At 48.3% G+C, this 115,343-nt stretch carries 111 protein-coding genes and 1 pseudogene (1 of these 112 running past the window's edge); 75 read left to right on the top strand and 37 right to left on the bottom strand.

Annotation, left to right across the window (positions count from 1 at the left end):
- A pseudogene (locus CWB98_RS24255) lies at positions 1-204 on the top strand (hypothetical protein); the annotation flags it as partial.
- A 222-nt stretch (positions 205-426) separates the two neighbouring features.
- On the opposite strand, the gene CWB98_RS15595 reads toward CWB98_RS24255, so the two are convergent.
- The 3 genes from CWB98_RS15595 to CWB98_RS15605 form a co-directional block, all read right to left on the bottom strand.
- Positions 427-741 carry a hypothetical protein gene (locus CWB98_RS15595; protein ID WP_138545703.1) on the bottom strand — a complete coding sequence of 105 codons (315 nt, stop codon included), beginning with the start codon at positions 739-741 and terminating at the stop codon, positions 427-429.
- Between the two features lie 326 nt (positions 742-1,067).
- Positions 1,068-1,601 carry a helix-turn-helix transcriptional regulator gene (locus tag CWB98_RS15600; RefSeq protein WP_212751142.1) on the bottom strand — a complete coding sequence of 178 codons (534 nt, stop codon included), beginning with the start codon at positions 1,599-1,601 and terminating at the stop codon, positions 1,068-1,070.
- Between the two features lie 407 nt (positions 1,602-2,008).
- Positions 2,009-2,344, bottom strand: coding sequence for a DUF3703 domain-containing protein (locus tag CWB98_RS15605; RefSeq protein ID WP_138545704.1), 336 nt, complete (start codon positions 2,342-2,344; stop codon positions 2,009-2,011).
- A gap of 404 nt (positions 2,345-2,748) precedes the next feature.
- Between CWB98_RS15605 and CWB98_RS15610 the strand changes: the two genes are divergently transcribed.
- Positions 2,749-4,284: a serine hydrolase domain-containing protein gene (locus tag CWB98_RS15610; protein WP_138545705.1), complete on the top strand. Its 1,536-nt coding sequence runs from the start codon at positions 2,749-2,751 to the stop codon at positions 4,282-4,284.
- A gap of 202 nt (positions 4,285-4,486) precedes the next feature.
- Here the strand turns inward: CWB98_RS15610 and CWB98_RS15615 are convergent, their stop codons facing one another.
- On the bottom strand, positions 4,487-4,801 hold the full coding sequence (locus CWB98_RS15615) for a DUF6172 family protein (protein ID WP_138545706.1): 315 nt from the start codon (positions 4,799-4,801) through the stop codon (positions 4,487-4,489).
- A 343-nt stretch (positions 4,802-5,144) separates the two neighbouring features.
- On the opposite strand from CWB98_RS15615, the gene CWB98_RS15620 reads away from it, so the two are divergent.
- Positions 5,145-6,614, top strand: a complete 1,470-nt coding sequence (locus tag CWB98_RS15620) for an FAD-binding protein (RefSeq protein ID WP_249364691.1) — start codon at positions 5,145-5,147, stop codon at positions 6,612-6,614.
- A gap of 24 nt (positions 6,615-6,638) precedes the next feature.
- On the opposite strand, the gene CWB98_RS15625 is transcribed toward CWB98_RS15620, so the two are convergent.
- The 5 genes from CWB98_RS15625 to CWB98_RS15645 all read right to left on the bottom strand — a co-directional run bounded on the left by CWB98_RS15625 (position 6,639) and on the right by CWB98_RS15645 (position 10,681).
- Positions 6,639-6,827 carry a hypothetical protein gene (locus CWB98_RS15625; protein ID WP_138545708.1) on the bottom strand — a complete coding sequence of 63 codons (189 nt, stop codon included), beginning with the start codon at positions 6,825-6,827 and terminating at the stop codon, positions 6,639-6,641.
- A gap of 36 nt (positions 6,828-6,863) precedes the next feature.
- Positions 6,864-7,367, bottom strand: a complete 504-nt coding sequence (locus CWB98_RS15630; RefSeq protein ID WP_138545709.1) for an RNA methyltransferase — start codon at positions 7,365-7,367, stop codon at positions 6,864-6,866.
- A gap of 673 nt (positions 7,368-8,040) precedes the next feature.
- The gene (locus CWB98_RS15635) at positions 8,041-8,349 is read right to left on the bottom strand and encodes a hypothetical protein (protein WP_054015418.1); all 309 of its coding nucleotides are present in this window, start codon (positions 8,347-8,349) and stop codon (positions 8,041-8,043) included.
- A 400-nt stretch (positions 8,350-8,749) separates the two neighbouring features.
- Complete coding sequence (locus tag CWB98_RS15640) at positions 8,750-9,655, bottom strand: hypothetical protein (RefSeq protein WP_138545710.1); 906 nt, start codon at positions 9,653-9,655, stop codon at positions 8,750-8,752.
- A gap of 225 nt (positions 9,656-9,880) precedes the next feature.
- A complete protein-coding gene (locus CWB98_RS15645) occupies positions 9,881-10,681 on the bottom strand; it encodes an ion transporter (protein ID WP_138545711.1) in 801 nt (266 codons plus the stop codon).
- A 289-nt stretch (positions 10,682-10,970) separates the two neighbouring features.
- Between CWB98_RS15645 and CWB98_RS15650 the strand changes: the two genes are divergently transcribed.
- From CWB98_RS15650 to CWB98_RS15660, 3 genes are all read left to right on the top strand, one after another.
- Entirely contained in the window at positions 10,971-11,792 is an 822-nt protein-coding gene (locus CWB98_RS15650) for an alpha/beta hydrolase (RefSeq protein ID WP_171045673.1), read from the top strand.
- Between the two features lie 103 nt (positions 11,793-11,895).
- Positions 11,896-12,393 carry a WbuC family cupin fold metalloprotein gene (locus tag CWB98_RS15655; protein WP_138545713.1) on the top strand — a complete coding sequence of 166 codons (498 nt, stop codon included), beginning with the start codon at positions 11,896-11,898 and terminating at the stop codon, positions 12,391-12,393.
- A 192-nt stretch (positions 12,394-12,585) separates the two neighbouring features.
- Positions 12,586-13,203, top strand: a complete 618-nt coding sequence (locus CWB98_RS15660) for a LysE family translocator (RefSeq protein WP_138545714.1) — start codon at positions 12,586-12,588, stop codon at positions 13,201-13,203.
- 13 nt (positions 13,204-13,216) lie between these two features.
- Here the strand turns inward: CWB98_RS15660 and CWB98_RS15665 are convergent, their stop codons facing one another.
- On the bottom strand, positions 13,217-13,465 hold the full coding sequence (locus CWB98_RS15665) for a hypothetical protein (protein WP_138545715.1): 249 nt from the start codon (positions 13,463-13,465) through the stop codon (positions 13,217-13,219).
- A gap of 440 nt (positions 13,466-13,905) precedes the next feature.
- On the opposite strand from CWB98_RS15665, the gene CWB98_RS15670 reads away from it, so the two are divergent.
- Positions 13,906-14,409, top strand: a complete 504-nt coding sequence (locus CWB98_RS15670; protein ID WP_171045674.1) for an RNA polymerase sigma factor — start codon at positions 13,906-13,908, stop codon at positions 14,407-14,409.
- Entirely contained in the window at positions 14,409-14,957 is a 549-nt protein-coding gene (locus CWB98_RS15675) for a hypothetical protein (RefSeq protein ID WP_138545717.1), read from the top strand. The genes CWB98_RS15670 and CWB98_RS15675 overlap by 1 nt, the downstream gene beginning before the upstream one ends.
- A 16-nt stretch (positions 14,958-14,973) precedes the next feature.
- On the opposite strand, the gene CWB98_RS15680 is transcribed toward CWB98_RS15675, so the two are convergent.
- The 6 genes from CWB98_RS15680 to CWB98_RS15705 form a co-directional block, all read right to left on the bottom strand.
- Positions 14,974-15,642 (bottom strand): DJ-1/PfpI family protein, encoded by a 669-nt coding sequence (locus CWB98_RS15680; RefSeq protein WP_138545718.1) that lies wholly within the window; start codon positions 15,640-15,642, stop codon positions 14,974-14,976.
- Positions 15,643-15,667: 25 nt separating this feature from the next.
- Complete coding sequence (locus CWB98_RS15685) at positions 15,668-16,078, bottom strand: LIC_13387 family protein (protein WP_138545719.1); 411 nt, start codon at positions 16,076-16,078, stop codon at positions 15,668-15,670.
- A gap of 286 nt (positions 16,079-16,364) precedes the next feature.
- Positions 16,365-16,652: a hypothetical protein gene (locus CWB98_RS15690; protein ID WP_138545720.1), complete on the bottom strand. Its 288-nt coding sequence runs from the start codon at positions 16,650-16,652 to the stop codon at positions 16,365-16,367.
- A 94-nt stretch (positions 16,653-16,746) separates the two neighbouring features.
- A complete protein-coding gene (locus CWB98_RS15695; RefSeq protein ID WP_138545721.1) occupies positions 16,747-17,199 on the bottom strand; it encodes a hypothetical protein in 453 nt (150 codons plus the stop codon).
- An 86-nt stretch (positions 17,200-17,285) separates the two neighbouring features.
- Positions 17,286-17,414, bottom strand: a complete 129-nt coding sequence (locus CWB98_RS24730; RefSeq protein ID WP_249364692.1) for a PLDc N-terminal domain-containing protein — start codon at positions 17,412-17,414, stop codon at positions 17,286-17,288.
- Positions 17,415-17,770: 356 nt separating this feature from the next.
- Positions 17,771-18,223 (bottom strand): MarR family winged helix-turn-helix transcriptional regulator, encoded by a 453-nt coding sequence (locus CWB98_RS15705; protein ID WP_249364693.1) that lies wholly within the window; start codon positions 18,221-18,223, stop codon positions 17,771-17,773.
- An 87-nt stretch (positions 18,224-18,310) separates the two neighbouring features.
- On the opposite strand from CWB98_RS15705, the gene CWB98_RS15710 reads away from it, so the two are divergent.
- The gene (locus CWB98_RS15710) at positions 18,311-18,718 is read left to right on the top strand and encodes a hypothetical protein (protein ID WP_138545723.1); all 408 of its coding nucleotides are present in this window, start codon (positions 18,311-18,313) and stop codon (positions 18,716-18,718) included.
- Between the two features lie 118 nt (positions 18,719-18,836).
- On the opposite strand, the gene CWB98_RS15715 is transcribed toward CWB98_RS15710, so the two are convergent.
- The 5 genes from CWB98_RS15715 to CWB98_RS23995 form a co-directional block, all read right to left on the bottom strand.
- Positions 18,837-20,303, bottom strand: coding sequence for a sensor histidine kinase (locus tag CWB98_RS15715; RefSeq protein ID WP_138545724.1), 1,467 nt, complete (start codon positions 20,301-20,303; stop codon positions 18,837-18,839).
- Complete coding sequence (locus CWB98_RS15720; protein WP_138545725.1) at positions 20,300-21,025, bottom strand: response regulator transcription factor; 726 nt, start codon at positions 21,023-21,025, stop codon at positions 20,300-20,302. Before CWB98_RS15720 ends, CWB98_RS15715 begins: the two co-directional genes overlap by 4 nt.
- Before the next feature lie 76 nt (positions 21,026-21,101).
- Complete coding sequence (locus tag CWB98_RS15725) at positions 21,102-21,875, bottom strand: spondin domain-containing protein (protein WP_138545726.1); 774 nt, start codon at positions 21,873-21,875, stop codon at positions 21,102-21,104.
- A gap of 10 nt (positions 21,876-21,885) precedes the next feature.
- The gene (locus CWB98_RS15730; RefSeq protein ID WP_138545727.1) at positions 21,886-22,587 is read right to left on the bottom strand and encodes a spondin domain-containing protein; all 702 of its coding nucleotides are present in this window, start codon (positions 22,585-22,587) and stop codon (positions 21,886-21,888) included.
- 375 nt (positions 22,588-22,962) lie between these two features.
- A complete protein-coding gene (locus tag CWB98_RS23995; RefSeq protein ID WP_155946259.1) occupies positions 22,963-23,124 on the bottom strand; it encodes a hypothetical protein in 162 nt (53 codons plus the stop codon).
- Positions 23,125-23,256: 132 nt separating this feature from the next.
- Between CWB98_RS23995 and CWB98_RS15735 the strand changes: the two genes are divergently transcribed.
- Positions 23,257-23,454: a hypothetical protein gene (locus CWB98_RS15735; protein WP_138545728.1), complete on the top strand. Its 198-nt coding sequence runs from the start codon at positions 23,257-23,259 to the stop codon at positions 23,452-23,454.
- Positions 23,455-23,498: 44 nt separating this feature from the next.
- Here CWB98_RS15735 and CWB98_RS15740 read toward each other — a convergent pair whose 3' ends face one another.
- The 4 genes from CWB98_RS15740 to ettA all read right to left on the bottom strand — a co-directional run bounded on the left by CWB98_RS15740 (position 23,499) and on the right by ettA (position 28,031).
- Positions 23,499-24,587, bottom strand: a complete 1,089-nt coding sequence (locus tag CWB98_RS15740) for an alkene reductase (RefSeq protein WP_138545729.1) — start codon at positions 24,585-24,587, stop codon at positions 23,499-23,501.
- 29 nt (positions 24,588-24,616) lie between these two features.
- Positions 24,617-25,588, bottom strand: a complete 972-nt coding sequence (locus tag CWB98_RS15745) for a DMT family transporter (RefSeq protein WP_249364694.1) — start codon at positions 25,586-25,588, stop codon at positions 24,617-24,619.
- 280 nt (positions 25,589-25,868) lie between these two features.
- On the bottom strand, positions 25,869-26,231 hold the full coding sequence (locus tag CWB98_RS15750; protein WP_138545730.1) for a PilZ domain-containing protein: 363 nt from the start codon (positions 26,229-26,231) through the stop codon (positions 25,869-25,871).
- 135 nt (positions 26,232-26,366) lie between these two features.
- The gene (gene ettA, locus CWB98_RS15755) at positions 26,367-28,031 is read right to left on the bottom strand and encodes an energy-dependent translational throttle protein EttA (RefSeq protein ID WP_054015396.1); all 1,665 of its coding nucleotides are present in this window, start codon (positions 28,029-28,031) and stop codon (positions 26,367-26,369) included.
- A gap of 547 nt (positions 28,032-28,578) precedes the next feature.
- Here ettA and CWB98_RS15760 point away from each other — a divergent pair.
- From CWB98_RS15760 to CWB98_RS15955, 41 genes are all read left to right on the top strand, one after another.
- Positions 28,579-28,857 carry a helix-turn-helix domain-containing protein gene (locus CWB98_RS15760; RefSeq protein ID WP_138545731.1) on the top strand — a complete coding sequence of 93 codons (279 nt, stop codon included), beginning with the start codon at positions 28,579-28,581 and terminating at the stop codon, positions 28,855-28,857.
- Positions 28,832-29,194, top strand: coding sequence for a hypothetical protein (locus tag CWB98_RS15765; RefSeq protein WP_138545732.1), 363 nt, complete (start codon positions 28,832-28,834; stop codon positions 29,192-29,194). Before CWB98_RS15760 ends, CWB98_RS15765 begins: the two co-directional genes overlap by 26 nt.
- 10 nt (positions 29,195-29,204) lie before the next feature.
- Positions 29,205-29,624, top strand: a complete 420-nt coding sequence (locus CWB98_RS15770) for a glycoside hydrolase family protein (RefSeq protein ID WP_054015393.1) — start codon at positions 29,205-29,207, stop codon at positions 29,622-29,624.
- A gap of 36 nt (positions 29,625-29,660) precedes the next feature.
- Positions 29,661-29,906, top strand: a complete 246-nt coding sequence (locus CWB98_RS15775; RefSeq protein ID WP_138545733.1) for a hypothetical protein — start codon at positions 29,661-29,663, stop codon at positions 29,904-29,906.
- 160 nt (positions 29,907-30,066) lie between these two features.
- Entirely contained in the window at positions 30,067-30,888 is an 822-nt protein-coding gene (locus tag CWB98_RS15780) for a baseplate assembly protein (RefSeq protein ID WP_138545734.1), read from the top strand.
- 9 nt (positions 30,889-30,897) lie between these two features.
- Positions 30,898-31,809, top strand: a complete 912-nt coding sequence (locus CWB98_RS15785) for a phage tail protein I (RefSeq protein WP_138545735.1) — start codon at positions 30,898-30,900, stop codon at positions 31,807-31,809.
- Positions 31,810-31,824: 15 nt separating this feature from the next.
- Positions 31,825-32,382: a phage tail-collar fiber domain-containing protein gene (locus tag CWB98_RS15790; protein WP_125720071.1), complete on the top strand. Its 558-nt coding sequence runs from the start codon at positions 31,825-31,827 to the stop codon at positions 32,380-32,382.
- A gap of 33 nt (positions 32,383-32,415) precedes the next feature.
- On the top strand, positions 32,416-32,682 hold the full coding sequence (locus CWB98_RS15795; RefSeq protein ID WP_138545736.1) for a hypothetical protein: 267 nt from the start codon (positions 32,416-32,418) through the stop codon (positions 32,680-32,682).
- Between the two features lie 42 nt (positions 32,683-32,724).
- Positions 32,725-33,306 carry a hypothetical protein gene (locus tag CWB98_RS15800; protein WP_138545737.1) on the top strand — a complete coding sequence of 194 codons (582 nt, stop codon included), beginning with the start codon at positions 32,725-32,727 and terminating at the stop codon, positions 33,304-33,306.
- A 10-nt stretch (positions 33,307-33,316) separates the two neighbouring features.
- Positions 33,317-33,679 carry a hypothetical protein gene (locus CWB98_RS15805; RefSeq protein WP_212751143.1) on the top strand — a complete coding sequence of 121 codons (363 nt, stop codon included), beginning with the start codon at positions 33,317-33,319 and terminating at the stop codon, positions 33,677-33,679.
- A gap of 72 nt (positions 33,680-33,751) precedes the next feature.
- Positions 33,752-34,741: a baseplate assembly protein gene (locus CWB98_RS15810; protein ID WP_138545738.1), complete on the top strand. Its 990-nt coding sequence runs from the start codon at positions 33,752-33,754 to the stop codon at positions 34,739-34,741.
- The gene (locus CWB98_RS15815; RefSeq protein ID WP_138545739.1) at positions 34,734-35,456 is read left to right on the top strand and encodes a phage tail protein I; all 723 of its coding nucleotides are present in this window, start codon (positions 34,734-34,736) and stop codon (positions 35,454-35,456) included. The genes CWB98_RS15810 and CWB98_RS15815 overlap by 8 nt, the downstream gene beginning before the upstream one ends.
- A gap of 7 nt (positions 35,457-35,463) precedes the next feature.
- Entirely contained in the window at positions 35,464-36,018 is a 555-nt protein-coding gene (locus tag CWB98_RS15820) for a phage tail-collar fiber domain-containing protein (RefSeq protein ID WP_138545740.1), read from the top strand.
- Between the two features lie 2 nt (positions 36,019-36,020).
- Positions 36,021-36,815, top strand: a complete 795-nt coding sequence (locus tag CWB98_RS15825; protein WP_138545741.1) for a hypothetical protein — start codon at positions 36,021-36,023, stop codon at positions 36,813-36,815.
- 12 nt (positions 36,816-36,827) lie between these two features.
- Positions 36,828-37,145: a tail fiber assembly protein gene (locus CWB98_RS15830; protein WP_138545742.1), complete on the top strand. Its 318-nt coding sequence runs from the start codon at positions 36,828-36,830 to the stop codon at positions 37,143-37,145.
- Between the two features lie 64 nt (positions 37,146-37,209).
- Complete coding sequence (locus tag CWB98_RS15835; protein ID WP_138545743.1) at positions 37,210-38,046, top strand: baseplate assembly protein; 837 nt, start codon at positions 37,210-37,212, stop codon at positions 38,044-38,046.
- Positions 38,031-38,882, top strand: a complete 852-nt coding sequence (locus CWB98_RS15840) for a phage tail protein (RefSeq protein WP_138545744.1) — start codon at positions 38,031-38,033, stop codon at positions 38,880-38,882. The genes CWB98_RS15835 and CWB98_RS15840 overlap by 16 nt, the downstream gene beginning before the upstream one ends.
- Positions 38,883-38,902: 20 nt before the next feature.
- Positions 38,903-39,382 carry a hypothetical protein gene (locus CWB98_RS15845; RefSeq protein WP_138545745.1) on the top strand — a complete coding sequence of 160 codons (480 nt, stop codon included), beginning with the start codon at positions 38,903-38,905 and terminating at the stop codon, positions 39,380-39,382.
- 8 nt (positions 39,383-39,390) lie between these two features.
- Positions 39,391-41,367, top strand: a complete 1,977-nt coding sequence (locus tag CWB98_RS15850; protein ID WP_138545746.1) for a DUF4815 domain-containing protein — start codon at positions 39,391-39,393, stop codon at positions 41,365-41,367.
- Positions 41,367-42,554, top strand: a complete 1,188-nt coding sequence (locus CWB98_RS15855; RefSeq protein ID WP_138545747.1) for a hypothetical protein — start codon at positions 41,367-41,369, stop codon at positions 42,552-42,554. The genes CWB98_RS15850 and CWB98_RS15855 overlap by 1 nt, the downstream gene beginning before the upstream one ends.
- 9 nt (positions 42,555-42,563) lie before the next feature.
- A complete protein-coding gene (locus tag CWB98_RS15860; RefSeq protein ID WP_138545748.1) occupies positions 42,564-42,782 on the top strand; it encodes a hypothetical protein in 219 nt (72 codons plus the stop codon).
- Between the two features lie 45 nt (positions 42,783-42,827).
- On the top strand, positions 42,828-44,309 hold the full coding sequence (locus CWB98_RS15865) for a hypothetical protein (RefSeq protein WP_138545749.1): 1,482 nt from the start codon (positions 42,828-42,830) through the stop codon (positions 44,307-44,309).
- 9 nt (positions 44,310-44,318) lie between these two features.
- On the top strand, positions 44,319-44,738 hold the full coding sequence (locus CWB98_RS15870; protein ID WP_138545750.1) for a hypothetical protein: 420 nt from the start codon (positions 44,319-44,321) through the stop codon (positions 44,736-44,738).
- Between the two features lie 401 nt (positions 44,739-45,139).
- Complete coding sequence (locus tag CWB98_RS15875; protein WP_171045675.1) at positions 45,140-46,021, top strand: baseplate assembly protein; 882 nt, start codon at positions 45,140-45,142, stop codon at positions 46,019-46,021.
- Positions 46,014-47,141: a phage tail protein I gene (locus tag CWB98_RS15880; protein WP_138545752.1), complete on the top strand. Its 1,128-nt coding sequence runs from the start codon at positions 46,014-46,016 to the stop codon at positions 47,139-47,141. Before CWB98_RS15875 ends, CWB98_RS15880 begins: the two co-directional genes overlap by 8 nt.
- The gene (locus tag CWB98_RS15885; RefSeq protein WP_125781827.1) at positions 47,141-47,698 is read left to right on the top strand and encodes a phage tail protein; all 558 of its coding nucleotides are present in this window, start codon (positions 47,141-47,143) and stop codon (positions 47,696-47,698) included. The genes CWB98_RS15880 and CWB98_RS15885 overlap by 1 nt, the downstream gene beginning before the upstream one ends.
- Before the next feature lie 24 nt (positions 47,699-47,722).
- A complete protein-coding gene (locus CWB98_RS15890; RefSeq protein WP_138545753.1) occupies positions 47,723-48,556 on the top strand; it encodes a hypothetical protein in 834 nt (277 codons plus the stop codon).
- Between the two features lie 21 nt (positions 48,557-48,577).
- Positions 48,578-48,877, top strand: a complete 300-nt coding sequence (locus CWB98_RS15895; protein ID WP_138545754.1) for a hypothetical protein — start codon at positions 48,578-48,580, stop codon at positions 48,875-48,877.
- A 237-nt stretch (positions 48,878-49,114) separates the two neighbouring features.
- Positions 49,115-49,891 (top strand): hypothetical protein, encoded by a 777-nt coding sequence (locus CWB98_RS15900; protein ID WP_138545755.1) that lies wholly within the window; start codon positions 49,115-49,117, stop codon positions 49,889-49,891.
- 306 nt (positions 49,892-50,197) lie between these two features.
- Entirely contained in the window at positions 50,198-50,779 is a 582-nt protein-coding gene (locus CWB98_RS15905) for a hypothetical protein (RefSeq protein ID WP_138545756.1), read from the top strand.
- Positions 50,776-51,507: a phage baseplate assembly protein V gene (locus CWB98_RS15910; RefSeq protein WP_138545757.1), complete on the top strand. Its 732-nt coding sequence runs from the start codon at positions 50,776-50,778 to the stop codon at positions 51,505-51,507. Before CWB98_RS15905 ends, CWB98_RS15910 begins: the two co-directional genes overlap by 4 nt.
- 15 nt (positions 51,508-51,522) lie before the next feature.
- Positions 51,523-51,837: a PAAR domain-containing protein gene (locus tag CWB98_RS15915; protein ID WP_138545758.1), complete on the top strand. Its 315-nt coding sequence runs from the start codon at positions 51,523-51,525 to the stop codon at positions 51,835-51,837.
- An 11-nt stretch (positions 51,838-51,848) separates the two neighbouring features.
- Positions 51,849-52,184 carry a GPW/gp25 family protein gene (locus tag CWB98_RS15920; protein WP_054015367.1) on the top strand — a complete coding sequence of 112 codons (336 nt, stop codon included), beginning with the start codon at positions 51,849-51,851 and terminating at the stop codon, positions 52,182-52,184.
- Positions 52,185-52,309: 125 nt separating this feature from the next.
- Positions 52,310-53,737 carry a phage tail sheath C-terminal domain-containing protein gene (locus CWB98_RS15925; RefSeq protein ID WP_138545759.1) on the top strand — a complete coding sequence of 476 codons (1,428 nt, stop codon included), beginning with the start codon at positions 52,310-52,312 and terminating at the stop codon, positions 53,735-53,737.
- Positions 53,737-54,246 carry a phage major tail tube protein gene (locus CWB98_RS15930; protein ID WP_138545760.1) on the top strand — a complete coding sequence of 170 codons (510 nt, stop codon included), beginning with the start codon at positions 53,737-53,739 and terminating at the stop codon, positions 54,244-54,246. Before CWB98_RS15925 ends, CWB98_RS15930 begins: the two co-directional genes overlap by 1 nt.
- A 97-nt stretch (positions 54,247-54,343) precedes the next feature.
- Positions 54,344-54,601 carry a phage tail assembly protein gene (locus tag CWB98_RS15935; RefSeq protein WP_125781843.1) on the top strand — a complete coding sequence of 86 codons (258 nt, stop codon included), beginning with the start codon at positions 54,344-54,346 and terminating at the stop codon, positions 54,599-54,601.
- Positions 54,602-54,606: 5 nt separating this feature from the next.
- A complete protein-coding gene (locus CWB98_RS24635; RefSeq protein ID WP_283235352.1) occupies positions 54,607-54,732 on the top strand; it encodes a hypothetical protein in 126 nt (41 codons plus the stop codon).
- Positions 54,733-54,891: 159 nt separating this feature from the next.
- Entirely contained in the window at positions 54,892-58,572 is a 3,681-nt protein-coding gene (locus CWB98_RS15940; RefSeq protein ID WP_138545761.1) for a phage tail protein, read from the top strand.
- Between the two features lie 27 nt (positions 58,573-58,599).
- Positions 58,600-59,055, top strand: coding sequence for a phage tail protein (locus CWB98_RS15945; RefSeq protein WP_138545762.1), 456 nt, complete (start codon positions 58,600-58,602; stop codon positions 59,053-59,055).
- Between the two features lie 9 nt (positions 59,056-59,064).
- Complete coding sequence (locus CWB98_RS15950) at positions 59,065-59,277, top strand: tail protein X (protein ID WP_138545763.1); 213 nt, start codon at positions 59,065-59,067, stop codon at positions 59,275-59,277.
- Positions 59,278-59,279: 2 nt separating this feature from the next.
- On the top strand, positions 59,280-60,290 hold the full coding sequence (locus CWB98_RS15955) for a phage late control D family protein (RefSeq protein ID WP_138545764.1): 1,011 nt from the start codon (positions 59,280-59,282) through the stop codon (positions 60,288-60,290).
- A gap of 106 nt (positions 60,291-60,396) precedes the next feature.
- Here CWB98_RS15955 and CWB98_RS15960 read toward each other — a convergent pair whose 3' ends face one another.
- Positions 60,397-61,491, bottom strand: a complete 1,095-nt coding sequence (locus tag CWB98_RS15960; protein ID WP_138545765.1) for a response regulator — start codon at positions 61,489-61,491, stop codon at positions 60,397-60,399.
- A 141-nt stretch (positions 61,492-61,632) separates the two neighbouring features.
- On the opposite strand from CWB98_RS15960, the gene CWB98_RS15965 reads away from it, so the two are divergent.
- From CWB98_RS15965 to CWB98_RS16025, 14 genes are all read left to right on the top strand, one after another.
- Positions 61,633-62,577, top strand: coding sequence for an ABC transporter substrate-binding protein (locus CWB98_RS15965; protein ID WP_171045676.1), 945 nt, complete (start codon positions 61,633-61,635; stop codon positions 62,575-62,577).
- Positions 62,578-62,588: 11 nt separating this feature from the next.
- Positions 62,589-65,750, top strand: coding sequence for a PAS domain-containing hybrid sensor histidine kinase/response regulator (locus CWB98_RS15970; protein WP_171045677.1), 3,162 nt, complete (start codon positions 62,589-62,591; stop codon positions 65,748-65,750).
- 129 nt (positions 65,751-65,879) lie between these two features.
- On the top strand, positions 65,880-66,827 hold the full coding sequence (locus tag CWB98_RS15975) for a homoserine O-succinyltransferase (RefSeq protein WP_138545768.1): 948 nt from the start codon (positions 65,880-65,882) through the stop codon (positions 66,825-66,827).
- Between the two features lie 55 nt (positions 66,828-66,882).
- Positions 66,883-67,905, top strand: coding sequence for a homocysteine S-methyltransferase family protein (locus tag CWB98_RS15980; RefSeq protein WP_138545827.1), 1,023 nt, complete (start codon positions 66,883-66,885; stop codon positions 67,903-67,905).
- Between the two features lie 11 nt (positions 67,906-67,916).
- Entirely contained in the window at positions 67,917-70,550 is a 2,634-nt protein-coding gene (gene metH, locus CWB98_RS15985; protein WP_138545769.1) for a methionine synthase, read from the top strand.
- A gap of 426 nt (positions 70,551-70,976) precedes the next feature.
- The gene (locus CWB98_RS24000; protein ID WP_164488164.1) at positions 70,977-71,147 is read left to right on the top strand and encodes a hypothetical protein; all 171 of its coding nucleotides are present in this window, start codon (positions 70,977-70,979) and stop codon (positions 71,145-71,147) included.
- Between the two features lie 185 nt (positions 71,148-71,332).
- On the top strand, positions 71,333-72,406 hold the full coding sequence (locus CWB98_RS15990; protein ID WP_138545770.1) for a YjgN family protein: 1,074 nt from the start codon (positions 71,333-71,335) through the stop codon (positions 72,404-72,406).
- Positions 72,406-73,422, top strand: a complete 1,017-nt coding sequence (locus CWB98_RS15995; protein ID WP_138545771.1) for a M48 family metallopeptidase — start codon at positions 72,406-72,408, stop codon at positions 73,420-73,422. The genes CWB98_RS15990 and CWB98_RS15995 overlap by 1 nt, the downstream gene beginning before the upstream one ends.
- A gap of 302 nt (positions 73,423-73,724) precedes the next feature.
- Positions 73,725-74,612, top strand: coding sequence for a hypothetical protein (locus CWB98_RS16000; protein WP_138545772.1), 888 nt, complete (start codon positions 73,725-73,727; stop codon positions 74,610-74,612).
- Entirely contained in the window at positions 74,609-76,447 is a 1,839-nt protein-coding gene (locus CWB98_RS16005) for a GGDEF domain-containing protein (RefSeq protein WP_138545773.1), read from the top strand. The genes CWB98_RS16000 and CWB98_RS16005 overlap by 4 nt, the downstream gene beginning before the upstream one ends.
- A 119-nt stretch (positions 76,448-76,566) precedes the next feature.
- Positions 76,567-78,693, top strand: coding sequence for a two-component system response regulator (locus tag CWB98_RS16010; RefSeq protein ID WP_138545774.1), 2,127 nt, complete (start codon positions 76,567-76,569; stop codon positions 78,691-78,693).
- Between the two features lie 211 nt (positions 78,694-78,904).
- Positions 78,905-82,390: an ATP-binding protein gene (locus CWB98_RS16015; protein ID WP_138545775.1), complete on the top strand. Its 3,486-nt coding sequence runs from the start codon at positions 78,905-78,907 to the stop codon at positions 82,388-82,390.
- A 68-nt stretch (positions 82,391-82,458) separates the two neighbouring features.
- Positions 82,459-85,188 carry a CHASE domain-containing protein gene (locus CWB98_RS16020; protein WP_249364695.1) on the top strand — a complete coding sequence of 910 codons (2,730 nt, stop codon included), beginning with the start codon at positions 82,459-82,461 and terminating at the stop codon, positions 85,186-85,188.
- A gap of 104 nt (positions 85,189-85,292) precedes the next feature.
- Entirely contained in the window at positions 85,293-86,225 is a 933-nt protein-coding gene (locus tag CWB98_RS16025; RefSeq protein ID WP_138545777.1) for a diguanylate cyclase, read from the top strand.
- 101 nt (positions 86,226-86,326) lie between these two features.
- Here CWB98_RS16025 and CWB98_RS16030 read toward each other — a convergent pair whose 3' ends face one another.
- Complete coding sequence (locus tag CWB98_RS16030) at positions 86,327-86,764, bottom strand: hypothetical protein (protein ID WP_138545778.1); 438 nt, start codon at positions 86,762-86,764, stop codon at positions 86,327-86,329.
- A 626-nt stretch (positions 86,765-87,390) separates the two neighbouring features.
- On the opposite strand from CWB98_RS16030, the gene hrpB reads away from it, so the two are divergent.
- The 4 genes from hrpB (at position 87,391) to CWB98_RS16050 (ending at position 93,130) form a co-directional block, all read left to right on the top strand.
- On the top strand, positions 87,391-89,826 hold the full coding sequence (hrpB, locus tag CWB98_RS16035) for an ATP-dependent helicase HrpB (RefSeq protein WP_138545828.1): 2,436 nt from the start codon (positions 87,391-87,393) through the stop codon (positions 89,824-89,826).
- Between the two features lie 252 nt (positions 89,827-90,078).
- A complete protein-coding gene (locus CWB98_RS16040) occupies positions 90,079-91,737 on the top strand; it encodes a sensor domain-containing diguanylate cyclase (protein WP_171045679.1) in 1,659 nt (552 codons plus the stop codon).
- A gap of 496 nt (positions 91,738-92,233) precedes the next feature.
- Positions 92,234-92,785 (top strand): hypothetical protein, encoded by a 552-nt coding sequence (locus CWB98_RS16045; RefSeq protein ID WP_138545780.1) that lies wholly within the window; start codon positions 92,234-92,236, stop codon positions 92,783-92,785.
- A 3-nt stretch (positions 92,786-92,788) separates the two neighbouring features.
- Positions 92,789-93,130: a hypothetical protein gene (locus tag CWB98_RS16050; protein ID WP_138545781.1), complete on the top strand. Its 342-nt coding sequence runs from the start codon at positions 92,789-92,791 to the stop codon at positions 93,128-93,130.
- A 54-nt stretch (positions 93,131-93,184) separates the two neighbouring features.
- Here CWB98_RS16050 and CWB98_RS16055 read toward each other — a convergent pair whose 3' ends face one another.
- Positions 93,185-94,897, bottom strand: coding sequence for an alkaline phosphatase D family protein (locus CWB98_RS16055; RefSeq protein ID WP_138545782.1), 1,713 nt, complete (start codon positions 94,895-94,897; stop codon positions 93,185-93,187).
- A 468-nt stretch (positions 94,898-95,365) separates the two neighbouring features.
- On the opposite strand from CWB98_RS16055, the gene CWB98_RS24005 reads away from it, so the two are divergent.
- Both CWB98_RS24005 and CWB98_RS16065 read left to right on the top strand, forming a co-directional pair.
- On the top strand, positions 95,366-95,518 hold the full coding sequence (locus CWB98_RS24005; RefSeq protein WP_171045680.1) for a hypothetical protein: 153 nt from the start codon (positions 95,366-95,368) through the stop codon (positions 95,516-95,518).
- A 755-nt stretch (positions 95,519-96,273) separates the two neighbouring features.
- The gene (locus tag CWB98_RS16065; RefSeq protein WP_171045681.1) at positions 96,274-98,583 is read left to right on the top strand and encodes a methyl-accepting chemotaxis protein; all 2,310 of its coding nucleotides are present in this window, start codon (positions 96,274-96,276) and stop codon (positions 98,581-98,583) included.
- 3 nt (positions 98,584-98,586) lie between these two features.
- On the opposite strand, the gene CWB98_RS16070 is transcribed toward CWB98_RS16065, so the two are convergent.
- Positions 98,587-99,300: an SOS response-associated peptidase family protein gene (locus CWB98_RS16070; protein WP_138545784.1), complete on the bottom strand. Its 714-nt coding sequence runs from the start codon at positions 99,298-99,300 to the stop codon at positions 98,587-98,589.
- A gap of 180 nt (positions 99,301-99,480) precedes the next feature.
- Between CWB98_RS16070 and imuA the strand changes: the two genes are divergently transcribed.
- From imuA to CWB98_RS16085, 3 genes are read left to right on the top strand one after another with little or no spacing between them, the layout of a single operon-like run.
- Complete coding sequence (imuA, locus tag CWB98_RS16075; RefSeq protein WP_138545785.1) at positions 99,481-100,176, top strand: translesion DNA synthesis-associated protein ImuA; 696 nt, start codon at positions 99,481-99,483, stop codon at positions 100,174-100,176.
- Positions 100,177-100,181: 5 nt separating this feature from the next.
- Positions 100,182-101,654, top strand: a complete 1,473-nt coding sequence (locus CWB98_RS16080; RefSeq protein WP_138545786.1) for a Y-family DNA polymerase — start codon at positions 100,182-100,184, stop codon at positions 101,652-101,654.
- On the top strand, positions 101,654-104,851 hold the full coding sequence (locus CWB98_RS16085) for an error-prone DNA polymerase (protein ID WP_138545787.1): 3,198 nt from the start codon (positions 101,654-101,656) through the stop codon (positions 104,849-104,851). The genes CWB98_RS16080 and CWB98_RS16085 overlap by 1 nt, the downstream gene beginning before the upstream one ends.
- Positions 104,852-104,918: 67 nt before the next feature.
- Here the strand turns inward: CWB98_RS16085 and CWB98_RS16090 are convergent, their stop codons facing one another.
- Positions 104,919-106,931: a methyl-accepting chemotaxis protein gene (locus CWB98_RS16090; RefSeq protein WP_138545788.1), complete on the bottom strand. Its 2,013-nt coding sequence runs from the start codon at positions 106,929-106,931 to the stop codon at positions 104,919-104,921.
- A gap of 631 nt (positions 106,932-107,562) precedes the next feature.
- Here CWB98_RS16090 and CWB98_RS16095 point away from each other — a divergent pair.
- Complete coding sequence (locus tag CWB98_RS16095; protein ID WP_138545789.1) at positions 107,563-108,030, top strand: hotdog fold domain-containing protein; 468 nt, start codon at positions 107,563-107,565, stop codon at positions 108,028-108,030.
- Between the two features lie 32 nt (positions 108,031-108,062).
- On the opposite strand, the gene CWB98_RS16100 is transcribed toward CWB98_RS16095, so the two are convergent.
- The 7 genes from CWB98_RS16100 to CWB98_RS16130 form a co-directional block, all read right to left on the bottom strand.
- Positions 108,063-108,665 carry a porin gene (locus tag CWB98_RS16100; protein ID WP_171045682.1) on the bottom strand — a complete coding sequence of 201 codons (603 nt, stop codon included), beginning with the start codon at positions 108,663-108,665 and terminating at the stop codon, positions 108,063-108,065.
- A 165-nt stretch (positions 108,666-108,830) separates the two neighbouring features.
- Positions 108,831-109,205, bottom strand: a complete 375-nt coding sequence (locus tag CWB98_RS16105; RefSeq protein WP_138545791.1) for a bactofilin family protein — start codon at positions 109,203-109,205, stop codon at positions 108,831-108,833.
- The gene (locus CWB98_RS16110; protein ID WP_138545792.1) at positions 109,195-110,301 is read right to left on the bottom strand and encodes a M23 family metallopeptidase; all 1,107 of its coding nucleotides are present in this window, start codon (positions 110,299-110,301) and stop codon (positions 109,195-109,197) included. The genes CWB98_RS16105 and CWB98_RS16110 overlap by 11 nt, the downstream gene beginning before the upstream one ends.
- A gap of 134 nt (positions 110,302-110,435) precedes the next feature.
- Entirely contained in the window at positions 110,436-111,749 is a 1,314-nt protein-coding gene (gene fahA, locus CWB98_RS16115; protein ID WP_138545793.1) for a fumarylacetoacetase, read from the bottom strand.
- A gap of 157 nt (positions 111,750-111,906) precedes the next feature.
- A complete protein-coding gene (gene hppD / locus CWB98_RS16120) occupies positions 111,907-112,953 on the bottom strand; it encodes a 4-hydroxyphenylpyruvate dioxygenase (protein ID WP_125719936.1) in 1,047 nt (348 codons plus the stop codon).
- Positions 112,954-113,382: 429 nt separating this feature from the next.
- The gene (locus CWB98_RS16125) at positions 113,383-114,819 is read right to left on the bottom strand and encodes a peptide MFS transporter (RefSeq protein WP_125719934.1); all 1,437 of its coding nucleotides are present in this window, start codon (positions 114,817-114,819) and stop codon (positions 113,383-113,385) included.
- Between the two features lie 278 nt (positions 114,820-115,097).
- Positions 115,098-115,343 carry the end of a DUF642 domain-containing protein gene (locus CWB98_RS16130; protein ID WP_138545794.1) on the bottom strand. It continues 963 nt past the right edge of the window, so only the last 246 of its 1,209 coding nucleotides appear in the window; its start codon lies beyond the right edge, outside the window; its stop codon occupies positions 115,098-115,100.

Genomic DNA, 115,343 nt, shown 5'->3' on the forward strand with positions numbered 1-115,343 from the left:
GAGAAAATATCGTCGATAACAAGGCAAAAATTTCGCTATTTAGTTGCTCTAAATGAGAAATTTTTAACACCGTTAGCGGCATATTTGCTCCTTCAAATTGAACAGGTATTAAGTGAAATTGGTATTATGTGTTGCCCTAAGACACCATACCACTGCGCTGTTCTATTCACTTTATGTGTATTCGATGGAATGATGGTTCGGTAAAATAGCGCCTGTATCGTCGGCTGGCATTCCGACACTTTGGGTGGTAAGAAGGTTTTAGATCCAAGAGGCTGACTTTCGATGATAAATTTAAAAGTATCGAACTCATAGTTGAGTGGGCCGGTGACTTTAAAGTAAATATAGTCCAGAAATAAACTCAACCGACCCCGGCCCTTCGAGTCGTGTTCGCAGTCATTGGCTCCGCTTCGATTTATGTTTTTAGCTTTAATGCACACTAATCGGGTGATCATTGACGACCAATGACTGGCCATTTTTCTGAGCGCGAAGAAAGCTAGATATTAAAACATCGTTAGACAAAGTGTTAATATCATCGACCTCTTCAACCATGCAAAACATGATAGATTCCCAGCCTAAATCTTTAATGAAGCGCTTAAGCTGGCCGATGTTATCTTGATAATTTTCATCGGTTGTCAGCAGGCCAATGGAGTGCTTATTGCCAAGTTTATATTTGCCCGGGTGAGTGGTAGAACATTTGGCGTACCCGCTCAAAACGTAAACTGTACTAGTGCTTTTATTCATAGTGATGACGTTCTTAAATTTGCATTTAATTCTTCAATGCATTTTTCAAACCAAGCTTATCTCTACTCACCAATATTTTTTAATGTTTTGAAATTTATATGAAATATTTTTCTGTATTTGAGGGGGTCATCAGAGATGTCAATTTTTTGCAGGCGACTTAAGGGTTGTACTCAACATTGCCAGGGTTTTGTAAAACACAGAAACAAAAGAAACAAAGGACACCCAGCGCTTTTGATCCTGTTATGACGGACTTGTAAGGTTTGGCTGGGGGCGTGAAAACGTTCAAACAGGCGTTACAGCCGAAATATTCAAAAGATTTGCAGTGGTCACTTAAGCAGATTTTTTGCTTGCATGATATTCATACCAAATGTGCTGCGAAAAGTACGGCTAAGGTGTGCGCTATCTGCGAATCCAGCACGATATGCTGCTTCTGTGGCGGACCGTCCACTTATGAGTGTTTGTAATGCACAGAGCAATCTTCGCCATAACAAAAAAGGGCGCCACGCTATGCCAACCTGATCTTTGAACAGGTGAAGGAATCGACTTTTTGACAAGTTGAGTGTTTGGGCCACGTCGGCTGCACGCCAGTGCGCTGGTTTAATACAATCAGCAATAAAACACGCATCCAGATCTTTGAGTAAGCGCTGAATACGTTCATCAGTGACAGAGCTTTGATTCAATTCCAACAATGCTTGTGCAATAGACATTGATTCGAATAGAGGGATAAGGCGTTTAAAAGCACTTTTTTTGTCAACAGGGGGATATTTGTTGTCATCAGCGCCAGGCATGAAAGAAACAATGGACTTACCTAGTAATTTTGCCCCGAGCTGCTCTCCCAGCTGGCTAGTTGGTTCGACCAATAACACCCACCCTTTGGACATCTTAAGGCAATGCCTCTGTCTGGAAGCGATCACTGTTAAACTTTGGACAGACTCTCCATTTAATTCACAGACAGAATCCCTGGATGGCCAAATCACCTGAATCGCAACATGTTCATGATAGTCGGCATCTAATTGTGAGCCGTAAATGAGCACAAGGCCTGTGTCTATCCATACATTGGGCATTATCACTGAAATAGTCTCTGAGATTGTCTTAACCGCTTTTATCTAGTGGTGCACTGCTTAAAGCACCTGGCAATTTGTTTTGCCCCAAACGGCAAATATGAGGCAACACATTTACTCTATCTTGCCATATTTCCCCACAGACTAAATGGAGTTTCTATCGAAATCTTCATTGTGCATTATGTCTGTTGGTCATTTCATTCGACCTATTTCAAGTATTTTGCTAAATCGTCAGGTATTGGCATTGGTTTAACAGGGCTTACATTGGTTCCGCCTGTATTACCTTTTGGCACCCAAACTCGGGAGAAGATAATGGAGGCTAAGATCCGGGCAACTTGCCCTAATATTTCTCTGATGCTACTTCTTTTGTAGCCTAATTTGAGCATCCACCAGTGCGACTGCGTGTGTGGGATCGTAAAAGATTGCCCCAGTATGTGTGCTCTTTCCAGGTGATAAAAGCTCTTGCTGTAGTCGGCTTGTTGATACAGCTTTTTGGCGGCAGCCATTTCGTATTGAAACGCCAGCTTAAGTTCTGATTTCATGGAGAGCTCCCTTTGATTACATGGTTAGGCCGTTATCTGCATAAATGTATTGCCCATAATTTTAAGCGCTGGGGATTGGAATGAATTGAATAAACTGGCTACTGTGATGTCGTTTTTTAGCGTTGGATGGGTCAGTTGTTTCTGTCAGCTTTTGGTCGTTTTCAATGAGCCCTGGTGATGTTGTTAGTGACGGTGTGTGTGCAGTTGATACAGCAACATTAAATATCTCAACCTGAGCAGGCTGCCTGTAATCCAGCTGTAATTGCCCCTCCATGAAACCAATAATATCCTTATAAAATAAGTGTGAAGGCGCTTACAGGCTACGTCGTGAGCTGTGATTATGTATTCGTTTTGTTAGTAGTTGAGAGGTTGGCAAATTATCTAAACATCTTTAAGGAAATAAAATGTACCAGCGTTATCAACCTCGATTAAGAGTCATACTGTTGTGTTGCTCATGTGTGTTTCTGAGCGTGTGTTTTAAAGAAAGTGTTGCTCAGGACTACACAATTGGAAAAAAAGTGGATTTGTTTAAGCAAATACTGGCAGATTACTGTGATACGTCGTTTTTTGGCACTGTTTATGTCACCTCAGGTGATGATGTTGTGTACGAGGCCAATTGTGGGCCAAGAAATATCCCAAGCCATACGCAATTTAAGAAGATTGCAGAGCTGCATAATATTGATCCAAGCACTTTGGGTGCAAAGTATCAAGTTGGCTTAAATACGTCAGACTCCAAATACCGCATTGGTTCAAATACCAAAGAATTTACAGCGGCGCTGTTGCAAAAAGCACTTTCTCAGAAAAAGATTAAAACAAAGACCATCGGTGATTATTTATCTTGGTTTCCAAACAATGCATGCAAGGATATAACGCTTCACAATTTATTGACTATGTCGTCAGGCATAGATAACTATAGCGATAATCCGGAAGTCTATTTGAACTGGGGAGTTCGGCCTTACCCGGGAGAGCCTGGCCTAAATTTGAATGGACCTGAGGCGTTCAGTAATCGTTTTTGTACCTGTGAAAAACAAGGGGGCGTCCCCAGTTTTACACCCGGCTCGAAGTTTGAATATAGCAACTGCAATTATTATCTCATTGGTAATATTATTGAGCAGCTCAACGCTAAAAAGCAAGGTGACATTCCCTCTAAGTATTACTTTGGCAACATTTTGAAGCGGAAGATACTAGACAAACTGAAAATGCACGACAGCGGCACATTTAATGCGGTTGGCGTTTATGAAAACATGACGACTGGCTATGTTTACAAAGACAATCAATTCTTGCCTATCGCTGCTGGCCGTTTACCTGTCACTGACGGACCTGAGCCTTATCAAGATATCTTAGAAAGCCCTTATAGCAACCCTATGGTGCTGTATGCTGCGGGCAACATGTATTCCACTGTTAAGGATATGCATCGCTGGGATAAGGGGTTGCGCGACGGTTTAATTCTTAAGCGAAAGCAGCAAGATATCGCGTTTACGCCTTACCAAAAGGCGGACAATGAAGTTCAGGATGACAAGGAGTGTCAGGCTGCTCAGGATGGCGATGAGCCTCAGGACCCAAAATCTGATAGCGTGTCTCAGTGCGAGTATTTTGGCTATGGCTGGTTTATTAATTACATCCCTAAAACTTACACAGACGAAATGGACTGCCCAGATACGCCTATTTCATCTGATGATATGAAGAAACTGAAAGGATATGAGAAGTTCGTAAGTTACTCAGGTAATTACCCTTATTCCTGGGTGACGAGTTTTTCAAGATTGCTGGATCGCAAACAGGCCGTGATGGTGTTTAGTAATTATAATAAAACGGGGTATGAGACTGATTGTATAGCCCAGGAGATCCGTAATGTTATTTTTTATAACAAGGCGCATCGCTCATATCACTGTGAAGACGTTTTGAATGGTGCTAAGCAAAAGCAACTCTTTGAATGGTACTAAGCAATTTGCGTGCTTCTCAGTGCTTTTGGGCTGGATCCGGCTTTTATATGCGACGCATTGTCGATGCCATTGAAAGGCTGGGTATATAGCACAGTCACAATCGCTGTCTTTGATTATGTAAAGGCTTAATGCTGAAATGCCTTGCAAACCCTGGTTCTGCAAGGCATTAGCTCAATCAGGACAGCTAAACCAGAGACTTGGCTTAGTAATCCTCTGGCTCATCGTCAGACGAATTATGTGCCTGTCTGACAGCTGGTTTTGCCAGAATTTCCACATAAAAAGAAGTGAGGTTTTCTTCTTGTGTCTTGTCAATCAACTTGTTCAGTTGTGAGACGTGTACAGGCTCAGCTTCGGCTTCTGTGTTGCCAAATTGACAGTCAAAGTCCCAATAATCCGCGCCAGCTGGCAGCGTTTTGTTGCGCTCGCGCTTCAGGTACTTTTTAAGCTCATGCTTTACAGCGTCAACGCGTCGTGCAAGTTTGATTTTTGGGTGAGTTAGTTCAAATGTTTTTTTCATAGTTGCCTTCAAGCAGGAATTACTCAATCGGCAAAAAGCATGCCTGAGTAGGGAATGTGTACTTATCAAGCGAAAAGCTTATATCCGGATAAATACACAAATGTAATACGCTATTTTACGTTATATTCTGCGAGCTGGCGAGTGAGTAGATGTATGTACTTTTCAGAGCCTGATACTTATAGGGGTCTTAGTACACAGGATGAGTTTAACGCGCTGATTTTTAAATTTTTGTTTATATAATAGATGCTTACATTTTGCTTTTGAACGCTGTTTGTCAAAATGGTACCCTGCCTGTTGAAAAAATCATAAAAGGGAACGCATGCAAGTCTCGGGAAAGCACATATTGAAATACGCTGTAGTTATATTCTCTACGCTTTTTACAACCATTTTATTATTCGTAGCCTATAGTCTGCTGGACTTTTCTGCAGAACAAAAAAGTATTCCCGAGCGCGTCAATATAATAAACGACATAACTCAGCTTAACCCAATTGAAGTGTCGGAAGTCGTTGTGCCCACCTCAATTGAGGATATTCAAAAAGCGATAAGTACGACAAAAGGCAAAATATCCATTGGTGGAGGGCGGTACAGTCAGGGTGGTCAGATCGCGCTTGATGACCATTTGCACCTTGATATGAGGCAGTTTAACCAGATTGTTTCATTTAGTCCTGAACAAAAAGAAATTACGGTTCAAAGTGGTATACGTTGGCGTGATATTCAAGACATCATTGACCCTGAAGATCTCTCTATCAAAATCATGCAATCATACTCAAATTTTACCGTAGGGGGCTCGCTGAGTGTGAATGTACATGGTCGTTATATGGGAGAAGGGCCCATTATACGGTCGGTTAAGTCACTCAAATTAGTGCTGGCTGACGGGCGAGTCGAGACCGCTTCTCCTGCACAAAATTCAGAGCTCTTTTACGGGGTGGTAGGTGGGTATGGTGGATTAGGTGTGATTGTGGAGGCGACGCTGGAGCTTGTACCAAACACTAAAGTCGCCCGGGAAACGGCTTATATGCACATCGACGAGTACCGTACATTTTTCCAAAATGCAGTCAAAAATGACCCAAGTATTGTTTTTCATAACGCGGATATTTATCCACCACATTACACCCACGTAAATAGCGTGAGCTGGGTCAAAACTGATAAGCCACTTACCGTGACAGATAGGCTCATTCCCAGAGATACAGAGTACTGGTGGCAACCGAAAGCGACTCAGTTTGTCGCAGGTTCAAACTTTGGTAAATGGGTGAGACAGCATGTGTTTGAACCTATTTTGTATTCATCTGAGGCTGTGCAATGGCGAAATTATGAAGCCAGCTATAGCGTAAGAGAATTAGAACCCAAAAACAGAACCAAGTCTACGTACGTGCTACGTGAGTATTTTGTACCTGTTGAACGATTTGATCATTTTTCCGAGAAAATGGCAGATATATTTAAAAAGCATGAAGTAAATGTGCTCAATGTCTCCATTCGTCATGCACTACCAGATACCGGCTCTTTATTAGCATGGGCCAACGAGGAAGTGTTTGCATTTGTTGTGTATTACCGCCAGGGGACGTCGGAACAAGACAAGCAAGCAGTCAGGGCGTGGAGCCGAGAAATGATTGATGCGGCTATTTCCGAAGGCGGTACTTATTATCTGCCATATCAATTACATGCAACCAGTGAGCAATTTCATGCTGCTTATCCAAAAGCAAACGCATTTTTTGCTTTGAAAAAGAAAATAGACCCAGACAATCGCTTCAGCAATAAACTGTGGGAACAGCACTATACTGATGAGTTATTCAGTTCGGGTTTTCACAAAGATTAGCTGTGCGCTGCGCATAAAGGAATCTCAAGAGCTGGCACACAGCAACAACGTGCCCAGCCTGCCACAAGCAAGTACAGCCGCAGCCTGAGCGGCTTTAGTACTCACATTCACCACTCTCGCAGCAAAATAGAAAGCGCCTGCTATATTTTCTGCCATAATTGCGACACCAAGCGTACTCGCATGTGTAAAGTTCGTCAGAATGATAATATCCATGCAGACCGCTTACATCACATCTGTCAGCCGGTAAATTTATCCCACTACCAGGCGGTTATTGGTATCCCGGCTGGTCAGGATCTGGCCCGCATCATACTCAGTTGAACGTTTGACCATACGATCATAAAGCAACACATTGACCGTAGCGGCCAGGTTCATACAACCGGTCGTTGGCACATACACTACGGCATCAGCGGCATCCACAATCCCTTGTGGCAGGCTACCATCTTCGGGTCCAAAAACGTAAATTGCATTATCGGGGTGAACAAATTGCGGCAGTGGTGTTGCGCCTTCCACCAGCTCGATACAGATAAGCGCGCGGCCTGGTACTTTTAAGCTCGTGAGATCATCAACCTGTTGAATGGGAATATTATCGGCGATATTTTTGGTGTCAGTATGGTATTTGGCAGCCTTTGCGTAGCGATTACCATTAAAATAAACTGCTTGTGCGTTATAGCAACCCGCAGCTCTTAACACGCCTCCCACGTTAGTTGGTGACTTAGGGTTGACCAGGCCAATCGCGGCAAACGATTCACTCATACTTTTCACTCTCAATATACGGCAGCGAGGCTACCGGGGACGCTTAACACAGGCAGCGTAGCTACCAAAATATCTGGCAGGCGATTGTATCATGTGGATGATTTTGTGCCAGCCAGTGTGAGTGGTTAATGTCGCCATTGCATTTTCAGTGACTTAAGTTATCCAGATTAAGCTCATACTTGGCTGATAGCCTACTAATTACGCCTTCTTGTCTGGCTTTATTGAGTGACGCTTGCATCTTTTCAAAAAAGTTGGAAGTCGCATTAACAGACTCCAAGAGACCACCATTCTTTGAGTTTAGGTCGGTTTGATGGTTGGTGCATTTGGGGATTGAAAATACATTGCTTTGTCTGTATTCTGGAAACTGGTTTTATAAAAGGAAATTAAAAAAATGAAGCTCAATTTAAGCAAAAAAAACATCAAAATGCTGAGTGCGGACAATAAAAAATTGCCAACTCAGGCAACCCCCGCAGTGGCTGGTGGCTATAACAGTACTGTATGCACAAGAGATTGCATTACAGATGATCCACGGTGTAGAACATATAACCCAACACGCCTGACAGGTTGCTGTAGAACAACTATTTGCTAGTTATAAAGCTAAATACACTGTGTTTCTGTAAGGCAAGGTTTACTTGCCTTTTTTGTTTCTACTTGTCTTCTATTACTCTCTGATTCAGTCTTCTGGCCCGTCTAAAGTAAAGGTTAAGTGTTTTCGCATATCTTTGAGGATCACCCCTTTTTTCAACATTGCGGCGCTCAGGCGTTTTTGCCACTTTAATAAGTCTGGTTTGGCAGCATCCAGTGCGGCTTGCTCTTCAAACTGAAAGCACAGCAGCAGAGAACCCGGGAACAAGTGATATTCCACATCAAACCAGCACTGAACCATACCGGGGATTTGCGCGCGAGCTTGTTCTTCGATTGCATCGGCAACGCTGAGCACCAGCGCCTGCTGTTTTTGCTGGACTTTAGAGAGCTTTTTCATGGAGTTTCCAAGTTTTATAAATATAAGACTGTTACGTCGAATTATACCCGGTACCGTATAGAGATAGGAAGTGAGAAGTAGGACGGGGACGGGTCTGCAAGGTCACTGCCTGACTTTCGAGTCATGAAAACATAACAAATCTGCCGGCATCAATGCTGCCTGTATTTGTCGAGTTAGCAGTGAGGTTTTCATATCTAGTCGCATTTGGTATGTGTTAACCGCAGGGGTCAGGTTTTTTGGCGATTCCCGAACGTTTGTTGTCCGGGAATGAGTATGGACCAGAAGGGGAGTGAGTATTATCTGGACTGTTTATCTGAGGAAGCATAACAGTTAATATGAATTATTGTGTGATAAATGTCCGATATCGGTGTAATTAATAACCGGAAGTGTTCGGAGGTACTTAGCCTGTTTCAGCCAGTTTATACACTTCTGCTCTGGTAGGGGCCTGTGCTGTACTATAGCTTGTAAGTTCAACCCCTTCACCAAATACTTCGTGCAACAGGGCTTGATAGTCTTCAGGTGAGCGTTCAGGCGAGTACCTGAATAGCTCTTTAAGTACTTCTCTTTCTATACCTCTTGTATCCGCTACGTTTAGCAGGGGTTGGCCTGCGTCGACAAAGCCTTTTTCATCTCTGCTTGCCACAACCTGGCCATCAACGCTGAACACACTGGTCTGTGGCGTTTGTTCAAACATCAGCTTTCTGCGATAGTGTTCTTCGGCTGCAATTTGGTCCGTCAGATACTGGTCACGATGGCTTTGCACCTGCTCACGCACAAAGTCTTCATAGGGTTCGCCATAGCGTAGCTCAAACACTTCGCCATTGGTTGGTCCTTTGCCCTCGGCGTAAAATTCGACGCGGGCATGGGGGAAGTGTTGGGCAACGAGTTGTTTTATTTTTTCTGGATCTTGACCGGCCTGTTTGAAAATATCGGCCATAGGACCCTGACCGTATATGGCGCCGTCATAGTTTTGTGACGCGACCGCTTTGCCTTCCACAAAGATAATGGTACCCACATCTCGTTGCAGGCCCTTTTGGGTATATTGCTGTTCTAGTTCTTCCGGGCTTCTTTGAGTGATATTAAAATCGGCCAGAAAATTGTGTTCATCTGAAAGCTTGGTAATGTCTTCTGGCTTGAGCAAATAGACCAGGTTGACCTGTCCGCGTACATCGAAGCCATTGTTTGGTGCATTTACCTGCTCTGGCTGTTGTTCGGATTGCTGTTGTACATAATCTGTGTTTTGTGTCGCTTTAGTGGGTTTCTGATATGCGTTGTTCACCTGATACGGGTTGGATGTAACTTGCATGTTCAGCTCCTTTGATAAAGTTTGAGTTAACGACAAGTGTTCCGGCACTTGTACTACCTGTTCAGGTAACGCAAGTTGCATACCATAAATTAAAGGGCGTAATGAAGCTGCTGTCACGCAGTAATCAGATTCTTAGGGGAGCGGATAGAGTTGGAAGAGCGATAAAAGTGGCAATGGCTTGCCGCTAAGGGGTGATGTCACCGAAGCGGCAAACTGGCTATATGGTTAGTCTTTTTGCTGTTTCAACAGCGCATCTAACTTGGCCTCGACTCGCTCAATGTCTTCACGTGTAGCCAGAACTTGATCTGGTTTTCCTTCTTCTTCATGCATCACTTGCATAGCGTCAACTATGATACCGATAAAGAGGTTCAGTACTGCAAAGCTGGTAATAATGATAAAGGGCACGAAGAACAACCAGGATTGCGGAAACAGCTCCATCGTCGGACGCACTATGCCCATAGACCAGCTCTCTAAAGTCATGACCTGGAACAGGGTATACGCAGATGCGCCGATGCTGCCAAACCATTCTTGCATATTGGGATCCGGGTGCTGGCCAAATAGTTTAGTCGTTAGTACCGCAGAGACATAAAACACGATACCCAGTACGCCGATGACTGACGCCATACCCGGTAGTGAGTGGCCCAGTGCACCAATAACTCGACGCATTTGTGGAACAATAGAAAACAACCGCAAAACCCGTAGAATACGGAAAGCACGCAATACCGATAGCGGGCCACTGGAGGGTACCCAGGAAACGGCCACAATAATTAGGTCAAACCAGTTCCAGCCCGACTTGAAAAACTTAAGGCGGTATACCACCAGCTTAAGTACAAGTTCTATGGTAAAAATCATCAGAATAACAAAATCGATTTTATGCAGGACGGCGGCATTGTCTTTACCAAACTGAGTAGTCTCCAGACCTAAAGTCATGGCATTGAATAAAATGACCGCAATCAGAAAGTTTTGAAACCATTGGGCTTCAACGAGTGCCGTCAATTTCGACATAAAGGAAGTAGAGGTTGTCATGGCTCTTTTTTAGGTAATTTTAAAAGTAAATTATGATGTAGGGAAAAAGCGATTTTTTCAAGGTTTCTGGTTGTGGAGAACACATAAAAATCAAACTAAATCGGTTTAGAGACGATTTTTCCCCACTTGAAACTCAGCTTGAAATCAATGTATTCACTTGTTGACTGGTGTGGTATGAATACCTGGCTATCTGTTTCTTCAACTTGCAAGACATAACAATCCATCGGTAACTCAGTTATTATAAGCCACTTGTACCGCTACGGGTAATTTAAACAGGATGGTTTATTCCATGAACTCACTACTTAAAATAGTTACGCGCATTTTCTTCTGTAGTTTGGCAATGACTTTGGTTGCCTGTGGTGGCGGCTCGGACGCTGGGGCGACACAGTTGGAGTCGCCTGCTCAATCTTTTATGCCAGGCGAGCGACTGCAACTTGAAGCGATTTCCTCGACCTATACAGGGGTGTCATATCCGTTAAACATTTACCTGCCACAGAATCGTAACGCGAACAAAACGTACCCTGTGATTTACACACTGGATGCTGAATGGCGTTTTGAAACGATTGCCGATAGCCTGGATAAAAATAAGATGGAAGTGATTCTGGTCGGTGTGGAAAATTACGTAGATGAAGGTTATCAACATAGAGAAAGCTACTCACAGTGGCCCCTGGCAGAAGATTACTTTGCTTTTATTAGAAAAGAACTTGCGCCGTATATAGAAACCCAATATCCAGTCAATCAAGCTGATCGGACAATTATAGGACATTCTAATACTGGTTTGTTTGTGGGCTTGGCTTTGCTAATGGATGATCCTCAGCAGCCATTTTTCCACCGTCATGTATCATTTGATGGCAGCTTCTGGGCGCATACCGAGTTAACCTCCCAGCTGGTTGATGACAGGCGAGCGCTAAACCAGACTTTAAAGAGTCGCACTATTTTGGTTGGTGCCAATGGCCGAGTTGGCAATGTCGTCTATGTGCGTAAATTCGACGACTGGCTTGAACGCGCAAACTTCTCACAGCTGGATCTTACTTACCTAGAGTATGAACAAGAGCATATTCCTGTGGTTGCACATGCGGTTGATGAAGTACTCACTACTTTGTATCGATAGCAACCAGGTGTAAGGACAAAGTTACTGTCATTTCACTGTGTCGAACGGGCATATAAATGCGCCATAATTTCATTTTAAGATTATGATTTAAAAAGAAATAGGAATGAGTATAAAACTAGACAATGTGTTTTGTGAACAATTAATGCGCAAGGCTGATGAAAGCCCCAGAAAACGCAGTCATTACAATTTACATCAGGCTTTGGATGAGCCTGTACAAAGATTAGCAATTGCATTGAAAAAAGGTACTTACGTTCGCCCACATCATCACCCCCAATGCAATAAGTGGGAGCTATTACTGGCACTCAGAGGCAGTGTTATGTTTGTATTCTTCAATGAAGAGGGAGTAATACAGGAAAAGCTTATATTGGGCCCGGGGGATGCCCTCAGTGGGATTGAGATCCAGCCTGATACTTGGCACATGATATACCCATTGACTGATCATGCCATTATTCTGGAGGTAAAAGAGGGTCCTTATACACCTTCGGCTGAAAGTGACTTCGCCCAATGGGCACCTGTTGAGGGCAGTGCACAGGTCGAGCACTTTTTAAATTGGGTGGACACGGCTTCCGTGGGTCAATCATACACATTGGCTCAATATTAAGCCGGGTCTGTATCACTGCATCTGACAATACAAGTTGGTTAATACAATCGTGAAACACCGCCACTTAATGGATAACAGACAATCAATGTAGCGCTTGCGTATTGGATACGTCTGGCAGATAAAATGAAGATATCAGAGGCACAAAGGCAGAGGTGAGACTTCCCCCTCGGTACACCCACTCAAGGAGATAACATGACATTGTGGCAGCTACTATTCTTTATTCCTGCCTGTTTTGCCCTCAATATGGCGCCAGGCCCCAATAATTTACTGAGTATGAATAATGCGCGTTGTTTCGGGTTCAGAACAGCGGTTATTGCAGGTGGTGGACGGATAGCCGCTTTTGCAATCATGATAGCTCTGGTTGCATCTGGTCTGGCCGTGGTTTTGTATGCTTCTGAAACCCTGTTCTTCACCATTAAAGTGGCGGGTGCCGCTTATTTGCTCTGGCTTGCCATTGCACTTTGGCGATCAGAAGTCAGTCCGTTAGCTGAAGTGAGTCGTGAAAAGAGTCGCTTTAGACTGGCAAGACAAGAGTTCCTGCTGGCGGCGGGTAACCCAAAAGCGATTTTGATTTTTACCGCATTTTTACCTCAGTTTGTTGATAATGCAGGAAATGTACGAGAGCAGCTTTTCTCTCTTGGCAGCACTTTTCTGCTACTTGAATTATGCGCCATCTCTATCTATGCCCTGTTTGGCTTATATCTGAGGCAATGGTTTTCTAAGCCGCACATGGTGAAGCGTTTCAACCGGGCATGCGCGGCATTTCTGGCGGTATCTGGAATAAATTTACTGTTTAGCAGGCAGTCTTAATTCATCATAAAAATCAAATACTAAAATAGGCGTCCAGGCGCTTAGATTTAACTGAGCGTTTGGTCATGAAGATGGCCAGCTCAGCGACCCCAACGGCCAGCAATGTTGCACTGAATTTAAAAATCATAAATGGGGTAAATGCGAGGATCAGCGCCATGTTGATGAGGCAAAGGACGGCAACTAACCACACAATCGCAAGCAGCTGGGTTTGGCTTCTATTTATTATTTCTGGTATTTGCATTGTTTTTAATATGGTCAGCATAAGTATCTCCTGATTATTGTGTGAGAAAATTTGTATTTCATGGAAGTTAGTCGCAGCACGCTGGTGGTTTTTACAAATAATTTTATCTATTCTGCATCGTTTTATTTATCACTTTGATTCTTAAGTACTTTTGATTTTTATTCTAGTTATTAAATGATAGTGAATGAAAGCATTTGAATTTTTTGTAATGAATGTAAATTTGCGCCGACTAACAGAGCAGAATCAATACCAGGAATCGTTATGAAAAGCCTAAAATGCTGTGTACGGCCTTGTGTCTGCCTATGTGCCAGAGTGCATTTGCGAGTAATGTGATCCCGTTTAGCCAGATAAATGTGGTTGATGTTCGTCAAGGTGATGTTCTTAATAATGAGTTTATTGTAATAAACACCAAGTCATATCGACTAGTATAGGCAAGTTTATAGTGAGTGGAGCAGTATGCAGTGACTGAGCACATCAAGGAGCAGGACAGGTCGCACATTGTTGAGACGTTTTGGCCGCAGATCAGGCGTGCGGCGAAGGGTTATGAGCAGCGCTCGGCGTTGTGTGAGGAGTTGTCTCAGGATATGGCCTTTGCGCTTTGGCGGGCACTGGGCAACTTTGACGGGCAATGTAAGTTAAACACTTATGTGTATCGGGTGATCCACAATGTAGCGGTTGATCATATTCGCAAGTACAGCAGGCAAAAGGAAGATGAATTGGCTGAGGAGCAGGTTCATAGCGCTGATTCACCAGAAGTAAACATGCAACAACAGCAACAACAACAGCGGCTGGAAAGGGCTATTCAGCAGCTTCCTTTGAGTCACAGGCAGGTGATGATGCTAAAACTGGAAGGAATTGATACGGCTGAGATCAGTGATGTGCTGGGGATCAGCGAAGCTAACGTAGGGGTCCGACTGCATCGTGCCAAAGCGCAACTCACAGAGCAACTAATGGAGAAAAACTAATGGATAATCATGATTTTTCGGATTTGGCGCAGCTTTGGCAGTCGACGCCTGCATCCCCACCACCAACATTGGAAAAATGCATTCAGCGTCATAAAAAGCAGCAGCTTCGACTCTTTTTTGGTATCGCTCTTGAAACACTTATCATGTTGTCAGTGAGCGCTTGGTTTGTGCAGGCACTACAAGAGAGTGCACCTTTAGTCACTCAATTTTGGCTTGGTTTTGGCTGCTTTTGGGGGGCGAGCATGTACGTACTGGTGAATAGAAGTCGCATAACCAGTTTACGCATTTTAAAAAATCAGCAGCTCTCACAGTCACTGGAAGCGCATCAGCAGCTGCTCAGACAGGAGCTCAGGCGCTGGGATCTAAGCATAAAAGCCACTTTGCTATTTGCGCTGGTACTCGTGCTTTTGATTCTGGTTCAGTACGCGATGAGCTCGATATTGTTGTCTAATGGCCTGCTAGGCTTGCTGGTAGTGGCCGTCCTGTTACCTGTTTTTAAGGTCAAAAAACGCCGGGCACAGCAGGTATTGAAAACGCTGAGTGAGTAATTACTCTGTGTTTTTTTCAATTAAATTGCATGTTCTCTGTTCTAAACTCACTTACAAGCTTGGTGTGGTTATTGTGTGAATTCGCCAGCTCTGCCGATTGAATCGTTGTGGCTATCAGCGCTTCAAACAGGGCTAGCTGTCCAGCGGGTATCAATTGATTTTGTATGGCTTTTCGCTTGTTTGAGTCAAACAACCGCTCGGCTAGCCAACCAATTAAATACATCAACGAAAGACAGCCACCGGCAGTTGCTATATTACCTTCTATTACGAGTGGTGTGTCCTGAACATTGCCGCCCAAGCTTTGCAGGGCAGTCTTAGCATCTGGGTTTGTTGTCAAAGGCTTGCCCTTTAGTAAACCGAGCTCATGAAGGATGAATGAACCCGCACAAATCGAACCAATGAGTTGCTTATTTGGATCAAGATTCAATGCTGACATAAACTCGGCATTCTTCATGGCCGCTGGAATACCGCGCTTACCACTTGTGATAAGTACGGCATCTTGATCCGCCACTGCTGAAACGTGTCCGTCCGTTTTGACTTTTATTGCAAGGTGAGAGTGATGTTCAGGCTTGGTACCAAGTATGCTAACCGTCCAGCTATCGGCTGCTCGGCCAAGCAAGTCATACATAAGAAAGAAATCCACATCCGTGAAATCATCAAACAAAACAATTCCGACCTTAAACATAGTATTCCTCCTTTGCATTACTTGGTTACGTGTTGACTAGCCATGCCGCTGTCACAAAGCAAGCTGAAGCGATTAAAATACCTGTGAACGGTACTTTAAACCAATATTTTACTGCCAATAGTAAGTAACTAATGCTTACAACCGATGGCAGAACTGAAAACCATATTGTGTCTGAGATAATATCAAAGTGGCTGATACACAAAGGAATGTAAAAGGCTGCAAATAACAACGCACCAAGGCTATGACTCGCGTTAAACCCGACCCAGGCTTGCCACATATTGGTTTGTTTTGTGATTCTGGGAGGGGTATTAAGCATGGCTTCTTTCACTTCCAGATTGCGGGGGTCGAACTTATCAGAGAAGCAGGTGTAAGCCAGGTGAATTAACCCCAGAAGGCCAAAAATTGATGCACCTACAATGAATAATGTTTTTTCCATAATTTTTTCCCTGGCGCATCGCGCCTCACTCTGAGGCATCCCCAGAAATTAGATTTAAAGTCATGTGATGTACGCGTGCGGCATTGTTCTAACTTAATTCGCTAAAAGCTAATTAGATAACAACACCATTTATGACTCTGGCATAGTACACGACAAGTTCAGAAAAAATTGTCCCTAAATTAATAGTTGTGTACTTGGGTGTTTGAAATCCCCGTCGGGACAACAATTTTAGGGTGGGTGTCTTTCAAAAACGTTTTCAAGTCAACGTCTTAACGCCCATTTAAGTTCAATCCCCATCAGGTATTTCAGCGAACTTACCTGATATTTTTTGACCTCTAATCTTATTTGAGTACCAATAGTAAAATGGAAACCCAAGTGTTCCAGACAAAGTTCCGCCAAGTGCTGAGGTAATGGGAGTAACAACTAAACCCACTATAGCCTGTTCAGGCTGTCCTGATTGCATTGCCGTGATAAAAACTAAAACCGCGCCGAGCAAGCCAGCACCAAACCCCAGAGTGGCGGATATAGTGAGCACAGAAAGAAAGTCTAATTGGCTTCTAAAGCGTCTCTTCATAAATATTTCCAGCAACAGAATGATTAGCAAATTGAGAATAATGTACGCGTTTTAGTAACTTGTTACCAGTGCCTATTTATCCAAGGTCTGGGTTTTATTTTTTACGTGAAAACATCATGTTGCGAACAAACACATAAGTGTACAAGCCAATAATCGCCAGAAGCATAAAACTCATCACTAAAGGCCAATCTACTAAAAAGGATGAATAGGGCTTTTCTATATGATGAGGCGATGGGGCGTAGCCACTGCCAAAGTAACCTTGAATGACAGCCAACGCTTTATCATGATCCAAACCACAGTAACTATTTGGCATTTCTAATGGACCATTTGCTTCTATTCGATTGGTAAACAGCAATGAACGGTTGGTGCCGCCGCTGACGTAAATATGTTCCCCGACAACACCTTTCCATACGTTCAGCACTTTATGTTTTGTGGTGCTTGTGTCTGTTGGCTCGCCCGGCGCAACCAAAGCAACTATTTCACTTGCCTGTATTTGACCTATTACTAATTCTTTAAAGGCGGCGTCTGATTCAATTTTTTCACACAATAGAGAGTGCTTTGGCATCAATACAAATCAGAACACATAACAAAGTAGAATAAATTGAAACCAGAACTTTTTTCATTAGCGAAACTTTATGTATTGTCTTTGCCAAGACTTCTTACCACAAAAAAGTAATAAGATAGATACCCAACCCATGAAAACATAAAGGAGAGTAAACACCATACAATTTTTTGGGTCCTGGAAGTTTGTTTCGAAAACAAAAGCCATTAAGACTGGCAAAATGGTAATACTAAATAACACAGGAGTTATTAGTAATTGCCAAACACTGATACCCAAAAAGATCTCCTTAACTTAGATTTTTACGTAAACACATAACACCGATTTTTGAGAACCCCCCCCCAGATATTCATACGTAAAATCAATGTGATGGACACGTATGATATTATCTAATTTATTTCGTTAAAAACGAATTAGATAATATCACCATGCGTGACGCCACCATCGTACATGATATGCTTAGAAAAAACTGCCCCTAAATTCGTACCAGGTGCCTTGTCTCATAAATGCTGACAACCGAAACTTTGCTCGATAAAACAAGTGGGCAGAGCCTACCTTGTTACTGTTTTTCTAAGGTGTGGGTTTGCTGTTCTACTAGCTGGTAAATGCGGCTCAGTTCATTGATTAATTCGCTAATTTTGTCACCATCCATAGAGGTTAAAAGCACATTATCTAATTCAGATAGTAAGGCTCTTGCGTCTGACATCAGTTGCTCCCCTCGCTCAGTAAACAGGATTTCTTTTTGTCGTCCTGTACCCTGAACTTGTTCCAAGTATCCTAGCCGGCATAGCTCTTTGACCGTTTTTGCTACCATCTGTCTTGTAACCCCCAGTTTCCTGGCTATCTCTGAGCCAAAGTTAACGCCACATTCAAGCGTACTCAAAAAAGACAATAAAGAAGGGGTGAGTGAAGTATGTCCTTTATCAAAGAGTCGCTGAGAAATATGCTGTGTCATCGCATCATTGAGTTGCGCTGCACGCTGAATGAGTTGTAAAGATTGAGATTCCACCATAGGAACCCCATTTTTTGTAAACTGAGTTGACATAAATAAATTCTACACATAACCTATGTCAACCAAGTATACATACGAGTCGTTGCAATGTTAACCGTTACTAAAGTAATGCGAGCAAATGCTGTCAGCTGTTTAATGTTTGGCCTTGTGTTTGTCATTAGTCCGGAATTGGCTGCCACCTTTTTGGGCGGAACTGCGCCACCGCCATCATGGGTTGTGCTCGGTTTAGGTATACTGCTGATTTTCAATGGTCTCCATCTGTTATGGGCATCCACCCTCCGGCCACCGTCAAATAACCTGATTTACTACTTTTCTGCCGGCGATGTTTTATGGGTGATTGCTTCTATGTCGCTTGTATTTGCAAAGGTCTGGATCACAACAAAAGAGGGTATCATTGCCACAGTGTTGGTTGCTGGGTTAGTGGCTGCATTTGCAATACTGCAACTCTTTCATAGAAGGTCAGCGCGCATGATGAAAGAGAGGCAGACTTTATAAGACACCCAGCCCTGCGCAGATAAGTTGCGGCTTGGCAATTTTAAACTTGTCCGCACTGTTCACAGGGCCCCTGGCTAAAGAGCCGAGTGCAGAGATTACCGAAAGGCCAAGTGAATTATCACTCGGCGCCTCTTATCTGAAATACAAATTCGCTGCCCTGACCAAGTTGGCTGTTAACCTTGATTTCTGACTTGAGCAGTTTTAATAGTCTGGCGGTTATGGCCAGGCCAAGGCCGGCATGGGTTTTTTTGCAGCCTTTACTGTTACTGGCCTGATAGCGCGCTTCAAAAATATAGGGTAGCTCTTTGGGACTGATCCCAACTCCTGTGTCCTGAATTGCAATATCGTAACCGCCATCCTTGGGATGTACGGCAATAGAGATAATGCCACCAGCCGGGGTGTGACGCAGTGCATTCTCTATTAAGTTACTCAGTACGCGTTCCAGTTTGGCGATGTCTGAGTACACTACATAGTCACATTCTGTAGGGGTGACGCGCAGGGTGATCTCAGCCTGCTGGGCTTTGAGGGCAAACTTGGCGAGCACATCGTAAATGAGTTCACCCAGATTAAAGACCTCAAAATGCACCTGAGTATGTCCGGATTCCAGATGTGCCAGCTCGAAGATCTGGTCGATGAGATTTTTCAGTTGTGAGCAGTTTTTCAGGGCAATCTCCATGTAACACTGCATGTCGCCGGTTGCTGCAGATCCTCGCTCAACCAGTTCGAGATAGCCCTGTAAAGAGGCTAATGGGGTGCGCAAGTCATGTGACAGATGCGCCAGCAACTGGCGGCGTTGCTCATCCACCGCTGTCAGTTGGGACATCTGCAGATTGATGGTGTGCAGCATGGTGTTGATGCCGTTGCCCAGCTGATGGATTTCATTATCCTGCTGCTGCCACTCAAGCAGGGGGGCTTGTTCAATATCAAATTTATGCGCCTCAACGGTTCGAATATACTGATTCAAACGCTTCAAAGGTTTGGTCATAAAACGGAACAGCAACAACAGGGTAATAAACAAAAGCAGCAAAAAGACACCCAGCCATACGGCTTGCTTTACCAGCTGATCAGAACTGTTGAGCTGCGCCACAATCGAGTCATAAATCGACGAGCCAATAATAACGTACAGATATCCCTGCAACTTTTGTTCGTTATACACAGGTGCAACAGAAAAGATTTTTTGCCCTGTTACAGCGCGTGGATCATCGCCATACACCGGGAGTCTGGCGGGGGCGTTGATCAGCTGTACCAGCGGGCTTAAATTAATCGACTCGCGTTTTACCTCGCCTGGTTTGGCAGAGTAGGTCAGCAGCTTGCCGCTGGGATCAACAAAATAGAATTCAAATGCCGGGCCCAACACCATCAGGGTATGAAACAGGTTCTCCAGCGCCTTATAGTCGTAGACTCCTTGCTGGAGTAGCGGGTTGTCCTGTGCCAGATGCTCAGCTAGCCCAATATGCAGTTGTTGCTCTGCCTGTGCACGTGAAACCGATGACAGATTCTGGGTCCACCAGACAAACACCGACACGATAAGCATAAAAACGGCCGTGATTGTCAATGCGAGGCGGTGATAAAGAGAGAGAGTCATTGCATTTCCTGCTGTAGCGGTTTGGCATTAAGTTTGTAGCCCACACCCCATACGGTTTCTATGATCGTATGCTCGGTAATTTGCTCAAACTTGTTGCGAATGCGGTTAATATGGGAATTGACTGTGTGTTCATAGCCCAGATGATCATAGCCCCACACCGACTCCAATAGCTGAGCCCGGGAAAACACCTGATTGGGGTGGCGGGCAAAAAACAACACCAAATCAAACTCTGTGGCGGTGAGGTCTACGGGAGTTTGCTGTAAAGTCAGTTCATGAAAATGCGGGTCGATATGAAGCTGGCCAATCACTACCGGGCTGGGGGATGTTGCCGTTTGTGGCTGTGGTTCGCACAACAGCTTAATGTGTCTGAGCTGTGCCTTAACTCTGGCCTGAAATTCCCTGTAGCTGAAGGGCTTGCAGATATAGTCGTCAGCCCCCATTTCCAGGCCAATAATGCGGTCCATTTCACTGCTTTTCGACGTCATCATGATCACACTGACTTTGGGGTAGCGTGTTTTGATCTCCCGGCACAAGGTCAGGCCATCGACTTCGGGCAGCATGATATCGAGTATGACGATGGCATAATGGTGATTGCTCAGGTGTGGCATAACCCGATCTCCACTGGCAAGATGTTCTACGTCGAGATCCAACTCGTTCAGATGAACGCGCAATAGATCGGCAATATCGGCATCGTCTTCAACGATAAGCACTTTTTGCTGCATAGCAGGTCTCCGTACCGGTGGCAGACACCGGCAGTTCGCGCTCCGCAACCGCAACGGTCACGGAGCGGCTCGGAGACTACTTGGTTCTTGTAATGGTAACCGTCATCAGCGGGTTGTCGAATTTATGACTGCTCGTCAATACAGATGTTGTCAGCCCATCATCCATTCCAACCACACCAGGGTGCATAGCCACCTTGTTTAACGCTTCTCTGTCGGCACTAAATCCGGTGCCACCATCCGCTGGGCCGGGTATGGTGCCCTGAGCTTCTGTATTGGCCTCTGTGCCCGCGTCGTAGGCATGTGTCGTGAACGTCATGGCTTGACCCACTGTCATTGCAGACACATCCAAAGCATTAAGACCGGTAAAGCCATCATTTGTATTCACCATCATGGAGATCAGAGATAACTTTTGTCCGTCAAGCGAGTCATGGGTTAGAGTCAGCTGGGTTTTTTGTCCAGGTGGTAAGGGGGCGGTTGCGCTCGCTTTACTTTGCACAACACCGAGTGCAAGCAGGTCGCTGTTATCGCCTCCCTCTGCCAGTACTTCCAGTGCATTGCTGGCCGGTTCGCCCACTTGCCAGAATTGACCTTCTTGGTGCAGTGCAACTGCGATGGGAGACAAGGGCTGTGCGTAAGTCAGGTTTGTTGCCGTGATCATTAGCTCGATGGTAGTCGGTGTTGGGTCAACCGGGTCAACCGGGTCTGCTGGATCCGGGTCAACGGGGGCTGGGTCTTCGACCATTTGCATATCTTCATCGGGCATCGTAGTTGGCATAGGGTCGTCATTGTCACTGCCACACGCCGCCAATACTAAGCAGGCTGCGGGCAGGGTAAGTCTGAGTAGTTTCATAATGGACCCCTTACTTAACCGTTACAGTCACTTTGGCAACCGGGTTTAACCAGCGATGAACTGTATTGTGCAAATCGCTTTTACCGCCTGTCGAGTCGTCATCACCCAGATTGCCGCGGTGAATATGAACAAGCGTATTACTTTCTGTTTCTGTCACGCCGCTACCCTGAGTACCTGGTGCAGCACCCGGAGATGCGGGGATCCCTGGGGTGTTAGGAGCACCCGAGCCATCCACCACTAACTCATTATTGGCCTCAGTTCCGGCATCATAGGCATTGAGGTAGATATGATAGGTGCCTGGTGTAGTTGGAATGGGCCAGCTATTGAGGCCAACGAAACCGTCGTTGGTCGGCAGCATCATGGCGACGATTGACAGGCGGTCGTTACCCGCATCGGTTTCAAGACTGGTCATTGTTGAAGCGACTGGGCCGAGCAGGCCTCCTGCCGGGTTTTCCATGGTGTTGGCATTGATACCTGTCAGTATTTCGCTCAGACCGGCTAGCGAACCACCTTCGGCCATCGCTTGAAGTGCCTCAGAGGCTTTATCTCCTGCCTGGAACAACATGGCGTCGCTGGTATGGGCGCTCACCAGCAAGGGGGTAAAGTAGATCCCCTGTGTCAGGTTAGTGATCTTAACGTCCAGAGAAGCGGCGCTGGCTGTGCCAGATGCCAGTAAAATACCTGTGATGAGGGGGATGATGCGTGTTTTCATAATTTACTCTTGTTGTTTGGATTTGACCCTGACAAGCATGCAGGCAAATTATGGAGAATCGCTCCCGGAATTATCACAAAACCATCACAATGTTGTGACTTTTCTGTTTGGCCTGGTTTTTCGGCTGATTTTCTAGTGAAATTTGAGCCTTAGTCGGTGGATAAGTAAAAACGGTAAATTTAGTGGTACGTATAAGGAATTATATCGTGCTGCTGCGCTCGAGCTTGAGGAAGTATATTCTTACAGTAAGTAGAATAAAGTTTGCGTAAAGAGGGGGAGGAGTAAGAGCTGGGTAACAGAATGTTTAACGTCAACCTGTCTGATAAGCCCGCCTGGTAAGTGATTCAATCAGCGGGCTTAAACTTCACTGGGTGATTAGCACAACCAAGAAGTTTGCGTGCCTGGGCAGCGATGATCTGACCAGCAGTAGTAAGTTTTTTCTACACCACCTGCAACTTGTGGTGTCATGTTTGCAGGTACGCCCGCTTTGTCGTTAGATAGGGCCTTCATTGGTTTCTTTTTTAGTTTTAGTAACATAGTTATCTCCTTTGTTTGTTACGACAATCAAACTAACATAGGACAAGTGTGAAAACAAAGTAAAATATTTAATTAATTTATCTGTGATAAGCTGTGGTTGGTATTACCTAAAACAACTACAAGGAAACTGTGATGAAACTTAATTTAAATAAAAAACAGCTCAAACGCTTAACCTTCTCCGACAAAACGCTGGAAGGTCAAACACCGAATGTCGCTGGTGGCGCGGGTTCTTATTACGCTTGCTGGACAGAGCAAAAATATTATTGCATGACGTGGGACGCAGATTGTCTGACACAACGTCGTTGCCAGACTTGGGAAGGGTGTAACTAACAGGTGATATAAAGAAGGGTGACTACTCACCCTTCTTTGCTGGTTTATACCGCCTGTGCGACTTTGTCCAGTGTCGGGTAATCCGTATAACCCTTGGCACCACCGCCGTACAGGGTACTGTCATCCATATCATTTAACGGCGCGTTCAGCCTGGCTCGTTCTACCAGATCCGGGTTTGCGACAAATAAAGCGCCCAGGCTCACTCCATCGCACAGATCTTGTTGCAGTACTTTGTCGGCAATCGCTGGCGTGACAGGCCCATCTTCCCAGCGGTTATGTGGGTTCAGGATCAATGCCCCAGTCCATAATTGACGTATTGCATCACTCGTTGTACGGGATGCAGCTTCCATAATGTGTAGATAAGCCAGATCGGTGGGCAGTGCTTGAATCAGCGCGCTGTATAACTGTTCGGTGTCCGTTTCGGCGATATCATTGAAGGTATTGTGAGGCGAAATACGTAAGCCGACGCGACCGGCGCCAATGGCGTCTGATACTGCCGCGACTATCTCCAGTGTAAAACGCGTTCGATTTTCAATGCTGCCACCATAGCAGTCTTGTCGCTGATTGGTATTGTTGGCCAGAAACTGGTGCGGCAGGAACCCATTGCCAGCGTGGATTTCAATACCGTCAAAGCCTCCCATAATGGCGTATCTGGCCGCTTGTACGTAGTCTGAAATTGTGGCGTGTATTTCATCTATTGTGAGTGCCCGGGGTGGGGCAAAGTCTTTCATACCATCTTGCGTGTACGTCTGCCCCTGCGCTGTTATGGCACTGGGAGCAACAGACTGGTGGGCACTGGGATACAGGCTGGGGTGGCCTATGCGACCACAGTGCATGAGTTGTGCAACAATTTTACCGCCTTGTGTATGCACCAAGTCGGTTACAGGTTGCCAGCTTTTTGCCTGCGACAGTGTGTGCAGCCCTGGCGAATTCATATAACCCTGACCAACCTGGTTTGGCTGTATGCCTTCAGAGATGATCAACCCGGCACCTGCGCGCTGGCTGTAATAGGTTGCCATCAGTGCCGTAGCATGGCCGTGTTTTGTGGCACGGTTACGGCTCATCGGCGCCATGACAAATCGGTTAGACGTGGCAATACTGCCGTATTGAACAGGTTCAAATAGAGTGTGCATAGTATTTTCCTTAAATTTTCCGAAAAGTATTAAAATGGTTTGGTACTTAGCTGGTGGTGGGGGTTGGTGTTTGAGCCCCCTGCTTTCGGGTGGGCAACAGCGTGCCGCTGAGAGATAACAATGGCCAGCACAATGGCCCCGGCGCCGAACAATTGGCTGGGTGTCAGGGTTTCATCGAGCATGAAATATCCCAATAATGCCGCACTGAGTGGGCTGGCGAACGACACAAAAGAAATGCTGAATACGGGCAATTGTTCAATGGCTTTGAACCATATCAGATAAGCCAGCAGGGCACCGATCAGGCTTAGATACCCATACCCCAGCAGAGTATTAACGGTGAATGTGGCAGGTAAGCCCTCTTGTATGAGCCCGAATGGGAGTAAAAAGAGTCCCCCGATAGTCAGCTGCCAGCCTGTGAATGCAGCAACAGACACACCCTCAGGTTTTCCCCATTTTTTGGTCAGTACCAGACCCGTAGCCATCGATGCTGCACCAGCCAGCCCAGCCAGAATGCCTTTTGCAGGCAACACCACACTGGGTTCGAATACCAAAATTGACAGGCCTGTAATGCCTGTCAGGCAAGCAATGAACTGATTGAGCTTAAGAGATTCTTTGAGAAACAGCGCACCCAGTATCATGACCAGGAGCGGCTGGCTCGACATCACCAGTGCCGCCACTGAGCCCGGGAGCAGGTAAGCCGCCACGAACAGGCAATAAAAAAATCCGCCAATGTTCAGTACCCCCAGGGTAAGTGCGCGCAGCCACCAGCGCCCCTGAGGTAAGACGCGGGTAAATAAGAGTAGTAACAGGCCCGCAGGCAGTGCCCTGAATACCGCCGCCATTAAGGGCATATCAGCTGGCAACATCTCTGTGGTGACAACGTATGTGCTCCCCCAGATAACAGGGGCAATCAAAGCGACGAGCAACCACCCTATGGTGTGTCCTTCACGTCTGTACTGCTGTGGCATCAATGATCTGATCAATTCAATGAGTCTATTCACCGCATTTCTCCGTTTGAAAATTATCTTGTCTTCATTAATCTTGATGTAAAGATTATTGGTGAGGTGTCTTTTTGTCAAGTATCTTTATGTGAAGTTAATTGTTTTTGATAAGAGCTGTCTGGTATTTTTATAATTATCAGATGGTTAGAGTTCTAAAGATTATAGATAACGTCAGGGAGAAGCTAGGCGGCGACGAGATTTAGGTAACGGTGTTGTGTGTGGCAGAAGGCAAAGCCCCGTCAATGGTTAGTGACAGGGCAAACGTTCAGGCTGTGAAGGCTTAGTCGTGCAGGATAAGCTGTTCCAAATCTCGGTGTAATACATCATCATCACCCAGGTTCAGCTCAATCAGTCGCTTCAAATGGGTCACACTGTCGAGATCAATCTGGCTGCAATGTACACCAAGGTGGCCTTCTTCGATGTGACGGATCTGCACTTCCATTGCAATCTGTATGTCACTTTGCGGTAGAGCAAAGCGCAAGCTGGCTGGTTCGTCTTTGAGGGGGATATACCCCACAGGCAAAGTCAGCAGGGCGCCATTCAGTGACAGGTCGATCACTTCGCACTTGTAGTCCCCACTGGCAGTCATCAGTACGGCCGGGTTGGAAAACAGTACGCGTGAAAATCGTCTACGTTCTTTCATTAGTCTTCTCTTAGCTTGTTTATCTATAGCTTAGCCAGTTTTTTACTGAGTCTCCACTTCACGGGCTAATTTCTGGTTTAAATCAGACATAAAAAAGCCCCGAAAATCAGGGCTTTTATCTGGTATTACTGGTGATTAACCAATTTTCTTGTACTTGATGCGCTTAGGCTCCGCGGCTTCTGCACCATAGGTCTTTTTCAGCCACTCTTCGTATTCGGTGTAGTTACCGTCGAAGAAGTTCACCTGACCTTCGTCGCGGTAATCCAGAATATGCGTCGCAATACGGTCAAGGAACCAACGGTCGTGCGAAATACACATAACGCAGCCCGGGAATTCCAAAATGGCGTTTTCCAGTGCACGCAGCGTTTCTACATCTAGGTCGTTGGTAGGCTCATCCAGCAGGATCACATTACCACCGGCTTTGAGTAGCTTGGCCAGATGTAATCGGTTACGCTCACCACCAGAGAGCTCTTTTACGAACTTCTGCTGATCGTTGCCCTTAAAGTTAAAGCGGCCTACATAGGCACGGCTGGGCACTTCAAAGTTACCAATTTTCAGGATGTCCTGACCGTCTGATACTTCCTGAAATACAGTGTTGTTGCCATCCATATCATCACGGAACTGCTCAACGGTGGCCAGTTCCACGGTTTCACCCAATACAATCTCACCACTGTCAGGCTGGTGTTGTCCACTGAGCATTCTGAACAGCGTCGACTTACCTGCACCGTTGGCACCAATAATCCCAACGATTGCACCTTTTGGTACAGAGAAGCTTAAGTTGTCAATCAATACGCGATCGCCAAAGCTCTTGGTCAGGTTGTTCACTTCAATGACCTGATCGCCCAGACGAGGTCCAGGTGGAATAAACAGCTCGTTGGTTTCGTTACGCTTCTGGTAATCCGACTGCTGTAGCTCGCTAAACTGTGCCATACGTGCTTTAGATTTAGCCTGACGGCCTTTGGGGTTTGAGCGAACCCATTCAAGCTCTTTCTCAATCGACTTTTGGCGTGCTTTTTCAGACTTCTCTTCTTGCTTCAGACGAGCATCTTTTTGCTCCAGCCATGAAGAATAGTTGCCTTCCCATGGAATACCATGGCCACGGTCCAGTTCGAGGATCCAACCTGCCACGTTATCGAGGAAATAACGGTCGTGGGTAATGGCGACCACGGTACCTTCGTAATCGTGTAAGAAACGTTCTAACCAGGCAACCGATTCCGCATCCAGGTGGTTGGTCGGTTCGTCCAGTAACAGCATGTCTGGCTTTTCAAGTAACAGACGACAAATGGCAACCCGGCGACGCTCACCCCCTGACAGGTGCTCAATTTTGGCATCCCACTCAGGCAGGCGCAGCGCGTCAGCTGCTCGTTCTAATGCGTTGTCCAGATTGTGGCCATCATGTGCCTGGATAATCGCTTCCAGCTCACCTTGCTCTTTCGCCAGCGCATCAAAGTCGGCGTCTTCCATAGCATACTCAGCGTATACTTCATCCAGACGGCTCAGTGCGCGTTTTACTTCACTCACTGCTTCTTCAATGGTTTCACGCACGGTTTTGCTTTCATCCAGCACCGGCTCCTGTGGCAGGTAACCAATTTTTGTGCCCGGTTGTGGACGTGCTTCCCCTTCAAACTCGGTATCTACCCCAGCCATAATGCGCAGCAGGGTTGATTTACCTGCACCGTTCAGACCAAGCACACCAATTTTGGCACCCGGAAAAAAGCACAGAGAAATATCTTTTAGGATTGTGCGTTTGGGTGGCACTACTTTGCTCACCCGCGACATTGTATAGATATATTGAGCCATGAATTTTGCTTCTCTTTGTTTAGATGTGGTTATTTTAGTGAATGCCGTGCATTGGGGCAATGTTTGTCTGGTATCCGGGCCACTTTGTGAAAAATGCCCTCCCAAAATTTACAATTGTTAACTTTCTTTGCTGTCATCAAGATCTGCAAGTGAGTTTCTATAAGAACCTGAGCTGAATTTTAACTTTATAATTGTTAGGGCATTTTTGACCTGTTTTGGAGCAATGAAAAAGGTATTATAGCCCTAAGCTTGATAAAGCTACGACATGGAGTTGTAAACATGTGATGCGATTTTTGCATCAGCGCACTTTTCCTTTAGTCCCAGCGCCTACACACTTATAACAGCGGATGTTACATGGAGTGAGTGAACAACCTACCTGGTTCACTGACGCATCAGCTTAATTCAATGACCACAAATATAAACAGTGACCATGGTTGTCTGTGACAGCTTACGTTAGCTCGTCACCACATAATGACTGCAGCATATCGCAAGCCGCGTATAGGGCGCTGTTTAGTTGAATGAATGACTTCACAGTATAAGGAAAACGATGAAGCAATATATGTATGCAAAGCCGCGGTTGTTAACGCAGCAGAAAAGAACCCCTATGGGGGCAGATATTCTGAGATTTGCCCGACGTCTGAGAGGTTACACTCAGGCTGAGTCTGCAGCACATTATGGCGTTGAAGAGCGCACTCTGAGGCGGTGGGAAAATAAAGAATACAGCCCCAGGTGGAACGACGTTGTCGGCCTGGTCGAGGATGTTTACTCACTCGATATTTTAGAAGTAATAGGAAAGATCAATGATGATGACACAACCAACCATTAAGCAGCTTCGAAGTGCTTTAAAACGCTGGGGTCGTTTCTGGCGAGCAAAAGAACTGGGTAAAGGGTTTAGCCGTCAGGCGGTGACCGAACGGGTAGGCGACTCCAGCGCTCGCTATATGAGCAGCGATATGATGAGTGTTCCCGAAGAAATAGAGGCACTGACGCAGCAAATTGCACAATTGCGGCCTGAATGCATTCGAGCACTGCGGGGCAAGTATCTTGTCGAAGGAGACATAGCTCAGGTTGCAAAAACACTGGGCTTTGACTCAAAGCGATCGTTAGAGTTTTGGCTGGTTAAAGCGGAACGCAGTTTATTGCAGACCTTGTGTCAGCCTTAAGGAGGGCACCATGACAATTATGAACACAGTTGAGCAGATAAAAAAGCATGAGGGATTTCGTCGTTTCCCTTACTACTGTACGGCTGGCAAACTCACAATCGGGTATGGCAGAAATCTGGAACAAAACGGCATAGCCGAAGAAGAAGCCGAGCAGCTGCTGGCACAAGACGTGGCCAATGCACAGGCTGGAGTGCGACGGCGAGTGGATACCTCTTACTGTAATGAGGCCCGTCAGGCGGTATTGACGAATATGGCCTTTAACCTCGGCGTACAGGGATTGCTGGGCTTTAGTAACATGCTGGATGCGGTACAAAATGGTGACTTTGAGCGGGCTGCACTGGAAATGCTGGATAGCCGCTGGGCCAGGCAAGTTCCGGAACGTGCCCAGGAGCTGGCACAGCAAATGCTCAGTGGTCAGTGGCAGTCTTAAATTGGGGGTAACTATGAATGAGGAGGTGGCCAAACCATGCAAGCCGACCAATGGCAGATGAAAAAGGAGCTGAATTTGGCTCATATCCTGACCACCATAGCATTACTGGTGTCGGGTATTCTGTATCTCAATGATCTGGACAAGCGGATCACCACAAACTCGCAGGAGCTGGCGCATCTGAAGCAGATCCGCAAAGAAGATCAGAAACGCATTGAAAAGCGTCTCGATTCAATAGACAAGAAACTTGACGCCCTGTTAAGTGCAAAGCGCAACGACAACTAATTCGTGACCCCGACGGTGACAGCCCTGTTACCAAGCCGTTCTGTCAGTCTGAGCCTTACTTGCTAAGCCTAAGGTCGAACTGACCAAGCTCTCAAACTTACAACGCATCTGCCTGAGAATGTTTGCTCAGGAAGGGATGGTTGTGCCAGAGGAAAAATCTATGAACACTGCGATTGACCTGTCACGCCTGGCACCGCCAGAAGTGATAGAAACGTTAAATTATGAGGAGATCCGCGCACAGCTTATGACAGCTTTGACGGATCAGATACCCGAGCAGGCTTTACTGGCCTCAGATCCTGCGGTGAAAGTGCTGGAAGTGGCCGCCTATCGTGAGCTGTTGCTCAGACAAAGGGTGAATGATGCGGCTCACGCTGTAATGCTGGCTTTTGCCACCGGCAGTAATCTGGATCATTTGGGCGCCTTGTTTGGGGTGAGCCGTGCTGAAGGGGAAAGCGATGAGCGATATCGTGCCCGAGTGCCATTATCGCTGGAAAGTCACAGCATGGCTGGTACCGCCGGTGCTTATCAGTTTCAAGCCATGTCGGCTGATTCCAGAGTGAAAGATGTATATGTACAGTCCACTACGCCAGGCAAGGTAGATGTCACGGTACTCACAGAATCCGGGGGGGATATTGCCTCTGTGCAAGCGGCGGTGTTTGCACATCTAAATCACGAGGATATCCGGCCGCTCACCGACCAGGTGCAGGTTTCGGTAGTCAAGCCCACAAACACGCTCGTTGAGGCACATCTTTACCTTAACCCGGGTGTCAGTGAAGCGCAGGTCAGGTTAGCAATTGATACGGCGCTGGATGTCTTTAATCAGGAGCACACCCGCCTGGGTAAAGAGGTCCCCCATTCAGCCATTATCGATATGTTGCATCAGGGTGGCGTACGCAAAATTAAGTTGTTGTCCCCGGCTGATGATATTACACCCAGCGTGACTGAGGCGGTAAGCCTGTCGCTACAGCTGAGCTTTTTCTAGGAGTGTGTTGTGAGTGAAACACCAAAGTTGCTGCCGCCCGGATCGAGCGCACTGGAGCGAGGCTTACTGAACTCGGCATCTGATGGACGAGACATCATTCCAGAGCACATAGCGACCTTATGGGATCCACAACACTGTCCTGAGTCATTGTTGCCCTGGCTGGCGTGGTCGTTGTCGGTTGATGAGTGGGACGAAAACTGGTCGGTGGAAACCAAGCGGGCATTGATCGCGCGCTCAGTGCCAATCCACAAACATAAGGGCACAGTCGGCGCGGTGAAACGGGCTTTGTCCTCTCTGGGTCTGGAGCTTGAGTTTTTTGAATGGTTTGAACAGACGGACGATGTCTATCTGGCACCATATCTGAGCAAAGAGCCTCATACCTTTGTTTTTATTGCCTGGGCTAATGCGCTGCCTTACACCAGTCGGGCCATTAAACTCGACCAGGCTCTGTACGACGCCATTTATCGGGTTACCAATCAGACAAAACCGCAAAAAGCCCACTTTGATTTTCTGGTAGGAATGAGAATGGCAAGCCATGCGGCGGTGGGTGGAATCATCCATCCGGTTACGCACAAGCGTGTGTACGGGTTGGTCGAGCCTTGTATTGGCGACAAAGCGAAGCAGCGAGACAGCCAGGTTGGGCTGTCTGTGGCTGGCAACTTATCACGTGCGCGCTACCAGGTGCTCAGACACCGCAGCGCAGTGGATAAACTGCGCCACCGGATCTGGCAATGTGGCTTACGTCAGGCATTGTGCATGACTCGTAAGCCTGTACAGGTCGTTCGTTTCAGAGGGCTGACAGATCAGCGTATTCCCGATGAGTTTATTAATAGTCGCAGCTGCGCTGCTGCGGTGATGCACATCAGTCGCCGTCGGGTGAGTGCGGTGCGTTGCTATGGCACGCTTGGCGCACCTGCATAAAGGAGTTTTTTAACAATGAGTATTTTACTACAACCCGTGATCACCTCGGCGGGCTTATCGGCGCTGTTCAGGGCGCAACAAGGTGGCTTTAAAGCCAAAATCAGCAAGGTGGGTCTGGGCAGTGGCAGCTATCAGCCGCATGAAGGGATCACACGCTTGCAGGATGAAAAATACAGACTGGATCTGGCCAGTGCCAAAACCCTGGCGGATGGCAAACAGTTACATCTGACGGTACGCGATGCAGAGCCTATCGCAGGAGAGGGCTTTTTTGTTAACGAAATCGGTTTTTACACCGAAGAGGAAGTCAATGGCGAAATTCAGCATGTGTTGTTTGCCGTGTATTCCTCACCAACCGAGTCTATTGCATATAAATCCAATGATGTTGAATTGCTGCTGGCATTTGACTTGGCCCTTACGGGCGTACCTTCGGATTCAATCACGGTGATCGATCAGGGAGTTGAGTTCAATATTTTGGTCGCCCCTGAGCTTGCCAAAATGGGCAAGGCACAAATTGGCAATATGCATCGTCACCTGAAAATGAAGTTTGCATTGATGGATCAGGGCGTGCTTTAGGCGCCTGATCAGAATAAACAAGGAGGCACCATTATGACGCAATACAGCACGGCTCCTGAGCGGGCACAACAACTGGCTGAAGAGGCCATTAAATTACTCAAACAAGCCAAAGCACTGCAACACCAGGCGCAGGTGGATGCCGCCCGTATGCAGGCTTATCAGCAACACAGTGATGGCCTGGCATTTCAGTTTCTGGCTGCCTGCGCGGAATACGGCGAGCATAGCCCACAAGCAGGCAAAGCCCGTGAACGCTGGCTGGGGGCGCGTAACGCCATCAAGGTCCAGTTTCCAAGAAACTAATTTTATTTAACTTTTTAATTCTACTTTTAAACGGAGAGATATATGGCATTAGAACACGATATTGCCAGCCTGGTTGAAGCCTCAGAAGCGCTGACCAGCACGGTAGACAACAAAATTCAGAGTATTGACAGTACCGTCAGCAGCAAAATGACGGAAGTGAATAACTTTGTTGCACAGCAAGAAGCAAAAATAGGTGGGGCGCTGGATCAACTAAGCATTATTGGTGATGAGAGTAATGGTACATTGTCAATAGGAGTTGCTCATTTTTTTACGGCTGGTACGGGTGCAACCAAAGTGCATCTGCGATTGCCGCTAAATGTGAAAGAAGATGTTGGTATGTTCCATCTTAAAGTACGAGGCTACGCCTACAATGAAGCTAAGCCTGTTGATGCGACCTTCGTTGGTTACGCTTACAAGGTAAATGGTGATTTAATTAAAGAGCATGCCGAAGGTTCTCATCTACCGACACTTTATGTTGGCCGTGACGACCATGTTTATTGTCGCTTGTCTTTTACAAACAAGCACTTTTTGACGTTCAGTGTAGATGCAATGAAAGTTGGAAATGGCCCTGTACTTAAAAAAGGTGACATACAAGTTATTGAGTCTGATCAGGATACATTATAAGGAGAACATAATGTCAGATGGTATATCAAATACTCAACCTCAAGAGGTAGAAGAGCACAGAGGTGCACAGGAAAAAAACACACTGCGCAATAAAATCCACTTTTATGTAGGTGATAATGGCACATTGACTGGCACTGCAACCGACATCGCGCACCTGCTGCTCAATGAATTGAGTGGTTTTGTCAATAAACTTGCTATCGCAGACAACCTGGATGACGTAAAAGCGTCAGTCACTTCACTGAAGGCCACCATTGGCGATATTGAAGGGAAAGTGACAACGGGCGAGCTGACCTTCCCGTATCAAAGCAAAGGGCTGGATACCGTAAAACAGGAGATCATTGACCGCGCCAATGGCGTTAACGACCTGCTGTAACCCTTGCCCGATCGCCGCTTTCTTGCGCTGCCCTTTGCCTTAACTTCCAAACTTGTAATATCAGGAACTGCTATGTCTCTGACCAATTTTAGTGCCATAGATATGGCACGTTTACCTGCGCCAAAACTGATAGAGCCGCTGAGCTTTGATGAGATAAAAACCGCCATCGTGGCGGATTTTTCTCAGCGCTATGACGGGGGAGGGCTGGATTATGCCAGTGACCCCGCCATAAAGCTCATAGAGGCCTTTGCCTACCGGGAAATGTTATTGAGGCAGCGCATTAATGAGGCGGCCGAAGCGGTGTTACTGGCCAAAGCCAGCAGCGCTGAGCTGGACTATCTCGGCGCGCGCTTTGGTGTCAGTCGTGCAATGTTGTCGTCAGGCGATACCTCTGCGACATCACCTGCATCCCCCCAATATGAAAGCGATGAGCGCTATCGTGAACGCATTCGTCTGGCGCTGGAAGGATTCAGTACCGCGGGGCCCGCGGGCGCTTATGTGTTTCATGCCCTGAAAGCGTCGTCAAAGGTACGAGATGTGTATGTATCCGCGCCTGAGTTTGAACGCTCAGCGGTAGCGGACGCCACTGCAGCAAGCGCATTTGTACTGAACTGTACGTCAAATGCGGGGCTTGTTGATCCCATGCCGGGAGATGTGGCGGTGACCATTCTTAGTGATGAGGGGACAGGACAGGCATCGCTTGCTTTACTGGATACAGTCCAGCGCTATCTCAATCAGGATGAGATCCGCCCGCTGACCGACCGGGTGCGGGTGAAATCCGCAACAATCAAGCCGTTTACCATTAACGCGTGTTTGTATCTTTATCCGGGTATGGATGGTGACGCCATCAAACAGCGGGCACTAGACACCACCTCAGACTGGCTTCTTGAGCACCGCAAACTCGGCCATGACATTTCGCTGTCCGCCTTGTATGCGGTACTGCACCGAGAAGGGGTTCAGCGGGTTGAGTTACTTGAGCCACAGTGGGACATCACGGTAGGGCAGGATGAAGCCGCTTATTGCTCCGCGATTGAAGTCGACATCGGAGGCGAGCATGTCTGAGTCACTGTTGCCCTGTCAGACGAGCGGACTTGAGCAAGCACTGGATAAAGCAGGAAGTCGCATTTCTAAAATGCCTGTGCCCATTTCGCAAATTTGGGATCCGTGGCGCTGTCCGGCGCATTTTTTGCCCTGGCTGGCCGACGGGCTCAGCGTAGATAGCTGGGACAGCCTCTGGCCCGAGCATATTCAGCGCCAGGTGATTGCCGACAGCGTACCTAATCACAGGATCAAGGGCACCGTTGGGGCAATTAAGCAGTCTCTGAATAGTTTGAATGCCAGTGTTGAACTACAAGAGTGGTGGCAAACTGGCGGAGTGCCGCACAGTGCCGAGTTATTAGCGCTGGCTCATGACAACCTGGACCCGCAGGGGAATACGTTACTGACGCCAAAACTTCAGGCTCAGCTGTGGCAAAGCGTCACAGCCACTAAGCCATGTCGCAGTCAGATCCAGTTTAGTGTTGGGGTTATGCAGCAAAGTAGTTTGGCATTGGGCGCAGGTGCGAATGCAGTCAGTGTTCAGACTGGCCGGTGGCAGCAACACTACGATTTTACTTTTTCACCTTCATCAACACATCTGGCCTGCGTGGCTCAGTCGCTGTCGGTGGCTACACCAGCTATGCACCAGGCAATGGACATGCAACTGGCACAGACTATCTGGGTTGCCAGTGCAATAGCGACAACCCAATTTCAGCAGGTCGCGATGACAACCGTTTAGGCAAGTTATGAGTATCTATACACCAATTATTACCCAGGCGGGGATCAACGCCGCCGTGAATGCACAAACCCATGGCATTCAATTAGAGATCGGGCGCATCGGCGTCGGTGACAAAGGCTATGTGCCCAATCGCACCCAGACGCGCCTGCAAAATGAGCGCAACAATGTGCCGATAAGCGATGGTCGTGTGGTTGGCGATGGCCAGTTTCATCTGTCTGGCGTATTTACTGATGATAAGGAATATGCCGTTCGTGAAGTGGGCTTTTATCTGAATGACCATTCCGATGATGCGCAGAAAACGCTATTTGCCATCTGGTCTCACCCAGAAAACGTCTTGTTTTATCAAACGCCGGTTGCCCGCGTTGTACAGGGCTTCGACCTGACATTAACGGCGGTGCCCTATGAACATCTGACCGTGAATACCAGCGGAGACCTGAACCTGTTTCACACCCCCGAATTTGTGGCCATGACAGAAGCACAAACCAGTATGGCGATTGCCCAGTTGCAGTCAAACCACAGACAAATTCAATTTAACGACCGTTTACTCGAACTAGGAGTGTAACTATGAGTAATTCACAAACTATGTCGCTGGATCAGCGTATCGCTGCATTGCAGCAAACCAATGGAGAGCTGGTGGCGTCAAACAATACGCTGACTCAAACCGTCACTGGAAAAATGGGGGAAATAAACTCAGCGCTTGCAAATAGCAAAGCAGAAGTCACCAGCACACTTGCCGAGGCACAACAAACCGTGGATGACTATGTGGCTAATGCGAGACGAGATAACACCTTCATCAGGCTGACAAAAAATCAGTATGGGCACCTTACAGAAGGAGGACTGCTGCAGCATTTTACGCATAATCCGGCACTGAGTATGAGCTTTGAGGTTTATCGTACTATCGAATCTGGCATTTTATGGGCAGACAGAGATGATGAAGAAAAGGAAATCCTCACCGCAATGGGCTTAACGGGTAGTGCGCACTTCAAGCCCGCACCTATTAGAATTATTCGGATGCGCTGGCAAGATGCGCCTGCAGATAAAGGGGCACACGCCTTTTACCAGGTCATACATTCATCAAACAGGTTAACGTGTGCCAGTTACGCCAAGCTGGTGTCTGGAAGTATCTACGGCACAGGATTTCATGGGATTACAGATGAATGGGGCCTATGTGGCAACTATTATGGTGGTAAGCCAGGTACATACTTGCATTGTCATCCATATATTAACTCTCCAAGCGGTGAAGTGCTGTTTGCCTGGTTTGGTGTTGTTTCCGGATTTGTGCCTCTGGACAGGGATAACCCTGTGTGGGGTTATTATCCGCATATAGCGGCAAGTCACGGCGAAGACGCAACGGTATAAGGAGAATCCACAATGAAGATTTATGTCGATGAACAGTTGGTTGCGTTGCATGGTGGCGTAATCGGTTTACAGGAAGCTGCAGAAATTGCAGGTGTAACACTGGAGCGGACGGTTCTGCCGGGTGAAGTAAACCTGGTCTGTACAGAATGGAATGAACTGAGGTTATTACGCGATCAAGCGCTGGCTGAAAGTGACTTTACTCAGGTCACAGATAGCCCGCTCAGCGACGAGCTTAAACAGGCCTGGTGTGACTATCGCCACGCTTTGCGTGAATTACCTGCAAACTTTGACACACCAGAACAGGTAATTTGGCCATCCAAGCCTGTTTAACAGAGACTGAGTGACGTCAGTTATCGTCACTCGTACCCTTCACCATCCTCAGGCTGGAATCCCCATGACCGATCTTTTCGATTTTACGGCGCTTCCTGCGCCCGATATTTTAGAATCTATTGAATTTGAAGAAATTTATCAGGCGCGGGTGGCGCGGTTTAAAGCCCTTGCGCCGCAGTATGCAGATGCACTGGCCCTGCAAAGCGATCCGTTATCGGTGTGCTTGCAGGTCGAAAGTTACCGCGAATTATTACTGCGCCAGCGTATTAACGAGGCTGTGCAGTCAAACTTATTGGCCACTGCGCAGGATGCTGATTTGGACCAGCTCGGGCTGTTTTACGGTGTCCTGCGAGCAGCTAACGAAGCAGATAGCGGGTTTCGCCAGCGGATCCGGCAAAAGACCCTGGCATCCAGTACGGCGGGTAGTAAAGACCACTATCGTAATGCGGCACTGACCGCCGCGCCCAGCGTGATCCGTGATGTGGAAGTCGACAGCCCTGAGCCCGGTAAGGTGCGAGTAGCCGTGCTATTTCACACCAGCGAGGATCCGATAACGGCACTAGAGCAGGTACGCAGCTATGTACTCAGTGATGAAGTTAAAGTACTGACAGATACGGTAGAGGTTGAGCTGGCTGAGGCCATTGAGGTGGATGTCCGTGCTGATATTTATCTTAATCCAAATACTCCTTTACGGGTGTTTGAACAACTGGAAACCAAGCTACGTGCGGCGTGGCAGACGGAGCTGGCGTTGGGCACGGTAATGACCCCAAGCTGGCTCAGTGCGCAGTTACATGTTGCCGGGGTTAAACATGTGGAGATCCATACGCCGGCCACTTTGGTTGAGGTTGCGGCAAATCAATATGTCCAGCTCAAGCAGGTAAGCTTATGTCTGAAAACTTAACCCCGAATACGCCCTTAGTGCCACCCAATCACACCACATTGCAATGGGCGCTGGATCAACATGGACAACTCACCCAGACACTGGAAGCAGGTATTTCATTGTTGAGAGGCTTTAAGTCTCATCCCAACCCCAATTTGTTGCCCTGGCTGGTATGGGAATATGGCCTGGATCCGCTGGAGCCTTATCTGGACAATTTGGATGAGGTGCTGTTGCAGGGCCTGAGCTGGCAACGGATCCGCGGTACGCGGGCCAGCCTGGCTATGGCAGTGGGCTGGCTCGGCGTGCCTTTAGTGCAGATTGAAGAGTCGGGATCACTGCGGCATTTTTATCGTTATCAGTTGCACCTTGATAGTGTCCCTGGTGAGTGGCAACTCAATCGGCTGGCACAACTTAGCGAACTCAGTGCGCCGGCTCGTAGTCAGCTAGTGAGGGTTACCTATCAGCTCGATATTCGTGAACTGGCACTTTCGTCAGGTCAGTTTGGCGATTTGCTCAGTGACCAGTCCGGCTTTCGCTACACCTTGCAAGATGGCAAACAAGTGAGGCTATCCCGCCAGCGTTCTCACAGTGATGGAGCTGATATGTCCGCACACAGCGGGAGCGGTGTATTACGCAAGCGAGGGCAGTTGTGGGGTCACGTCCACAGCAGTCGACTGGGTTCATTGGTACTCAGTGAACCGCCCGCCAGTCACCTTCTCGCAGGTATCTCACATCAACGTAACATTGCCAGTCACATCCATACCCAACCCGGACTCTGGCAGGGAAGCTGGTCAACGGTGAGCTGGTCACACAGCCAGACACCTCAGCTTGTCCAGTGTCATTACTCACTTACTTAACCTCTAAACAAGGAGTTACATTGTCTATTTTCACCTTTAACGGGCGGACTCTGCTTGCACGCAGTGTCGCCCAAACCCCACTTTATCTGGCATGGGGCCGTGGTGATGGCAACTGGCAAACGCCACCATCCGAGCCAATCAGTGCTGCACATCTGGCCGACCCTCTGGGATATCGCAAAGTCAAAGTGCAAGGTTTTTGCGAACCGCACGAGCAGGGTGACATCGAAGTGCAGGGGGCGCGTTATCGCCAAAGCGCAGAGCCGACACGCCATGTTTACTGTCAGTTTGTTTTTGATTTTGCAGATGCTCAGGGCGAGACCATTCGTGAGCTGGGGATCTTTTCTGGCACCACGTTCACAGCCGATGTGGCAGCAGGGCAGGTATACGTACCGCCGGAGCAAGTTGCATCACCGGGAACCTTGTTGCTACTGGATCATCGTGCCCCTTTGGTGAGAGAGCCAGGGGTGCGAGAAAGTTTTGAATTTGTGATGAGTTTTTAGGAGAGCCCATGCTACAGGATTATTATCACAATTATGATAAAGCCAATGGTTATGAGCGGCTGTTGTTTCGCTCTGGGCGCGGATTGCAAAGCCGGGAACTGAATGACCTGCAGTCTCAGGTTCAGCATCAGGTTAAAGACATTGCCGATGTTTTACTCAAAGACGGTGATCTGGTGTCTGGCGGCGATGTGGTGATCGATACACAATCGGGTGAGACGCAACTGAGCGCCGCTCAAGTCTATCTGGATGGTCATATCAGAAGCCTGCCTGCTGCCACACTCACCATTGCGCTGCAAGGCGGTGTGGATATCGGTGTCTGGCTGACCCACAATGTGGTTACGGAAGTGGAAGACCCGTCGCTCAGAGATCCCGCTGTTAATGCGCTCAACTACGACGAACCTGGTGCAGCCCGGTTACAGCAGCATTGCCAGTGGGGTTTGCGAGACGACGCGCTGGCCGAAGAAAACGCGTTTTATCCGGTACACCGCATTGAAGATGGGGTGCTGATCATCAAACAACCGCCGCCTCAGTTGGATGCCGTGACTCAGGCGCTGGCCCGCTATGACCGTGAAGCTAATGGTGGTAGTTATGTCGTTGAAGGCATGGCGCTGAGCTATCGTGACCGCGAAGCCGATCAGCAGGTATTCAGTCTGCAAGAAGGGAAGGCGCATATTCAGGGCTATGAAGTGGCCTTTGATACCGCACGTAGCGCAGCGTTTGACTGGGACCCGGATATTGGTACTGTCAGGGAAGAGCCCAAAGCCTTTATCAGTGTACCAGCATCGGGTGATGGCACACGCAGTATGCGGGTTGACCTGGATTTCTTCCCGGTGAAAACCGTAGAAGAAGTGAATGTCAGCATCGAAAAAAGCGCCACACTGACGCGTGCTCAGCTGGCTGGGGGGGAAGATCTGCTGCCGGATGAATCAGTGCTGGAGATCCTCAGTGTCACTCAGGGCGAGACCACCTTTGTGGCCGGGGTCGATTTCCTTTTTTTGCGCAATCACATCAGCTGGCAGCTCAGTGGAGCAGAGCCGGCACCGGGCAGTCAGTTTGAGGTGCGTTACCGCTTTCGTACCCAGGTGGCAGTGGAACCGGATGAATTTGGTTTTACCCTGCAAAAGCAACAACCACAGGGAGAGCTGGTTGAGAATGCACTGATCACTGTGGACTATCAGTGGTATCGACCGCGCATTGACTTAGTGGTGCTGGACCGCTTTGGCCAGCTTAAACGTATTAAAGGCCAACCGGCCCATCAACTGCCCGTAGCGCCAAAGGTACCTGCCAACCATTTGCCACTGGCGCAGGTGAGTCAGGGCTGGTTCGCCGAGCAGGCGCCGGAAATTGAAAATCTGGCGGTCAGAGCGGTATCTATGTCTGAGCTGGAACAAATGCAGTCTCAGATCAGCGATTTGTACCAGTTGCTGGCGATTGAGCGGCTGCGTAATGACGCCAATAGTGAGGAGTCGGCCAGCAAATTTGGTGTGTTTGTCGACCCCTTTATTGACGATGATATGCGCGATGCCGGGATTGAACAAACGGCGGCCATTGTCGATGGTGAGCTTATTCTGCCCTTAAGTGCTGATATTGTTGAACTGCCTTTGCCGACAAGCAATGTGCTGACTTTGCCCTATGAGCTCGAAGACGTGCTGGCGCAAACCAAGCAAACCGGCAGCATGAAGGTCAACCCCTATCAGGCGGTTGAACCTATCCCTGCCACCGTGCGTTTGTCACCCAGTGTCGATCACTGGACCCAGACAAGCCGCAGCTGGACCAGCCCAATCACCCGGCGCTTTGATATTGGCCGGGGCCTGCGCAGGTTAACCCGCACACGCACCAGCACTCAGGTATTGAGCCGAACCACGCGTCAGGCTCAGTTTATGCGTTCACGTTGGGTGAATTTTACCATTTCCGGATTTGGCCCACAGGAAACCCTAGACAGGGTGACCTTTGATGGGATCAGTGTTCAGGCTCAGGAGGCATAATGATCAAGGCAGATAATAACGGTCAGGTACGTGGCCGATTTTTGATCCCCGGTAATGTACCGGTGGGCAGTAAAGATGTGCGCTTCAGTGGCGCCATGGGATCGGTGGGACAGGCCCGCTATACCGGTAATGCGACCATCCGCAGCGAAACGGTCAGACGCATCAACTCCATCGTGACGGTACGTTACGACCCGCTGGCGCAAACTTTTACTTTGCCAGAGCGTCGCTTTATTGCGGCTGTGGAGCTGTGGTTTAAAAAGACCGGGCCCGAGGCAGTACGAGTGCAGATCCGTGAGACCGAGCTGGGGATCCCTAACCAGACCGTTCTGGCGGAGGCGACCTTGCAGCAAAGTGACATCAAACTCGGTGGCGAGTCGACCTTGTTCGAGTTTACGCCGGTGTCGCTGAATGCCGGCGAAGAGTACGCGCTGGTGGTCCTTACCGATGGCGCTGAACATGAAGTGGCGATTGCTGAGCTGGGTAAGTTTGACAGCCAAAGCGGCTGGGTAACCAGTCAGCCCTATCAGGTAGGTGTATTGCTGTCTTCAAGCAACGCGTCAACCTGGACACCGCATCAGAACCGCGATTTGGCGTTTCGCCTTAAAGCAGCGCGCTTTACGCAAACCGAGAGCCAGGTTGCACTGGGCGAGGTGGCACTGGATAGCCACACAGACTTGCTGGCGCTGGCCGTTGCTGAGCGCCCTGGCAGTGATACTCAGCTACAACTTGAGTTCTCAGGTGAAAGTACAGGCACATTCAGCTTGCAGGAGCTGCAGTCTGTACGACTTGCCAATAAGGCTGTGGAAGCGCTCAGTGTCAGCGCCAGATTGTCCGGTACGGCGACTCAGTCTCCGGTGTTGTTTGAAAGCGTACAGGCTGCGCTGGGCAAAGTCGCAGAGCAGGCTGATTACGTAACCCGGGCTATTCCCTGTGAACTGGATGGCAGCCTGAAAGTGAGTTTTGAAGCTCAGCTGCCCGGTGTGGCTAAGGTCACTGTCTTGATTGAGCAGGGTGACAGCTGGCTTGAGGTGCCACTGAAATCGACACAGGCGGCGGATGAAGGCTGGCAGCTGTGTCACTATCAGTTGGATAACCTGACCGAGCGCAGCGCCCGGGTAAAACTATTGCTGTCTGGCAGTCATACCGAGCGCCCCAGAGTACGTGCTTTGCGGGCATTTTCTATCTAAGGAGGCGGTATGAATAACCCACTAACCCCGCACTTTTCACTGCCTTTGCCGCACCCGGACAACCTGCTACAGCAGGATGTCTCACGACTGGCCAATGCCCTGGCGGCAGTAGACACGCAGTTATATCAGCAACAACACATTCAACAGCAACAGTATCAGGCGGTGCAGGAAAAGCTGCGCCGCAGTCGTCTGAACCAGCTGCTGGGTGAGCCCCTGCTTGCGCTCTAGTGCAGGCCCCTTCATTTACTTTCTACATTATTCAACGAGGAATTTATGGCAAGTATACAAACTGCTGTGCAGGTCATGGTCGACAAACTGGTCGCCGACATGCAAGGCGAACAACCACTCAGCGCCGAAGAGCAGGCACTGGTTAGCAATGCAATCACGAAACTGGCCGACAACGAAAAACTGGAACAGGCTGTTGTGGCCGTGGCTGAATCACATATAGACAATGCTACCACGGCGCTGCAACAGGCGGCTCAGGTCGGTCAGACCAGCTTGCAGCAGGCAGCTCAAACACTTAATGACAACGGCACAGCGCTTGAAGGTAAAGCGGCTAAGCTGGATCAGCTGGATACCATGGCACCGAGCCTGGCGCGGGTTGAGGCATTGCAGGGGCGGGCTTTTAATAATCAAATCAGACCTTTGTTTGGTATAACACCGATAGAAACATCCAGCTCTGATTCTAGCTATCGACGGGCAACAGCTGCATTTGCAGTTTATGATCATAGTGGTGAAACTTTTCTGGTCAGACCTGCTTACACTCATAATGCGAACAATGAACAATGCCGGTTAGAGTTTTTATCTTTGAGTTCTGATGGAGCAAGTAAAACGACTTTACATTCCTGTTTTGTGTATGCAAATGCGTTTGAACAAAACCCAACCAGCAAAATATATTTGTATGGTGCCAGCGCAATTTTGCCGCTCGGTAAAAAGGCGAACAATGCTGATGTTGACTATGAAGTTGTGTATAGCACGCAGGATTCTCAAGCAACAGGTGTGGCCAATTACGGTGGCATATTTGTTCGTTCACAGGGGTTTACATCGATCACTCGCCCTAAAAAAGATTTAAATGCTAAGGACCAGTTTGGAGTAACAACCAATACCAGTCACGCCTACACCAATGTTGCTGTACTTTACGACAATCAGAAACACTGTTTGGTGATGGTGGATGAAAATACCTCTCTGCTTATTGAGAAGTATGGAGATGGCAATATTGTTACGAATGTCGCAATCGCTAATCAAGATGAGCTACAGGCCTATGTTGATGCTGGGGATTTTACGACTGTTAGTTTTGTTTATCACAATTTACCACACCCTTATGGTAACCGACGCTATACATCCAATGAACAGCAATTGAGCCATGCTGCATATAGTTATTATGGATACTATGGTGTTTACAATGACACTGTAAAAATGGGAGGGAATAAATACAGTGCCCACTATCGTTTCACCGCAGAACAACGTTTAGAGCCTGTTAATTACTTTTTTGCAAGCAGTTCTTCAGCAAGTCGAACACAAAGCTCAAATGGGACCGAGAATGGTGAAGGTGAGGTCAAAGTTGCGCTAGAAAGCATGGATGGCGAACTACTGGGCTTATACAGCTTTTGTACAAGAGCTGTCAGCCCTGGTTATGATGGAGGTATAGTAGCTACGGCGATCCATTGTATTAACCCATACAGCCATGTTGGTCTGATCAATGAGTATTATGTTTATAACAAGTACGGCCTTGGCCGCACCTGTCGCGCATTTTAAGGAGAGATCATGAATTGCGAATATTTTGCCGATAAAGGCATGAAAATTGAGGGAAACTACTGGCTGGTGCACCCGCAAACGGGCGAAGCCTGGGATGAGGAGTCTGTAGCTTCCTTTATTGCTGGCTATCAACCGCCCCATTTAAGCGAAGACGCGATAGCTGCACGTAAAGACGAGCTGGTCGATGAGATTAAACGTGCCGTCTATGCATGCCTGGAGGCGCAGCAGTGGCGCGTAACTAAGGCGCAGGAGCGAGTGCAACTGGCACAGCTGGGTGGCAGCGAGGCTGAGCAAGCTGCAGCTGCATTGCAGGCTGAACTGGCAAAACGCGAAGCGTTGCGTCAGAAAAGTGATGAGGCGGAGCAGCAGGTTGCTGATCTGACATCGATAGAAGCGCTGGATGCATTCAGCTTTACGGCTGAGTTATAGAATCCCGCTTAGCTGACGTATTAAAAACGTAAAAATATCTAACCCGGTCAGAATTGACCGGTTTTCTTCCCGTTAAATCAGTAAGATACACCTAAGCTTGAGAAAGCTAAGTCAAAAGATAAAGACAGCTATTGCGAAGCTGCAAGATTCCGCAAGTTAAAAACCACCGGCTCATAATGATGAGCGGTGGTTTTTTTATACCCAGACTTTGGGGAATTAGCGTGTCGATTTTAAACCGGTCAAAGTTGACCGTTTTTAATTCCATAAAATCAGTAAGATACATCTAAGCTTGAGAAAGCTAACGAAAGATTAAAAACAGACTTCCCGTGATAAACCCGATGCGATACTGCCTTGTGCAGTGCCAAGTCGGGTTTTTTATTTTTGCAACAAACGAGGATGAGATGAGCCAATTTCTAACACCAGACCTGTCCCGGGTGCCCATGCCGGATCTGTTACGGGATGTGGATTTTGAGCAGCAGTTAAAGGAAATCAAACAGCGTTTTTTAGCGTCACATCCTCAGTATGCCGATGCCCTTAAACTGGAAAGCGACCCGCTGACGGCCTTGTTGCAAACGCTGGCCTACCAGCAGGTATTGAATACTCAGCAGGTAAATGATGCGGTCAAAGGCGTGATGCTGGCAACGGCCAGTGGCGCAGACCTGGATGCCATCGCGTCGCGCTATAACCTGCTGCGCGACGAAGGTGAAAGCGACACCCGGTTTCGCCAGCGCATTCAGCTGGCCTTTGATGGCTTAAATACCGCAGGAAGCGCATCGGCTTATGCCTTTCATACTTTGTCACTCGACCCGGCCATTCGTGATGTCACAGTTCACAGCCCGGCGCCATGTGAGATTGTACTGACTGTTCTCAGCACAGAAGGCAATGGTGCACCGTCACAGGCGCTGCTCGACAAAGTAGCCAAACACTTTGCTGCCCAGGGATGGGAGCACCAACAAGCCTCTCGAGTCAGACCCCTGGGTGATCGGGTGACGGTGAATGCCCCGCAGATTGTGCCTTACACAGTCAAAGCGCAGCTGGTTGTATTGCCCGGGCCCTCAGCCGAAGCAATCCGCCAGGCTGCTGTGGAAAGAATGCAAACGTATCTCGCCAGCCGACAGAAACTCGGCAAAAAAGTGACCCGGGCAGGGCTGTTCGCAGCTTTGCACCTGGAGGGCGTGGAGGAAGTTAATCTGACTTCTCCAGCGTCAAATATATCCGTGACACATACTCAGTCATCCTGGTGCGAGCATTATGAAGTAGAGGTAGTCGTCAATCATGAATGAGCTGCTTCCCAGTAATGCAACACCTTTGATACGGGCAATTGAAAGCGAATTCTCGCGGCCCGACAAAATACGGTCTTTGCTGCTTAACGTTTTGAACATCAAGGCGTTGAGCGAATCTAAGAGGCAAAGTCTGGCCGAACAATGGCAGTTACCGTCCTGTAATAAAGCCGCTTTTTATCAGGCTGATATTAACCTGCTACTCACCGTGCTGTGGGATGACGAGCTGTGTCCGGCGGCGATGTTACCGGCGCTTGCAGAGGCTTTAAAAATAGCCGGCTGGGAAAGTTATCTCGATGACAGAGCGCGGCGACGTGCGTTACAGGATGCCTGTATTTTACAGGATATTCGTCTGTTACTGCGTGCCATTTGGGATCCCATGTTATGTCCTGCCTCCCTGTTGCCCTGGCTGGCCTGGGCTATGTCGGTGGATGAGTGGGATGAAACCTGGTCAGAAACACTAAAACGTCAGGTGATCCGCGACGCTTTTGCGGTGCACCAGTATAAAGGCACGCCCTACGCGCTGCAAAAAGCACTCGACAGTTTAAACATTGCTACTGAGATCAGGGAATGGTGGCAGTCCGAAGGAGCGGACACCCCCTCAGATGAGGTCATGCCGCCTGGTACGATTAAAGTCTGGGCACTGGTGAATCAGAATTTGGACGACCAACAGCAAGGACTGCTGACTCCCCTGATGCTGAAGAAAATTCGCCGGGTGATCAATGCCGTTAAGCGCGGCGCTATTCATGTGGATTTACAGCTGGGTATAGCACTGAGCGAATCCGTGGCCCCTTTTGGAGCTGCACAATCGCCGCTCAATCTTATCGACCATAAAGCCACGGGTTTGGGAGTGACGCCAGACTCAACACAGGGAGCTGTGGCTACAGCCGCAGCGGGACAGTTACTTAATTGTCAGCGCTGGCACACGACGGGCGAGGGGATTACGCCGGATCCGAGCGAGGGGGTAATGGCAGCGCATGCACAGCTGCAGTCCTTAAATACCGCCAGCCTTAAGGCCGAAAGCTTGGGTGTGACGCCCGACTCTATGGCTGGCGCACTGGCGCTGTCTTCAGGACTAGATGCGCTGAATATTCAATCTTTTCATTTCCAGGGAGTGACGTAATGTCAGCATTAACCTTGCAATTTACTCAGGTGGGGCTGGATGCGCTGTTGTCGGCGCGCGCCAGAGGCTTTAAAGGGCAAATCAGCCATATGGCCTTTGGCGATGCAAGCTACACCCCGTCAAAAACTCAAACCACGCTGCGCAGCCAAAAAGAGCTGGTGGAAATTGCCGATTCGGATTACACCGACGGCGAAAGCAGTAGCCTGAAAGTGGCCGCCAAATTCGAAGCGCCGCTGGAATACGCCATTGGTGAAATTGGTGTGTTTCTGGATTCCGGCGAAAAGCTGGCAAATGGTCAGCCCAAGCTGATTTTACTAGGCGTGTATTCTAAACCCAACACCACACTTGGGTACCGCACGCCAGATGTCAAGGTGTTGCAGTGGCTCACCCTAAGCCTGACCCAGCTGCCCTCCGACAGTGTTGAGGTCAAGCTTGGTGTCGATAACCTCAACCTTATCCTCGACAACGAGCTGGCCGAATTAACCCTGGCTCAGATTGATACCATGCATCGTCAGATCAATCAGGAATGGCGCTTAGTGGCGCTGGAACAGGCGTAACACAGGACTTTTTAAGGATTTATTATGTCAACAGACAATACCACAGAATTACTCACCCAGGTGGCCGTACGTGCTAATGCCCTGTGCCAGAGCGTGCAAGATCATGCGGGTAATATCAATGCCACGGTAAATGCCAAAAAAGCAGAGATGGACGCCGCAAAACAGCAGGCGCATCAGGATATTCAAAATTATATTGCCGGTGCACGCGCCGAGCAGTCCCATATTTTGCTAAGCCGAAACCAGCAGATGGAGCCGCTGGGTAGTAATGCGATTAAAGGGTTTACCACTATAGGACTTGAGTCCTTTGAAGTTGTCAAGGAGGCGACGATATATGGTGAGGTCGGCAAACATGATGAAGACCATACCGGAGGCGGGGTCGCTACAAGTTTTAGGGATAATGTTTACAGAGGCTATGTCAACAAGAAGTTCCATATTCTCAGGATTAAATGGAAAACGAGTCCAGGCAAAACAGTGCGATTAGATAATACCTATTATCAGGGATACGATCAGGGAGCGCTCACTAAAGGCTGCTATATCAAAGTAATAGAAGGGCAACTTGCAGGAGACCTACAGCCTGTGACAGAGTTTAATGACGGATGGAAGCTCCATGCTTACCGACAGAAAGCAAATTCGTCAACCGGTGGTTTTTACGCCCCGCACACGGCGCTGTCATTTTCGTCTGAGACTGGGGAGGCCTTGATTTGTTTATATGGTTCCGTGTCTGGGTATGTAAACCTGGAAGATAACGCATGGGGCTGCTATCCGGAGTTTGCAAGGCCCAGTGATATTGAAAGCCTGACTGGCAATATCGCAACCCTGAATTCACGAGTGAATGAACTCGAAACGCCTCCAGCCTAATACGTAAGCAAGGATCAACACATGCAACTAATCCACAACGATACTGTACTGGCGACTTTGGGTGAGCTGATGAGCGAGGCCCAGATCCGCCATTTTCTGTTAATGAATGAGATAGATGTGCCGTTTGAAGCGCTGACTTTTCGTTTTGAGCACGAAGAAGCGCTGGAATATCGCCGACTTTCTTACCTGCGTGAATCAGACCCACTCTACATGGAATGGCAATTCGACCAGACAGAGGCGGCCAAGCAGGCCTGGCTGGACAAAGTGGCCGAAATTAAAGCACGCTTTCCTTTACCTCAGGCACCTGTCTCTGAGGAATAAGCCTGAGTGCAGGCACATGACTACGTGCCTTGTTCTTTTTTCTTTGACCCGGTCAGAATTGACCGGTTTTACCTAAGAGAAATCAGTAAGATATACCTAAGCTTGAGAAAGTTAACTCAAGACTTCGGATTCTTCCCTTGGGCGTCATGCACGCCTTTTTATTACCTGAATTATACAGCGGCACAGGGTTGCCGATTCTAAGCCTGCCACTCCTCGGCAAGGCTCACAGGAGACACTATGTCAACGGACAATAAAACCACGACTGAGCGACTCAGCGATGTGGCCGTACGGGCCAATGCACTGTGTCAGACGGTGGCACAACAGAGCGATAATATAAATACCAGTTTGCAGCAGGCCAAAGCAGAGTTTGATGACTGGAAGGGATCTTTCACAGAGGTCGTAAATGGACTCTTAGTGCACAAAGAAGGCCGTAATAAGCGTTTTTCCTTCGCTCAGGTCTTGGATAATGGTGGATATGATGCAAGAGGCCAGGGACCTAATCCAGACTTTGCGACATGCGCCAATCCGAAAGAACCTTATTATATTAACTTGCTAGAGTTTGTTGCTGGTGCAAATGGCTGGTTCGGTAACTATGGTGACCGTTTCCGTTGCGAATTTATTATGTCACACAGAGGAATGTACAGCACTAGTGATCATATTGTGATTACTGGTACGTCGTTCGAAGATTGTGTATCTGGCCGTGTTGAAATCAAGAATATCACGGAACATACACTGACTGGTCACTTAGCTCTGTTTGTTTCCGAGCCAAACGGGGACCGCGAAAAAGAGCTTAACCCTAAAATAGAAGATTATAGCAACTCGTTTCCATTCAACTTTAGGGCGGTAAATCAGGGCTTTGGTCCGGGCGTTGCCAGAATAACACTCAAGGTCGACCCTAAGTTCCATTGTGGCGCCTACAGAGCATTGTCGGTTCAATGCGAGTATTCATCGGATAGAGCGCGACCAAGTAACATACGGGTAAGTCATGAACAACCATCCTGGAACCAATTATAGGAGGGAATGTGCACTGCAAATATCTGGCTATCGATTGCTCATTTAAGCGCAATGGCACGTTGCCCGATAAATAGGTAGCACTTTTGCTAGTAAGCGGCAGGAGGTTGTTGAATTTTACTAAGCGCTACAGTCAGTTCCTAAACTACTGATGTGATATCGCTAACAGTCAAGGGATACCCCTGAATTTTCAGGAGTCGGGAGCTATCGTCTTGCCAGTGAAACTGACACCTGCACTATACCTTCGGGCACGTCGCCCGCCCTGACTCACAGATTGTCTTCGAGTCTTTTTAATCTAAGAGCAAGTCTATGCAACGAACGACCTTAATCACCCAGGTGCTTGAGCGCCTGACGACGTCCCTGGCACAGGTGGCTCAGGTGGATTACCTAATCCCGAGCCAGGTTGCCCCGGACCTGACCCAGCAAGCCCAACTAACAGTAACGCCTACGCAGGAACGCCAGGCCAGCGAGCTGCAAAGTAAAGGCACCGATAAAGGTGTGAGCTATGGACCAGCGTACAACAAAAACCTCAGCCCAAACCCGCTGGACAGACGGGTGCTGAGTGTGCAGCTCGATATTGCGTTGATGGATGGCGATAAAGCCAGGCTGCTGGAAAGGCTGGATGAGGTACTCAGCAAAGGCGAAGCCGCGATGTTGGCGGACGACGTGCCCACCCACTGGCAACATTTTATTGCCGAGCAAACGACCTTTGCGTTTAACCAGCACAGTGAAGGGATTAAAGCACAGTTACAGCTGAGCTGGTCATTTTACTATCAGGTTGAACAGAGCGAGTCACCTGGCACGCCCATCACGGATGTTTATCTGGGGCAGCAGGGCTATGAGCACAAGTTAATCTACAGCATGCAAACGCCTGCCGGGGAGGTGCTATGAATCTGGATCCCGCTCAATCTGAGTTAGCGCTATCTGACTTACAGCACCGATTAAGCAAGCTGATCACGCTGGGTACGGTGCATGAAGTGGACTATGAAGCGGCTCGTGTGAAAGTCAAAATCGGTGACTGGATCACCGCTAAGCTGCCCTGGCTGACCGATATGGCTGCACATAATATGACCTGGCGAGCCCCTGAAATTGGTGAGCAGGTAATTGTCCTTGCGCCTTGTGGCGACACCGCTCAGGGCGTGATCCTGGGCAGTGTGTATAGTGCGGCAGCTGATCACCATAAACCCGACCATGTGTTAGGTGCGGGTGAAGGGGAAAGTTACGCTGCGGCAAGCAGTCGTGAACATGTGCACCGCACCCGCTATCAGGATGGCGCGCTGGTGGAGTATGACAACCAAAATCATGCTTACCACCTTTATGTGCCGGACACGGACGGTGGGGAAACGGCAAGAGTACATATTCATTGTGCCAGAAATATTTCGCTCAAAGCAGATAAACAGCTGGATATCAGTGCAGTTCAAAGCAATGTGAATATTAAAGCTGAACAGGGAAACCTCAACGTTGAGGCCACCGAGGGGGCGCTGACGGTAAAAGCGAGTAAGGGGGCTTTGACACTGGAAGGTAAGACTGTCTCGGTCAAATCCACTGGTGGAAATTTGGATGTGGATGCTGGTGGCAGCACTTTGCTGCTCAAAGGCAACAAAATCGAAGCGAGTTAGTAGGGAGAGTTTGACATGGCAGATGTCAGTATCTTAGGCGATAAAGCCGATGGAAAGCCGCACAATAAGCTTTTTGACCCGGGAGTGGTGTTTATTGAAAAACCTGAATCGCGCAAGTTTACCGTCAACGGAAACCCTGTGACTCTGGTGGGAGACAAAATTACAGAGCACCTTAGTAAGGATAAGAAAGTACCTCATAAAGAAGTGGTTGTAGCGACTGGTAGCGCTTTATTTACACTCGGTGGCGTGGCTATCGCCAGGGTAGGAGACAGCACGTCCTGTGGTGCTCTGCTGACTGGCGGAGACGCAAAACTGGACATCAAAACATAAGGAGGTGAAGCATGATTGGCATGAATGCCCAGACAGGTAAGCCGCTGGGCGGCGTTGAGCACCTGAAACAAAGTATTCGCGATATTGTGACGACCCCCAAGGGAAGTCGGGTGATGCGTCGCGATTATGGCTGCGGTTTATTTGAACTCATTGACCGGCCGTTTTCACACTCTCTGGTTGGTGATATTACCATTGCCATTTCCAATGCACTTGAGCAATGGGAGCCGAGATTTGCACTTGAAGGGGTGGCGGTGCACCCGGCCGGAGACGGCAAATTATCAATCGCCATTGAAGGCTTATATCTTATCAATGGCGAACCGGTAACCATCGAGGGGATCCAAATCTAACTTGTGATTTTTTAATTTTCTCAATTTATTTTTCAACTTAAGCCACAGCACCTGGGCTGCGTTTTGTCGCAGCTCGGCTGTGGCTTTTTTATTAGCTAATTGACATACCTTTAAAGGAGATATCTATGTCTAAATTTCTACACGGTGTAGAAGTCATCGAGGCGCAAACTGGCACGCGCCCAATTAAAACGGTTAAAAGTGCGGTTATTGGCCTGATTGGTACGGCCCCTTTTGCTGACGAAAAGGCGTTTCCGCTTAATACACCTGTGTTAGTGGCAGGCAAGCGTACGGATGCGGTTAAACTGGTTGACACAACCAATGCGGGTTATCAGGAAAAACTGGCGTCAGCAAAAACGGCTGCAGGCGATGCGGCGAAAGCAGAAACCAGCACGCAATATCTGGCAGCTGTGGAAGCGTTTAAAGCGGCGAACGATAAAGCGGCAGACTACGAGCTTTCTGCGGAAGAAAAAACGGCCATTCAGGCTGATGTAGAAGCCAAAGCCAAAGCAGCGGTTACGGATATTTCTGATTCGCTAAAGGGCTCTCTGGTACGTGCCATTGATGGCATCTTCGACCAGGCAGGTGCCGCTGTTGTTGTAGTACGTGTTGCTGACAGCACAAATTCAGACGTGACGAAGAGAGATGGTGATGTCATTGCCAATATGCAGGCAGGCACCACAGCTGATGGCGGCTATAAGGGTGTATCGGCGTTTTTGGCGGCTGAATCTGAGCTGGGCATGACGCCACGTATTCTTATTGCTCCTGAATACACCCATCAGTTCGACAAAGCCACAGGTGAAATGAATGCCGTTGTGTCTGACCTGATTGGTGTTGCTGAACGACTGCGTGCAGTGATCATCGCCGACGGTCCAAATGAGAAAGAAAGCTCTGCGGATGCCACCGCGATTAAGTACCGTCAGACCATTGGCTCACGTCGTGTGTATGTGGTTGACCCGCACGTACGTGTATTCCGCGATGGTGAATCTGTTGATGAGCCAGCCAGTGCCCGTGTTGCCGGTATGATTGCCAAATCGGACAACGACCGTGGCTTCTGGTGGAGCCCAAGTAATACCGCAATGAATGGTATTGTTGGTACTGCACGCCCGGTGGACTTCCAGTTAGGTGATGCAAACGCACGTGCTAACCACCTGAATGAAAACGAAGTAGCGACCATTATCCGCCAAAACGGCTTCAAGCTGTGGGGTAACCGTACGTGTTCTGGCGACCCGAAATGGGCCTTCCTGTCAGTGGTTCGTACCGCAGACATGATCAATGACTCACTGCTGCGTGCCCACATGTGGGCGGTTGACCGTAACATCACCAAAACTTATATCGAAGATGTGAAACAGAGCGTGCAGTCTTACCTGGACAGCCTTAAAGCACAGGGTGCAATCCTGGGCGGCGAAATCTGGGCAGATGAAGAGCTGAATACGCCGGAAAACATTCAGGCTGGCAAGGTTTACTTCAGCTTTGACTTTACGCCGCCAACACCGGCTGAGCACATCACCTTCAAGAGCATTCTGACAAATAACTACCTAGAGGAAATCGTATAATGGCAATGTCTCCTAAAATCCTTAAAAAATTCAAACTGTTCGTAGACGGCAAAGGCTACCTGGGCATTGCGGACGAAATTCAGCTACCAAAAGTCACGGTGAAAACCCGTGAAGTGACATCGGGCTTTCAGGCGCCGATTGAGCTGGACGTGGGTCAGCTTGAGAAACTGGAAGGCAGTATCACTTTGCTTGAATACAACGCCGACATGCTCAAGCTGCTGGGTGACTGGAGTGGGGCGACCACACCATTAACCGCGCGCGGTGCGATTCAGGCGCAAGGTCAGCCACCACAGCCTGTGGTTGTGACTCTGGAAGGCTACTTCAAAGAAGTCGATATGGGTAACTGGAAAGACGGCGAAGAAGCCAAGCTGACGATGCAGTACACAGTGCAGAAGTACAAGCTGGAGATCAACAACGAAGTGATCTACGAAATTGACCTGTACAACGATGTGCGCAAAATCAAAGGCACAGATCAAATGGCGCTGTTACGCGCTGCCATTGGCGCTTAATTCGCGCTCTTGTCTTAATATGGCGGGTACTTCTTACTGGCTTAATCCCCGGGAGTGCCCGCCTGCGCACTGAGAAAATAATAATAGGAGCAAAAGCATGAAAGAAATCATTACCCTGGCATTTCCAGTGACGGTTGACGGGCATGAGTATGCCGAATTGACAATGAGACGACCAAAAGTACGAGACCGGTTAATGGTGGACAAGGCAGATATCAGCGAGTCGGAAAGTGAAATTCGCTACTTCTCCAATTTGTGCGAAGTCTCGCCGGATATCATCGAAGAGCTTGATTGGAGCGACTTTGTGAAGCTCAGAGAGACCTTACAGGCTTTTCTCGTATCCCGCCCAGGCGCTTAAGAGCCATGGTGATCGCCTTAGCCAAATACACCGGTTGGGGCCTGACCGAACTCAATGCATTGACCGAAGATGAATTAGTCGATTGGTTCAATGCTGCGGTTGACTACAAAGAGGCAACCTCTGCGTCCTGATCCGCTGCGGGTCATCCCTCTGCAAACATGCGTTTTTGCGCATGTTTGTGGATTCAATTGCGGGCATTGCTCAGTGGCTTTTTTCAGGCTGTTTAGCAATGCCACACTCCACCTCCCTTCATTCTCTGGTATCACTTCTTAACTCTTTCAGGTAAATCTATGAAACAAGGAACTGTCGAACATCTTCGTGCTCCCGGCGGAGCCAAAAATAAAGTTAAACATCGCCTGGCGCAGAGCAATGGCGTGGACCAGCGACTGGCGAAACTCGGCCGGACACTGCATTCTCTGCAGCTGCAAAGTGATGCCAGTGCCGCGTCGGTCGGGCAACTACTCGCACAGCTCCAGGCGCTGGTGTTATTAGCCCCACAAAGTAGTGATCTGCAAAAACGTCTGCAGGCTGTGATGGCACAACAGGGGCAGTCGGCGCAACCAGCGTCTGGCCAAGGGGCTGTCAGCCTGAGTGTGGATAACCCGGGGGCTTATGAAGTGCCCGACGCTTTACTGGCGTCTTTGGATAATCTTGGCGCTGTGATTGCGCGCCTCGCTGATAAAAATGAACAAGCCTCTCAGCCCAGTGGTGCCGGTCAGGTAGCAACCGCAACGGCACCAGATTTTACACCGGTAAACGCGTCTGAGTATCGTCAGGACTCAGTTGAGCTGAATACCTCCGCGGGTATTGGCAATGATGCTGTAGCGACAGCTGTGCCTGAAGGTAGCGTAGATGTATCGGCCGTGACTGCGTTGTCCCACTCAGTGAATACTGACCTGAACAGCCTGACCAGTTTGGTGCCCGAAGTGGCGCGTTCACTGGATCTCGGCCAGACGGTGGCGGCATTTCAATCCGCATTACCGGTGTTGCAAAATCTGGATCTTAAGGCGTTGTTCGCCGGTGACCTCAATGGGCTAAAAACGGCATTGCCAGCACTCATTGACGCGGTCGACTTACCTCAGTTGCAGCAGGCACTGGCTTCAGAATTGCCGGCACTGGCACAGCTAGACTTGTCTGGTGCATTGCGTGGTGATGTACAGGCTCTAGCATCAGAGCTTCCGCACATGCTCAGCGCTTTACAGTTGGATGGGGTTTCGGCCAGTGTCGCGCAAGCCTTGCCTGCACTTACGCAGCTGGATATGCCAGCAATTGCTTCAGGGGAGCTAGATTCCCTAATCCAGGCTGCACCGCAGCTATTTCAGGCATTGAATATGCCTGGCGCATCTCAGGCAATGGAAAAAGCCCTGCCGGTACTCAGTAAACTCAACGCGCCTGCGATCATCGAAGGTGACCTCAGCAGTGTACTGGACGCTGCGCCTGAGGTTTTGCGTGCATTTGAGCTGGACGGGGCAGCAGACAAATTGCAGGCCGCCATACCCAGCCTGACCCAGCTTGACCTCAAAGGCATAGCGCAAGGTGATGTGTCCACTTTAATGAACGTGGCGCCTCAGTTGCTGAACGCGCTGGAGCTGGGAGATGCAGGCACAGCGATGGCTGCCGCGCTTCCGGCATTACAAAAATTTGATGTAGACGGATTACTCGGTGGTGATCTGACTTCTCTGGCTGAAGCCGGTCCGGATCTGCTCAATGCACTGGGCATGGAAGAGGCGGCAGCCCTGCTACAACAACATGCTGGCATTGTGCAAAAGCTCGACATCCGTGGCGTGATAAGTGGCGACCTGGCTTCGCTGGGAGAGGTTGCCCCTGCGGTATTTGATGCGCTGGATATGCCCGGCGCATCGGCAGCAATGCAAAAGGCCATGCCGGTGCTGAGTAAGCTCAATGCCCCGGCAATTATGGAAGGCGATCTGAGCAGTTTGCTGGATGCGGCGCCCGAAGTATTGCGCGCGTTTGAGCTGGATGACGCCGCGGATAAGTTGCGAACCGCCATTCCTGGTTTGGCCAAGCTTGATTTGAAAAGCATCGTGCAGGGGGATGTCTCCAGCCTGATGAACGCCGCCCCGGATTTGCTTAAAGCTCTGGAACTGGGCGATGCAGGCGCCTTGCTTGAGTCTGCCTTACCTGCGCTACAGAAATTTGATGTGGACGCGCTGCTGAGCGGCGACCTGTCATCTTTGACAGAAGCGGGCCCTCAGTTGCTGCATGCTTTTGGTATGGATGAGGCTGCCTCGTTGCTGCAACAACATGCCGGGGTGTTCCAAAAACTTGATGTGAAGGGCGTGCTGGGTGGCGACTTGTCATCACTGGTTTCTGCTGCACCTGATCTGCTGAATGCATTTGGCATGGACGGCGCAGCATCATTGCTGGCACAACATGAAGGGGCGCTCAGCAAGCTGGATTTTAAAGGGCTGATGAACGGCGATTTGTCGTCTCTGGGCGACGCCGCATCTGAGTTTTTGAGTGGCTCCGGTTTATTTGGCGATACTGAAGGGGACGCTGAGACGTCTAGTGTTTTTGATGAACTTGATGGGCACTTAGAAGACGAGCCGGAAGAAGAGAAAAAGCGGCCCCGTAAACGCAAAAACAAGGGCAAACCAAAGGGTAAGTCAGGTTCTAAACGAGGGCGAAATAAAGGGAAAGGCAAAGATCAGGCTGCTCCAGAGTCCCAAGAGAACGCCACCAGGAAAAATAAGCGCAAGCCAGCGGCACAGGGCAATGCGATCCGTGCACTTGACCGCGGCAGGCAGCTCCCCAATGCGACATCTAAATCAATAGCGGTGCAGACTGCAGCAAATGACGCCAAGTCTGGCAAGCTGGGGCAGTTTGCCGGTAAAAAAGGCGGGCTGTTTAGTCGTCTGCCCGGGGCTAAAATGCTCGGTAAACTGGCAGCCCCTTTGAGTGCGGTAATGGGAGCCGTGGATGTGGCTGCCACGCTGTCGGATGACAGCCTGAGTGCTGAGCAAAAAACTCAGCAGGTTGGCAGTGCCGTCGGCGGTGCAGGCGGTGCCTGGGCCGGCGCCGCAGCAGGTGCAGCCATTGGCTCGGTGATCCCAGGGATCGGTACTGCCATAGGTGGTCTGGTCGGCGGTGCGCTGGGTGCGATGGGCGGTGAGTCTGTTGGTGGCTGGCTGGGTGAAAAGCTCGGAGGCTGGTTTGCTGATGATGAACCTGCCAAACCTCAGGCCACACCTGACATCAGTGGCAATGTTGAGACATCGCAGGTTGCAGCGAATGATGCTGGAGTGTCCGGCACGGCGCCACAAAATGGTAATAGCAGTAACCTACTGGGTCTGGCTGAAGGCTTTATCAAAAATCAGTTTATTAATCCGTTTAATCTGGCCGCAGGCACCGCATCTGTGTTTGCTGAATTAACCGGGAATGGTCACAGTCGTGCACGTAAAGTAGCCAAAGTAGGCAATTTTGTCGGCGATGCTTTGAATTATCACACCGTATGGCAGGCCGCCAATGATGAGTCTTTGAGTGGCTCGCAAAAAGCAGGGGTGATAGGCGGTACGCTCGGAGGCATGTTCTCAGCCAAGGCCGTCTCGGGGTTAATGGAAAAAAGCCGTAACCCCTGGTTGAAAATGGCTGCCCCACTGGCTGGGTTTATCACCAACGCAGCGGTGGGGTCGCACATTAGCAGTTGGTTTAGTGCGGATAAATCGACCAAATCGGAAGATGTGGCGGCTGACAAGGCCAACATTGTCAGCACCCCAGAAGCGCTGTCAACCTCACATGTCTCATCTGCAACCCATACAGATGCCACTTCCGTTAATAGTGACACAGCACATCAGGGTGCACAGGTAACGGTCAATGCCAATATCACAGTCAATGCGCGCAGTGGCGAACAGGCTCAGGATATTGCTATTCAGGTTAAGCAGATCCTTGAACAGCAGCAACAGCAGGCCGTTCGCGATTTGAATGCGCGCTATTTCAATCAGGTGGCTTAAATCCACATTTCATTCTTCAGGTGAACAATGAGCAATACCAATCATGCCAGACACATGATGCAGCTGGGTGACTACAAGTTCTCGGTCAGCACAGCGGCATTTAACAAGCTGAAATACGACACCCAGTATCGCTGGAAGTCGCTTGATGCCCCGACAAATAAAAACAGCCCTTTGATGCAGTTTATTGGGGTGGGAGAACAAACGCTGGATCTGGAAGGCACTATCTTCCCGCAAATCGTCGAAAACGGGTTGAAGCAACTCGATTATATGCGTGACGAGGCAGCCAAAGGGCAGCCTCTGACCCTGGGTTATGTAGAAGAAAGTGGCAAGACCAACCCCAGTGTGGGACGGGTCCTGGGGAAGTGGGTGATCAGTAGCATCAGCGAAACCCGGACCTTGTTTTTCAATGACGGCATTCCCCGGGAGATCCAGTTTTCAATGCGCCTGAGTCGGTATCAGGCGGCACTTAAAGAGCCCGAATAAGGAGAAGCCATGAAAGGTGTAAATTATGTGACTCGTGATGGAGACTGTCTTGATCTCATTTGTTATCGCCATTACGGGCAAAGTACCGGGACGGTTGAAAAAGTACTGGGGGCCAATGCGGGCCTGGCTGCATTGGGGGCAATTTATCCGACGGGTGTGGAAATTTTTCTGCCCGAGCTGCCTAAGCCTAAGACCAAGCATGTGATCAATATTTGGGATTAGTTATGAACCAGCAACCCTATTTTTCTATCAAAGCGAATGGCAATGAAGTGGCCGAGCGCCTTAAAGATCGGATCGTTGAAGTCAGTGTCACGCAGCGAACCGGCTTACTCAGTGATGTATGCATGGTGCGATTCGATAACCTGGAAGAGCTGCCAATTCAGCTCCCGGAGCCAGGCAATGTACTGGAAATTGCGTTGGGATATAAAAACGGCACGCCAGACAACCATGCTGCACTTACACCGATGGGTAAGTTTGATGTAGGGGCGTACCAACTTACGGGTCCTGCCCGGGCACTCACTTTGTATGGCAACAGCATTATGTGGGATGCCAACTTTAAATCGCCAAGATACCGCTCCTGGCCTGAGCAGGGCAGTGATGAGCCGATTACACTTGGCGACCTGGTGGCACAAATTGCTTCTGAGTACGGGCTGCAAAGTGGTGTGAGTGAGGTACTACAGAGCATTACGCTGGAGCATCTTGAGCAAAGTGAAAGTGATATGCAGTTGCTTACGCGGCTTGCGCGGCGCTACGACGCGGTGATGAAAATTGCGGCAGATAAATTGCTGTTTGTCACTAAAGGCACCGGGCAGTCGCTGTCTGGGCAAACCGTGACCTCGACCACACTCAGTAAACATCAAATAATACACTGGTCCAGGGCAACCAGCCATTACCACTTAGTCGGTGGCGTGCTTTGTTATTACTACGACACGCAGCAGGCACAGCGGATTTCAGTCCAGGCGGGCGCTGCGGCTCCCGTGGTGACTTTACCTTACCTTTATCCGGATGAAGCTGCCGCACAGGCTGCTGCAAACGCTCACCTGACGCGTTTGAAGCGCGCTCATGGTGAGGTGCATTTATGTGTGCCAGGCGACCCGGATATTGTTGCCGGTGCTTTAATTACCGTGGATAAAACGGTGGAATACCTAGCGGGTGAATGGTTTATCAAAGAAGTAACCCATCAGCTAACGTCACAGGGATATTTATGCCAGATCAAAGCTGAACAACCCAACTAACCCTGCCATCATGTCGGTCAGACGTGACTTTGTCCTTTCTCCTTTCCTGCCCCCTTCATTACCTGGCGAGGCTTATACGCCAGGTAATGCCCTACCTTAAGCCAAGCTAGAACAGCTCTATATCATCACTTGGGCTCGCTGTTTCTTGCTTCTCCTGCAGCATATCCAGTACCTCTGTCAACTGTTCTTCAATCACCAATCCCGATTGTACTTTTTCTTCAGCAGCGGTTTTGGCTGTTTGGATCATGTTGACCAACAGCGCCTCTGAGGCTTCTGAAATGTCGTTGTCGATACTGAGGGTGGAGAACAAAACTTCCAACTGTATTTCCATATCGTCAATTAAAGTGACAATGCTATTCTTAATATCAGTATTTTGTGCCCTGAAATCCTGAATGGTTTGCTTCATGGTCTGTTCCGCAAGCACTTTGCCTGTACATTGTTCCAGCCCGTCCATCATATAGGCGAGGTAATCTCGCATTGAGCCGGCTCTGTCTGGGTCTTCAGGCATGTTTTTGACCAGCAAAGAGGCATGACGCCAATTGAATGCGGCCCTGTGTTTACCAAATGCCATAATTCGATTTGCACCTTGTAAGGATTCCAGTAAAGCAGCATCAATGTTTTTGGCGATCCCGTCATCAAAAAAACAGGGGTTGGCTTTTTGATCGCGAATAATCAGCGAGCACTTCAGCCCAAATCCACGGGTGAGTTTAAACACTGCCTGAGCAAGGCGCGTTAAATCATGGCAATGAAAACTGTCCCGGTAAAACCCCATTACATAGCCGAGTGACGACAGATCCGACAGAGCCTTGACGGCGACTTCGTCGGCATGGCCTGAGTTCGCTTTGTGTGCTTTGAGCAGAATAGATACTTTTGTTAGCAGCTCCTGCTCATCAACCGGTTTGGCAATAAAATCGTTGCCACCGGCATCATAAGCTTTTAACCGCTCTTGTAGCGAGTTTAGGTTTGAAAAAAACAGAATGGGCACGGTATGACCGGCAAGCCTTATTTTGTAGGCTGCTTCATAGCCATTCATACGTGGCATTTGAATGTCCATTAAAATAAGGCTCGGTGTGCGAGAGTTGGTCAGCTCAAGTGCTGCCTCGCCGTCATGCGCGACTTCTATCCGGTACTGTGATGACAACATATGTGTGTGATATTCCACAACAAAGTCGTCATCATCAACGATCAGAATTGTCTCCATTCAGCTCACCAGTTAAGTTAGCGTCGTCGTGGCTGACAGGTGCAGTACGCTGCTATTTTCTTCATTCAGCCCCCAAGTTATCAATTCAAGACTAGAATACAAAAAGAAACTTTACCAATGACCTATCGGATGGGGAAGGCAGTGAAACTTTTGTTGTTAGCACTGGTGTTTATACTGATTGCCGGATGCTCTGATCCCTCTCGAACACAGCTCAGAGTCGGGTTTAATCTCTGGCCTGGTTACGAGACACTTTATTTGGCTAAGCAAAAAGGTCTGTTGAAAGAGAATATCAAGCTGGTTGAGCTGCTGTCTGCAACCGATACCATGGACGCATTTCGTCATGGCCGAATCGAAGTAGCAGCACTGACGCTCGATGAAGCCTTGCTGTTGGTTGCTGAGGGGATTGCACTCAAAATCGTCCTGATTATGGACATATCAAACGGAGCCGATGCGGTGGTTGTGCGTGAGTCCGTCTCCGAACTGGCACAACTTAAAGGTAAGCGAATAGCATATGAACAAACTGCTGTTGGTGCCTTGATGCTGCATGAAACGCTGGATGCGGCACAATTGAGTATGGCGGACATAGATGCGGTGCACCTGCCAGTAAATCAGCACCTTCGGGCCTTTCAGTCGCGCGCCGTTGACGCGGTAGTGACGTTTGAACCGGTCACGACTCAGCTTGTGAATCAGGAGCATAAAATTATTTTTGACAGTGCGCAGATCCCCGGCAAAATCGTGGATGTGCTGGTCGTCAGAACCGCAGATCTTAATCATCATCATGAGGCGTTACAGACATTGGTTTCGGCCCAATTTTCGACACTGGCATATATAGAAAAATACCCTAAAAACGCTGCCCAGCTGATGTCTCCCCGGCTTGGCTTGCAACCACATGAGCTGTTAGCTGCACTCGATGGCATTACACTGGCCGATGCTCCGACAAACCGTTCTTTGCTGGTGGGTAAGGGAACAGAACCGCCTTTGCACTCAACCGTAGAGCGGCTGTTATCGGTACTGGTAGAGCAGAACATGATTGATGAAGTGGCAGATGTGCATGACCTGGTTGATGCGAGGTTTGTGCGCCAATGAGGCAACCAGGGGTGCCTACATCCTTGGCATTTTGGGTGCCTGTGGGTGTCCTGTTACTTTGTCTGGCTGTTCTGAGTCTGAGTACAATGGTGATTTATACTGGCAGCCGGGATGCCTCTTATTCAAGTCATCAGTCACATGCCAGCTATTTGCTGATGACATTGAAACGTCATGTCGAAGTAAATCTGAGTTCGGACAGGCCCGAAGAAATCCGTCATGATTTATCCGTTATAGGCACTGTACCGGAAGTCATCAGCATTGTGGTTGCGGATCATACCGGGCGAATACTATTCAGTAATCAGTTTGCGGAGGTTGGTAAATCCTTACAGGACATCGCGAGTCATGGTTTCGATAGGTCGGTTAAAGCGGCCCTGAGTCGTAACATGCCGCTGCTGACCTTTTCTGCCGACCGTGCAAGGCTTGAGGCGTTTCAGAGCTTTGCTTTGCCATCGAGCACTGAGCTGCGTTCGACCCGCCTTGGCATCATTTATCTGCATTATAATCTTGCGTTGAGTGAGCAGGCTTTGTGGCGCAATATTCGGTTTAATCTGGCTCTGATGTGGATAGGTTGTGGGGTACTGATCCTGATGGTGATGATACTGCTTAGAAAGCGGGTTATTACGCCATTGAGTGACCTTGCCAGACAGGCCTCTTTGCTCGCTGATGGCACCTATACGCTTCAAAAAGTGGAATCGGGATTCAAAGAAATAGCAGCGCTCACCAGGACGTTCAACTGGGCCGCCAGTGCCATTCGTGAACATATTGCCCTGCTGGATAACAACCAGCGTGAGCTTGAATCCCGCGTTAAATTGCGCACTGCGGAGCTACAAAGTGCTAACCTGAATTATGAACAGGCACAAAAAATGGCGCGTCTGGGCCGCTGGGAATTAGAACTGCAAAGTGGTCTGGTTCACTTGTCTCAGGAGGCTTATGAAATTCTGGGGGCATCGCCAGCACATCCGGTAACCGTGCACACCTTATTTGGTCATACTGATGTCGCCTCTCACACGGCATTGCAGGCTATTTTTGATAATCAGCAACAGCATCATGATTTCAATTATGAGTTGCATAATAATGAGAGTTGCCATTTTATCCGGTTGGTGGCTGAGCGCTCTCTGGACAGCAATACCGGCCACTACAAGCTAGTGGGGATTGTTCAAGATATCTCTGAACAAATGCACAAAGAGCGCTCATTGATAGAAAATCAGGCTATGACTCGTGCCATCATTGATACGGCAGCCGATGCCATCATAGTGATCAACATTCATGGCGAAGTACAAGAGTTTAGCCCGGCAGCGGTTGAAATGTTTGGCTACGCGCGCGACGAAGTGTTAGGAAGAAATTTGCGTATGCTGATGCCTGAGCCTGACCGCAGCAGCCATGATCAGTATATGCAAAACTATTTTGATACGGGCATTAAAAAAGTTATCGATAACAAACGCGAGGTGACAGCACGCAAGAAAAATGGCCAGTGTTTTCCCATCGACTTGGCTGTTGCTGAAACTAAAGTGGGAGAGGTGAATTATTTCACCGCCATCATTCGAGACATTACTGAGCGTAAAGAGGCAGAGAAAAAGCTCCTTGAAGCAATGGAGGCCGCACAAAGTGCGACCCGTGCTAAGTCGCAGTTTCTTGCCAATATGTCTCATGAGATTCGTACCCCCATGCATGCAATCACCGGGTTAACCCATTTAGCGCTCAAAATAGATGCACCACCAAAAATGCATAACTATCTGAAAAAAATACGTTATGCCGCAGATAATCTTATGGGGATCCTGAATGATATCTTGGATATTTCTAAAATTGAGGCAGGTAAACTGAGTGTGGAGTCTGTGCCGTTTCGCCCGAAAATACTCATCGAGCATATTTGCGGTCTGATCGCAGCGCGGATTGAAGAGAAACAGTTGGGTTTTAAGGTAAGCCTGGACCCTGCGTTACCTGAGGTCCTGATGGGGGATTCGCTCAGGCTCAGTCAGATATTGCTCAATTTACTCAGCAATGCAGTTAAATTCACACCTCATTATGGCAGTCTATCTTTGCAGTTGGCGATTAAGACCCTGACGGAGTCCAGTGCAAAAATTGTGTTCACCGTATCTGATTCCGGCATAGGCATTTCACCGGAGCAGCTGCAAACCTTGTTTACCCCGTTTACTCAGGCGGATGCATCAACAACTCGTCAGTACGGTGGAACCGGCCTGGGTCTGGCAATCAGCAAAAACCTGGTGAAACTGATGGATGGCAGGATTTGGTGTGAAAGCACCGAGGGGAAAGGTACACGTTTTTTCGTGGAAATCGACTTTCCCATTGCAACCGCTACGACTGCATCTCCACCGCAAATCGGTACGCAGATTGAGCAGGGGGCCTTGCCAGAACTACTAGGAGGAGCACTGGTACTTCTGGTTGAGGACAACGATATCAATCGGGAAATTGCACAGGAGATACTGACTGACGCGGGTATGCAGGTGCTTACTGCCGAACATGGAGAAGAAGCGCTGGAGCTATTACAGGAAACTCCAGTTGATCTGATCCTGATGGATTGCCAAATGCCGGTCATGGACGGTTATACCGCAACCCGGGAGATTAGAAAAAGCGCAGTCTGTCGAGAGGTGCCGATCATCGCGCTGACCGCAAATGTTATGCAACATGATCTGCAGGAAATCAAAGCCTGTGGTATGGACGATCATATCGCCAAGCCAATCAATGTAGAGTTGGCTTATCAAAAAATATATCAATGGCTTAGCAAGAAACCGAAACAGGGTCTTTGTAAGGTGCCTGTGGTCACAGAGTCTGAACCTGCCGACATGCCTTCACTCACGCCAATACAAACGCAGGATAGTACAGCAAGTGAATTACTCGATGTGACGCAAGGACTAAGGCATGTTAATGGCAACGAGGCGTTTTATCATAAAATGTCTGATAAGTTTGTCGTTGCACAGGAGGCATTTTGTGCGCGGCTGAGGCAAACGTTGCAAGAAGAGGACATCGAAGCGGCTGCTCGAATGGCGCATACATTAAAAGGGCAGGCAGGGTATCTGGGGCTGGTGCGCTGTGCAGAGCTTGCGGCGCAGCTAGAGCAAGCCATTGTGCAGCAAAATCCTCAGCAGTCAAACTTAATCCTGGAACTTGAAGATGTATTGACGCGCTCTTGCCAGCTGCTTAAAGCGGCACTGTAAGGGCCGGGTGATAGAATGCTTAATTTTAGACGGCTAAACATCTAGAAGTTGAAATTTATTCCCGTTCCTTCATAATGTCGCAAGTTAGCGGATCTATCTTTAAGGGTCCTAGTCACTGAGGGGAATATCATGCCAATCACAGTCACCGACGATTTACCTGCCATCAGCCATTTGCGTCATGAAAATGTCTTTGTGATGCCACAAAGCCGAGCCAGTACGCAGGAGATCCGACCAATGCGTCTGGCAATACTCAATCTAATGCCCAATAAAGTGGAAACAGAAGTGCAGTTTATTCGTCTGCTGGCCAACACACCCTTGCAGGTGAACGTGGATCTGCTGCGCCTGGACACCCACCGTAGTTCCGACAACTCGGAGCAGCATCTGAATATGTTTTATCGTTATTTTTCGGACGTCAGAGAAGAAAATTACGATGCATTGATTGTTACCGGTGCACCACTTGCTCACCTTGAGTACGAAGAGGTGACTTACTGGGAAGAGTTACAGGCATTTTTTGACTGGGCCGAACACCATGTAACCTCAACACTATTCTCCTGCTGGGCGGCACATGCCGGTCTGTTTCATCATCACGGCCTGAAGCGGGAACTCAAAAAAGATAAGCTGTGTGGGGTGTTCCGCCACCACTGCTACTTTGAACATGGTGCGTTAACCCGTGGGTTTGACGATGAGTTTTTGGTGCCCCATTCCCGTTATGGTCATATTGAGGCCAGCAAAATCGAAGCCTGTGAGGAGCTGGTGACGTTGGCGGGCTCTGAACGAGTTGGGGCCTACCTGATCAAAAATGTGTCGGGCAGTCAGGTTTATATTACCGGGCATCCGGAATACGACGCCGATACCTTAAGTAAAGAATATTTCCGCGATTGCGAAAAAGGTCCGGATGCGCCCAAGCCGGAAAATTATTTCCCAGCAGATGACGTTAACGCTAAGCCATCTAAGACATGGCAAAGCCATGCCTTTTTGTTATTCTCCAACTGGTTAAACTACTATGTTTACCAAACCACTCCGTACGATATTAATCTGGTTAGCCAGGATGTAAGGACTAACAATTATGCCGAATAAACCTATCATCACCGCGGCCGATGGTGCAGCCATTGCCGATGCACTTAAAACGGCCATGCAACAGCGTATTTTGATCCTCGACGGTGCTATGGGCACCATGATCCAAAAACACAAATTTGAGGAAGAGGACTATCGGGGCGAGCGTTTTAAAGACTGGCATGTCCTTATCAAAGGTAATAACGACCTGTTAAGCCTGACTCAGCCTGACGTGATCCGCCAGATCCATCGTGAATATCTTGAAGCGGGTGCGGACATTATTGAAACCAATACCTTTAACGCCACCACTATTTCGATGGAAGATTACGATATGGCCAGCCTGAGCCGCGAGATCAATGTCGAATCGGCGCGTCTGGCACGGGCTGTCTGTGATGAGTTTACCGCCAAAGACCCGAGTAAGCCGCGTTATGTGGCCGGTGTTTTGGGGCCAACCTCAAAAACCTGCTCGATTTCACCGGATGTGAATGACCCGGGTTATCGCAATGTCTCGTTTGATCAGCTGGTGGCGGCCTATATTGAGTCGACCGAAGCCTTAATTGAAGGTGGCGCACATCTGATCCTGATTGAAACCATCTTCGATACGCTGAATGCGAAAGCGGCGGCTTATGGGGTGGAAGAAGCCTTTGAGCGCACCGGTATAACCCTGCCGGTGATGATCTCCGGGACCATTACCGATGCGTCAGGGCGTACCTTGTCGGGCCAGACAACCGAAGCCTTTTACAACTCTATCCGTCATATCAAACCGATTTCCATTGGACTGAATTGTGCACTTGGTCCGGATCTGCTGCGTGCCTATGTCGAAGAATTGTCGCGGGTGTGCGAAACCTATACGTCGGTGCACCCTAATGCGGGCCTGCCGAATGAGTTTGGTGAGTACGACTTGGAAGCCCCTGAGATGGCGAAGGAAATCATTGACTGGGGTAAGGAAGGTTTTATTAATATTGTGGGTGGTTGCTGTGGTACAACACCCGACCATATTCGCGCTTTTGTAAAAGGGCTGGAGCAGGTGGCACCGCGCACTTTGCCTGAGCTTGAAGTAAGAATGCGCCTGGCGGGCCTTGAAGCCTGTAATCTGAATTAGGAAGTACTGATATGACGCAATCTACAGCCATTTTTACTAACGTTGGTGAAAGAACCAATGTGACCGGCTCAGCGCGTTTTAAGCGTTTGATCCTGGAAGAAGATTACGAAGCCGCGCTGGATGTGGCGCGCAGCCAGGTGGAAAACGGCGCCCAGGTGATCGACATCAACATGGATGAGGCGATGCTGGATTCTAAGGCCGCCATGGTTAAGTTCCTGAACCTGATTGCCTCAGAGCCGGATATTTCCCGCGTGCCAATCATGGTCGACTCTTCCAAATGGGAAGTGATTGAAGCCGGCCTGAAATGTATTCAGGGTAAGGCCATCGTCAACTCAATTTCACTCAAAGAGGGCCGCGAGCCGTTTGAGCGTCAGGCGAAGATCATTAAGCGCTTTGGTGCGGCTATGGTGGTGATGGCGTTCGACGAAACGGGCCAGGCCGAAACAGCCGACCGCAAGTTTGAGATCTGTGAGCGTTCTTATCGTATTCTGGTGGATGAGCTGGGTTTCCCGCCGGAAGACATTATTTTTGATCCTAATATCTTTGCTGTGGCAACGGGGATCGAAGAGCACGATAACTATGCTGTCGAGTTTATTGAAGGCACCCGACGCATCAAGCAAAACCTGCCGCACTGTAAAGTGTCGGGCGGGGTGTCGAATGTGTCTTTCTCGTTCCGCGGTAACAACCCGGTGCGTGAAGCCATTCACTCGGTGTTTTTATATCATGCCATTCAGGCCGGTATGGACATGGGCATTGTCAACGCGGGTCAGCTGACGGTATACGATGATATTCCCGATGAACTGCGCAAGGCGGTAGAGGATGTGGTCCTCAACACTGACCCCGGTGCCGGTGAGCGTCTGGTAGAGATAGCGCCTAATTACTCGGGGATGGCACAGGCTGAGAAAGCGGAAGATCAGGAATGGCGCAGCTGGCCTGTGGCCAAGCGCCTGGAGCATGCGCTGGTTAAAGGCATTACTGAATTTATTGAAGAAGACACTGAAGCCTGTCGTCAGCAGTTTGATAAACCCATTGAGGTGATCGAAGGCCCGCTGATGGATGGCATGAATGTGGTCGGCGACTTATTTGGTGCCGGTAAAATGTTCCTGCCTCAGGTGGTTAAATCTGCACGCGTGATGAAACGGGCAGTGGCCTATCTGGACCCTTACATTGAGGCGGAAAAACAGGCTGGCCAGAGTAATGGTAAAATCATCATGGCGACGGTTAAGGGAGATGTACACGACATAGGTAAAAACATTGTGGGTGTGGTGCTGCAGTGTAATAACTATGAGGTTGTGGACTTGGGCGTGATGGTGCCGGCAGAGAAAATTCTGCAAACCGCCATAGATGAAAATGCCGATGCCATTGGTTTATCGGGTTTGATCACGCCTTCGCTGGATGAAATGGTGCATGTCGCCAAAGAAATGACCCGTCGTGGGTTTGAGATCCCCTTGCTGATCGGTGGCGCAACCACCTCTAAAGCGCATACGGCGGTGAAGATTGAACCGCAATACGACAAGGGCGTGGTTTATGTGAACAATGCCAGCCGCGCGGTGGGTGTGGTTTCCAGTTTACTGAGTGCCACGCAAAAGCCCGGCTTTTTGGAAAAAACCGCCAGTGAATACGTTAAGGTGCGCGATCAACAGGCGCGTAAAAAGCCCCGCTCAAAACCCGTGACTTTAGCCCGCGCGCGCGATAATGCGGTTAAGCTTGACTGGGACAATTACACCCCACCGGTGCCCAAAAAGCTGGGCATCACCGAGTTTAAAGACGTCAGTATTGCCACCTTGCGCGAGTATATCGACTGGACGCCCTTTTTCATGACCTGGACGCTGGCAGGCAAATACCCGCGTATTCTGGAAGATGAAGTGGTGGGTGAGGAAGCGAAAAAGCTTTTTGCCGACGCCAATGCCATGCTCGACGAGCTGAGTGCCAAAGGCAGTTTACAACCGCTGGGCGTAATTGGCCTGTTCCCGGCCAATCGGGTGGGCGATGACATTGAAATCTATCGCGATGAAAGCCGTGAAGAAGTGCTGCTGAAGTCTTGTCAGTTGCGTCAGCAAACCGAAAAAACCGATTTTCCAAACTATTGTCTGGCCGATTACATCGCGCCGAAAGGCACGCCGGATTATTTTGGTGCGTTTGCGGTTACCGGTGGCCTGGAGGAGGACGATTTAGCCGAGGTGTTTGAGCAGCAGCAGGACGATTACAACAAAATCATGGTGAAAGCTGTGGCAGATCGTCTGGCCGAGGCCTTTGCTGAGTACTTGCATGAGCAGGTGCGTAAGCAATACTGGGGCTTTGCTGAGGACGAAAAGCTCAGCAATGAAGAACTGATCCGCGAGAACTATCAGGGGATCCGCCCGGCGCCGGGTTATCCTGCGTGTCCTGAACACACTGAGAAAGACAAGATCTGGCAGCTGCTTGATGTAGAAAACCGCATTGGTATGAAGCTCACCAGCTCTTACGCCATGTGGCCGGGCGCGGCGGTATCTGGCTGGTACTTCTCGCATCCGGATTCTAAATACTTCGCTGTGGCAGCGATTCAGCAAGATCAGGTAGAAGATTATGCCCGGCGCAGTAACATGACGCTGGCAGAAGCTGAGCGCTGGCTGTCGCCCAACCTGGGGTATGAACCTCAGTCGTAATTGTGCATATGCAGGGTGCCACTTTGGCACCCTGACTTTTTGCCGACAAAAAGTCAGTAAATTTTGCTTGCATTAAACCACTTTTTCGATATTATTACTCCCTTGCTTTAAATAACCTCTGATTTAAAGCGTCATAGAAGTAATGCCCTCTTGCCTTGATCCAGTAAGCCCGCATTAAAAATTACAAGTAGAGCTTATTATAGTCAGGCGATATACCACTGCAGTTACCCCATCCGGGGACGTTGTGAATGCAGATATTAAGATCGCCAGTACCATTTCCTTTTAAGCGCGCTTCGGTTTGCAGACGCAAAAGTGTCGAAAAATTGATCGTGGATTTTTTCAGGTTTGGTATCAAACTGTCATAAAGCTCGTTTATTGTCTAAAGCGTTAGCCTTCAGGCTGCGCATTATAAAAGTGAGTTTTATTATGTCTTATACATACAACGGAACAGAGATCCGTGTTGAGCAACCAATTCGCTCAATTTCGGTGAACAAATCAAAAGTCGTTTTTGCTGATGGCACAGGCCGCAAACAAACGCAATTTTCAAGTGGCAGCGAAGCCCGTCACTTCCTGAACTGGTTGACACGTGCTTGCTAAGTAAAGCAAGCCCATCAACTCAGACACAGCGCCGAGGTAACTGACAAGTTACGTCGGCGTTTTGCTTTTATACGTTGCACTTGTTGCTTTTCTAATGTACTTTTCCGTAGTTTTCATGGGGACATTTCGCTATGAAGACGCCAATAGTGTGAAAACAAAAGAATAACGATATTAGGAAGCCAACAATGGACTCGACTTCTACCCCTGCCGCTGCCGAACCGGGCAGTCAACCTACACCATCCCAACTGCTATTTACCGGTAACGGCAAAGAGTATTTCGGTATATGGATCGTCAATATGCTACTGACCCTGGTGACACTGGGTATCTACTCAGCCTGGGCGACGGTACGGACTAAGCAATATTTTTATGGTCATACTCTGTTAGACGGGCACAGGTTTGACTATCTTGCAACACCAATTCAAATACTTAAAGGTCGTTTGCTCGCCGTGGGCCTGTTCGTTATCTACAGCATGATATCGAGTTATTTCCCGCTTGTGGGGGCGATGATGGCATTTGCACTGGCACTGTTGGTGCCCTGGATGATCAATCAGGGTCTGAAATTCAGTATGCGCATGACCCGTTATCGCAATATTCGCTTTGCCTTTAGAGGTAACTATGGCGAGGCGATGGTGAACTTTGTGGTGCTACCATTTGTCAGTATTTTTACCTTGTACCTGTTGATGCCTTGGGTGCTCAAGCGCATTGACGCTTATATTCACAGTAATATTCGCTACGGTGATAAACCGGTGAGCGTGCAATTACAGGGCAAAGAATACTATGCCGCCGCATTGCTGGTGATATTACTGGGCATACTGACGATGATGTTGCTGGGTCTCGCACTAAGTCTGGTAGCCGATATCAACATTAACCCCGGTGAACTGGGAGCAGGTAACTTTGGCGTGTTCCTGATTGTGCCTCTGTACTTGTTTGTAATTTCTGCACTGCAAGGTATTTATCAGGCGCTGATCCGCAATCATATTCTGAATAATGCGCAAATTGATGAGGTTGCAGAATTTAAATCAACTCTGGCACCGCTGCGTTATGCCCTGATCCTGGCAACCAACGCCGCTGCGATTGTACTGACCGCAGGCCTTGCATTCCCCTGGGCAAAAGTGCGTAAGGTCAGGGCACTGGCTGAGGCAACTCAGGTGGTGTTACTACCAGGTGCAGACCATGTGCTGGATAGTGCTCAGCAGGCTGACTCTTCCTTTGCTGAAGAAGCTGCCAATGTGTTTGACGTTGATATCTCGTTGACCTGATGATCCGGGGATACTTTTATCAGCCAAACAGCAGCCGGGTGCAAGAAGCCATTGCCCGGCTCAATGACAGCCATATCGCCGTTTACACGGACGATGAGTGTGTGTGCGAAAGTTCGGTTGAGACGCTTCAGGTTTCGGCGCACATACCTGGGCAGGCCAGCGAGCTGACCTTCACAGACGGGGCACGTTTTGTGCCGCTGGACGTGGCACATCGCTGGCCTTTTCAGTCAAATAAGCGTTCGCTACTGGCTAAGCTCGAATCCAATCTTGCCCTGATCGTGTGTGCCTTGGTAGCAACGCCTGCGTTACTGTATGCCTTGCTCTTTAAGGTGGTTCCCGGGATTGCGGTGACCGCTGTGCAGACTATGCCAGATGCGGTCGTGGAGCAAATGGGCCAGCAATCAATGGTGCTCATTGAGCGTACCGTATTGTCGCCCTCGGCTCTCTCTGAGAAAGAGCAGGCGGCCATTGAGCGACTATGGCTGGACACGGTTGCTCAGCTTGACTTGTCTGCACAGAAATACCGTATTGATGTCTATCACTCTGAACATTTTGGCGCGAATGCCTTCGCGCTGCCACATGGGCAGGTCGTGGTGACCGATGAGCTGGCAACACTACTGGCCGACAACCCTGATGCGCTCAGAGCTATTCTGTTACACGAGATTGGCCACGTAGAGCGTATGCACAGTGTGCGCCTTGCTTCTCAGGCGGCGGTGGCCAGTATTGCCATTGCCATGCTGGTGGGTGACCTGGATATAGTTGCTGAGGTGGTACTGGGTTCGGGCAGTGCCTTGCTTGATTTACAGTTCTCAAAGAAGATGGAGTGGGAAGCTGATAACTATGCGCTGGCGCAGCTGCATCGTCTGGGTTATAGCGGTGAGCATTTTGCTCAGGCACTGGAGTCACTTGCCAAACTTGGCGAGACCCATGAGCAAAACTGGTTGAAGTACCTTTCTACACACCCCAGTTTGCAGGAGCGTATTGAATATGCCAGAAGTTATACTGCATCTCCTTGATAATAGTAGATAAACCGGTATTTGGTATTGTTGTACGTCTGTTTGCTCATCGATACCAATATTTCTAAGGGGCCTCAGTGAGGCCTTTTTCTTTTTTGGTTAGCAAGCCCACAGGTTTTCTACAGCAAAACTATCAGGCTCTTTCAATCATTTTTAACCCCTTCTTATTGTTCCAAAAATCGTGATTTATAATTTGCTTTTACTTCATTGTGCTTATTTTTTGTTATTTTCAGGTTAACTTCTGTTCGCTCCTTCCTGTATACTAGAGGATGCTGTGATTGATCTGTGTGCTGGGGAGGCAAATGAAGTTTTTGGTGTTGTTATTGCTTGTTGTGTCGCAATGTGCCAAAGCCCACAACCCTTTGATTGTTGATATCATCAGCAGCGAGAATTTTTCTCAGCGTTATCAGGCATTTTTACAGGGCCGTTCGGTGCTTGATGTTACTGACTTTCGGCCAACCACGCAGGGCTCTCATATTGAAATCATCGAAATGGTGCTGTTGCAGCAAGCTTTGTTCCTGGGTGGCGAAACCCGGGAGGTGATATTCAATCCTAAACCCTCAGTCAATATCCTCGAATTCACAGACATGATAGCCGGAGAAAGCTTGATCCTGGCGCGCACCGTCTGGCATGAAGATGTGATTAATTATCGTGGTTCTGTGTACGTGAGTGATCCGGTCGTCAAATTCGGAGAGTACGAAGCCGGTATATATGTAGCAAAGCGCAATCAGGCGCTGCATCAGACCACACAAGATGGGCTTGAGCAACTAACACTGGTTGCCAACCCTCGCTGGCGGGTAGACTGGCACGCCCTGACGAACAGCAAGATGAACCTGGTGAGCTTTATTGGCCCATGGGAAAGTATGCTCAACATGGTAGAAACCGACATCGTTGATGGCATGCTGGTAAATTTTAGTGTGAGTGAATCTCTACAGTTGGTATTTGAAGGGCGAGACTATGTGCCCATAGAGGGGGTAAAAATGGTATTGCCCGACTCACGTCACTTTATTGTCAGCAAACGTCATCCCGAAGGCGCTCAGATATTTGCTGCATTAAACCGCGGCCTCAAGGAACTCAGACGTCGTGGGGTGATCCGCAAAGCACTGACGGAGTCAGGGTTTATTAACCGCAAGGTACAAGACTGGAGTGTCATTAATCGGGCTATGTTGCCGCAGGAGTCTCAACCATGATTCGCTTGGGTCTCCTGACAGGTTGGCTGCTATGTATTGTGTTAAGCGTGTGTACTGCGGCAACTGAGCTGGCGTCACCCAGAGTACTTGAAACGTCGCTGGCTAAATTAAGTGCTACTGTTAAAAGCGATTTTGACCTCTCGCTATTACCTGAGTTAAGGGCGTTGCGACGCGATGCACAGGCGATTGACGCGCTGGAAATTGTCGCTCAAACCTTGTTGCTGGAAGGTCAGATCCGTCAACAGTATGGTGACTATCAGCAGAGCTTGATATTGCACAACGATGCATTACAACTCGCTATTAAACGAAAAGATTTGGCTTTGATGGCACAAAGCCGGCTAGCCATTGCCAAGTTAGAAATGGATCTTGAGCGTTATAACTATGCACAGCGCTCTTTGGATGACGTACATCAATTGATCTCCCAGTTGAACAATCATGCTCAGACCATGCCCTATGTCGCTCAGTTGCTGTTGTTAGAGCACAGGTTATGGCAAGGCTACTTATATGTGCTGCTGGGGAGCTATCATCAGGCAGTGGCTGCGCTGCACACCGATAACCTGGTGGTCACTGGGGCACCAGAGCTGGTCGATAAACTGTATTTGGTAAGAGCCTGGGCATTACTCAAACTTGGCCGCTTCCAGCAGGCACAACCTATACTCAACCGGGTTGCACAAAGCGATACACTCATTCGCAATCAAAGAATGAAGATCCGTTTCAAGCTATTGCAGTCCATGGCCTGGCTGCAATCAGGCGATTTTCAGCAAACGCTGGAAACGGCCATGCCAGCATTAAAAGCAACCTTTGCAACACGGTTTTTGGAAGAGCAGGCTGACTTGCAGTTTGTATTATCCAATGCCTATGTACAGCTGGGTGATTATCAGCAGGCCCACCTATATCTGAAACGCTACGCACTGACCAAGGATGCGCTTAACTTTCAAAAACGTAATAACAAGCTGCTACAACTGGAATCGCAGTACGCACTGGCCACACAAAAGCAGCAACTGAACTTACTGGAAAAAGACAATGCCTTGCAGGCGCAAGAAATCTTTCGTCACCAGCAAATTCTTGAAAACACCCGCCTGGCGCAGCAGCGCGGCGCATTATTGTTGATCCTGGCATTGGCATTATTAGGGTTCTTATACTGGCGATGGCAGAATAAGCGTAACCTGTCGTTACTTGAAGAGCAGGTAAAGCAAAGAACAGCTGAGCTGGACGAGCGAAATCGCCAGTTGCAAGCACTGAGTTACTCCGACAGTCTGACCGGTTTGCATAACCGTCATTATTTCTTTAGTGAGGCTGATAAACTCCTGACACAAGCCCGCAATGCATCACAGAGCACGATTTTTTGTCTGATAGACATCGACCACTTTAAACTGATCAATGACGGTTATGGTCATGCAACGGGCGATCTGGTGTTACAGCAGTTTGCTGAAGTCGTTACAAAGGAGCTGAGAGAGCAGGATGAGCTGGTTCGCTGGGGAGGAGAGGAGTTTTTATTGGTGATGCCTCAGACCGATATGTTAACCGCGCAACAGATGGTTGAGCGGCTTCACAATGCAGTGGCACAATTTTCGTTTTGTCAGGATAGTCAGCCGCTTAACTGCACCTGCTCGATTGGCTTTGCCGCTTTTCCCTTACGGTTGGCTGAGACACAGAGCTGCAGCTGGGAGCAGGTGTTGGAGTTGGCGGATAATTGCTTGTACCGGGCTAAGCACGGTGGCCGCAATGCCTGGGTTGGTCTGAGCTTGCCTGCCCAGCCACTAGGTATGACGTTGCAGCAATTGCAACAAAATTTGGACGCATTTACCGTATGCAGCACAAAACTCGCCGGGTAAGCCTTTTTAGTTAATAGGGTGATAAAGAATAAAATATTGCGATAGTTGAAGGCTGGGGGTTTTAAACTGGCGAGCTTGTTCTATGCTCTGTAGATAAGGGAAATATAGATGACTAGCTTGTGATACTTAATTTGCCGGACAACTCCAGAATACTGATTGTTGATGATGACCCCAGCAGCATTCTGATTGTCAAAAAAGCCGTGAGTGATTTAGGTGAGGTGTTTTCAACTTCTGAAGCCAGTTATGCGGTGACGTTGATAAAAGAAATAAAGCCACATGTGATCTTGCTTGATATCGACATGGGTAAGTATAACGGTGTAGATATTTGCCGTATGCTCAAAAGCGACCCGGACACTGCCCACTATATCATTATTTTTATTACCGCTAGCCGCGACCCTGAGATCGAGTTTAAGTCGCTGACGGAAGGGGGCGCCGATTATATCCCCAAGCCTATAGACTTAAAAATCTGCCGGATGCGGGTCTATAACCAGCTGGCTATGCTGGCCTATCAGCAAAATCTGGAGCGCACTTCGCAAGCGCTTTATCAGGAAAAGCAACGCCTGAAAGTGACACTCAATTCTATTGGCGATGCTGTAATAGCGACAGACACACAGGCTTTGATCACCTACATGAACCCCATTGCCGAGCGCCTTAGCGGGTACGCCTCAAGCTATGCTGTAGGAAAGCACATTGAGGAAATTCTCGATTTGCGTGATGCTTCGTCACAAAGCCGCTCGTTTAACCCCGCCGTGATGGCGCTGGAAGAAAAACGCAATGTGGCGATGGCACTGAACTGTCAGCTGCACAGCCGGGAAGGGCAAATTTACAGAGTTGAAGACTCTGCTGCGCCTATCCGCGATGAAGATAATATCATCATCGGGGCCATCATAGTGTTCCATGATGTCAGCGAGTCGGTTGCCATGGCGGTTAAAATGAACTTTCTGGCCAATAACGACCAGCTGACCGGATTACCTAATCGTATTTTGCTGCATGATAGGTTGCAGCATGCCATTGCCTGTTCCAAAGCCTCCGACACTTACACTGCGCTGTTACTCATTGATCTTGACCATTTTAAATACATTAACGACGCGCTGGGCCACTTTCTGGGCGATGAATTAATCAAGAAAGTGGCAAAACGGCTGGAGTCGGTGATTGACCCAAACGCAACGCTGGCACGAGTTGGTGGGGATGAATTTGTGCTGGTTTTAGAAGAAGTGCGCTCCGTCAATTATGTGGCTGTGGTCGCCAGCAACCTGATTGCCAGCTTTAAAGAGCCTTTTATGCTGGAACAAAAGGAATATCAGATTTCGGTCAGTATTGGCGTGAGTATGACGGAGCTGGATGCGAATGAGGAAGAGGTCATGATGCGCCATGCCGATGTGGCTATGTACCGAGCAAAAAATCAGGGGCGAAATACAGTATGCTTTTTTTCTCAAGAGCTTGAAGCAGAACTGATGAAACGCCATGAGCTGGAGCAGCAATTACGTGATGCCCTGGAAAAAGATACCTTAATCGTGCTATTTCAGCCTCAGGTAGAGATAGCCTCGGGGAAAATTTGCGGTTTTGAGGCGTTGGTAAGATTGAAAGATGGCCGTGGCAGTTTGATTTCACCGCAGGAGTTTATCCCGCTCGCTGAGGAGATAGCTCTGATTGATACTTTGGGTCATCAGGTGCTACAAAAAAGCTGTGAGTTTGCCAGCCAGTTGATGGCACTGAGCGGAGATCTTAAAGTGAGTGTTAATGTCTCTGCGCAGCAGGTCCGTGATGAACAATTTATTGAGCATGTTGTTCAGTGCCTGGAGTCAAGTCAGGTGCAGAGCAGGATGCTGGAACTGGAGGTCACCGAAAGTGCCTTGGTTGATGATTTTGAGCAGACGCGAAGGACGTTGTTGGCGCTGTCAAACATGGGGGTCAGCATTGCCATAGACGATTTTGGCACGGGCTATTCCAGTTTATCTTACCTGAAGGCCTTTCCGCTTGATGTGCTCAAGATAGACCGGGCATTTATTATGGATATGAACACTGACGAACAGAGCCTTGGCATTGTACAGACCATTGTTTTGCTCGCCCAGGCATTAGGCCTGAAGTTGGTCGCTGAGGGAGTCGAAACGCACTCTCAGTTGTCTGAACTAAGCAGCCTGAACTGTGATGTGGCACAGGGATATCTTTATGCCCGACCACTTGGCAGTCAGGCGGCCTTTGAGTTTGCTGAGCATAATTTGGCTGCGGGTGCCAAGCCGGGATGAGACTGGGTAAGACTACACAAGGTTCAGCTAAAAGTGAAAAGTCTTTGCGGGAGCCATGTAAAGTGCGTGTCATAGACTATAGTTTGAGTATAGCAGCTGTTTTTAAAGTTATTTTTTCGGTCAACGGCCTTTCTGTGCAGGGTTATGGCCGAGCTGACATCGGTAAAAAACCATTAAAAAACACCCTGTATACAGGGGTAAAGGTCATATTATGATAAGGATCCTGTCGGCAAAACAAGGTAAGCAAACGCGTTGGTTTGCAGGCGTGCTCAGCCTGTTATTGCTTCTGTTGATTGCACTGGCTGTGTTTTTCTTTGAACGTAAGCTGCAACGCGAAGTACAGTTTGAAGTAGAAAGCCAGCTCAAGCTAAATACGGCGCACATCGCAGAGCAATTTGAGCGGCGCTACCGGGCTGATTTAAGCTACCTGCACTTTTTGAAAGATACCCCGCCTTTTCCGGGCATAGCCCGCGCATTAAAAAACAATGGCGTTGATCCACAGGACAATCAGCCCATTGAATTATGGAAAACGCGCATTGCCACTATTTTTAGATCTCTCATTCATAACAACTCCGAGTTATTGCAGCTGAGGATCATTATGCCGGATGGACGGGAGTTTGTTCGGGTTGATCGGCGGCGTGGCAAGGTTGAGCGGATCCCCGAGGCCAAACTGCAGGATAAATCGAATAAAGATTATGTTCATGAAACCCTGGACCTGTCCGAAGAAATGCACTTTGCGTCGCGTATTTCACTGAATTTTGAAAACAACAAAGTGCAGCGTCCGTTTACCCCTGTGCTGCGCATCGCCATGCCTTTGTTCGATGCAGATAACGATCTGTTTGGTTTATTGGTGCTTAATTCCAGTGCCCGACAGCTGATTGAATTACTCAATGATGACACCGCAGAGTATTATCTGACCGATCATCAGGGGCACTATATTTATGGCCCTGAGCCGGTGTTTCATTACACTCGGGATCTGGCTAGTCCACGCCTGTTTGATGACGACTTCAGGTTACACAGCACGGCAAAAGGGCGGGTTGACGGTGCGGCAAAGCATGGCTCTGTGGGAATGCAGGTTGCTATACAGCGCGAGTTAAACAGCGGTTATCAGGGGCCTGGGCACGAAATGTTTATTACCGCCATTGCCTTGCCGCAGCAGGCAGCCGCGCTGTTAAATGAGCGGCGCTTGTCAAGCTATATGCTTCTGGCTGTTGTCACTTTAGTGCTACTGTTATTTATGGGTGGCATTGTACTTTTCTATCGTAATCGTGAGCAGTATCAGGAAGATAAGGCGGTGTATGAGTCTATTATTGACGGGGCTGATGAGCCTATTATCAGTTTTGATACTCAGTTGAATGTTCAGACCTACAACAGCGCGTCTTTGCTGATTTTCCCCAGCCTGGCAGCCAGCGAGCGGCAGCACAAAATTACCGACTTGATTGAGTTGCCCATGGATCGTTTGCAGGACGCAGTGTCTTTCTTCAAAAATGAAGGTGGCACAAAAGATACTGACTGGTACGAAAGCTACACGCTACAAGACCAAATCCGGCATGTAAATTTTACCGTTTCACCCGTACGTGGGCCAGACAACCAACTGGTTGGGATCACTTTATTTGGTCGTGACACAACCAAAGAGAAGCTTAGCGAGCAGCAAGTTAAAAGTGCCAACGAAAGTTTGGAGCGTTTGGTACAAGCGCGCACGGCAGAACTGGAAGCAGAAAAAGCCAAGGCGGTGAAAGCTTCTGCGGTTAAAAGTGCCTTTATCTCTACCATCAGCCACGAAATGCGCACACCACTGAATGGTATTTTGGGCACGCTGAACCTCATTCGTCGCGAACCGCTCTCCAAAAAACAACTCTCTTATTTGGAAATGACCGAAACCAGCTCGTCGACTCTGGCCTCTTTGATTAACGATATTCTCGATTTATCAAAAATTGAGGCCGGTAAGTTGGAGCTCGAACAGGAGCCACTCAATCCTATTTCAGTGGTAGAGCATGTTGTCACTTCCATTTCGCTAAAAGCTTATGAGAAGCAACTCAGCCTGGTGGTGGATGTAACAGACATTGACTTTGTTGAGTTGGCAGGAGATGCCGGGCGAATTAAGCAAGTCGTCTTTAACCTGGTGAGCAATGCCATTAAATTTACCAGCAAGGGGTGTGTTTGCGTACGTGCTCAGACGACGCAGGAAGAGGGCAAAGTATTCCTCAGGGTGACCGTGGAAGACACTGGGGTTGGGATAGATAAACAAAACCACCATAAAATTTTCTCTGCTTTTACTCAGGAAGACAGTGGTGTCAGTGCGGAGTTTGGCGGCACCGGGCTGGGTCTGTCGATTTGCAAAAACCTCTGTGAATTAATGGGTGGAGAAATTGGCTTTGAGTCGCAGAAAAATGTCGGCAGCAAGTTTTATTTTACTCTGCCGTTTGCGTTGGATACAGCCAAGCCTAAGCCCCATGAAAATACGCTGGATGGCCGGCGCTTCGAGCTGTATGTGGAAGATGCCCGCGAGCACAGTTATCTTTCACATGTGATAGGTAAATATGGCGGTACTGTGGTGGAGCGCGATGGAGAGTTTGTGGTGCTTGATCATGACCACCCCCATATGCAGAATATGGTCGATACCCCCATGTATGAGAGAACCATCGTGTTGTACAGCGAGTTTACTCATCAGAATGTTACACAGGGGTATCTGGCTAAACTGGTTAAACCTATCCGTTTGGGGGCTTTTCTGTCGGTCTTTGATCAAGATGCGATTGCCAAGATGCTGAAAAATCAGCATCAGGTTATGGTACCCAGCATACAATGTACTGAGCAGAACGACCTGGGTGGTGCAACGGTGATGATTGTAGATGATAATCAGATCAATCGGGAAGTCGCCCGGGGGATCCTGCAGGGGATCCATGCCCATGTTGTGACCTGCCAATCGGGTCACGAGGCGTTGAGCGAACTATTAAACGCCGAAAAAAACAACCAGCCTGTATTTGCTGTTTTAATGGACTGCAATATGCCAACTATGGATGGCTATCAAGCAACGCGCTTAATTCGGGAAGGAAAAGGGGGCGAATCTTTCCGTCATATCCCGGTTATTGCGATGACGGCCAATGCGATGTCGGGAGAGCGCGAACGATGTCTGGCTGCGGGCATGGATGACTACGTGACTAAGCCCATACAGCCCAAGTTGTTGTTTGATGTCTTGTCAAAGTTTAAGTCCTACCAACAACCAGCAATGCAGAATTCAACGCACCAGAGCGCCGCGACGCTTTCACATGGCCCTTCAGAACAGAATGTGCCAGTTCAGGAGACAGAGCACCCGCCTGAACTGTCGGGTAAAGTGCTTGAGGTGGATGGTACCATTGCACGTTTGCAAGGCGACTCTGAGCTGTATCTGCAAATTTGTATGCTGTTTTATAATAAAGCCCCCCAGAAATTATTATCTCTGAAGGAACACAGCAAAAAACAAGATCATGCTCAGGTTAAGCAGATCAGCCATGCCTTGCGCGGACAAAGCGCCGACATAGGAGCACAGCGGCTGACCCAGTTACTGGCCAAGCTGGAAGAAGGCGCCAGCCATGAAAATGGGGCCGAATACGATACGCTGGTCGACCGCATTGAAGCTCAGTATCTGGTCCTGGAGCAGGTGTTGCAAGAAGACGTGTTTAATGTGTCATCTGCGTCAAAACAAAGCAATGAAAGTTAGCGACTCGGTAAAAAGAACAAAGTGCCTGGCACTTTAAAGCAATGGCAGGGCGGATTAAGGCGAGTAATGTGACAAACCACCAGGATGCACCACAACAGAACAACAGGCCACTGTGGCAGCTGCTTTGGCCTTTACTGCTCGTCATGGGGTTGGGTATCTTGGGTGGCTGGTATAGCCACCAGTCTCATCTGCAAGGTATTGATACGCGAATAAAGGAGGCAGTAACAACTGACCTGACACGACTTTCTCAGGCTGTGCAAGAGCGGATGGCATTGTATCGATATGGCCTGGCAGGCTTGCGTGGTGCCATACAGACAGCAGGGGTAGAGTATTTTGATTATGAACGCATGCAGCGTTATTCCGATAGTCGGTATCATGAACGAGAGTTTCCCGGCGCCCGGGGATTTGGCTTTATCCGGTTTGTGTCTTTTGAAAATAAAGCGGCGTTTGTACAGGATGCGAGACAGCAGCGCCCTGATAAACAATTTGATATCAAGCAGCTGACTCCGCACAAACAAAGCTTGTATGTGATCCAGTTCATTGAACCTGAATCGCGCAATAAACAGGCTGTAGGGCTGGATATTGGTTCTGAAACAATGCGCCGGGTTGCGGCAACTGAGGCCGCCAGGCGCGCCGAAGTGATGCTGACGGCACCCATCACCCTGGTACAAGCCAATCAGAAAGTTCAGCACGGCTTCTTGATTTTGATGCCGGTTTATACCCAAAGCGATGCACCAGATACCCCGGCAGAGCGCATGTTACAACTTGCGGGCTGGAGTTACAGCCCAATATTAATTGATGAAGTGCTGGGCTCATTAACCGGGATTAAACGCAATCTGGTAGTTAAGATCAAAGATATAGACCGCCAGGCCAGTACTTTGTTTTTTAGTCGTGGCGAAGCACAGACACAGCTGAGCCAATATCGGGGACATAGTGTCATCCAGTTATACGGTCGTATCTGGCGGCTCGAGCTTAGCCCTACGGCCGATTACATTCAGGGACTTGGGTTACCCAGCCCATACCGGGCATTGCGCGAAGCGGTCATGATCACTCTGGCATTGATGCTGGTGGTATTTTGTGTGCAATTATTGGTCTTGCGAGCACATCAATCTAAAGCACATCAACTGGACTTGTCGGAAACCCGTGAAAGAGCGTTATCTGAAGCCAATGCCGTATTGGAGCAGAAAGTTCAGGCCCGAACCGCTGAAATAGAACAAGTGGGTGCACTACAGCGCAGTATTTTAGACAGTGCGACCTATTCGGTGGTGGCAACCGATGTGGATGGGATCATTACAGTGTTTAACCCCGCGGCCGAGAAACTGCTGGGCTATAAAGCTGAGGAAATGATTGGCAAGCTCACGCCCGCGGTGTTTCATCTGGAACTGGAAGTAGCTCAACGTGCCGAAGATTTATCTCAAGAGCTGGGATATCCTGTGGCGCCGGGCTTTGAAGCCTTTGTAGCGAAAGCGCGCCTTGGTAAAAATGACATCAACAACTGGACCTATGTTAAAAAGAGCGCGCAACTCACCCCCGTGCGCCTGAGCGTATCACGGTTACAGGATAATCAAGGTCAGCTGGTGGGATTTCTGGGGGTGGCGTATGACCTGACGGAACAACTGGAGCATGAACAGGCCCTGGCAGAAGCCAAACAAGTGGCAGAGCAGGCGACCCGGGCTAAGTCTGAATTTTTGGCCAATATGAGCCATGAGATCCGCACACCCATGAATGGTTTGTATGGCACCTTACAGCTACTGAATGAAGAACCCCTGTCCAGCAGAGCAAAGGAATATCTGGAAAAGGCGACTTATTCAGCCAAAGCTTTGATCACTATTATCAATGATATTCTGGATTTCTCAAAGATTGAGGCTGGCAAGCTGACGCTGGAGGTCCGGCCGTTTAACCTGAGTGAGTTGATCAGCCATATTCAGGCAGATTTGCAAGCGGTGGCCTCTCAGAAAGGGATCTACCTGTCTGTGACGGGCTGCTTTGAGCACACGAATTGGGAGGGAGATGCTGTCAGGATCCGGCAAATACTACTTAATCTGCTTTCTAATGCCATTAAGTTTACTCAACGCGGTGGTGTAGACCTCGAGATTGAAGAAGTAAAAGGTGAGCCTGGCGTGGTATTTACCGTGCGCGATACCGGTGTGGGTATTGGCAAAGAAGCGCTGGAGCGCTTGTTTCAACGTTTTGAGCAGGCCGACAAATCAACCACCCGAAAATTCGGTGGCACGGGTCTGGGTTTATCTATTACTCACTCTCTGGTTGAGTTGATGTCAGGCAGCATTGATGTGCAGAGTATGGAAAACGTGGGCAGCGTATTTACGGTATTTTTACCGTTGGAGAAAAGTGTCAATACACAGGTGCGTTTTTCAGAGGAGCTGGTGGCACTTCCCGAGCTGTCTGGTGTTCGGATTTTGGTGGCTGAGGACAACGAAATTAACCAGCTGGTGATCCGTGCTTTGCTGGATAAAAGTAACGCGGATGTGGTGTTGGCAGCAAACGGACAGGAAGCGGTCATTCAGGTAGAACGTCAGTGCCCTGATTTTGTTCTGATGGATATTCAGATGCCAGTGATGGATGGGCTTGAAGCTTGTAAGTTAATAAAACAGCAACATCCGACATTGCCAGTGATAGCCCTGACTGCTAATGTGTTAACCGAAGACAGACAAAAATATCAGCATGCAGGTTTTGATGGTTACATTGCTAAGCCCATTGAGCAAACAGTACTCTGGCAAGTGATTACTGAATGTGCTTTGCAGCCAGATAACGCGCTGGGCCGGTTGAAATCTGTATAATAGGCTATGATTGTAGTGTTATCCTCGTTAATTAACTCAGGCTGTTTAACCTGTCCTAGTGTTGGTGAGAATGGCAGAATCCGGGGTAAACGGGATGGAATTCGATGTTTGAAATTGTACACAGTATCGAAAGTTGTACGGTATTGGTGGTCGACGATTCAAAGTTGGTCCGTAAACTGATCAGCAGAATACTCAAGTCAGTTTGTCGCACAGTCAGCTTTGAAAGTGCAGAAACAGCGTTAAAAGTGTGTCATAAGATTAAGCCAGACTTAATTGTTATGGACATCAATTTAGAGGGCATGTCGGGACTTGAAGCATGCAAAGCACTCAAATCACAACCAGAACTTGCCGATATTCCACTGCTTTTTATCACCTCAAGCCAGGAGCCAAAAGTACAGGAAAAATGCTGGGATGCAGGCGCTGTAGATTTCATTGAAAAACCTCTGGTTGCCAGTACGCTAGTCAAACGTATTACAACCCACCTAAAGTACAAAGTGCAGGCCGACATACTGACCAACCAGTCTTTTGTCGATGGTCTGACCGAGCTGTATAACCGTCGTTTTTTTGATATCGAAATCGATCGGCTGTTAAAGGATAGTTTGCGACGCCGAGTGCCCTTGACCTTGTTGCTCATTGATATCGACTTCTTTAAGAAATTTAATGACAGTCTGGGTCACCTGGAAGGGGATCAAGCACTGAAAAGCGTGACCAGGCAAGTATCTGAGTGTGCTCGACGCCCTGTAGATCTGGTATGTCGCTATGGGGGGGAGGAAATTGCGGTCCTGTTACCAGACACGTCAATACACAGTGCGCAGCAGTTTGCATCCGAGATAGTACACAGTATAGCTGACCTGGGGATTGCTCATCCGTCTTCTCCTCATAATGTTGTGACTGTAAGTGTGGGCTTGTCTTGTACAGGAAGTACCAAAGCTGCTACGCCCGCTGAACTGATTGAGCAAGCAGATAGCGCGCTTTATAACGCAAAAGAGTCTGGCCGTAACCAATATCAGGCATGTACAGCGGTATCGTCTTCATAAGGCTGCTCCGTTTTACTATTTCATCCAATTACTATACATGGAGTTTCCAGTGCAGCTCTGTCCGGCTTGAGTTATTGGTAAACTTGAGGGCTTAACAGTCGTCAGTAATATCTCGACAATAGTCTGTTACACAGTGACCGTGCTGCCTCATCCGGTTTGGGGCCGAATAGTTCAAAAAATGACATGTTTCTGCGTCGTATGTATCCGATACAGGCCAGTGCGAGGCATAGCCAAATAAGTTGATTTTGCCAGGCATTCAGAACCCATTGCCCCTGCCAGGCATAACCGACATGATTAAATGGATAAAAATACTGGATTGGCCATTGATACCCATCAGGTCCTCGTGAGCCGGTTAGATCGGTGAGCAGATGTAAATGGATTGCGACAAATGACATCAGCCATACACACATTTTTTGGGTTCGAGCCAGTAAACTTGCACAAGTTGCAATACTCAGCGCAAAAAGCAGGTTATGGCCTAAAACATGATGCCACTGGTGATAGTATCTCGTTGTGCCCGTCAGCCAGCAGGCCAATGCCATCTGTATCAGGGGACAAGCCCGCTAAAGTGATAAGTATCCGTTCTCGTTTCGTTGAGACGGTACTGGCACCGCATAGCCAGCTCATCATCAGGTGCCCACTGGGTGTCATGTATTCCTCTGGTGATTGTGTTTGTCTATTTCGTAGCGCGGCGTCGGATTAAGATTACGCAGTATGTTACATGGCAGGGATAATCCCATGCAAACAAATAGCTGTCCACTTTTCCAGACCAACGCTGAGCTTTGCAGAGGGTTTCCCTGATTAAAGCTACAGAAACTTTGTGGTTTGAGATAATACAAAACCTGAGGGGCCTGCACGACGACTTGCTTGAATAAATCACTTTTTCAAATGGGGTAGTAAAATACCAATTTCGCTTAATACCTGTTCAATTTGACGGAGCAAATATGACGCTAACTGTGTTATAAACTTCTCATTTAGAACCTTTTCCTAAGGTATAAGTTCGCAAATTTTTGCCTCGCCTACATGGATGTAGGTGCTTCAGCGATAGCAGGGCGCGGGAGCGGTGTTATCGACCCTGTTTTCTCACCTCAAAATAGAACACTTGATTAAGCAAATTGGTATAAACTAGCCCCTCAGCAAATTAGACAAAGCAATAAAAATGAGTACAGTGCTACCAATCCAGGCCGTTTATGATCAACTGCTATCGCAACTCACTACGCAACCCCGAGTCCTGTTACAAGCGCCACCTGGTGCGGGTAAGTCGACCTGGTTGCCGTTACAATTGATGCTGGGTGGACACTTTAAACGTATCATTATGCTGGAACCCAGGCGACTGGCTGCACGTAATATTGCCCGTTTTCTGGCTGCGCAACTGAATGAGGCTGTCGGTGAGCGCGTAGGTCTCAGGATCCGTCAGGAAGTTAAAGTGTCCGCACGTACCCAGCTTGAAATTGTGACCGAAGGGACATTGACGCGTTTACTTCAGGCTGACCCAGAGCTGGAAGGGGTTGATTTACTCATCTTCGATGAATTTCACGAGCGCTCTTTGGCAGCAGATACAGCATTGGCATTTGCACTGGAATCGCAACAGGCTTTACGTGATGACCTGCATGTACTGGTTATGTCGGCCACCCTGGATAGTGCACGGTATCAACAATTTCTGGATTGCCCTGCTGTGCGCTCCGACGGACGCAGTTTCCCGGTCGATGAGATCTACATTCCACTTAAAGATGAAAGCCGCTGGTTAGAGCACATTCCGTCCATAGTTCGCCAAGCTTTGAATGAACAAACCGGAAGTGTGCTGGTATTCTTACCCGGGCAAAAAGAAATTCGATATGTATCCGATGCACTTCAGGACACGATTGCCGCTGATTCACACCTGTTGTTAGCAACATTATCCGGCGAGCAGGATAAGCAGACTCAACAGGCTGCCATTGCACCTGCACCTACGGGAATGCGTAAGGTGGTACTGACCACCAATGTAGCCGAAACTTCATTGACGATAGAGGGTATCCGTGTTGTCGTGGACAGTGGCAAGCGGCGGGCAGCTCATTACAACCTTCGCACAGGCGTAAGTGAGCTGGTTACCCAGTCTATTTCCCGCAGCTCTGCGGTACAGCGGGCTGGGCGGGCTGGGCGTATTGAAGCCGGAGTCGTTTATCGGCTGGGTAGTAAGGCGTTGTTTGAGCGTCGAGATGCCCATGATCGTCCGGATATTTTATGCAGTGATCTGAGTGGCCTGATGCTTGAGGCCAAAGTGTGGGGCAGTGAAATTCACACACTGGCGTTACTGGATATACCCACAGATGCACAACTTGCGAAGGCGAGTGAGCTATTGTGCGCTCTGGAATTGATAGATAGGCGTGGACGGGTTACGCCATTGGGTAAACAGGTCCAATCGCTGGGCGCGGACCCTCGCTTTGGCCACATGTTACTAAAATCACAAGCATTGGAAGCTGAATATCCAGGTATTTTGCAGCTTGGCTGCTATTTTGTTGCACTGTTAGAGAGTCGGGTATCGGCTCCAGCTGAACTCAGTGTTGCGCTGCAGCAGCAAGCTACTCGCCCGCATCCCGCTTTTCGTCAGCAACTGCTATTTTGGTTGCGTCGAGCAGGGTTAACGCAAACATCTGGTGAACTGGCGGTAGAGCATTTACCGCTGGTGGTCGCACTGGCCTTTCCGGACCGCCTTGCGAAACGTCGTGGGCAGGGATGGGTGCTGGCTAATGGTGCTGGAGTGAGTGCGCACAAGGAATATTGGCAGGATGCAGACTATCTGGCAATTGCCGATTTAGGTGGACAGAAAGGTCAGCAAATATTTAGCGCTACAGCTTTCGAGCCCAAACATCTACACAATGCACTACCATATCTGTTTAGTGAACGTGATGTCTGTGAATTCGAACAAAAATCTGGGCAATTTGTTCATGAACAACGACTACATCTGGGACATTGGGTTTATACCGCGAAGCCTGCGCCGGGACCGATAGACACTCAGTTGCGTACAGAAGCCTGGCTCAGCTTGGTTCGCCAGCAAGGTTTTTCGATATTTAAAGACTATGCAGATTGTGAAGACTTACTGACCAGGATGGCGTTAGCACAAGCGTTATATCCTCAGGAGTTTCAGATGATTGATGAAGCAGGTTTGCTGGCAAAGGTGGATATCTGGCTAGCTCCCTACCTGAATGATGTAAAGCAACTGCCACAGTTAAAAAAGCTTGATTTACATACTGCCTTGTTAAGCAACCTGGAGTGGGCGCAGCAGCAGCGTCTTAATGCACTATTACCGCAGCGGATCATTGTTCCAAGCGGGTCGAATATACGTATTCACTATCAGCTTGATGGCCCGGCCCGTTTATCCGTGCGGATGCAGGAAGTGTATGGGATGAGTCACAGTCCGGTATTATGTGAGGGGCGCTTGCCAGTACTTATGGAACTCCTTTCCCCGGCGCAGCGCCCACTGCAACTGACTCAGGATCTGGCGCATTTTTGGCAATCTGGTTACCGGGAAGTACAAAAAGAAATGAAAGGGCGCTATCCCAAGCACTATTGGCCAGATGATCCGGCAACCGCTCAGGCAACGAACCGAGTAAAGAGCCGCATGTGATTACAAGCGACAAGCTGGTGGGTTTACCGTCAGTAGTCGCTTTCATTCATCACGGACTGGACGTAAGTGCGACGCTTGTGTCATAGGTGAGAGTCATTTTTTTGGGTTGGCGCTGGGCGTTCTTCCCGTAGCCATATATGGTATTACGTCAGCTTATGAAGGTTGAGTTACAGCGTGTATTGTTGTGATTCTCGCAATGTTTTCGGTATGTGCTATTCTGAACAGATCAATCACGCAGTGTTTCGGACGCATGTGAAGTTAAAACACCTGCTTATCGCAACCTTTATCGTAGTGACGGCATTACCCCTGTTTATCGGGCTGTACTCTCTCAACAGCTACACGGGCGTGCAGTATCGGGAGCAGGTTAAGTCTAATCTCAGTGCGATTTCACAAATTGCTAAACTACGGATCCTTGCTGGCGTAGAGCGAGCGAACGACAATGTGGCACAAATAGCCAGCAGAACGCAGCTGCGCCGATCGTTGGCGTTGTGGAATAATACGCAGGAAACTCAGCACCAAGCGCAAATCACCCGGATCATCAATGATGCCGCCATAGATAGTGCTTATCTTAAAAGCATAGGTGTGTTTGATAGTCAGGGGAAGTTTGTTGCTGCGACCAATGGGTTCGAACAGCTCGATAGTCTGGTTGCTGCACAATTTGAAGATCGTCCTATACGGTTGGAACAGCATAATGGACAGGTGCAGTTGAGCCGGGTAGCCCCGTTGCTGTTGGACGGACGACTTGCAGGCTATGTTAAGGTGGACTTTTCCACCCAATTTCTTAATCAACTGGTCAGGGATAAAACCGGCCTGGGTCAAACGGGAGAATGGCTCATTGCAATGCAGAACAGCAATGGCGATGCCTTGTTTGCTACGCCCCTAAAGTACGATCCGAAAGCAGCCTTCACGCGCACGGTTCCCTTTACCAAGGGCGAAGTGCCCATTATACAAGCCTTGTCTGGCAATGAACTTGTTCTGGAGCAGTCTCCTGATTATCGCGGCGTACCTGTACTCGCGTCAACCCGTTATATAGAACAGCTAGGTTGGGGGTTGGTGGCCAAAATGGATGAAAGTGAAGTGAATGCCATGGTGTACGCTAATCGGTCGGTTATTTATGCCGCTGAGCTGGGCATTGTCCTGTTGGCTGTGACCGTCGGGATAGGGTTGTCAATTTACATTTCTCAGCCCATCGAACACCTCAAATCTTATATCGAAAAAGTAACCCATGAGGGGGAGCTGAGTGACCCCCCGAGAGCTACTCGTGGCTGGCAGGAGGTTCGAGAGCTGACGGCTCATTTTAGCTATATGATGCGTACTCTCAGGACGTTGAATGATAACTTGCAGGATAAAATTGATGAACGCACAGCGGAGCTTACAAAGGCAAATGCTTTGCTGGAAAAGACCGCGAACCAGGATCCCTTAACGAGCTTGTTTAACCGGCGATTTTTTACACTGCGCTTCGAGCAGGAGCTGGACCGTTCATCCCGTTACGGCTGTTTGTTTGCGCTGGTTTTACTCGATATTGATTATTTTAAGCAGATCAATGACCAATGGGGTCATGATGTGGGTGATGACGTGCTCAAAGAAGTTGCGCGGTTTTTACTGGCGTCCAGTCGTAGTTCGGATTTGGTGGCGCGTATTGGTGGTGAGGAGTTCTGTATTTTGATCCCCGAATGCGAGCAGGATAAAGTACTGGTTTATCTGGAACGCCTGCGTTGTGATCTGACTGAGTTAAGCTTTACTGCAAAAGATACATTATTCACAATTTCTGCCAGTTTTGGTGTGGCGTTTTATCAACCGGGTATGGACAGTGGTAAAGTACTGTTAAAACAAGCCGATGAAGCGCTTTACGAGGCTAAGCACGGAGGTCGAAACCGAGTGTGTATTTACCAGGGACAGCTTCCAGCTTGACTGATAACTTGCGTTCGCTGATTGGGTCATGACAGTTAACACGTTTTAGAATAATTTTATAAACGCTTGTTATTCCAGCCTTTGATTGCAATTGAGCGCGATATATTTTATAACAACGCCTTTCATATTAATATTTTCATGGTAATCAAGACTGGATGCATCTGTCAAACAAGTTTGAATATCACTTTTGTTTATTTAGTGTTAATGGAAAGTTGAGTTGTTGATTGATCTTGTTTAGCATAGCACAGCAAGTGGCTAAGACAGTTTTATCCAAAAAAGTAAGGAAGAGCCCATGAAAGCTACTACGAAACAAGTCGGTCTCCGTTTAAGTGTGAAATCAAAAAAGTTAAAACAATTAAATGGAATTAGTCTGTCACACAAGCAACTTGCCGAGGTATATGGGGGCACCACGTCTGATGGTGAGCAGCCTATAAAAATGCAGTTACGAACCTTGTATTCGCAGCACTGCTAGTGTAAAGACTAAAAAGGACTAACCATGAGTGAGTTTTATGTAGTAACGGGCTGGACGTTACGTTTTTTGCAGTTGATGGTCGTCATATATTTGCTCTACTATTTTAAGCAATACAGATTTAGTTTGCTATTTGGTGGCAAGTCAAACCTTAAAACGCTGGCTGATCATAAACTTCATTCATGCTTTTTAACTGCTCTGACGCTCCTTGTTTTCCAGACAACCAGTCGCACACTTGCCTCCTATATTATGGGCCTCGATATTGCTCTGCAAATCAAGATTCAAATATATCACTTTGCGTTGGTATGTTGTGGAGCGTCCTATGCTGTGGCTCTATACATACTGCATTTATTGCGAGGCAGTATGTTTTCCCAGGCAGCAAGGTATAGTCTTTACCTCACATTCGTCCTGGTGATTCTGAATGCCCTTCAACTGTTGTTGAGGGGGTTCCTTGAAAGTAACCTGATCTATTCCTTGTATGGGCCTGTTACTGTATGCACGAATATTGTGCTTTGGTTAGTTGTTGCTAAATATCCGTTTTACAGGTTTATGGAAACCCGTATCCGTCAGGAGGCGTAGTTTATGTTTTTACTGGTACTGACTGTATTGGTACTCCTGTTAATGATCGGTCTTATGATTGGTGCTTGCATCCAGGGTATGCAGCTCCACAGGCCAGAGCAAAAGGTGCAGAATTTTTTTATGCGCTTTCGTGCTGAAGAGGACACCAAACAAGAGCTATACGATACTGCTTATCGAATAGTGATGGACTTGGGAGAGGCGCTGGATGAGCAAGATATTATTGCTCAATGTGATGCGGTGCGTAATGCCCACGACAGAGCGCGAGTTTTCAGAGCCAGAGCGACAAACCAACCTATACCCGAGCCTACCCAGACTCAGGAACAGGGTCTCAAGGTGGTCAGATAGTCTCGTTGAAAAGCTGACCTAATCAGTTAGGCCAGCGTTTTGTTATCGGGACAACTAAAAAGAAATAACGGTCGATACGGCTTCTTCTTCAGCCGTTTCTATCGACAATTTAATGGTTCGTTTTTGCCAGTCTATATCGAGCATACCGTAGTTGCTGCCAGACTTGTTAATTAGATGACGGTTACTGGTCGTCAGATCCGCAATGTCTTTGCTGACCACACCGACTTGTCCGGTTGGAATTGCCGCACCACTGGGCGCACAGTTACCCCATTCACCCTTGATACCATTGCCATTCTCATCCACCTCGGTGTAGCACCAGGGCTTATCGTGGTCCCGGGTAATACAACCTTGATAGGTCACTGCAGCGTATTTGGCTGGAAACTTACATTGTTTAGTGTAGTTGCCATCTCCCTTGGTATCAGCGTATACCGGTAGGCGCAGTGGGTTTTCTATATGATATGGCCAGTTTTGACCAAACCCGGAAGCTGTTACCTCATAGACTCTGGCCATTTTGCCGTGCTCCGCGCTGGCAGGAATATCTTTTTGTAGGAGTTCACCCCAATGCTGGTCGCCGGATAAGAAAATCACAGCGTTAGTTTTGCCTGCGTTGATTGATTTTTGTACCAGCCTTAACAGGCGTTCACGCTCCAGTGGAACTTCTGCCCAGGATTCATAACTGGTGCCAGACATCTCTGATTCTTGCAGATTACTCAGTGCCTGCTCAAATTGTTTGCCATCACCATATGCACAGTAACTGCTACGACTGCGACCCTGGTACAAAGGAGGAAGGACTTGGATCCCACTGGCAATAAGCTTAATTTCAGAGGGTTTGTTGAGCTCTTGTTCCAGCCACTGCCACTGTTGTTCGCCAAGTATTGTCGTGGCATCGCCTTCACAGGCGCCATAATTAGAAAAAGTTGGAGAGCGGAAGTATCGTGCATCCAGCGTGATGACATGGGTTTGTTCGCCTTTTTGTCCCAGCATTTTGGCTTCATAAATACCGGCCTGGCCATTTAGTCTGGGGTCATCTGCTGGCGCATCAAAGTGTCTTAAGTATTCAAGCTGGCTTTGGGCACGTTTAGGGTAGTGTTTGCCGTCATTATTGCGGCCAAAGTCGTGGTCATCCCAGGTCGCCATTACCGGGATCTCGGCTGCCAGAAACTTTTGATATTCAAGGTTGCGCTTCTTATCATCATATTTCTGTCGCATGGTGCTCATATCTGTGGTGTCGGCATAGATATTGTCGCCCAGCCAGAAGAATAAATCTGGTTTGTGCCCTATCAGGCGTGCTAATGCTTCAGGCATATCGCCCTGTGTTTTAAAGCAAGAGCCAAGCGCAACCCGGTCAAGGCGTTTATTCGGCTGAGGGTGGGTATGACTCATGAGAGGTTCAGGTTCTTCGGGGGCACATTCCTCCCAACTACCTTGTTCATCAACATAGCACCAGGGAGCACTATGATTGCGCGTTGTACAGCCATAGAATTGCTCTCCCTGATAACTGGAGGGGAGGTTGCAGCTTTTTCCTGTGACTGTGGTAAACGTTGGAATGGTCTCAACCCGGACATTACCCCAGCTGGATCCATCAATGGCTTGTTTCAGGTAACACCATTGGCTGCCTGAGTTATTTTTGTCTGTGGTGCCCTGATAGCTGGCTCCCAGATAGCTAAAGGTACTCTGACACTGGTCGTAATGCACTTCCGGTGCACCAAGTGAGTGAAAACTGCTAAACGCAGCGCTGATGCTAAGTAATAAGCGTATTTTTTTCATTATTTTACCTGGTATTAACGTAAGCAGAGCGACACGTTTGTGATCGCACTTTCTGTTTGTATGTCCTTTGTTAATTCCACCCAGATTGTCTTTGCAAGTTGCAGAGTATTAGTACACGGGAAGCTCTCTTCCTGCTGAGAGAGGCGCCATTTTAGAGACAAGATGTGAAAAAATGCTTTCAACTTTATGTCAAAATCATGTTGTGATGCTCTGTGTATCCCATTGTTGTATTTTTTGATGGCTATGGTGCGGATGTTTAATTAATGCTTTATGTGTAATGGTGCAATAACTAATGTGGCCTTATTTTTTGTTTTTATTCTGTTTCAAAGGTTTATTCTTTGTTTATAGCTACTTTTTATGAATATTTTCATTGCTAAATTTATTTTTGTTGGGTAATTTATTTCTACTGACTAAGTATTGCTATCCATTGCTTTTTCAGTTTTTTATTACTAAATAAGGATGATTTAAATGAAACTTAAACTAAACAAAAAGAACCTTGCGACCCTGTCCAGTAATGTCAAACCATTTGCGAAAGAGTTAACTCCTCAGGTTGCTGGCGGCGCACCAGTTAAGCCCTGCACGGGCTGTGTAAGCGGGTGTGGTATTATCCCAGATATGTAATTGTTCAGGATTTTACTAAACGGGCGTTAAAACATGTTTTATACAGCCCGTTTTTAATTTTTTGAAAGGGTTTACTTTATGTGTTTATTGATTTTTTTAATAAAAAGAACGTAAAAGGAAGCTGAGACGAGCTTATCTTTAAAAACACTAAAAACACTAAAAACACTAAAAACACTAAAAACACTAAAAACACTAAAAACACTAAAAACCTTAACGACAATATGAATATCAATGCTAAAGAAGCAATGAAAATTGTCGATGGCGGCACCGCAGCTTCAGCAATAAGTGGATGCAAAGAAATCCCCTGCCAACCTTGATGGGCAACTGGCTCATCATTCTTTACTCAGAGTACTTTCTGAATCTGAACATTTAAAAGGTCTCCTGTCGTTTTTAGTTGGACCACAGATGTGGCTCGATTTCTACTCTATTTCTACACCTTAACTCAGTTGGTCTGAATTGGTCCAACCTGATTGACATCAAAAACCAATCTTTTATTACTAGTATCAAAGTATTAAAAGGTGTAGGTTAGTTCATGCATCTAATTAATTTTAATAACTAATTCATGTCAAGGGTGCGCTGCCATGAGTGTCTTTTTCACCCAATAGGTATTGGCGATAGCCTGACATTATGTGCCACTTTTGATGTTATTAACGTGCCCTTTCTCGTTTATGGGACCGCATCAAGTTTGGCCGTGGTATACGTTTTGCCAGTTTCCCCAGCTTGAAACTGGACTGCTTTGTGCTGTAGGAGTTCACATGCAATTAAAAAACCGTCTGAGTATTGTTGCTGTTCTGCTTGCTGTAATTCCCTTACTCGTCACCTGCTTTGTTATCGGTTTATTGGCGTATCAGGAGGGAAAAGCCGCTGTAACAAAAGAAATTGAAAACAACCTGGTATCGCGTCGCAACGCAATGCAAACTCAGGTAGAACGCTATTTTAAAACGATTTCTGATCAGGTCGTAACACTGGCAGCATCGACTATGGTGGTTGACGCTAGCCGGGCTTTTTCGCAGGCTTTTACAAGCTATCCGCATGCAGCCTCGGGTGAAGACCCCGCTCTGAGTCGTTATTACAGTACCCAGTTTCTCCATCAATACGAGCAAAAAAACCGCGGTGACAGCCTGAGTATGAGTCGGCTACTCGCAGGTTTGAGCCCCACGGCTCGGGCTTTACAATCCCACTATATCGCTGCAAACCCTAACCCTTTGGGCAGTAAAGATCAGCTTTTGGATGCGGGTGACAACAGTACCTATAGTGCTGTGCACCGCCGCTATCACAAAGCACTACGCGAGTTTCAGGCGCGCTTTGGCTTTTACGACATATTTATCACCAACCCTCAGGGCGATGTGGTTTACTCTGTATTTAAGGAGCTGGATTTCGCGACCTCCTTGACCAGTGGGCCATTTCGGGAATCTGGTTTAGCAAAGGCCTATGAAGCAGCTCGTATTCAGCGGGTACGCCAGGGTCACTTTGTGGATTTCAGTCCGTATATGCCTTCCTATAATGCGGCGGCTGGCTTTGTCAGTTCCGCCATTCTGGGTGATGATGGCAAGCTACTCGGTACTTTGATATTTCAGCTACCCGTTGATGAAATTAACCGTATGTTGACGCTGGATGGACAGTGGCACGCTGAAGGGCTGGGAGACAGTGGTGAGGTGTACCTAGTTAATCAGAATAAGCTGTTGCTGAATAACAGTCGATTTTTTGTCGAAGACCCGGGAGGTTTTGTCGCGCAGCTCAGGACCTTTGATGTTGATAAAGCCATGGTTGATAACATTGAGCAGAAGCACACGACCATAGGTACGCTCCAAATTGATTCTCCGGGCACCCGCGCTGCACTGGCTGGCCAAAGTGGTTTTGCGATTTTTTCGGATTATCGAGGGGTATCTGTGGCATCGGCCTATGCACCGTTGGATATTGACGGATTACATTGGGCGATTGTGAGTGAAATTGACGAGAGTGAAGCGTTTGCAATGATTTCTGAGCTGAAGTATTCCGTACTTAACTCTTCAATTTTGTTCGTTTCTGTGGCCGCAATCATTGCTAGCCTGGTCGGTTTCTATGTGGCTAATCGTGTTACGCGGCCAGTCATTGCTGCCAGTAAGGCGATCCGCGGCATTGCTGATAATAACGACTTCAGACTGCGTGCGCCCGATGAAGGAGATGATGAGATCCGTGATTTAAGCCGATCAGTAAATAGTCTGGTTGAACGATTACAGCATAACTTTGCTGACTTACTACACAGTGCCCATACACTCAAAGAAATGTCGGTGGCGTTATCTGATCGTGTGGCAGGCCTTATTGATGGTGTGAATAAGCAGTCGCAGGATTGTGAGCAGTCGGCCACGGCCGGGCAACAAATGCAGTATACGGTGCAGGAGGTGGCCAGCAGTGCACTTAATACCTCAGAACAGACCCACCAGGTGAGTTCTTTGACCAGCCAGACCAATCAGCTAGTTGAGCACTGTGCTGAGGTGTCAGAACAGTTGGCTGAAGAAATGGATAAGGTCGGGGATGTGATGAATGGTTTATCTTCTCAAAGCGAGCAGATAGGGAGTGTGCTTGATGTGATCCAGTCCATTGCAGAGCAAACTAATCTACTGGCGTTGAATGCCGCGATTGAGGCTGCAAGGGCCGGCGAGTCCGGTCGAGGTTTTGCTGTAGTAGCAGATGAAGTACGAGGGCTGGCGCAGCGTACTCAGCAGGCAACCGAAGAAATTGAGCTGATGATTAAGGCATTGCAAAACGGTGTAGGCGAAGCTCGCCAGTCAGTGCAGCAAAGTCGTGAACGCTCTGTTGATAATGCAGAGACTTCTGAGCGGGCAAAAGACTCATTGATAGATGTGTCCGATGCCATTGAGCAGATTGTGGCGATGAATACTCAGGTTGCGACGGCAGCAGAAGAGCAATCGGCGGTGGTGGCACAGATCAGTCAGGCCATCAGTGCCATTAGCGAGGAGGCCAATGGTAATCTGGGACGTAGCCAGGATATTGACGACCGATCACAGCATCTGGCTAAGCTTGCCGTTCAGCTGGACGATATTCTGACGCGTTATCAGGTATGATTTTTATTGTTTGTAGCGGGGAGGGTCTTTGGCAATATAAGCCACCTCGCCCAACGGGTTGTAACTACTGGGTTTGTCTATCTGCAGGGCTGCCAGACGCTGATATAAGTGTGGGATCAGCAAATGCGTAAAGCCGCCGCCGTTGTGCTGGGTACTATCTAGCCAGGCATTGAGCTCGGCGGGCGAAGGTGGCAAGATCAGGGGGCTTGCTTTGTCGTGGTAACGGCGTAGTTTAGGGTGTGCAGGCAGGGTTATCACCGAGCAGGAGTAGTGTTTTTGGCCACTGTGTGGATGGTGCCACACTTTATATAACCCGCCTAAGCATAATGCGCCATCAGGGGCGATAAAATCATAGTAATACTGCGGTTTGCCTTCGGTAAACTGGGTTTCACCAAAGCCTTTGACCACGATAATACAGCGGCTGTAATGAAATGGCTGATACGCGGCGCTCCCTTTAACGTGTAGCTTGTCATAGCGGCTGTTAAATGACGTGTATTTGGACGGTCTAAAACCTTGCCCGGGCTTTGGATCTAGCAACAGCCACCAGGTTGCACTGCTGAGTTGCCGCCGGCCATTTTCTTCATGAACAATACTGATGTTGTCCGCTGCTTTTTTAAAGCGGCCAAAGTGCATGTTTTCTCTCGGGTTCTCAATGCCCAGCCCTTCTAATATCTCGATCACAAAGGGATCATCGGTGACATTTAATCGTCCACACATAATACGCTCCTGTTGTCTTTTTTACTTTAGCTGACTCTGATTGTCACTGCTTGATCTGGATTAACCGTTATGTGCTTTCTGTGCTGTTTATTGGGTTTGCCTGCAGTGAGATACACACAGCATGCTTGCACTTTGGTCAACAGTAATTATACTGTATAAATATACAGTTTGAGGTGTGTTATGAGCAATTTAATTGAACGATTACAGCGTCAGGATTTGGTTTGGCAGGGCTCAGGGTTGCTTGGGCGTCAGCTACACAGTAAAGCGCTCACGGCGACAGGATATACAGAACTGGATAAACACTTACAGGGTGGCTTTCCTAAAATCGGTGTGGTGGATTTGCATACTGAGCTGGGTATTGGTGAGCTGAGATTGTTATTGCCCAGCCTGATGCAACAAAGTGGTTTAACTGCGGTCATTAACCCACCGGCTCGCCTGAATGCCGATGCTTTACAGCGTATCGGAATGGACACCAGTAAGTTGCTGGAGATCACACCTGGATGTCCACAAGAAGCGCTATGGGCCGCAGAGCAGTGCCTGAAAAGCGGTGCCTGCAACAGCGTATTGGTATGGCATGGAGCGCTACAGGTGCATCAGGTAAAGCGTCTTCAGCTGGCAGCTCAGACAGGTGAGTCGTGTCTGTATCTTCTACGCCGTGAACACCATGGTGAGGGCACCTTGCCGGTTTCTTTAAGCCTGGGGCTTAGTCCACATATTAAAGGTTTGAATATCACAGTTAAAAAGCGCAAAGGAGGCTGGACTCAGTCCCAATTTGCACTGGATATGTCATTGCATTGGCCTGAGTTGACTGAGCAATTTCATGCCCAGAGCAAAGAAATACCAGATGTTGCGCGGCAGTATTCTACAGGAAGGTAGTCGCAGTGACTTTGTGGTTGTATTTACACTTTCCTGCTATCCAGCTCGACAAACTGAAAATTGCAGAGCAAGCGCAAAAATCTGATGAGACAGAGCTTGACGGGATACCCTCCGAGTCACCCCAGCCCTGCATCATTGTAGGTGGACGTGACAACAGGGTGATGCAACTGGATCAGGCTGCTCAGCAATTGGGGATTTCGGCGGGCATGGGGCTGGCCGCCGCCGCGGCCCGTAGTCGAAATTTGGTTGTACATCCATATGATGAAGCTGATGAAAGGCGGACTATTCGTGAAATTGCGCAGTGGTTGTATCTGATCACAGCAGATATTGCTCTGTTTGCGCCTCAGGGCTTATTACTGAAAGTCAGTGGCATGCTAGCCATGTACCGAGATATCTCCCACTACCTAAGCACGCTGTGCTCACATTTGGATACACAGTCCTTTACTTATCGGTTTGCATTTGGCCACTCCCCGGAGGCTGCCCGGTTGCTGGCAAAACAGCATGGCGCCTTGGCAACTCAGGACCCTGAAGCGCTTGAAAAAGCCCTACATGGTCTATCATTGGCGGTGTTATCCCTGCCAGCCAAACAGCTTGAACGGTTGCAACGAGTCGGATTTAAAACAGTTGGAGACTTGTTTGCGTTACCTCTGGTGGAGCTGGGAAAACGTTTCGATTGTGAGCTGGTACAGTATGTGTCCAGATTGCGCGGGAAAGTGCCTCATCCGGTGACTTTCTATCAACCAGAGCCTGAGTTTGAACGCTATCTGCCACTATTCTATGACATAGAAAATCTGGACTGGCTGAATAAACCGCTGCTGAAATTGTTGGTGCAGCAGGAGCAGTTTTTGCGGTTACGTAATCGACATGCCAGGCAATTAATACTGACTTTGTACCAGCGCGATGCTGAACCCTTGAGGCTTGAAGTGGGCCGTGCAGAAGGCACAGATCGGGCCGATCTGTGGTTGAACTTATGCAACCTCAAACTCAGTTCAGTGTCACTCAATGGTCCGGTGCAGGCTATAGGACTGAAGGTTGCTCAGATATGTCAGCTCGATGAATTGATGGATGACTTGTTTGCTGAGCGACGCGGTACGATGACGCCCGCAGGCCTGGTTGCTGTGTTGCAGGCTAAATTAGGTGAACGGGCTGTGCAGGGTCTGAAAGCCTGTGATGATTTGCGTCCTGAGCTGGCAACTGAATACTGTATGCCGCTGAGTGTGCCGGGGACACCTTTGCCGGAGGCGCCTGTGTTATACCCAGACATGGGCTATCTCAGACCCGCCTTTTTACTGCCGAGTATCCAGCCACTGCAGCATAAAATTAATGTGCACTTAGGTCCTGAACGGATCTGCACTGGTTGGTGGGATGCCTATGAGGTTGAACGAGATTACTTTGTGGTTCAGGATTCACAGGGGCGCTGGTTATGGGTATTCCGAGATCGCCAGCAGCGTTGGTTTTGTCACGGAGTTTTCAGCTGATGGCAACGAATAAGTCAGCTATGTTCGCCTTACCTGTTTCTTCGCAGAGGATAACGCAGACGGTTGGCCAGGGGACAGGTGAGCCACCCGGAAGCACCAGGTTACCTGGTTATGCGGAGTTGTTTTGTCAAACTAATTTCTCTTTTTTGGAGGGGGCATCTAGGCCTGAAGAACTGGTGCGTCAGGCTGATTTTCTCGCTTATACCGCGCTTGCCATCACCGATGAGTGCTCATTGGCTGGTGTGGTCAGGGCGCACACGTTAATTAAGGAGCTACAACTTGATTTACAACTGATTGTGGGTAGCCTGATGCGCTTTGAGTCACTGGATGTGGTGTTACTTTGCCCGAACAAAGCTGCCTACAGTGAGTTATGTCGGGTGATCACCAATGCCAGACGACGTGCTGAAAAAGGTGACTATCAGCTGGCTGAATGGGACTTACTGTCGTTACGTCACTGTCTGCTTATCTGGTTACCTAAGGGGGATGACCGAGATGAGCATTGGGGAGCCTGGCTGGTACGTCACCATGAGCATCGCAGTTGGGTGGGTATACAGCGTCATCTGGTAAACCAGGAGCAACGCTTTATTGCCCACTGCGAGGTGTTAGCTGCACGCTATCAGTTACCCATTACTGCATGCGGTGGTGTGTTAATGCATAGCAGTGAGCGACTCAGACTACAACAGACACTGGCCGCGATCCGGCTTAACCTGCCGCTTGAACAGGTCAAAGGCCGATTATTGGTGAATGCCGAACGTGCATTGCGTAGCCGGGAAAAACTCAGCAAGCTGTTTAAGGCTCCCTGGCTGGCAGAATCCTTACACATAGCAAAACGCTGTCATTTTAATCTGGATTCCCTGAGTTATCAGTACCCAGCAGAGCTGGTGCCCACAGGAAAAACGGCGATGCAGCATTTACGTGATTTAGTAAAAAATGGGCAAACAAAGCGTTTTCCACAAGGCGTGCCGCCAGAGATAGCCGAGATCATTACCAAAGAGCTGGCACTGATTGAGGAGCTGGACTATCCCTACTTTTTTCTCACCATTCATGATTTGGTACGGTTTGCGCGTAGCAAAGCGATTTTGTATCAGGGGCGAGGCTCGGCAGCTAATTCGGTGGTGTGTTACTGCCTGGAGATCACTGCGGTAGATCCTCGCCAGGTGTCGGTGTTGTTCGAGCGTTTTATTAGTAAAGAACGTAACGAGCCGCCAGATATCGATGTTGATTTTGAACATGAACGTCGTGAAGAGGTGATCCAGTATATTTACCATAAATATGGCCGCAAGCGCGCCGCGCTGGCTGCTACGGTGATCAGCTATCGTTTTAAGAGTGCAGTCAGAGATGTCGGGAAAGCACTGGGGATTGAAGCAACTCAGCTGGACTATTTTATTCGTAATGTGAACCGCCGTGACCGTGGTCAAAACTGGCAAACTCAGCTGAGTGAGCTAGGTCTGCAGCCAGAGTCTCTGAAAGGGCAGCACTTCATCAGTCTGGTTGAAGAAATCATGGGTTTTCCCCGTCATCTCTCTCAGCATGTTGGCGGTTTTGTGATTTCTGCAGGCCCTCTACATGATCTGGTACCCATAGAGAATGCTGCTATGGCAGAGCGTACAGTGATCCAGTGGGATAAAGACGACCTTGAAAGTCTTAAGTTGCTTAAAGTCGATGTACTGGCATTGGGTATGTTGAGTGCCATTCGTAAAACATTTGCGTTGATCGCACAGCACACATCAAGGCAACTGGACTTGGCTGAGTTAACCCGGATGGGAGATGACCCCCAGGTATACAAAATGCTTCAGCGGGCAGATACCGTGGGCGTGTTTCAGATTGAGTCTCGTGCACAAATGAGTATGCTGCCTCGATTAAAGCCCGCATGTTATTACGATTTAGTGATTCAAATTGCCATTGTCAGGCCTGGGCCAATTCAGGGAGATATGGTGCACCCTTTCCTAAAGCGTCGCAACGGGGAAGAAGCAGTGACTTACCCGTCGGACGAGGTGAAGTCTGTGTTGTCTCGTACTATGGGCGTTCCCATCTTTCAGGAGCAGGTAATTAAACTGGCGATGGTCGCGGCCGGCTTTTCCGGTGGTGAGGCGGACCAGCTGCGCCGGGCAATGGCGTCGTGGAAAAAAAGTGGTGAGCTAATGCAGTTTAAAGAGAAACTGATCAATGGCATGCAACAGCGGGGCTATGAGGTGAGTTTTGCCGAGCGCATTTTTGAGCAGATCTGTGGTTTTGGTGAGTATGGTTTTCCGGAAAGCCATTCTGCCTCGTTTGCTGTGTTGGCCTATGCATCAGCCTGGCTGAAACACTACTACCCTGCAATGTTTTATACCGCACTATTAAACAGTCTGCCAATGGGATTTTACAGTGCCTCACAGTTGATCCAGGACGCCAGACGTCATCAGGTTGAGGTTTTGCCTGTTTGTGTCAATGCTTCTGAGTACGATCATCATATTTGCCAGCAACAGCAGCGATTTGCAGTTCGACTTGGATTGCGCCTGGTAAAAGGTTTACAGCGTTACAGTGCTGAGCAGTTACTGGCAGCGCGTCCGGGTAAGGGGTTTCAGAATATGGCTGAGCTACAGCGCATAGGGTTGTCTGGTAATGCGCTGGAGTGTCTGGCGTCTGCCAATGCACTTAAAGCGTTACAGGGCGATCGCTATTCGGCCCGTTGGACACTGATGGATCAGGAGCAGACCTTACCTTTATTTGCCATACGCTCAGAGGTTGACGGTGCACATTCGTTGGCGGAATCGCAATCTTGTGTTTTTCAACCAGATGACATGGACGATCTGGTGGAAGACTATGCTGCGCTGGGTCTCACTTTGGGTCAACACCCGGTAACGCTGCTCGACAAGGCTGGTAAACTGGGGCGTTTTACTCGCATGACGCAGCTCAGTGCTTGTCAGCATAAATCTCTGGTGACTGTAATAGGGATTGTGACTGGCAAGCAGGCGCCGGGCACCGCAGGTGGGGTGACCTTCTTTACGCTTGAAGATGACACAGGCAATATTAATGTGGTGGTATGGGCGGGTACTGCACGTGCCCAAAAGCAGGCTTATCTCGGTGCTAAGTTGCTGGAAGTAAAAGGTATTGTTGAAAAAGAAGGCGAAGTGATCCACGTTATCGCTGGTCGGCTGATTGACCGCAGTGAGATCCTGGGTACCTTACACAGTAAGTCTCGGGACTTTCATTAAGTCAAGCAACAGTGTTCCCGGTATTCAGGCACTGTAAGGAGTGCTGAGCCTGAATACCTAGGTAAAATTAAGTTCTGAGTCTGAATTTACGAACCAGTTGAGCCAGCTGCTCAGCTTGTTTATTGAGCTGTTGTGCAGACAAAGCGGCAACCTGAGTATCCTGCAGTGAGCTTTGGCTTGATTGCTCTATCTTCGAGATATCCTGAGCCATTTCTCCAGCAACGACAGATTGTTCCTCTGTTGCTGTCGCTATCGACTGGATCATAGCGGCAATTTCAGACGCGCCACGAACGATATCATCCAGCTGAGCGCCCGCAGCTTCCGCCATAGACACACTCTGATCAACCTGAGACACGCTGTTTTGCATTGAGCTGACGGCATGTTCGGTCTGCGACTGAATGGACTGAACTGTTGAAACCACTTCTTCAGTGGCTTTAGAGGTGCGCTCAGCAAGTGTTCTCACTTCATCGGCGACCACCGCAAAACCACGACCCTGTTCACCGGCTCGGGCTGCTTCAATGGCAGCGTTTAAGGCAAGCAGGTTGGTCTGCTCGGCAATACTGCCAATCACGCCAATCACGTTACCAATCTGACTACTTAGCTCGCCCAGATGGGTCACGTTTTCTGCGGTTTTCTGCACGTTTTGTGAGGCCGTTTTGATTTTACTGACGGTTTGTCCGACAGTGTCTCCGCCTCCGGAGGCCAGAGTGCGGGCCTGATCGGCGTGGCTGGCAGCTACCTGACTCTGTGACGCAACTTCTGACACCGTAGCGCTCATTTCCTCAATGGCTGTGGCAACTTGAGTTGATTGATCGGCAGATGACCGGCTGCGCGAGGCGATTTGGTCATTGGCTTCGGCAATATCGTGGCTCGAAGTACGCACATCATCTACCACCTGAGCAATCGAGTGTAATAGCTCATTCAAAGAGCGAGCCATTTTGTTGGTGGCCTCGGCCAGTCCATCAATTTCGTCCTGGCCTTTGTGCGCAATGTCTCTGTCAGAGATATCACCGGCACTGATCCGTTCAGCTACGCCAAGCACCTGACTAAGTCTGGATACGATCGAATTGCTGATAAGATAAGCAATGGCGATACCGAGAACAGCAGCGATCAGCGTGATCACAATAATCACGATAGACGTTGAATTGAGCCCCTCAACCAACAGTTCCAGAGCGCCTGTCGCATCATCGATTTCTTCTTTCGCAGATACGTCGAGGATTTTTGCTATGTCCTGAATATACTTTCTGTCCAATTCACTGAGCGTCGCAGTAGCTTGTTTAAAGGCCGTAGGGTCATAGCTGCTAAACACGACAGTAGCTTCGTCACGTATCGTTTTATATAAACGTTTGATGGTCGCAATATCTTGCAGTTCATTTGGCTTTTGCTCTAGTGGTATCAATAGATTCAGGTACTCTTCAAAGCTGGCAGCATCGTCATTAAAGTCTGCTTCCGCGTTCGTATTACCCGTTGTATGTGAAATAATAGCGGCTATCATGTCGCCTGCTTCATCCACTAACTCTAGATAGTAACGGACACCAGGCAGGTCATCGTTGAGTGACTCCTGTAAGTCAGTTGACTGCATGGCATCGTTAAATTCTTGCTCTTTAAGCTTATCCAGTAGAGCTTCTAGCTGCTCCCCTGTGGTCGATTCCAGGCGGTCCACGCGGGTTTTGATACGTTGGTAGGCATCGGGATCATAGCGACCAAAAACGTCCTGATTGACGCGCTGGTGATACGTGGTAATGCTCTTGAGAATATGGGCCATTTTTTCCCGATCGGCTTGCTTGGCAGACTCATAACGATATAACTCTGTGTGTACTTCTTTGAAATTTCGAAATACTTCATTAAAGATGGATTTTTTACTGGTATCCCCGTTCATATATTCTAGCGCCGCACTTTTGAGCTGATGCTCGGTGTCGAGCAAGCGGCTGTAGAGGATCATGCCTGGCAGGTCATCGCCTGTGACTTCCTGCGCACGGGCCGTTTCTGTTGATACCTTAAACCAAACTAAAGTACTGGACATCACCATCAGTACAATTAGAACACCAAAGGCTGAGTAAAGTTTATTACTGAGTTTCATAGGATCACCAAGTTCGAAAGAGGCGTCATCCATGGCGTACTTTTCATTATATTGTCGTCCATAATTAAAGTCCTTAATTGCAAAAAATGACAAGTTTTATCTGCAGTCAGGGTATTAGAGACATACAGACTTGTTGTTTTTTGTTGATTATTTTAAATCTTTGTTTTTGAATCGTTCCAATTTTGTTTTTATAAAAGGGAACTCCAGATTTACTTAAGAAATACGGATAAAGTGCTTTTTATTAGAACGGTTTTGAACAATGTGAAATCCATCCTATATCGTTGTTTATTATAAAATATATAGGGTGAATCACGAAGGAATGAAGTGAGGTTTTCGGTCACAATTAAAGAAAAAATTGTATCTGGCTTTCAGGTTATGAAATATTTTATATCTGTACTGTACAAATTTGGCGGGCGATATTTTTAGGTATCCCACCCTGTTGTCCTGATGAGTTTGCCTGCATTAAAATTGTTGCTAAAAGTGAAATTATAAATTGTAACCTTCTGATATCCGCCCTAATACGACGATATTCATTGTAAAAGGTGAGTAAATAAAATCATGAAGCAGGGCTGATTTAACTGGTCTGATGTGTTAGTGTGAGGTGTTATTCAAATCGGACAGGTTCAGCGTTATGGCAACACCCTTATTAAAAACCTATAAGAAGTTTAAATGGTTGCCCTTTGGCAACTGGCTATTCAGCAAGGCCGTGTGTAAACGAGCGCCTTATTTCGGCACCATCAAGCCTAAGATCACTCACCTTAGTGAAGGCCGGATCACGGCACAGATGCCTAACCGAAAAGCGGTGCATAACCATATTGGCACTGTACATGCGATTGCGCAGTGTAACCTTGCGGAGCTATGCGCTGGCGTGGTGACTGATGCCAGCATTCCGTACAAAACACATCGCTGGATCCCTAAGGGGATGACGGTACAATACCTGAAAAAAGCCGAAACAGACTTGCGTGCAGAAGCGACGATTTCACTACCACGTCAGTGGCAGGACAAAGAGGAGTTAATCGTCCCGGTTGAGGTATTTAATAGTCAAGGGGTCAAGGTCTTTCATGCCGATGTCACTATGTATATCTCGGCGAAAAAGTAGTGATTGGCCCGCGCGCAGCGGGCCTTTCTCTATCAGAAAGTATAGCGATACTTTATTTCAGTCTGGGTGTATTCTACACCGTTGGTATATTCAACTACCACGGCTGAGCTTGTTGTATAACTGAGGCGCAAGCCCAGGTTAACAAAAACACCATTTTCATCATCTCTGAAACCGTCAAGTAGTTCATAGCCCGCTTGACCATAGGCACTAATGCGTTTGGAGAAGGCGTGTTCGTACTCACCGTAAAGGCGACGTGTATCTGCTGTTGAGTTAGAGCGATTAGTCGACACTTCAAACTCACCAACCTGAGCGCCAACTGCCAGGCGTCCACTGTCCGTTGAACGCAGAATGTAGCCCAGATTAAATGTCGTTTCGTCAATGTCGTATTCTCCATCATCAAGATTGTCGAAGAATGCCAGGCTGTCTGAATGCTGATCAATTTTTAGTCCCATAAAGATACCGTTGGCAAATTCATAACTACCCGCAATGATAAATCCCCGAGGAGCCACTGAATCCGGTGAACCATCCAGATTGGTCTTACCATAACCCACTTCCAGGAAGCTTTTACTAAGCTCAGCAGCCTGAGAGCCTAAAGACGCAGTAGCCAGTAGCAGGCCTAAAATATGCTTGTTCACGATATATCCTTTGAATTACTTCGGTGTGTTGTAAAAAAGCGAGTATTGACACTCGCTTGGTACTTCAAATGCGCAGAAATGTATCACTATCCGATACAAAAGTGAAAGGCTAAGTCTATGTTTTGTGTTATGAAATGTTATCGGTGGCCTATTTTTGACGAGTGTTCAGCCTTCGCTGGCTTTATCCAGTGGGGTGACATTAGATGGCTCTGCGCGATGGTTCAGTTGACCCTGCATATGCGCACCGGCCTGAATACTCAGTGTATCGTGTTCGATATCACCAGTCACTCTGGCGCTGGGCTCCAGCGTAACGCTGTCAGCGTTGATCCCGCCCTGAACTTGGCCGCGCACCTGCACCTGTTTGGCGATAATATTGCCTTCTACAAGCCCAGATTCGCCAATGATCAGCTGCGCGACATTGAGGTCACCCGTGACTTTGCCATCGATCTGAAGTTCACCGTCGCAGTGGATGTTGCCTGTGATTTCGGTGTCGGGAGAAATAAGCGAGAAAGGAAATGAATTTTTCTTTTTATTGAACACGTTTAAGCACTCTTGCCAGTTTTACAGGGTTTATATGCTTTTTATCCTGTAACACCTCATAATGCAAGTGTGTACTGGTACTACGACCTGTGCTGCCCATCAGTGCAATCACGTCTGACTGCTTGACCGTCTGGCCTTTTTTGACTTTGATGGTGTGTAAATGACCATAACGTGTGACGATACCGTTCGCATGTTTAATTTCAATAAACTTACCGTATCCGCCATTTTTTCCTGCTCTACTGATCACCCCATCTGCCGGTGCAATGATCTGGGTTTTGTGCCAGCCTGCCATATCGACCCCTTTGTGGTAGGCACGGCGGCCTGTAATTGGGTCTTTACGAAAGCCAAATGCGCTGGAAATATAATATTTGTCGTGCGCAACAGGCATCATTTTGGGGGTGGAGTGTAATAAGTTCTCTAACTGATTGAGTTGGACAGAGTCATCGATCAGCTGGGTGTAGCGCGCATTTAACAGCGTTGCATCAACCTGGTGATAAGGACCACCCTGTGCGGAATTATTGTCGCTGCTCAAAGACAGGCCTGCTTCAGTAAATCCGGCCATTAGCTGGTTATGGCGCGCCGAAATAATCGTTTGCAATGTCTCAAGCAAAGCGGTCTGTGCATCATCCAGCTCATTGCTGTGTGCCTCAAATTCATGGCTGTCATTGATATCCCCAGCACCAGGCTGCGTGTCATTCTGTTGTGTACTTTCTGGCAGAGATAGCGCTGCGTCTGTCTGCTCAGTGATGGACGTCGGCAGGGCACTGACAATTTCACTGAGTACAGTATGCTGTTCGTTTAAGGTGACAAGCTGTGTATGTTGTTCAGTCAGGCGTTCGGTCAGCAGCTGTTTTTCTTTTGCCCAGGCTTGCTGTTGAGTCTGTAGTTCCGCTTGTAGGGCATTAACCGTTTTTTGCTGTTTAAAAAACGCTGATGTACTGATAACTAACCAGGTAAGAGCGCCACAAACCAGCACTAGTGCGATAAATTGCAACCAGCCAGGCACAACCATCAGACTAACCTGGCCATTCTGGCGCATCATTAGCTGCTTAGGTTGAAATAGCGATGTGATCAGGCGTTTGATATAGCGAAACATAACACGTAATAATTAAAAATAACGACCCACTTTAACAATTTTTATGCAAAAAGCCAGTATTTACTTACAAAAAAAAGGTGTACTTAAGCACACCTTTGTTTTGTATAGAAAAGCTTTTGCGTTTGCGATTACGATTACTTCGCTGGCAGGATAGTGCCTTCGACAAAACCGAAGCCGATACGTGCAAAGCCGTTCGCTTCACACCAGCCACGCATAATGACCTTGTCACCGTCTTCCAGGAACTTACGCTCTTCGCCATTGTCCAGAGTGATGGTCTCTTTACCGCCACGAGATAGCTCAAGCAAAGAGCCGGCTTCTTCGTGCTCCGGACCAGACTGAGTACCTGAACCCAGCATGTCGCCCGGAAGGAAATTACAGCCGTTTACTGTGTGGTGAGTGACCATTTGTGCCACTGTCCAGTAGCTGTGCTTAAAGCTTGATTCTGACAGCTTGCTTGGCGCTGCATTGGCTTCACGCATTTTTGCGGTTTCAAGCAGTACGTCCATCTGGATATCAAAAGCACCCGATTCACGGTTTTGTGCAGACTCAAGATACTCCAGAGGCTGAGGGTCTTGCTCATTACGGTGCCAGTTGGTGCGGTACGGCGCCAGCGCTTCTGTGGTGACAATCCACGGCGATACCGTTGAGGCAAAGTTTTTCGCCAGGAACGGACCTAACGGCTGGTATTCCCAGGCTTGCAGATCACGGGCAGACCAGTCGTTGAACAGACAGAAACCAAACACATGACTTTCGGCATCTTCAATCGAAATAGAGTCACCCAGCTCATTGCCTTTACCCAGGTAGATACCCAGCTCCAGTTCGTAGTCCAGGCGTTTACACGGACCGAAAGACGGTGTATCTGCATCTGGCGCTTTAGTCTGACCTTTAGGGCGAGGGAAGTTTTGACCTGACACGTCAATCGATGAAGCACGGCCATGGTAACCGATTGGTACCCACTTATAGTTAGGCAGTAGAGGGTTGTCCGGACGGAACAAGCTACCTACCGCTGTAGCATGGTAGATTGAGGTGTAGAAGTCTGTGTAGTCGCCAATGTGACACGGCAGCGCATATTCAACGTCGGATTGAGTAACTAATGCCGCTTCCAATGCGCCCTGGTGCTCAGAGCCTTCACGAAGAGCACGAGATAACGCCAGACGCAGGGCAGACCAATAATTTTGACCCATACCCATAAATTCATTCAGTTTAGGCGCGTTGGCCGCTTCTACTGCGTCCTGTGCTTCACCACTGAAGATGCCTGCTGCAGCAACCACTGCTAAATCCAGTACCTGATCGCCAATGGCAACACCACCACGGAACTCTTCGGCACTGTCTTTACGACGGAATGAGGCAAAAGGCAGGTTTTGAATTGGGAAGTCGGTGCCAGCCTGGTTGGCGCTGGCAACCCAGCTCTTCAGATTAATGTCATGCGTTTCGTTGATAAAAGACATGGTCTTTCCTTTTTGCAAGTTTGAGGCTGTTCTCAGATGTGGTGATAGTGTTTTGATTTTTCAATGCAACACCTGAGTCTCAGACAAATTAAAACGGCAAAAGCAGCCACAAGGCATCGCCCCAAGCTGCTTTTAATTTTCTACTCTCAAAGGAGAATTAGATCACGCCGCGGCGTTCCTGGTCACGCTCGATAGACTCGAACAGCGCCTGGAAGTTACCTTCACCGAATCCACCGTCGTCAACACGCTGGATCATCTCGATAAAGATAGGACCAAACAGGTTCTTAGTGAAGATCTGAAGCAGGTAGCAATCTTCGCTCTGGCTGTCTACCAGGATCTGATGCTCTTTGATCTTTTCACGGTCTTCTTTAACCCAAGGTACACGGTCAAAGATGGTGTCGTAGTAGTGATCAACAATGTCTAATGTTGCAATGTTAGTCTGGTCAAGCTTGTCCAGTGAGGCAACCAGGTCGTTGGTCAAAAATGCCAGGTGCTGTACGCCCGGGCCATTGTACTCGTCCAGGTACTCATCGATCTGGTTGTTGTTGTCGTCTTTACCTTCGTTAATTGGAATAGAGAAGGTGCCACACGGAGATTTCAGTGCATATGACAACAGGGCTGTTTTCTGACCTTTGATGTCGAAGTAGCGTACTTCCGTAAAGCCGAATACGTCTTTATAGAAGTTTGCCCATGTTTCCATGGTGCCTTTGTATACGTTGTTAGTCAGGTGGTCGATACGCAGGAAGCCTTTGTCCTCAACAACCACTTGCTCTTCTAAATCAACAAAGTCTTGCTCGAAAATAGAGCCTTTATCACCGAATACATCGATGAAGTAGATCAGGCTGTCACCGATGCCGTAGATGGCCGGGTAAGGCAAGTCTTTATGAGTTGAGTCAGTGGCAGGCTTAGCACCGCGCTCAACCGCGATTTCAAACGCTTTTTGCGCGTCTTCTACACGCCAGCCCATAGAGCAAATCGCCGGACCGTGGCTCTTAGCGAACTCCGCAGAGAAACCGCCGCGCTCTTTATTCAGCAGGAAGTGAATGTCGTGCTGGTTGTAGTATAGGATGTCTTTGTCTTTAAACTTTTTCAGTTTAGAAAAACCAAAATCGGCAAAAATCTTTTCCATGTAGTCCGCATCTGGTGTTGCGTACTCGGTAAACTCAATGCCAACTAGGCCTAGAGGATTTGTTACTTCACTCATTGTCTTACTCCCGCTTAAAAGCACTGGATCGCTATTTGTTTTGTGCTGTGGATGATTAATCAAAATGGCAAAAAGGGGAAGCGATGGGCATGATTTAGCAAGTAGGTAAAATGTAAATTCTGTCGTACAAATTGTCTGGATTATACGGATCGCGTGAACAGGATAAATTTATCGATTAAAAGGCCCTGTTTGTTCTTAAAAATGGATTGCATGACGGGTGGTTTTTCAGCAGAGTTTTCTTTATCTATCTGAAAATAATAAACTTTAAAGTTTGACGTTGACAGCGATATCACCTTGTTAGTGATACAGAGACAGGTACAGAAGAGGCAAAATCTCGCGTTGCTGTATTGATAAGTTTACAAGAGAGGGTTGAAAGCAGAAAAGCCGCACAAATTTAGTGCGGCTTTTACATGAGTCAGTAATTAGAAATTACTGTCTTTCGCCAGAGATCTCTAGCTCTTTCTCAAGATAGTGCTCCTGAGTATGCGGCTCATCAGTGGTTCCTTCAGCGCCGTGCATCCAGTCAACCAGCTTGTTGCTAAGCAGGTACATCGCCAGTGCAGACAGCAGTGCTGTTGCACCCAGACCAATGAAGATGCTCATGGCATTGTTCATTGCTTCCTGGCCTTCGCCGATGAAAGAACCAACAAAGCCCGCGATTTTGTTCGCAACCGCTGTACACAGGAACCACAGACCCATTAATAATGAAGCCAGGCGCAGTGGTGCCAGTTTACTCACCATAGACAGGCCAATTGGTGACAGACACAGCTCACCCAGCGTGTGGAACAGGTAGAAAAGTACCAGCCACATCATGCTGATCTGCAGGTTGCCGGCATCACTGCCTTCGGTGATCAGCGCCATCATCATTGTCAAAAAGCCCAGCGCCAGGAATACCAACGCGATGGCAAACTTAACCGGAGAGTTAGGCTCACGCTTGTCCAGTTTCAGCCAGATCATGGCCACCAGTGGCGCGAAGATAATAATAAAGATAGAGTTCAGAGACTGGAACCATGACGCCGGGATTTCAAAACCCATCAGCATACGGTCGGTGTAATCAGCAGCAAACAGGTTCATCAGACCACCGGCCTGCTCAAAGCCCATCCAGAAGATAATACTGAATACACTCATAGTGAAGATAACGCGGATACGGTCTTTTTCCTGACTAGTAAGAGGCTCTTTGGTGTTGCTGTTAGATTGCTGCTGAGACAGCTTGGCTGCTGGGACCACACCGATGTCGCCCAGATATTTCTGGCTTAATAGTAGTTGCATCACAACGGAGATCACCATGCCGATACCTGCAGCGATGAAACCCGCTTGCCAGTTAATTTGTGCTGCAACATAACCTGCGATAAGTGGACCCAAGGCACCACCTAAGTTGATACCCATGTAGAAAATCGTGAAGGCACCGTCACGGCGCTTATCACCTTCCTGATACAAGTCACCAACCATAGTCGAGATGTTTGGCTTAAACAGACCGTTACCGGCACATAATAATGCCAGACCGATATAGAAAACCTGTTCTTCCATACCGGCAACCAGGCCATGCGGAATACCCATAGTAAAGTGACCTGCGGCCATCAGAATACCACCAATGATGATGGCTTTACGCTGACCCAATACGTTATCGGCTAACCAACCACCGATCAACGGGGTCAGATAGACCGCCATGGTAAAGGTACCGTACAGGCTCAGTGCGTCGGCGTTGGTCCAGCCGAAGCCGCCGTTTTGCACCTGAGCAACCAGATAAAGAACCAAGATTGCACGCATTCCGTAGTAGCCAAAGCGCTCCCACATTTCCGTGCCGAAGAGTAAGAACAGGCCTTTTGGATGGCCCAGAAACTCACCGCGATTAGGTAATGAATTCATATTATTCCCATTTCAATCAAATGTGTTGTTTTGGCCTTAATATTATCGATGCCGAAGGTACTGTTGATGACAGTATTCAGCGGCATACTTTGAACGGGTGGCCAGTCCCCAAATGATTCCAAGTTAGGTCAGTGTTGACTAACTATTCATTAAAAGCGCGTCAGTATACCTAGTGGGATGGCGATGGGGAAGCCTTACCAGCTGGGTGGGACGCTTTTTGTATACAAAAAAACCAGCCTGTCTGGCTGGTTTTTGCGCATATAGAGCGAATGTTCCGGTTATCGGCAGAAATTGTCGACAAAAGTCAGGTCGTTAATATGCTCAGGACCTTCCATGACTAAGGTGGCAACCGCTGTGTCTGGATTCATTTGCCAGATCTGCGCATTGTTGTTGGCTTCACGACCAGAAACATACAGTTTGCCATCAGCCGTAATCGCCAGGCCAGATGCCCAGTTTACGCCGTGCTCGCCAATCTTAGTCAGCTCCATATTGCCTTCATCCAGGGTATACAGCGCCTTGCCAGT

The sequence above is a fragment of the Pseudoalteromonas rubra genome (assembly GCF_005887115.1).
Lineage (GTDB): Bacteria > Pseudomonadota > Gammaproteobacteria > Enterobacterales > Alteromonadaceae > Pseudoalteromonas > Pseudoalteromonas rubra_F.

What these genes read in the sequence shown, in the direction of transcription:
- CWB98_RS15595 (WP_138545703.1), bottom strand. Translation starts at nt 741, where the DNA reads ATGAATAAAAGCACTAGTACAGTTTACGTTTTGAGCGGGTACGCCAAA.
- CWB98_RS15605 (WP_138545704.1), bottom strand. Translation starts at nt 2,344, where the DNA reads ATGAAATCAGAACTTAAGCTGGCGTTTCAATACGAAATGGCTGCCGCC.
- CWB98_RS15610 (WP_138545705.1), top strand. Translation starts at nt 2,749, where the DNA reads ATGTACCAGCGTTATCAACCTCGATTAAGAGTCATACTGTTGTGTTGC.
- CWB98_RS15615 (WP_138545706.1), bottom strand. Translation starts at nt 4,801, where the DNA reads ATGAAAAAAACATTTGAACTAACTCACCCAAAAATCAAACTTGCACGA.
- CWB98_RS15625 (WP_138545708.1), bottom strand. Translation starts at nt 6,827, where the DNA reads ATGGATATTATCATTCTGACGAACTTTACACATGCGAGTACGCTTGGT.
- CWB98_RS15630 (WP_138545709.1), bottom strand. Translation starts at nt 7,367, where the DNA reads ATGAGTGAATCGTTTGCCGCGATTGGCCTGGTCAACCCTAAGTCACCA.
- CWB98_RS15635 (WP_054015418.1), bottom strand. Translation starts at nt 8,349, where the DNA reads ATGAAAAAGCTCTCTAAAGTCCAGCAAAAACAGCAGGCGCTGGTGCTC.
- CWB98_RS15640 (WP_138545710.1), bottom strand. Translation starts at nt 9,655, where the DNA reads ATGCAAGTTACATCCAACCCGTATCAGGTGAACAACGCATATCAGAAA.
- CWB98_RS15645 (WP_138545711.1), bottom strand. Translation starts at nt 10,681, where the DNA reads ATGACAACCTCTACTTCCTTTATGTCGAAATTGACGGCACTCGTTGAA.
- CWB98_RS15650 (WP_171045673.1), top strand. Translation starts at nt 10,971, where the DNA reads ATGAACTCACTACTTAAAATAGTTACGCGCATTTTCTTCTGTAGTTTG.
- CWB98_RS15655 (WP_138545713.1), top strand. Translation starts at nt 11,896, where the DNA reads ATGAGTATAAAACTAGACAATGTGTTTTGTGAACAATTAATGCGCAAG.
- CWB98_RS15660 (WP_138545714.1), top strand. Translation starts at nt 12,586, where the DNA reads ATGACATTGTGGCAGCTACTATTCTTTATTCCTGCCTGTTTTGCCCTC.
- CWB98_RS15665 (WP_138545715.1), bottom strand. Translation starts at nt 13,465, where the DNA reads ATGCTGACCATATTAAAAACAATGCAAATACCAGAAATAATAAATAGA.
- CWB98_RS15675 (WP_138545717.1), top strand. Translation starts at nt 14,409, where the DNA reads ATGGATAATCATGATTTTTCGGATTTGGCGCAGCTTTGGCAGTCGACG.
- CWB98_RS15680 (WP_138545718.1), bottom strand. Translation starts at nt 15,642, where the DNA reads ATGTTTAAGGTCGGAATTGTTTTGTTTGATGATTTCACGGATGTGGAT.
- CWB98_RS15685 (WP_138545719.1), bottom strand. Translation starts at nt 16,078, where the DNA reads ATGGAAAAAACATTATTCATTGTAGGTGCATCAATTTTTGGCCTTCTG.
- CWB98_RS15690 (WP_138545720.1), bottom strand. Translation starts at nt 16,652, where the DNA reads ATGAAGAGACGCTTTAGAAGCCAATTAGACTTTCTTTCTGTGCTCACT.
- CWB98_RS15705 (WP_249364693.1), bottom strand. Translation starts at nt 18,223, where the DNA reads ATGGTGGAATCTCAATCTTTACAACTCATTCAGCGTGCAGCGCAACTC.
- CWB98_RS15710 (WP_138545723.1), top strand. Translation starts at nt 18,311, where the DNA reads ATGTTAACCGTTACTAAAGTAATGCGAGCAAATGCTGTCAGCTGTTTA.
- CWB98_RS15715 (WP_138545724.1), bottom strand. Translation starts at nt 20,303, where the DNA reads ATGACTCTCTCTCTTTATCACCGCCTCGCATTGACAATCACGGCCGTT.
- CWB98_RS15720 (WP_138545725.1), bottom strand. Translation starts at nt 21,025, where the DNA reads ATGCAGCAAAAAGTGCTTATCGTTGAAGACGATGCCGATATTGCCGAT.
- CWB98_RS15725 (WP_138545726.1), bottom strand. Translation starts at nt 21,875, where the DNA reads ATGAAACTACTCAGACTTACCCTGCCCGCAGCCTGCTTAGTATTGGCG.
- CWB98_RS15730 (WP_138545727.1), bottom strand. Translation starts at nt 22,587, where the DNA reads ATGAAAACACGCATCATCCCCCTCATCACAGGTATTTTACTGGCATCT.
- CWB98_RS23995 (WP_155946259.1), bottom strand. Translation starts at nt 23,124, where the DNA reads ATGTTACTAAAACTAAAAAAGAAACCAATGAAGGCCCTATCTAACGAC.
- CWB98_RS15735 (WP_138545728.1), top strand. Translation starts at nt 23,257, where the DNA reads ATGAAACTTAATTTAAATAAAAAACAGCTCAAACGCTTAACCTTCTCC.
- CWB98_RS15740 (WP_138545729.1), bottom strand. Translation starts at nt 24,587, where the DNA reads ATGCACACTCTATTTGAACCTGTTCAATACGGCAGTATTGCCACGTCT.
- CWB98_RS15750 (WP_138545730.1), bottom strand. Translation starts at nt 26,231, where the DNA reads ATGAAAGAACGTAGACGATTTTCACGCGTACTGTTTTCCAACCCGGCC.
- ettA (WP_054015396.1), bottom strand. Translation starts at nt 28,031, where the DNA reads ATGGCTCAATATATCTATACAATGTCGCGGGTGAGCAAAGTAGTGCCA.
- CWB98_RS15760 (WP_138545731.1), top strand. Translation starts at nt 28,579, where the DNA reads ATGAAGCAATATATGTATGCAAAGCCGCGGTTGTTAACGCAGCAGAAA.
- CWB98_RS15765 (WP_138545732.1), top strand. Translation starts at nt 28,832, where the DNA reads ATGATGATGACACAACCAACCATTAAGCAGCTTCGAAGTGCTTTAAAA.
- CWB98_RS15770 (WP_054015393.1), top strand. Translation starts at nt 29,205, where the DNA reads ATGACAATTATGAACACAGTTGAGCAGATAAAAAAGCATGAGGGATTT.
- CWB98_RS15775 (WP_138545733.1), top strand. Translation starts at nt 29,661, where the DNA reads ATGCAAGCCGACCAATGGCAGATGAAAAAGGAGCTGAATTTGGCTCAT.
- CWB98_RS15780 (WP_138545734.1), top strand. Translation starts at nt 30,067, where the DNA reads ATGAACACTGCGATTGACCTGTCACGCCTGGCACCGCCAGAAGTGATA.
- CWB98_RS15790 (WP_125720071.1), top strand. Translation starts at nt 31,825, where the DNA reads ATGAGTATTTTACTACAACCCGTGATCACCTCGGCGGGCTTATCGGCG.
- CWB98_RS15795 (WP_138545736.1), top strand. Translation starts at nt 32,416, where the DNA reads ATGACGCAATACAGCACGGCTCCTGAGCGGGCACAACAACTGGCTGAA.
- CWB98_RS15800 (WP_138545737.1), top strand. Translation starts at nt 32,725, where the DNA reads ATGGCATTAGAACACGATATTGCCAGCCTGGTTGAAGCCTCAGAAGCG.
- CWB98_RS15805 (WP_212751143.1), top strand. Translation starts at nt 33,317, where the DNA reads ATGTCAGATGGTATATCAAATACTCAACCTCAAGAGGTAGAAGAGCAC.
- CWB98_RS15810 (WP_138545738.1), top strand. Translation starts at nt 33,752, where the DNA reads ATGTCTCTGACCAATTTTAGTGCCATAGATATGGCACGTTTACCTGCG.
- CWB98_RS15815 (WP_138545739.1), top strand. Translation starts at nt 34,734, where the DNA reads ATGTCTGAGTCACTGTTGCCCTGTCAGACGAGCGGACTTGAGCAAGCA.
- CWB98_RS15820 (WP_138545740.1), top strand. Translation starts at nt 35,464, where the DNA reads ATGAGTATCTATACACCAATTATTACCCAGGCGGGGATCAACGCCGCC.
- CWB98_RS15825 (WP_138545741.1), top strand. Translation starts at nt 36,021, where the DNA reads ATGAGTAATTCACAAACTATGTCGCTGGATCAGCGTATCGCTGCATTG.
- CWB98_RS15830 (WP_138545742.1), top strand. Translation starts at nt 36,828, where the DNA reads ATGAAGATTTATGTCGATGAACAGTTGGTTGCGTTGCATGGTGGCGTA.
- CWB98_RS15835 (WP_138545743.1), top strand. Translation starts at nt 37,210, where the DNA reads ATGACCGATCTTTTCGATTTTACGGCGCTTCCTGCGCCCGATATTTTA.
- CWB98_RS15840 (WP_138545744.1), top strand. Translation starts at nt 38,031, where the DNA reads ATGTCTGAAAACTTAACCCCGAATACGCCCTTAGTGCCACCCAATCAC.
- CWB98_RS15850 (WP_138545746.1), top strand. Translation starts at nt 39,391, where the DNA reads ATGCTACAGGATTATTATCACAATTATGATAAAGCCAATGGTTATGAG.
- CWB98_RS15855 (WP_138545747.1), top strand. Translation starts at nt 41,367, where the DNA reads ATGATCAAGGCAGATAATAACGGTCAGGTACGTGGCCGATTTTTGATC.
- CWB98_RS15860 (WP_138545748.1), top strand. Translation starts at nt 42,564, where the DNA reads ATGAATAACCCACTAACCCCGCACTTTTCACTGCCTTTGCCGCACCCG.
- CWB98_RS15865 (WP_138545749.1), top strand. Translation starts at nt 42,828, where the DNA reads ATGGCAAGTATACAAACTGCTGTGCAGGTCATGGTCGACAAACTGGTC.
- CWB98_RS15870 (WP_138545750.1), top strand. Translation starts at nt 44,319, where the DNA reads ATGAATTGCGAATATTTTGCCGATAAAGGCATGAAAATTGAGGGAAAC.
- CWB98_RS15875 (WP_171045675.1), top strand. Translation starts at nt 45,140, where the DNA reads ATGAGCCAATTTCTAACACCAGACCTGTCCCGGGTGCCCATGCCGGAT.
- CWB98_RS15880 (WP_138545752.1), top strand. Translation starts at nt 46,014, where the DNA reads ATGAATGAGCTGCTTCCCAGTAATGCAACACCTTTGATACGGGCAATT.
- CWB98_RS15885 (WP_125781827.1), top strand. Translation starts at nt 47,141, where the DNA reads ATGTCAGCATTAACCTTGCAATTTACTCAGGTGGGGCTGGATGCGCTG.
- CWB98_RS15890 (WP_138545753.1), top strand. Translation starts at nt 47,723, where the DNA reads ATGTCAACAGACAATACCACAGAATTACTCACCCAGGTGGCCGTACGT.
- CWB98_RS15895 (WP_138545754.1), top strand. Translation starts at nt 48,578, where the DNA reads ATGCAACTAATCCACAACGATACTGTACTGGCGACTTTGGGTGAGCTG.
- CWB98_RS15900 (WP_138545755.1), top strand. Translation starts at nt 49,115, where the DNA reads ATGTCAACGGACAATAAAACCACGACTGAGCGACTCAGCGATGTGGCC.
- CWB98_RS15905 (WP_138545756.1), top strand. Translation starts at nt 50,198, where the DNA reads ATGCAACGAACGACCTTAATCACCCAGGTGCTTGAGCGCCTGACGACG.
- CWB98_RS15910 (WP_138545757.1), top strand. Translation starts at nt 50,776, where the DNA reads ATGAATCTGGATCCCGCTCAATCTGAGTTAGCGCTATCTGACTTACAG.
- CWB98_RS15915 (WP_138545758.1), top strand. Translation starts at nt 51,523, where the DNA reads ATGGCAGATGTCAGTATCTTAGGCGATAAAGCCGATGGAAAGCCGCAC.
- CWB98_RS15920 (WP_054015367.1), top strand. Translation starts at nt 51,849, where the DNA reads ATGATTGGCATGAATGCCCAGACAGGTAAGCCGCTGGGCGGCGTTGAG.
- CWB98_RS15925 (WP_138545759.1), top strand. Translation starts at nt 52,310, where the DNA reads ATGTCTAAATTTCTACACGGTGTAGAAGTCATCGAGGCGCAAACTGGC.
- CWB98_RS15930 (WP_138545760.1), top strand. Translation starts at nt 53,737, where the DNA reads ATGGCAATGTCTCCTAAAATCCTTAAAAAATTCAAACTGTTCGTAGAC.
- CWB98_RS15935 (WP_125781843.1), top strand. Translation starts at nt 54,344, where the DNA reads ATGAAAGAAATCATTACCCTGGCATTTCCAGTGACGGTTGACGGGCAT.
- CWB98_RS24635 (WP_283235352.1), top strand. Translation starts at nt 54,607, where the DNA reads ATGGTGATCGCCTTAGCCAAATACACCGGTTGGGGCCTGACCGAACTC.
- CWB98_RS15940 (WP_138545761.1), top strand. Translation starts at nt 54,892, where the DNA reads ATGAAACAAGGAACTGTCGAACATCTTCGTGCTCCCGGCGGAGCCAAA.
- CWB98_RS15945 (WP_138545762.1), top strand. Translation starts at nt 58,600, where the DNA reads ATGAGCAATACCAATCATGCCAGACACATGATGCAGCTGGGTGACTAC.
- CWB98_RS15950 (WP_138545763.1), top strand. Translation starts at nt 59,065, where the DNA reads ATGAAAGGTGTAAATTATGTGACTCGTGATGGAGACTGTCTTGATCTC.
- CWB98_RS15955 (WP_138545764.1), top strand. Translation starts at nt 59,280, where the DNA reads ATGAACCAGCAACCCTATTTTTCTATCAAAGCGAATGGCAATGAAGTG.
- CWB98_RS15960 (WP_138545765.1), bottom strand. Translation starts at nt 61,491, where the DNA reads ATGGAGACAATTCTGATCGTTGATGATGACGACTTTGTTGTGGAATAT.
- CWB98_RS15975 (WP_138545768.1), top strand. Translation starts at nt 65,880, where the DNA reads ATGCCAATCACAGTCACCGACGATTTACCTGCCATCAGCCATTTGCGT.
- CWB98_RS15980 (WP_138545827.1), top strand. Translation starts at nt 66,883, where the DNA reads ATGCAACAGCGTATTTTGATCCTCGACGGTGCTATGGGCACCATGATC.
- metH (WP_138545769.1), top strand. Translation starts at nt 67,917, where the DNA reads ATGACGCAATCTACAGCCATTTTTACTAACGTTGGTGAAAGAACCAAT.
- CWB98_RS24000 (WP_164488164.1), top strand. Translation starts at nt 70,977, where the DNA reads ATGTCTTATACATACAACGGAACAGAGATCCGTGTTGAGCAACCAATT.
- CWB98_RS15990 (WP_138545770.1), top strand. Translation starts at nt 71,333, where the DNA reads ATGGACTCGACTTCTACCCCTGCCGCTGCCGAACCGGGCAGTCAACCT.
- CWB98_RS15995 (WP_138545771.1), top strand. Translation starts at nt 72,406, where the DNA reads ATGATCCGGGGATACTTTTATCAGCCAAACAGCAGCCGGGTGCAAGAA.
- CWB98_RS16000 (WP_138545772.1), top strand. Translation starts at nt 73,725, where the DNA reads ATGAAGTTTTTGGTGTTGTTATTGCTTGTTGTGTCGCAATGTGCCAAA.
- CWB98_RS16005 (WP_138545773.1), top strand. Translation starts at nt 74,609, where the DNA reads ATGATTCGCTTGGGTCTCCTGACAGGTTGGCTGCTATGTATTGTGTTA.
- CWB98_RS16015 (WP_138545775.1), top strand. Translation starts at nt 78,905, where the DNA reads ATGATAAGGATCCTGTCGGCAAAACAAGGTAAGCAAACGCGTTGGTTT.
- CWB98_RS16025 (WP_138545777.1), top strand. Translation starts at nt 85,293, where the DNA reads ATGTTTGAAATTGTACACAGTATCGAAAGTTGTACGGTATTGGTGGTC.
- CWB98_RS16030 (WP_138545778.1), bottom strand. Translation starts at nt 86,764, where the DNA reads ATGGCATTGGCCTGCTGGCTGACGGGCACAACGAGATACTATCACCAG.
- CWB98_RS16045 (WP_138545780.1), top strand. Translation starts at nt 92,234, where the DNA reads ATGAGTGAGTTTTATGTAGTAACGGGCTGGACGTTACGTTTTTTGCAG.
- CWB98_RS16050 (WP_138545781.1), top strand. Translation starts at nt 92,789, where the DNA reads ATGTTTTTACTGGTACTGACTGTATTGGTACTCCTGTTAATGATCGGT.
- CWB98_RS16055 (WP_138545782.1), bottom strand. Translation starts at nt 94,897, where the DNA reads ATGAAAAAAATACGCTTATTACTTAGCATCAGCGCTGCGTTTAGCAGT.
- CWB98_RS24005 (WP_171045680.1), top strand. Translation starts at nt 95,366, where the DNA reads ATGAAACTTAAACTAAACAAAAAGAACCTTGCGACCCTGTCCAGTAAT.
- CWB98_RS16065 (WP_171045681.1), top strand. Translation starts at nt 96,274, where the DNA reads ATGCAATTAAAAAACCGTCTGAGTATTGTTGCTGTTCTGCTTGCTGTA.
- CWB98_RS16070 (WP_138545784.1), bottom strand. Translation starts at nt 99,300, where the DNA reads ATGTGTGGACGATTAAATGTCACCGATGATCCCTTTGTGATCGAGATA.
- imuA (WP_138545785.1), top strand. Translation starts at nt 99,481, where the DNA reads ATGAGCAATTTAATTGAACGATTACAGCGTCAGGATTTGGTTTGGCAG.
- CWB98_RS16085 (WP_138545787.1), top strand. Translation starts at nt 101,654, where the DNA reads ATGGCAACGAATAAGTCAGCTATGTTCGCCTTACCTGTTTCTTCGCAG.
- CWB98_RS16090 (WP_138545788.1), bottom strand. Translation starts at nt 106,931, where the DNA reads ATGAAACTCAGTAATAAACTTTACTCAGCCTTTGGTGTTCTAATTGTA.
- CWB98_RS16095 (WP_138545789.1), top strand. Translation starts at nt 107,563, where the DNA reads ATGGCAACACCCTTATTAAAAACCTATAAGAAGTTTAAATGGTTGCCC.
- CWB98_RS16110 (WP_138545792.1), bottom strand. Translation starts at nt 110,301, where the DNA reads ATGTTTCGCTATATCAAACGCCTGATCACATCGCTATTTCAACCTAAG.
- fahA (WP_138545793.1), bottom strand. Translation starts at nt 111,749, where the DNA reads ATGTCTTTTATCAACGAAACGCATGACATTAATCTGAAGAGCTGGGTT.
- hppD (WP_125719936.1), bottom strand. Translation starts at nt 112,953, where the DNA reads ATGAGTGAAGTAACAAATCCTCTAGGCCTAGTTGGCATTGAGTTTACC.
- CWB98_RS16125 (WP_125719934.1), bottom strand. Translation starts at nt 114,819, where the DNA reads ATGAATTCATTACCTAATCGCGGTGAGTTTCTGGGCCATCCAAAAGGC.